At 43.0% G+C, this 115,343-nt stretch carries 102 protein-coding genes (2 of these 102 running past the window's edge); 22 read left to right on the top strand and 80 right to left on the bottom strand.

Features of this window, described 5'->3' with window-relative positions:
- The 4 genes from AB6735_RS03800 to AB6735_RS03785 all read right to left on the bottom strand — a co-directional run.
- On the bottom strand, positions 1 to 694 hold the 5' portion of the coding sequence (locus AB6735_RS03800) for a RagB/SusD family nutrient uptake outer membrane protein (RefSeq protein WP_370994508.1). It extends 662 nt beyond the left edge of the window; only the first 694 of its 1,356 coding nucleotides appear in the window; the start codon lies at positions 692 to 694; its stop codon lies off the left edge, out of view.
- A gap of 5 nt (positions 695 to 699) precedes the next feature.
- Positions 700 to 3,768, bottom strand: a complete 3,069-nt coding sequence (locus AB6735_RS03795) for a SusC/RagA family TonB-linked outer membrane protein (protein ID WP_370994507.1) — start codon at positions 3,766 to 3,768, stop codon at positions 700 to 702.
- Between the two features lie 29 nt (positions 3,769 to 3,797).
- A complete protein-coding gene (locus AB6735_RS03790) occupies positions 3,798 to 5,084 on the bottom strand; it encodes a TlpA family protein disulfide reductase (RefSeq protein ID WP_370994506.1) in 1,287 nt (428 codons plus the stop codon).
- Between the two features lie 142 nt (positions 5,085 to 5,226).
- Complete coding sequence (locus AB6735_RS03785) at positions 5,227 to 5,505, bottom strand: hypothetical protein (protein ID WP_370994505.1); 279 nt, start codon at positions 5,503 to 5,505, stop codon at positions 5,227 to 5,229.
- Between the two features lie 356 nt (positions 5,506 to 5,861).
- Here AB6735_RS03785 and AB6735_RS03780 point away from each other — a divergent pair, with 356 nt between their 5' ends.
- Positions 5,862 to 6,158: a helix-turn-helix domain-containing protein gene (locus AB6735_RS03780; protein WP_370994504.1), complete on the top strand. Its 297-nt coding sequence runs from the start codon at positions 5,862 to 5,864 to the stop codon at positions 6,156 to 6,158.
- 79 nt (positions 6,159 to 6,237) lie between these two features.
- On the opposite strand, the gene AB6735_RS03775 is transcribed toward AB6735_RS03780, so the two are convergent.
- The 22 genes from AB6735_RS03775 to AB6735_RS03670 all read right to left on the bottom strand — a co-directional run bounded on the left by AB6735_RS03775 (position 6,238) and on the right by AB6735_RS03670 (position 24,235).
- A complete protein-coding gene (locus AB6735_RS03775) occupies positions 6,238 to 7,482 on the bottom strand; it encodes a hypothetical protein (protein WP_370994503.1) in 1,245 nt (414 codons plus the stop codon).
- Positions 7,479 to 9,692, bottom strand: coding sequence for a hypothetical protein (locus tag AB6735_RS03770; RefSeq protein WP_370994501.1), 2,214 nt, complete (start codon positions 9,690 to 9,692; stop codon positions 7,479 to 7,481). The genes AB6735_RS03775 and AB6735_RS03770 overlap by 4 nt, the downstream gene beginning before the upstream one ends.
- Before the next feature lie 435 nt (positions 9,693 to 10,127).
- Positions 10,128 to 10,580: a macro domain-containing protein gene (locus AB6735_RS03765; RefSeq protein ID WP_370994500.1), complete on the bottom strand. Its 453-nt coding sequence runs from the start codon at positions 10,578 to 10,580 to the stop codon at positions 10,128 to 10,130.
- A 52-nt stretch (positions 10,581 to 10,632) separates the two neighbouring features.
- Positions 10,633 to 10,821 carry a hypothetical protein gene (locus tag AB6735_RS03760; protein ID WP_370994499.1) on the bottom strand — a complete coding sequence of 63 codons (189 nt, stop codon included), beginning with the start codon at positions 10,819 to 10,821 and terminating at the stop codon, positions 10,633 to 10,635.
- Between the two features lie 11 nt (positions 10,822 to 10,832).
- Positions 10,833 to 11,654, bottom strand: a complete 822-nt coding sequence (locus AB6735_RS03755) for a PRTRC system ThiF family protein (protein ID WP_370994498.1) — start codon at positions 11,652 to 11,654, stop codon at positions 10,833 to 10,835.
- A complete protein-coding gene (locus AB6735_RS03750; protein WP_370994497.1) occupies positions 11,651 to 12,400 on the bottom strand; it encodes a PRTRC system protein B in 750 nt (249 codons plus the stop codon). Before AB6735_RS03750 ends, AB6735_RS03755 begins: the two co-directional genes overlap by 4 nt.
- 11 nt (positions 12,401 to 12,411) lie before the next feature.
- Positions 12,412 to 13,509 (bottom strand): hypothetical protein, encoded by a 1,098-nt coding sequence (locus AB6735_RS03745; RefSeq protein ID WP_370994496.1) that lies wholly within the window; start codon positions 13,507 to 13,509, stop codon positions 12,412 to 12,414.
- Between the two features lie 52 nt (positions 13,510 to 13,561).
- Positions 13,562 to 13,777 (bottom strand): PRTRC system protein C, encoded by a 216-nt coding sequence (locus AB6735_RS03740; RefSeq protein WP_370994495.1) that lies wholly within the window; start codon positions 13,775 to 13,777, stop codon positions 13,562 to 13,564.
- Between the two features lie 17 nt (positions 13,778 to 13,794).
- The gene (locus tag AB6735_RS03735) at positions 13,795 to 14,418 is read right to left on the bottom strand and encodes a PRTRC system protein E (protein ID WP_370994494.1); all 624 of its coding nucleotides are present in this window, start codon (positions 14,416 to 14,418) and stop codon (positions 13,795 to 13,797) included.
- Complete coding sequence (locus AB6735_RS03730) at positions 14,399 to 14,644, bottom strand: hypothetical protein (protein WP_370994493.1); 246 nt, start codon at positions 14,642 to 14,644, stop codon at positions 14,399 to 14,401. The genes AB6735_RS03735 and AB6735_RS03730 overlap by 20 nt, the downstream gene beginning before the upstream one ends.
- A gap of 3 nt (positions 14,645 to 14,647) precedes the next feature.
- Positions 14,648 to 15,013 (bottom strand): hypothetical protein, encoded by a 366-nt coding sequence (locus tag AB6735_RS03725; RefSeq protein ID WP_370994492.1) that lies wholly within the window; start codon positions 15,011 to 15,013, stop codon positions 14,648 to 14,650.
- Positions 15,014 to 15,091: 78 nt separating this feature from the next.
- A complete protein-coding gene (locus AB6735_RS03720; protein ID WP_370994491.1) occupies positions 15,092 to 15,490 on the bottom strand; it encodes a single-stranded DNA-binding protein in 399 nt (132 codons plus the stop codon).
- A gap of 355 nt (positions 15,491 to 15,845) precedes the next feature.
- A complete protein-coding gene (locus AB6735_RS03715; protein WP_370994490.1) occupies positions 15,846 to 16,043 on the bottom strand; it encodes a hypothetical protein in 198 nt (65 codons plus the stop codon).
- 220 nt (positions 16,044 to 16,263) lie between these two features.
- Positions 16,264 to 16,884, bottom strand: coding sequence for a TetR/AcrR family transcriptional regulator (locus AB6735_RS03710; RefSeq protein ID WP_370994489.1), 621 nt, complete (start codon positions 16,882 to 16,884; stop codon positions 16,264 to 16,266).
- A 146-nt stretch (positions 16,885 to 17,030) separates the two neighbouring features.
- Positions 17,031 to 18,038, bottom strand: coding sequence for an aldo/keto reductase (locus AB6735_RS03705; RefSeq protein WP_370994488.1), 1,008 nt, complete (start codon positions 18,036 to 18,038; stop codon positions 17,031 to 17,033).
- Between the two features lie 221 nt (positions 18,039 to 18,259).
- Positions 18,260 to 18,691: a GNAT family N-acetyltransferase gene (locus AB6735_RS03700; protein WP_370994487.1), complete on the bottom strand. Its 432-nt coding sequence runs from the start codon at positions 18,689 to 18,691 to the stop codon at positions 18,260 to 18,262.
- Positions 18,692 to 18,722: 31 nt separating this feature from the next.
- Positions 18,723 to 19,166, bottom strand: coding sequence for a hypothetical protein (locus tag AB6735_RS03695; RefSeq protein ID WP_370994486.1), 444 nt, complete (start codon positions 19,164 to 19,166; stop codon positions 18,723 to 18,725).
- Positions 19,167 to 19,324: 158 nt separating this feature from the next.
- Positions 19,325 to 19,957 carry a uracil-DNA glycosylase family protein gene (locus tag AB6735_RS03690; protein WP_370994485.1) on the bottom strand — a complete coding sequence of 211 codons (633 nt, stop codon included), beginning with the start codon at positions 19,955 to 19,957 and terminating at the stop codon, positions 19,325 to 19,327.
- 362 nt (positions 19,958 to 20,319) lie between these two features.
- On the bottom strand, positions 20,320 to 21,240 hold the full coding sequence (locus AB6735_RS03685) for an NADP-dependent oxidoreductase (protein WP_370994484.1): 921 nt from the start codon (positions 21,238 to 21,240) through the stop codon (positions 20,320 to 20,322).
- 169 nt (positions 21,241 to 21,409) lie between these two features.
- On the bottom strand, positions 21,410 to 21,955 hold the full coding sequence (locus AB6735_RS03680) for a carboxymuconolactone decarboxylase family protein (protein ID WP_370994483.1): 546 nt from the start codon (positions 21,953 to 21,955) through the stop codon (positions 21,410 to 21,412).
- 29 nt (positions 21,956 to 21,984) lie between these two features.
- Positions 21,985 to 22,602 carry a nitroreductase family protein gene (locus AB6735_RS03675; protein WP_370994482.1) on the bottom strand — a complete coding sequence of 206 codons (618 nt, stop codon included), beginning with the start codon at positions 22,600 to 22,602 and terminating at the stop codon, positions 21,985 to 21,987.
- Between the two features lie 166 nt (positions 22,603 to 22,768).
- Entirely contained in the window at positions 22,769 to 24,235 is a 1,467-nt protein-coding gene (locus AB6735_RS03670) for a PLP-dependent aminotransferase family protein (protein ID WP_370994481.1), read from the bottom strand.
- A gap of 203 nt (positions 24,236 to 24,438) precedes the next feature.
- On the opposite strand from AB6735_RS03670, the gene AB6735_RS03665 reads away from it, so the two are divergent.
- Positions 24,439 to 25,086, top strand: a complete 648-nt coding sequence (locus AB6735_RS03665; RefSeq protein WP_370994479.1) for an FMN-dependent NADH-azoreductase — start codon at positions 24,439 to 24,441, stop codon at positions 25,084 to 25,086.
- A gap of 27 nt (positions 25,087 to 25,113) precedes the next feature.
- Here the strand turns inward: AB6735_RS03665 and AB6735_RS03660 are convergent, their stop codons facing one another.
- The 4 genes from AB6735_RS03660 to AB6735_RS03645 form a co-directional block, all read right to left on the bottom strand.
- The gene (locus tag AB6735_RS03660; RefSeq protein ID WP_370994478.1) at positions 25,114 to 26,034 is read right to left on the bottom strand and encodes a helix-turn-helix domain-containing protein; all 921 of its coding nucleotides are present in this window, start codon (positions 26,032 to 26,034) and stop codon (positions 25,114 to 25,116) included.
- 11 nt (positions 26,035 to 26,045) lie between these two features.
- Positions 26,046 to 26,522: a hypothetical protein gene (locus AB6735_RS03655; protein ID WP_370994476.1), complete on the bottom strand. Its 477-nt coding sequence runs from the start codon at positions 26,520 to 26,522 to the stop codon at positions 26,046 to 26,048.
- Positions 26,523 to 26,621: 99 nt separating this feature from the next.
- The gene (locus AB6735_RS03650; protein ID WP_370994475.1) at positions 26,622 to 27,518 is read right to left on the bottom strand and encodes a DMT family transporter; all 897 of its coding nucleotides are present in this window, start codon (positions 27,516 to 27,518) and stop codon (positions 26,622 to 26,624) included.
- Positions 27,515 to 28,180, bottom strand: a complete 666-nt coding sequence (locus AB6735_RS03645; protein WP_370994474.1) for an FMN-dependent NADH-azoreductase — start codon at positions 28,178 to 28,180, stop codon at positions 27,515 to 27,517. Before AB6735_RS03645 ends, AB6735_RS03650 begins: the two co-directional genes overlap by 4 nt.
- Before the next feature lie 78 nt (positions 28,181 to 28,258).
- Between AB6735_RS03645 and AB6735_RS03640 the strand changes: the two genes are divergently transcribed.
- A complete protein-coding gene (locus AB6735_RS03640; RefSeq protein WP_370994473.1) occupies positions 28,259 to 29,728 on the top strand; it encodes a PLP-dependent aminotransferase family protein in 1,470 nt (489 codons plus the stop codon).
- 73 nt (positions 29,729 to 29,801) lie between these two features.
- Positions 29,802 to 30,371, top strand: a complete 570-nt coding sequence (locus tag AB6735_RS03635; RefSeq protein WP_370994472.1) for a cysteine hydrolase family protein — start codon at positions 29,802 to 29,804, stop codon at positions 30,369 to 30,371.
- A 16-nt stretch (positions 30,372 to 30,387) separates the two neighbouring features.
- On the opposite strand, the gene AB6735_RS03630 is transcribed toward AB6735_RS03635, so the two are convergent.
- From AB6735_RS03630 to AB6735_RS03620, 3 genes are all read right to left on the bottom strand, one after another.
- Positions 30,388 to 30,813 carry a nuclear transport factor 2 family protein gene (locus AB6735_RS03630; protein WP_370994470.1) on the bottom strand — a complete coding sequence of 142 codons (426 nt, stop codon included), beginning with the start codon at positions 30,811 to 30,813 and terminating at the stop codon, positions 30,388 to 30,390.
- Positions 30,814 to 30,856: 43 nt separating this feature from the next.
- The gene (locus AB6735_RS03625) at positions 30,857 to 31,714 is read right to left on the bottom strand and encodes an SDR family NAD(P)-dependent oxidoreductase (protein ID WP_370994469.1); all 858 of its coding nucleotides are present in this window, start codon (positions 31,712 to 31,714) and stop codon (positions 30,857 to 30,859) included.
- A 154-nt stretch (positions 31,715 to 31,868) separates the two neighbouring features.
- A complete protein-coding gene (locus tag AB6735_RS03620; protein WP_370994468.1) occupies positions 31,869 to 32,447 on the bottom strand; it encodes a Crp/Fnr family transcriptional regulator in 579 nt (192 codons plus the stop codon).
- Positions 32,448 to 32,683: 236 nt separating this feature from the next.
- Between AB6735_RS03620 and AB6735_RS03615 the strand changes: the two genes are divergently transcribed.
- The 3 genes from AB6735_RS03615 to AB6735_RS03605 all read left to right on the top strand — a co-directional run bounded on the left by AB6735_RS03615 (position 32,684) and on the right by AB6735_RS03605 (position 34,465).
- Positions 32,684 to 33,124, top strand: a complete 441-nt coding sequence (locus AB6735_RS03615; protein WP_370994467.1) for a DoxX family protein — start codon at positions 32,684 to 32,686, stop codon at positions 33,122 to 33,124.
- 53 nt (positions 33,125 to 33,177) lie between these two features.
- Positions 33,178 to 33,729 carry a hypothetical protein gene (locus AB6735_RS03610; protein WP_370994466.1) on the top strand — a complete coding sequence of 184 codons (552 nt, stop codon included), beginning with the start codon at positions 33,178 to 33,180 and terminating at the stop codon, positions 33,727 to 33,729.
- A 301-nt stretch (positions 33,730 to 34,030) separates the two neighbouring features.
- Entirely contained in the window at positions 34,031 to 34,465 is a 435-nt protein-coding gene (locus AB6735_RS03605; RefSeq protein WP_370994465.1) for a carboxymuconolactone decarboxylase family protein, read from the top strand.
- A gap of 105 nt (positions 34,466 to 34,570) precedes the next feature.
- Here AB6735_RS03605 and AB6735_RS03600 read toward each other — a convergent pair whose 3' ends face one another.
- The gene (locus AB6735_RS03600) at positions 34,571 to 35,161 is read right to left on the bottom strand and encodes a TetR/AcrR family transcriptional regulator (RefSeq protein ID WP_370994464.1); all 591 of its coding nucleotides are present in this window, start codon (positions 35,159 to 35,161) and stop codon (positions 34,571 to 34,573) included.
- 353 nt (positions 35,162 to 35,514) lie between these two features.
- Between AB6735_RS03600 and AB6735_RS03595 the strand changes: the two genes are divergently transcribed.
- From AB6735_RS03595 to AB6735_RS03585, 3 genes are all read left to right on the top strand, one after another.
- Positions 35,515 to 36,747: an MFS transporter gene (locus AB6735_RS03595; protein ID WP_370994463.1), complete on the top strand. Its 1,233-nt coding sequence runs from the start codon at positions 35,515 to 35,517 to the stop codon at positions 36,745 to 36,747.
- Between the two features lie 298 nt (positions 36,748 to 37,045).
- Complete coding sequence (locus AB6735_RS03590; RefSeq protein ID WP_370994462.1) at positions 37,046 to 37,621, top strand: hypothetical protein; 576 nt, start codon at positions 37,046 to 37,048, stop codon at positions 37,619 to 37,621.
- Positions 37,622 to 37,724: 103 nt separating this feature from the next.
- Complete coding sequence (locus AB6735_RS03585; RefSeq protein ID WP_370994461.1) at positions 37,725 to 38,171, top strand: DoxX family membrane protein; 447 nt, start codon at positions 37,725 to 37,727, stop codon at positions 38,169 to 38,171.
- Between the two features lie 90 nt (positions 38,172 to 38,261).
- Here the strand turns inward: AB6735_RS03585 and AB6735_RS03580 are convergent, their stop codons facing one another.
- On the bottom strand, positions 38,262 to 38,948 hold the full coding sequence (locus AB6735_RS03580) for a response regulator transcription factor (protein WP_370994460.1): 687 nt from the start codon (positions 38,946 to 38,948) through the stop codon (positions 38,262 to 38,264).
- Entirely contained in the window at positions 38,945 to 40,396 is a 1,452-nt protein-coding gene (locus tag AB6735_RS03575; protein WP_370994459.1) for a sensor histidine kinase, read from the bottom strand. The genes AB6735_RS03580 and AB6735_RS03575 overlap by 4 nt, the downstream gene beginning before the upstream one ends.
- Positions 40,397 to 40,518: 122 nt before the next feature.
- Between AB6735_RS03575 and AB6735_RS03570 the strand changes: the two genes are divergently transcribed.
- Positions 40,519 to 42,903, top strand: coding sequence for a TonB-dependent receptor domain-containing protein (locus AB6735_RS03570; RefSeq protein WP_370994458.1), 2,385 nt, complete (start codon positions 40,519 to 40,521; stop codon positions 42,901 to 42,903).
- 300 nt (positions 42,904 to 43,203) lie between these two features.
- On the opposite strand, the gene AB6735_RS03565 is transcribed toward AB6735_RS03570, so the two are convergent.
- From AB6735_RS03565 to AB6735_RS03545, 5 genes are all read right to left on the bottom strand, one after another.
- Positions 43,204 to 44,670: a PLP-dependent aminotransferase family protein gene (locus AB6735_RS03565; protein WP_370994457.1), complete on the bottom strand. Its 1,467-nt coding sequence runs from the start codon at positions 44,668 to 44,670 to the stop codon at positions 43,204 to 43,206.
- A gap of 282 nt (positions 44,671 to 44,952) precedes the next feature.
- Complete coding sequence (locus AB6735_RS03560; protein WP_370994456.1) at positions 44,953 to 45,600, bottom strand: HD domain-containing protein; 648 nt, start codon at positions 45,598 to 45,600, stop codon at positions 44,953 to 44,955.
- 29 nt (positions 45,601 to 45,629) lie between these two features.
- Positions 45,630 to 46,079: a carboxymuconolactone decarboxylase family protein gene (locus AB6735_RS03555; RefSeq protein ID WP_370994455.1), complete on the bottom strand. Its 450-nt coding sequence runs from the start codon at positions 46,077 to 46,079 to the stop codon at positions 45,630 to 45,632.
- Between the two features lie 29 nt (positions 46,080 to 46,108).
- Complete coding sequence (locus AB6735_RS03550; protein WP_370994454.1) at positions 46,109 to 46,759, bottom strand: HD domain-containing protein; 651 nt, start codon at positions 46,757 to 46,759, stop codon at positions 46,109 to 46,111.
- Between the two features lie 91 nt (positions 46,760 to 46,850).
- Positions 46,851 to 47,708 carry a helix-turn-helix domain-containing protein gene (locus AB6735_RS03545; protein WP_370994453.1) on the bottom strand — a complete coding sequence of 286 codons (858 nt, stop codon included), beginning with the start codon at positions 47,706 to 47,708 and terminating at the stop codon, positions 46,851 to 46,853.
- 208 nt (positions 47,709 to 47,916) lie between these two features.
- Here AB6735_RS03545 and AB6735_RS03540 point away from each other — a divergent pair, with 208 nt between their 5' ends.
- Genes AB6735_RS03540 through AB6735_RS03525 form a run of 4 tightly spaced genes read left to right on the top strand, consistent with a single transcriptional unit; the run spans position 47,917 to position 49,944 of the window.
- Positions 47,917 to 48,189 carry a hypothetical protein gene (locus AB6735_RS03540; RefSeq protein ID WP_370994452.1) on the top strand — a complete coding sequence of 91 codons (273 nt, stop codon included), beginning with the start codon at positions 47,917 to 47,919 and terminating at the stop codon, positions 48,187 to 48,189.
- Positions 48,186 to 48,956, top strand: coding sequence for a Ku protein (locus AB6735_RS03535; protein WP_370994451.1), 771 nt, complete (start codon positions 48,186 to 48,188; stop codon positions 48,954 to 48,956). The genes AB6735_RS03540 and AB6735_RS03535 overlap by 4 nt, the downstream gene beginning before the upstream one ends.
- Positions 48,949 to 49,161 carry a hypothetical protein gene (locus tag AB6735_RS03530; RefSeq protein ID WP_370994450.1) on the top strand — a complete coding sequence of 71 codons (213 nt, stop codon included), beginning with the start codon at positions 48,949 to 48,951 and terminating at the stop codon, positions 49,159 to 49,161. Before AB6735_RS03535 ends, AB6735_RS03530 begins: the two co-directional genes overlap by 8 nt.
- Positions 49,162 to 49,170: 9 nt before the next feature.
- Positions 49,171 to 49,944 carry a DNA-formamidopyrimidine glycosylase family protein gene (locus AB6735_RS03525; RefSeq protein WP_370994449.1) on the top strand — a complete coding sequence of 258 codons (774 nt, stop codon included), beginning with the start codon at positions 49,171 to 49,173 and terminating at the stop codon, positions 49,942 to 49,944.
- Between the two features lie 3 nt (positions 49,945 to 49,947).
- On the opposite strand, the gene ligD (AB6735_RS03520) is transcribed toward AB6735_RS03525, so the two are convergent.
- Together ligD (AB6735_RS03520) and AB6735_RS03515 are read right to left on the bottom strand one after the other, a co-directional pair.
- Positions 49,948 to 51,699 (bottom strand): non-homologous end-joining DNA ligase, encoded by a 1,752-nt coding sequence (gene ligD / locus AB6735_RS03520; RefSeq protein ID WP_370994448.1) that lies wholly within the window; start codon positions 51,697 to 51,699, stop codon positions 49,948 to 49,950.
- The gene (locus AB6735_RS03515; RefSeq protein ID WP_370994447.1) at positions 51,699 to 51,890 is read right to left on the bottom strand and encodes a hypothetical protein; all 192 of its coding nucleotides are present in this window, start codon (positions 51,888 to 51,890) and stop codon (positions 51,699 to 51,701) included. The genes ligD (AB6735_RS03520) and AB6735_RS03515 overlap by 1 nt, the downstream gene beginning before the upstream one ends.
- A gap of 69 nt (positions 51,891 to 51,959) precedes the next feature.
- Here AB6735_RS03515 and AB6735_RS03510 point away from each other — a divergent pair, with 69 nt between their 5' ends.
- Positions 51,960 to 52,385, top strand: a complete 426-nt coding sequence (locus AB6735_RS03510) for a hypothetical protein (protein ID WP_370994446.1) — start codon at positions 51,960 to 51,962, stop codon at positions 52,383 to 52,385.
- Here AB6735_RS03510 and ligD (AB6735_RS03505) read toward each other — a convergent pair.
- The 3 genes from ligD (AB6735_RS03505) to AB6735_RS03495 are packed head-to-tail and all read right to left on the bottom strand — an operon-like array spanning position 52,380 to position 55,484.
- Positions 52,380 to 55,034, bottom strand: a complete 2,655-nt coding sequence (ligD, locus tag AB6735_RS03505; RefSeq protein ID WP_370994445.1) for a DNA ligase D — start codon at positions 55,032 to 55,034, stop codon at positions 52,380 to 52,382. The two genes, AB6735_RS03510 and ligD (AB6735_RS03505), sit on opposite strands and share 6 nt — an antisense overlap.
- 4 nt (positions 55,035 to 55,038) lie before the next feature.
- The gene (locus AB6735_RS03500; protein WP_370994444.1) at positions 55,039 to 55,260 is read right to left on the bottom strand and encodes a hypothetical protein; all 222 of its coding nucleotides are present in this window, start codon (positions 55,258 to 55,260) and stop codon (positions 55,039 to 55,041) included.
- 59 nt (positions 55,261 to 55,319) lie between these two features.
- A complete protein-coding gene (locus tag AB6735_RS03495; RefSeq protein ID WP_370994443.1) occupies positions 55,320 to 55,484 on the bottom strand; it encodes a DUF3606 domain-containing protein in 165 nt (54 codons plus the stop codon).
- A 239-nt stretch (positions 55,485 to 55,723) separates the two neighbouring features.
- Between AB6735_RS03495 and AB6735_RS03490 the strand changes: the two genes are divergently transcribed.
- Positions 55,724 to 56,212, top strand: a complete 489-nt coding sequence (locus AB6735_RS03490) for a hypothetical protein (protein ID WP_370994442.1) — start codon at positions 55,724 to 55,726, stop codon at positions 56,210 to 56,212.
- 121 nt (positions 56,213 to 56,333) lie between these two features.
- The gene (locus tag AB6735_RS03485; protein WP_370994575.1) at positions 56,334 to 56,408 is read left to right on the top strand and encodes a DUF4287 domain-containing protein; all 75 of its coding nucleotides are present in this window, start codon (positions 56,334 to 56,336) and stop codon (positions 56,406 to 56,408) included.
- A 19-nt stretch (positions 56,409 to 56,427) separates the two neighbouring features.
- On the opposite strand, the gene AB6735_RS03480 is transcribed toward AB6735_RS03485, so the two are convergent.
- From AB6735_RS03480 to AB6735_RS03320, 33 genes are all read right to left on the bottom strand, one after another.
- A complete protein-coding gene (locus AB6735_RS03480) occupies positions 56,428 to 56,682 on the bottom strand; it encodes a hypothetical protein (RefSeq protein ID WP_370994441.1) in 255 nt (84 codons plus the stop codon).
- Between the two features lie 4 nt (positions 56,683 to 56,686).
- The gene (locus tag AB6735_RS03475) at positions 56,687 to 57,805 is read right to left on the bottom strand and encodes an exodeoxyribonuclease VII large subunit (protein ID WP_370994440.1); all 1,119 of its coding nucleotides are present in this window, start codon (positions 57,803 to 57,805) and stop codon (positions 56,687 to 56,689) included.
- A 241-nt stretch (positions 57,806 to 58,046) separates the two neighbouring features.
- Positions 58,047 to 61,187, bottom strand: a complete 3,141-nt coding sequence (locus AB6735_RS03470; protein ID WP_370994439.1) for a DEAD/DEAH box helicase — start codon at positions 61,185 to 61,187, stop codon at positions 58,047 to 58,049.
- Between the two features lie 2 nt (positions 61,188 to 61,189).
- A complete protein-coding gene (locus tag AB6735_RS03465) occupies positions 61,190 to 61,981 on the bottom strand; it encodes a hypothetical protein (protein WP_370994438.1) in 792 nt (263 codons plus the stop codon).
- Between the two features lie 796 nt (positions 61,982 to 62,777).
- Entirely contained in the window at positions 62,778 to 65,399 is a 2,622-nt protein-coding gene (locus tag AB6735_RS03460) for a GH116 family glycosyl hydrolase (RefSeq protein ID WP_370994437.1), read from the bottom strand.
- A 28-nt stretch (positions 65,400 to 65,427) separates the two neighbouring features.
- Positions 65,428 to 66,858: a sialate O-acetylesterase gene (locus AB6735_RS03455; RefSeq protein WP_370994436.1), complete on the bottom strand. Its 1,431-nt coding sequence runs from the start codon at positions 66,856 to 66,858 to the stop codon at positions 65,428 to 65,430.
- 9 nt (positions 66,859 to 66,867) lie between these two features.
- Positions 66,868 to 69,150: a DUF2961 domain-containing protein gene (locus AB6735_RS03450; protein WP_370994435.1), complete on the bottom strand. Its 2,283-nt coding sequence runs from the start codon at positions 69,148 to 69,150 to the stop codon at positions 66,868 to 66,870.
- 4 nt (positions 69,151 to 69,154) lie between these two features.
- Positions 69,155 to 70,447 (bottom strand): histidinol dehydrogenase, encoded by a 1,293-nt coding sequence (gene hisD / locus AB6735_RS03445; RefSeq protein WP_370994434.1) that lies wholly within the window; start codon positions 70,445 to 70,447, stop codon positions 69,155 to 69,157.
- A 25-nt stretch (positions 70,448 to 70,472) separates the two neighbouring features.
- On the bottom strand, positions 70,473 to 71,576 hold the full coding sequence (locus AB6735_RS03440) for a family 43 glycosylhydrolase (protein ID WP_370994433.1): 1,104 nt from the start codon (positions 71,574 to 71,576) through the stop codon (positions 70,473 to 70,475).
- Between the two features lie 32 nt (positions 71,577 to 71,608).
- Complete coding sequence (locus AB6735_RS03435; protein ID WP_370994432.1) at positions 71,609 to 72,778, bottom strand: glycoside hydrolase family 172 protein; 1,170 nt, start codon at positions 72,776 to 72,778, stop codon at positions 71,609 to 71,611.
- Positions 72,779 to 72,788: 10 nt separating this feature from the next.
- On the bottom strand, positions 72,789 to 73,967 hold the full coding sequence (locus tag AB6735_RS03430) for a glycoside hydrolase family 172 protein (RefSeq protein WP_370994431.1): 1,179 nt from the start codon (positions 73,965 to 73,967) through the stop codon (positions 72,789 to 72,791).
- Between the two features lie 223 nt (positions 73,968 to 74,190).
- Positions 74,191 to 76,341 (bottom strand): hypothetical protein, encoded by a 2,151-nt coding sequence (locus AB6735_RS03425; protein ID WP_370994430.1) that lies wholly within the window; start codon positions 76,339 to 76,341, stop codon positions 74,191 to 74,193.
- A gap of 41 nt (positions 76,342 to 76,382) precedes the next feature.
- Complete coding sequence (locus AB6735_RS03420; RefSeq protein ID WP_370994429.1) at positions 76,383 to 77,597, bottom strand: hypothetical protein; 1,215 nt, start codon at positions 77,595 to 77,597, stop codon at positions 76,383 to 76,385.
- Positions 77,594 to 78,409, bottom strand: a complete 816-nt coding sequence (locus tag AB6735_RS03415; RefSeq protein ID WP_370994428.1) for a glutamine amidotransferase — start codon at positions 78,407 to 78,409, stop codon at positions 77,594 to 77,596. Before AB6735_RS03415 ends, AB6735_RS03420 begins: the two co-directional genes overlap by 4 nt.
- Before the next feature lie 42 nt (positions 78,410 to 78,451).
- A complete protein-coding gene (locus AB6735_RS03410) occupies positions 78,452 to 80,293 on the bottom strand; it encodes a hypothetical protein (RefSeq protein ID WP_370994427.1) in 1,842 nt (613 codons plus the stop codon).
- Positions 80,294 to 80,599: 306 nt separating this feature from the next.
- Positions 80,600 to 81,742 (bottom strand): glycoside hydrolase family 172 protein, encoded by a 1,143-nt coding sequence (locus AB6735_RS03405; protein ID WP_370994425.1) that lies wholly within the window; start codon positions 81,740 to 81,742, stop codon positions 80,600 to 80,602.
- A gap of 126 nt (positions 81,743 to 81,868) precedes the next feature.
- Positions 81,869 to 83,689: a RagB/SusD family nutrient uptake outer membrane protein gene (locus tag AB6735_RS03400; RefSeq protein ID WP_370994424.1), complete on the bottom strand. Its 1,821-nt coding sequence runs from the start codon at positions 83,687 to 83,689 to the stop codon at positions 81,869 to 81,871.
- 21 nt (positions 83,690 to 83,710) lie between these two features.
- Positions 83,711 to 86,899 carry a SusC/RagA family TonB-linked outer membrane protein gene (locus AB6735_RS03395; protein WP_370994423.1) on the bottom strand — a complete coding sequence of 1,063 codons (3,189 nt, stop codon included), beginning with the start codon at positions 86,897 to 86,899 and terminating at the stop codon, positions 83,711 to 83,713.
- A gap of 262 nt (positions 86,900 to 87,161) precedes the next feature.
- The gene (locus AB6735_RS03390) at positions 87,162 to 88,205 is read right to left on the bottom strand and encodes a LacI family DNA-binding transcriptional regulator (protein ID WP_370994422.1); all 1,044 of its coding nucleotides are present in this window, start codon (positions 88,203 to 88,205) and stop codon (positions 87,162 to 87,164) included.
- 332 nt (positions 88,206 to 88,537) lie between these two features.
- Positions 88,538 to 90,688, bottom strand: coding sequence for a TIM-barrel domain-containing protein (locus AB6735_RS03385; protein WP_370994421.1), 2,151 nt, complete (start codon positions 90,686 to 90,688; stop codon positions 88,538 to 88,540).
- Between the two features lie 4 nt (positions 90,689 to 90,692).
- Positions 90,693 to 93,272: a glycoside hydrolase N-terminal domain-containing protein gene (locus AB6735_RS03380; protein ID WP_370994420.1), complete on the bottom strand. Its 2,580-nt coding sequence runs from the start codon at positions 93,270 to 93,272 to the stop codon at positions 90,693 to 90,695.
- 1 nt (position 93,273) lies between these two features.
- Positions 93,274 to 94,119 (bottom strand): SMP-30/gluconolactonase/LRE family protein, encoded by an 846-nt coding sequence (locus AB6735_RS03375; protein ID WP_370994419.1) that lies wholly within the window; start codon positions 94,117 to 94,119, stop codon positions 93,274 to 93,276.
- Positions 94,120 to 94,136: 17 nt separating this feature from the next.
- Positions 94,137 to 96,194, bottom strand: a complete 2,058-nt coding sequence (locus AB6735_RS03370; RefSeq protein ID WP_370994418.1) for a hypothetical protein — start codon at positions 96,192 to 96,194, stop codon at positions 94,137 to 94,139.
- A gap of 20 nt (positions 96,195 to 96,214) precedes the next feature.
- Entirely contained in the window at positions 96,215 to 97,822 is a 1,608-nt protein-coding gene (locus AB6735_RS03365; RefSeq protein WP_370994417.1) for a glycoside hydrolase family 28 protein, read from the bottom strand.
- Between the two features lie 2 nt (positions 97,823 to 97,824).
- The gene (locus AB6735_RS03360) at positions 97,825 to 99,042 is read right to left on the bottom strand and encodes a glycoside hydrolase family 105 protein (protein ID WP_370994416.1); all 1,218 of its coding nucleotides are present in this window, start codon (positions 99,040 to 99,042) and stop codon (positions 97,825 to 97,827) included.
- 34 nt (positions 99,043 to 99,076) lie between these two features.
- The gene (locus AB6735_RS03355; protein ID WP_370994415.1) at positions 99,077 to 99,424 is read right to left on the bottom strand and encodes a cytochrome c; all 348 of its coding nucleotides are present in this window, start codon (positions 99,422 to 99,424) and stop codon (positions 99,077 to 99,079) included.
- A gap of 98 nt (positions 99,425 to 99,522) precedes the next feature.
- A complete protein-coding gene (locus tag AB6735_RS03350; RefSeq protein ID WP_370994414.1) occupies positions 99,523 to 100,806 on the bottom strand; it encodes a sorbosone dehydrogenase family protein in 1,284 nt (427 codons plus the stop codon).
- A 56-nt stretch (positions 100,807 to 100,862) separates the two neighbouring features.
- A complete protein-coding gene (locus AB6735_RS03345; protein ID WP_370994413.1) occupies positions 100,863 to 102,572 on the bottom strand; it encodes a RagB/SusD family nutrient uptake outer membrane protein in 1,710 nt (569 codons plus the stop codon).
- Between the two features lie 11 nt (positions 102,573 to 102,583).
- Positions 102,584 to 105,988, bottom strand: a complete 3,405-nt coding sequence (locus AB6735_RS03340) for a SusC/RagA family TonB-linked outer membrane protein (protein ID WP_370994412.1) — start codon at positions 105,986 to 105,988, stop codon at positions 102,584 to 102,586.
- A 140-nt stretch (positions 105,989 to 106,128) separates the two neighbouring features.
- Complete coding sequence (locus AB6735_RS03335; protein ID WP_370994411.1) at positions 106,129 to 107,007, bottom strand: FecR family protein; 879 nt, start codon at positions 107,005 to 107,007, stop codon at positions 106,129 to 106,131.
- Between the two features lie 114 nt (positions 107,008 to 107,121).
- Positions 107,122 to 107,658 (bottom strand): RNA polymerase sigma factor, encoded by a 537-nt coding sequence (locus tag AB6735_RS03330; RefSeq protein ID WP_370994410.1) that lies wholly within the window; start codon positions 107,656 to 107,658, stop codon positions 107,122 to 107,124.
- A gap of 35 nt (positions 107,659 to 107,693) precedes the next feature.
- Positions 107,694 to 108,500, bottom strand: a complete 807-nt coding sequence (locus AB6735_RS03325; protein ID WP_370994409.1) for a DUF4350 domain-containing protein — start codon at positions 108,498 to 108,500, stop codon at positions 107,694 to 107,696.
- 234 nt (positions 108,501 to 108,734) lie between these two features.
- Complete coding sequence (locus AB6735_RS03320) at positions 108,735 to 110,576, bottom strand: alkaline phosphatase (protein ID WP_370994408.1); 1,842 nt, start codon at positions 110,574 to 110,576, stop codon at positions 108,735 to 108,737.
- A 493-nt stretch (positions 110,577 to 111,069) separates the two neighbouring features.
- Here AB6735_RS03320 and AB6735_RS03315 point away from each other — a divergent pair, with 493 nt between their 5' ends.
- The gene (locus AB6735_RS03315; protein ID WP_370994407.1) at positions 111,070 to 111,582 is read left to right on the top strand and encodes a hypothetical protein; all 513 of its coding nucleotides are present in this window, start codon (positions 111,070 to 111,072) and stop codon (positions 111,580 to 111,582) included.
- Positions 111,583 to 111,672: 90 nt separating this feature from the next.
- On the opposite strand, the gene AB6735_RS03310 is transcribed toward AB6735_RS03315, so the two are convergent.
- The gene (locus tag AB6735_RS03310) at positions 111,673 to 112,134 is read right to left on the bottom strand and encodes an ester cyclase (RefSeq protein ID WP_370994406.1); all 462 of its coding nucleotides are present in this window, start codon (positions 112,132 to 112,134) and stop codon (positions 111,673 to 111,675) included.
- A gap of 363 nt (positions 112,135 to 112,497) precedes the next feature.
- On the opposite strand from AB6735_RS03310, the gene AB6735_RS03305 reads away from it, so the two are divergent.
- From AB6735_RS03305 to AB6735_RS03295, 3 genes are all read left to right on the top strand, one after another.
- Entirely contained in the window at positions 112,498 to 113,070 is a 573-nt protein-coding gene (locus AB6735_RS03305) for a Crp/Fnr family transcriptional regulator (RefSeq protein WP_370994405.1), read from the top strand.
- A gap of 63 nt (positions 113,071 to 113,133) precedes the next feature.
- Positions 113,134 to 113,613, top strand: a complete 480-nt coding sequence (locus tag AB6735_RS03300) for a DoxX family protein (RefSeq protein WP_370994404.1) — start codon at positions 113,134 to 113,136, stop codon at positions 113,611 to 113,613.
- A gap of 216 nt (positions 113,614 to 113,829) precedes the next feature.
- A protein-coding gene (locus tag AB6735_RS03295; RefSeq protein WP_370994403.1) for a twin-arginine translocation signal domain-containing protein crosses the window boundary here: on the top strand, positions 113,830 to 115,343 show its 5' portion. 400 nt of this gene lie beyond the right edge of the window; 1,514 of the gene's 1,914 nt are visible here — the first part of the coding sequence; its start codon is at positions 113,830 to 113,832; its stop codon lies off the right edge, out of view.

Genomic DNA, 115,343 nt, shown 5'->3' with positions numbered 1-115,343 from the left:
CGGTCGCCGAAGCAATCGCATCATTATACCTTTTCCGATATAGCTGGACCTTAGCAAGCAACGCGGTAGCGGAGTAGTACCCCGCTCTTTCGGGACTAATGTCTTTTGACAGATTTGCCTTTGCATAGGTGAGGTCATTTGTAATTTGTGCATAAATGGAATCCACTGAAGCTCGCGGCAATGTTTGGTTGACATGGTAGTTTGTTGTCATAACCAAGGGCGCCGGACCGTATAAATTCACAAGGTTAAAGAATAGGAATGCCCTGATCTGTCTCGCTTCTGCTGACAACTGTCCTTTGGCATAGGGCGAGATTCCCTTACTTTCGCTAATCCCTTCTACACAACTATTCGCATCATAAATATATTTATAGGCACTAGTCCACAGATTCAAGTTGTATTTGTTTTGGATAGCGATAGAATTTGTATAAAGTTGAGCGAGTTCGGGATCTGCTGAACTTTGCGATAATTCATCGGCAGCCATTCCGGGATAGGCGGTCAGGCCGCCCGATGAAAAGGTAAATCCGAAACTCTTCATCATATCGATGTAAATGCCGACGACAGCGCTATTGGCATTTAGGCTATCGGCAAAAACCTTGGATGATTCTAACTGGTTTTTAGGAGGTGCTATATTTTCGAACTTCTTGCATGATGCAAAGGCAAGCACGCAGCTTGCTATAATTAGTATGTTTTTCATTTGGATTAAAAGCTTAATTGTAAACCACCGGTTATCGTTCTTAGCGTCGGAACACCATAAAAATTCTGTGTTTCCGGATCGCTACCCCTGTAGCTTGTAATGGTGAATAGATTTTGTGCGTTGATGTATAGACGAAGCGTATTCGCACTCAGTTTTTTTAATATTTGCGCCGGAACCGAATATGACAACGATACTGTCTTAAGTCTTAAATAAGATGCATCGCTGTAAATCCCATCCGATTGCTTGAAATTGGACAGGGCAACGGCGGCATCACCATACTGAGAAGAATATTTTTGATAGGTAGCATTATCACCAGGGCCTTTCCAGTGAGCAGCAATTAGTGCCTCCGGCTGATTTGATTCAATTCCTGGTGTAGCGTAAAGTTGGCCTAAATAGTTGATTCCATTTTGCTTCTTGAATTCTACAAATACCGACAATTGGAAATTCTTATAATTAAAAGTGTTTGATAATCCGCCATAGAACTTAGGGTCCAGATTGCCAATGTCGTAGTAATCGTTCAAAGAATTCCCAATTGCACTCTGCGGAGTAGAAATTATATTTCCGTTAGCGTCATAAAACTGGAAAAGTCCCGTGGTTGGGTTAACACCAGCTGATCTAAAGCCAATCTTTTCGTTAATTGATCTGCCAATTATATAGGTCGTTGCATAACTTGAAGTTGAAAGGTTAGGAAATGCTAACAGCTTATTTTTAGGCAGTGAAGCATTAAAGGAGGCATTCCAACTAAAAGCTTGGCTGATAATAATTTTTGCCTGCAATGTAAATTCCCATCCAGTATTTTGGACGAGCGCCGACGAATTTTCAACAACTGTGCTAAAGCCCGTCTGGTAAGGTAAAAGATAACTGATCAACTGATTACCCGACCTATTCCGATACCAGGAACTTGTCAGCAAGAAACGGTCTTGTAAAAAGCCTAATTCCAAGCCCAACTCCAATTTTTTAGTAGTCGCCCAACCAAACTGGTCGTTTGCTAAATTTTGAGGCAGATAACCTAAAGTACCGTTATAATTATAAACGGTAGGCGCATATCTGGAAATAAAATTATAATCCCCAACCCCATCACTTCCGGTAATTCCATAGCTGCCACGTAGCTTTCCATAGCTGAGCAAGGTTAATTTATCTTTGAAAAAGCTTTCCTCACTAAAAATCCAGCCGGCTCCTGCAGAGCCGAAATTTCCGAATCGTTTACCTGAACCAAACCGGCTCGAACCATCGCGGCGGCCATTCAGATCCAGGATGTATTTACCATCCCATCTAACATTAAACCTTGCGAATAATGCAGAGTATTTGTACAAAGAAGAAATGTCTGATGCTGTTTGTGTGGCAGAGCCGCTAATCGAATGAATCAGGTAGTCATTGATATACCCAGAACCTTCTACTTGCGTAGAATTGTTACTTTTTTGCTGAAAAGTACTACCGACCAATATGGAATACAATGCTTTTTTAAACGTGCTTTTATATTCCACCTGTGGTTCAACAATCCATGTGTTTAAATTCAAGTTGCCAAAATTGGCGGTAGCCGTTGGGTTATAACCAGGATTTTGGCTCGCCAGCGGATTTGACGTAAACTCATTAGACTGAAAAGTTCCGTAACCTGTGCTCGTCCTGAAAGTCAGTCCATTAAAGATCTGATAAGACAGCAATAAATTTGAGTTAAGTGAAGCACTGTTGGTCTCGTAATCAGACTTAAGCGCTGAAAAAGGGTTGTAAGTTGCGTAAGAACCATCCAATGGAACACCTTTGTAGTTCCATAACAGATTACCCAGTGCGTCCACAGCGTTTGGATAATTTGGTTCAAGACCAAATGCTGTTAATAAATTCTGGCTACCCGACGAAATGTTTTTGTCATAAGAATAACTTGTCGTAAAATCGAGCGTAAATTTCTTGTCATTTGAACTGTGATGAAGGTTAGAAGAAAAGCTAAAGCGGTTATCGCCATACTCTCCTGGAAAGATATAAGTATCGCGGTTGAAACCTGCTGCAATTCGAAATTGGGTATTGGCGGTTCCTCCGGACACTGCTGCATTTGAATTAAAGTGGTGCGCTGTATTACCTATGAAATATTTTTTCCAATCTGTGTATTTAGACTGATCGAATACCATCAGGTCTGGTGCATAAGCCGCATCATATAAAATATTGTTAGGTGTTAAATTGTCATTCGCAAATGCTTCCCGGCGCATAGCCAAATATTGCTGCGTGTTCATCATTGGCATGGTGCGCCCAACAGTACTTATACCATCATCAACATTTACATCAAGACTGGTTTTACCGATTTTACCTTTTTTAGTAGTTATTAAGATCACGCCATTTCCACCGCGCGAGCCGTAAATGGCTGTTGCATCTGCATCTTTTAAAACTTCAATGCTTTCAATGTCCGCGGGATTGATGCTGTTAAAAGGACTAACACCACCATACGGATTTCCATAATAGGACCCCAAGCCTGGTGATATCGCTGAAGGAAACTGGTTGATGTTATCATTTTGAGCGGAAAATGGAACCCCATCAATGATAAACAACGGTTGATCCTTGGGTGAATAGTTAAGTAAATTCGAATTAAGCGTATTTTGTCCACGTATCTGAACGATAAAAGATGAACCAGGCATACCGCTTGAAGCCGTTATAGAAAGACCTGCTACCCTACCTTCCAATGCAGCAAGTGGATTAGCCACGGGTTGCTGTTGTATTTCGGCGCTACTTACTTTGGTGATTGAGCCAACGGAATTTCGTTGGGTGCTAGTGCCATAAGCAATAATGTGTACTTCATCTAAAGTGGTAAGTTTAGGATTAAGAATAATTTTAAGTACATTTTGACCTGCAATTCTAATTTCCTGCGTTTCTAAATTTGCAGCTGTAAAAACCAAGGTAGATTGCGCACTTGTTAACTTAATTTTGAACTCACCCTTGTCATCTGTAACGGTCGCCTGACGGGTTCCTTTTTCAGCGACTGTGATGCCGCTCAATGGTTTCTGCTGAACGTCATTCACCGTCCCTGTAATAATTTGCGCAAATCCTATGGTAGGAAATAGCGCAATGAGACATATATATATGTATTTCATTTTAGTTTGATTTATGATAATAGATTGGGTTAATTGGAGTCTGTCCGGTCTTTAATAATCAAAAATTCGACTGGTCGTAATTCCTTCGACAGTATAATACCCTGCTTCGCGAGACTTTTTGCGTAGTCATCAAATTTGGTCAAGTCTCCCGGAAGATCTAACCACACATTTTCGCTATAGCCAGTTTCGTCGAGTACAGGGCGGTTCCAAATCGATTCTAGATCGTAGCGAAGATCTGCCACTGTTTCGCCGTGAAAATATACAGGCAGCTTGAGCCCTTCCCATATATTCGTACCTTTCTTCCCGGCACCTTCGGCTCTAACTTTTTTATCTTTCGATAAGCTGAGAACCCAGCAGGTGTCTACAATTTTTGCACTGTCTAATTCGAATGGAAAAAAACGGGCTAAATCTTGCCTTACATATTGCAGCGCTTTATCGCGGGATGTTGGCGGAAAAAGAGCCTCATAACAATATGCCGATTTGCGAAGCTCATTATCAGTAACAGGATTTTCAATTAACATGTCCGCATGCTTGCTTCTAATTTTAAACCTGCTGCGGAAATGGTTGATCTCGGGATATGCTAATCCAAGCAATGCTCTTATCCCAATATTATATTGGTAAATCCTGGTCACATTGCCTAGTGAGTCAGTATCAAATCCACCACCACGAAAGTTTGGTGAATAAGGGAAGAGCATACTCCGCATGAAATAATTTGAAGGCAAGTGGGTGCCATTTCCATTTATAAAAAGCGGCTTTGAATAATCATTCTCGGTAAATGCCAACTGACGCAGCTTAATATTATTTTCATTCGCGACTTTTAGAACAATGGGCTCCGTGACATCTTCTCCGTCCGTTATTTGTCTAATCACCCCATTCTTTATCCATACATATACTCCAAGTCCCTGCAGTTGAAACAGCTTATACAATACCGAATCCTGGATGACAGAAGGAAGATCAAATACCTTCTTCCTCTCTTTGAAAAACTTGATAAGCTTTTCTCGGGTATCAGTTTTTATGGAGGGGTTTACCGGCAGGAAAAATACTTTGTCGCCCAGCTTTTTTTGCAACGAATAAATCACAGGTAAGTGTTCTAAACATGGGCCGCAGTAGGTGGCCCAAAAATCAAGGATTAAAAGCCTGTCCTTGTAATCTGCAAGCCGGATAGTTTTGGATTTAAAGTTTAAGACGTTGTTTAACACGATATCAGGTATCGTGTCACCGACTTTTAGCGGAATTTTGGTAATGGCAGATTGTGCTTTAACCTTAAAAAAAAGACAAAGCACAGCCATTACGATTAAAATCGTTGTTTTTTTCATTAAGAAATCAGTTAAGAGTTTTTAGAAAATAAGAATAAAAGGAAGGTTGATAATGGCAACCCGTGTTTAACTATTAACTGACCGGGTTGCCATTATCACGGATCATTCAGGAGGGCAAATGACCAATTGCCATACGATGTACTTACTTTTCTTCATTCCCAGTAGTGATTTTAGCTTCTGATAATGCGTGAAGTAATTCAGCGCGATGGTAAATTTCAGATACTAAAGCTGGGAGGTTTCCGATGCCGGAAGTGTCAAGATTTTGCAGTTCTTCTGCACCCTGGGATTTGGCCAGGTTCCGCGTAAACCATTCGTTTAATTCCAGCTGAAACTGATCATAAGGAACGGTGTTGAACCGCTCCATAATTTCAGTTAAGGAATTAAATTCAGGCATTTCCGGAAGTGCATTTTTCGCGTCCATTTTAATGATTAATTCATTATCAGGAGTCTGCAAGAGAGATTGATTTCTGTAAAAAGTACTACAGGCATGGTTCCCAACTTATCGCACTGGAAGGGTTTGCACGCCCTAGAACACAAATAAGAAGGGAGCCCATACCTGTAGTATGGGCATTCCGGCTTCTCATCTCGCGTTCTTTTGAAAGTGCAAATTTTCCAGAGCAAGACTCAAAGCGAATGCTTCAATGTTTTCGAAGTATTCGCAAAAATAACATAAGTGCTTAATACACCTATGGGTTTATTTAGCTTTTATTTCATTTACCAAATATAACAAAAACCATGCGATTTAGTCAATATAGACGTAATAAAAAACATTGCTAGATGGTTGCTTTACGCAACATGGCGGAAAAGTATCGGAATCAGGAATTCATTGACCAAATAACAAAAAGAATTGAGGAGATACGTATTGAAAAGGGTATTGTTCAGGAAGATATTGTCGATAGAACTGGCTTTACACTAAAGCAGGTTTGGTTGATGCTTAGTGGCAAAAGCAATTTTGCTATTTCAAATTTAGAAGCTATCGCCAAGGCTTTAGAAGTTCAACCCAAAGAGCTTTTGGATTTTGATATTAAATTCACTAAATATCCACCTACCAGGAAAGAAAGAAAAGGCAAATAGCATGCTTCAATAAGACTTTTTTGTCGGCAGCTCACTCACTTTATTTGAAAGGGAATTATAGCCGCTAGCTTCTATTGGGCTATGCTGGATTATCACTAACTAATTTCTTGATATCATTATAAGTTGTGCTGCGATCGCGCTTGAGAACGTTGTCATGGATATCTCTGACCATTTTTGAATAGGAATAACGATGAAATTTCTCTGGCAGAAATTCGGTCCCTAAATTATCTTTATAAAACCGTTGATAAGAGTTGACATCCAACTTGAGATTCATGGTCTTTAAAAAACCCTTTAAATGATACCTTGTTCGGAAAATAGACTCGCATCTACGCTGTACCCCACCAGCGCGTTCTAAAACAAAGTCTTCGTTATAATTCTTCTTTAATTTGAATACATTGATATTTCCGACAATCCGGGTTTCATCGATATTTGGAAAATTCCCAACAAGTTGCTGATACTTTCTTTCATGGGTCTGCGGAATAAGGCTTAGAAATATCTCTGTGGGGTCTTCACCGTACTTTCGAATATTCGGCAGAAAAACCATTCGCGTCCTATCCATTCCTGCTTCATATGGGTTGAGATGGTAATCATAATAAAATGGAATTTGGCCTTTTATATTTGATCCATTACATATATCATCCGCAGGAACAAGATTAAACATGCAAAAAGTTAACAAAGGATAATTCGTCTTTGTATAAAAATGATCCAGCGAAAAACTGCTGCTAACCTGTCCGCCAGGCAACTCGCTATAAAACGCACGATTGATATTACAATAAGGGCAATGAACGACCTGTCTTTCGTCATGAAAAAATGTTTTCACTTGGTCGGTAACCTCTGTATGTAGTTTCCAATCGAAGGCAAGTCCTAGCGCAAATTTATCAGCCGTTGAAACGATGCCGTGCCCACGCATTAATAGATCATTAATTTTAAATAGCCTATCGGGTGAACATATCAATAAAAGTCTCAAAAGCTTTTCTTGATTGCCTAACAAACGATCAATGAGTTGAATTAATCCGGCAAAATTGAGAACAGTCAGTTTAGCTTGATTCACCGGATCAGCGGTATAGCCAGAGACTGTCTGGTTATAAGTTGCATAATTAAAGTTACCCGCAAGTATTTTACCATTTGTTGGCTGGAAAAAATTAATTATTTTATGCGTTACAACCTTAAAGCTTGTTACATTATGATCATCCCTATTTGGTGCAACGCTGATATGGGTTAACGAGGTCTTAAGAAGCTTCAACCTATCAGCAATCTTATCTGCAATAAGATTAGGATAATCTATTTTCGCCTGATCAACATTATTGAAACCAATCTTTATCATTGCTGAACTCCCTTCTTTTCCGTGAACTCCTCGATGCTAAACCTTAAAAATTTGTCTCCAATAAGCTTTATCAGCTTTTCATCATCAGCCGTTAGTTGTTCCTTTTGATTCACTTTATCAATAACCGCATTGATCTTATCCTCTGCGAATTTGCCAACAGCGGATCCATCAATGAAAAAACTATTCGCTAGCAGATCATAAATATTGGCGGCAAATGTTTCTTCGCCACGGTTATCCTTATCGTTAAAAGTATATGGGTAAGTCTTTCCCTTACCTTTCAGTAATTGAAGGCGCAGTACATTTTCGTTCGGGATATCTGAAAGTATAAATGGGGAATGCGTTAAAAACAATAGGTTAACCGCAGCGATTCGCCGCTCATCCTTGGGGTTTACCCGTGCTATAGCCCTTAATAGTTTGGAAATAAAGCCTCTTTGAAAATCCGGATGAAAATATAGCTCAATTTCATCCAGAATAATATTTACGGCTTGGTATCTAATACGATCGTTATTCGCATGGGCTGACTGAATGTTATTCAGATGGTAAATCACAGCCTGGATGGTATGCACAAATTGTTGTTCTCCCGAACTCAGGCCATTAAAACGATAAGAATGCCCCTTGCTGTTTGAAACTTTAAAATCTATTTCAAATAATGATGGTGGTAAATAACGTATTAATTCATCTTCTGAGGGCTCACCCATCCAATTGAAAAGCTTGTCGAGTGTAAATGAAAATTCGATCTTCTTGTTGCCCTTCATATCACCCCATTCAATATAGAAATCATCCCCCTTGTCCGCATCAATACAGTATTGAAGAAAATGGATAGCCTGATGCAGTTTATAAGTAACGTGGGTCGTATCGTTATATATTTTGTTAAGCAGTGTTGTATTCTTGTCTTCTTGTGAACTTCCAGGATAAATATAGGCCGGTGAAAATCCAGGATAATGCTCAGACATTTTGTCGATCTTCTTCACGATATAATTTAGGATCTTTTCTTTAAGCGGAAAATCTCTGAACTTTAAATTCTGGTATTTTGGTAAAGCGATCTTAAAATAATCCCTAAGCATCTCCACTGCCCTTGGGTCACCGTCGAGCTCACCTTTAACAAAAGCCACGTACTTCGGGAAATTATTGATCTTGCTTTTGTTTAAACGGAACACGACCTCTGTAACGTTCTGGTTCTCCACCAACTCAACCTCCTCCTCTGGATTGCGGTTCCATTGCAACATCACGTTATTGAGTAATCGCGCTTTGGCAAAACCTAATTCGTCATTGATGTCAAAATTACCCTCGTTTCTCATAGGGGTTATCACCAATGGCGTTTGATACCCGTCGTTCTTATGAAAAAGTAAGTTTATCCAATTCCCCAAATTAAGAGAATTCAAAGAGTAGTGCGAATAGTTTACAGCGATCGTATAGCAAAACAATTCAGAAATATTTTGAAGGTCAAGCTTTTTGCTTGGCTTAACCTCGTTATTCAAAAACTCTTTTTCTGTTGGGATAGGCACTACTCTTGCATCTTGATCAGGATTAATTTGAAGGATATATACCTCTTTATCGACCTTAAACAAGATATCAACTTTCGTACGTTCGGTCATTCTAATATATTCCTGCAGCTTGGCCTTTTCCCCATTGAGTTCTTCGGTTGTAGATTTCACTTCGTCAGTCAACATGTCTTCCCGGCGCTTTTGCTCCAACACCGCTTTTTCGATTTCGGAAAATATTATTTTATCGGGCTCTTTTGCTAAGGCTTCTTTAATCTTTGAAATATATTCATCCTTATCCTGAATCAGTTTATCAGACCTTTGCTTGTTTTCCTTCAGTGTTTTTTCCAGTTCGTTAACGTCATATAAAGTTTCTATTTCTGTGGGCGTCATAATATTCGCTTTATGTGCTAACACAAAGACGGCAGCAAAAAACAATTCGATTAGGGTGCTTTTACCTGATCCATTCTTTCCGGCAATTGCAGATAAATTAAACTTAACGGGTTGGCTTTCCGTTCCGGCATCAATATCGAATAAATTGTCGGGCAGTTTACTTTCGTAGGTATGATAGGCGATTTCTCCTTCTGTTCTTACAATCACATCGGCTTCAGCATTATAAAATTTATATGAGCTAAAAAATGAATAAAGTTGTTCACCGCTGAGATTCTTTAACAAATTCGTGTGGCATCCTTTACGCGGACGGATACCTATTAGTTTAAAATTATCCATTTATAAAAGGATCAGGAAAACGGATTGGTCAATTGTATGCTTGTATTTAATATCTCGATTACGACAAAAATTGGGTCGCTCAAAATTTAAGTTTAGCGAGCATTCATGATCTCGTTCGGTTTGGAAAGACATAATAATTAAATTGTTGTAAGGTTTTGCAGGTGAAAATATCAACAAATTATTAAAAAAAGATCATCTCCGTATCATTTACGAATAATAGCTAATTCAAAAACGCGGGCTGTCCCCAATTATTAGAAAACAAAGGGCAACGCAGTGTAATAATACCAGCTTGTATTTCGCGGGAAAACAACGTAGCGATAGCGGCTTGGTTTCAGGGGAAAGTCAAGCAACCGCTTTCAGCCGGGCCGCCTGTTTCGATTGAAATGAGAAAGTGGCGGACCGGCGCCCGCCCATTCCAATAAGAGGGATTGAAGTTTACAAAGGTTCGTAAACCCTAATATCATGGGGCAAGTCCGCCAATTTATCCTCAATTAACGGTTTGACTTTCAACCAATCCAACCCGCCATTTCCGCACCCAGGTGCAGGCATTGCAATAGAGCGAACGTCATTCTCTGTCAGGTAAACCTTAAGCGCCTCCAAACCCTGAAGTATGTAGGTATATTCCGATGGTAACCGCCAATGGGTCTTTGTCGGAAAATTAATGATTGTCTTTTGCCCTAATAACAAGTTAACATCCTGAACAACCAATAATCTTCCAATTGCCAATTGCTTGGCAGCAAAAGCATTCCGATAGGCTAAATAATTATGCGGAAATGCGTTTTTAAACGCAAGGGCAACCCCCTTACCCATAATGCCAACTGTATTGACGGTATTAACCAGGCAGTCGGCATCGTCCTTTAATAGGTCCCCTTTGTGATAAGTAATCATAGGTTGTTGATTTTCGATGTGAATATATATCAAAAGCTTTAATTTCAGCCCGTCATTTGCGCTGCTGATGCAACGTCAGTAACTTTTGATATATATCTTCCCAATACGCTTGCTGCTTATCATCGAAAGCGGAAAAGCCGGGATCGGTGTGGCGGTAATGGCGGTAATCATCGGACTGCATTAAAGCCAGTTGCAGATTTTCTATCATAATTATTTTGCCGTCTTTGTCTGTAATTTTCATAAGGGTTGCTTTTAGGCTACTTTGAGCGGTTGAGTTCGGTACTCTTTAAGGTTAAGAAATAAGCCTTTGTGGAACAAAATGCCTTCACGGAACATTTGCCATATCAGGGATGCGCCAAAGTCCACTAAGGTAGAATTGATAAATAAATCTTGCTTGGCCAATGCTTCTGCAAGTGAACAGCTTGGCGTGTTGTCACCCAGTTCAGACTGTATGAGCAGGTCTTTATATTCTTCGGTAACATAGGGCAGGTTTGCTTGCGGGGAAAACTGCTTCGAGGTCGGTTGCTTAATGTCCCCTACAGTCGCTAATACCACCTGACCCGTTTCCTTGCTGTTGCCAAAGTCCATCCAGTAAAGCGGTTTGTCACGGTGACTTGCTGAATTTTTCTTGTAGATATTGAGAATTTCTGCAATCTCAAAACGGGCTTTAACCGTGTCCACACAAGAAATAGTAATCGGTGCCATTCCCTGTGCAATGGAGCAATAGTGCTTATCATACTTTTCGGTTTCCGCTTTCCAGTTAAAACCAAAAAAACGGTTGATGCGGTTTATTAAGGCGACCGACTTATACTGTCCTAATTCTGCGGTGGTAAATAGCTGTCTTGCCAAATTTGGGGTTTGAATTGTATCATCATCAAACAAGGTCACTACAAATCCCGGGTGATTTAATCCGTTCAATGCCTGGCTCATTCTCGCAAGGGCGGTCAACATTTGGCTGCCTGTACCCCCTGCGCCAATCAGGTTGATATTAATGGGGTTAGACGGCTGCAACAATTCCTTATGGACAATGTGAACGGCTGTAAGCGGGGCTGTATCGATGGGTTTCTTTTTCATTTGATAAGGTTATTAAGAAGCATGTTATGGTGTTTATTGAGCATATCGGTACGGAACGGTTTTCCTGTGGCAAGCTGCTGCTGCCATAGGGCTACCAAATCTATTTTTGCGCCTGAATGGTTGCCGATGGTATGGCTGAAATAGCTGTTAAAAAAATAGGTTTCCCATTTGGCAATAAAATCTTCCAAGCGGGTAAAGCGGTCGATAGCAATCTGTACCGTACCCATGCAGACATTTCCACTTTCATAAATATTGAAGTAGGGTGCGTGGTAAAGTGGCGTGTTACCTGTAGGTTTTGACTTGCCTTTGAGCGCATAGATATTCAAACTATTTTTACTGGCTTTCCAAACCATAGCAGGAATATGTGCCTTACCCGATGGTATGTTTAAATCCTGCACGAAAAACAATTCTGCTTCCATTGGCGGCGTATGCCAAACCACATAACCCTCTGCCTGTGCATCAAGGTATAGGACATTAGCGGGTAATAAACCCTTTGGTTTAAGATAATTGGATTTCAGTTCCTCGGTAGCTTGAAACAGCTTACTCAAAGTCAGCATTTCTGCTATGCTCAACGGGTGGGCGTTTATCGGCTGTCCCCGTTTACCAATGTCATAGCTTTCGACATAAACCTCGTTTTTTTCGGTTTCGTAACCATAGTTATCTTTTTGGGTGGCTTGGTTCTGATATATCAGCAGTGCCTTAACTGGGGCAAACTGGTTGTTAAATTGTTCACTTATGTTTGTCATGGTGGTTTAAACTAGTTGTCATATTGGTTTAGGAAAGTGCAGAGCCTATCCAAAAGCGGGAAAAAGCGGCTCTCAAAACCAAAGCTTTCCTGTTTGGCTTTTGCAGGATTATCAAATAATACCACATCGATAGGTTCATCAGTAATCCCCATTTCCTGAAAACTGCAATCAATCATGGACATCACCGTTTCAATCACGGAATCATTACCGCTCCAATAGAAACTGATATATTGATCTGCTTTAATTCGCTCATTAACTTCGGGGTAATACAGGTCTGGGCGTATGGCATCGAACATATTACGGTTCGGATAAGACTTATATAGTTGCACAAACTCAATAGCCAGTATCGCCAGATCGTTATCCCTTAGTTCGGTGTTGGCATAATTTAATACTGTGTCTTCTATGTTTTCAAGCCTGAACTTTTCACCCATTAACCTGCCTAACTTTATACCTGAATTTTGGAGCGTTGACAATTCGTCCAGTTGTTCCTCCCGATAAGCTGTTTCTTCGGCATCATCCTCATTCATTTCCTCGTTTATCATATCTTCTACGTAGCGGTATTGGTCGGCTAAAAACGTTTCATAATCTGAATACATAGGAAGTTGCACGACTTGGTACAGGTAGGCGAAGATGGCTGTCACTACTTCGGCAACGGGTTGTTGTTGGGCATCGGAAACCCATTTCCATAAAGGTTTTACGGGAATATAATATAACATCCTGCCCGTATCGAACTGGTTGACGGTGGCCAAAACGGCCTCATGGTTATCATCTTTCACGATGATGCAATCCAGTTTTTTATTGATAGCCTTAACCCGCTCGTTAGTGATTGACCACGACTGGTAAATATTTTGCGGGAATGATACATCGCTGACATCGGGTATTTGCAGGTCATAATATTTACAAAGGTTTTCTAAAGAGCGGAAATATTCCGTTTCCGCTCTTTCTATGTTGCCGTCAAATAACCAAAAGGGTTTGAATGTATGGTTCAGAAAACCATTACGACCATGGCGGGAGGCGCGCTTCTTAAGGGGTTGCGCTGTATTTCTCCCGCATCGGGCAGACGGTTTAGTTTTGCTGCGTAATTGCCGAACTGTGCGTAAATTCTCCATAGGTCACTATCCTTATCAACTTTTACTTTGGTGATTACTTTATTTTTCATGATTAGCCTTTTGTTCCCATTGTGGTTTCAAAATGAAACTGCATTTCGTCGTCTTTAAATTCGGGGCCACGTATTTTTGCGGTGGTTAGTATCGGGTAGATACTGGCGTAAAAATTTCGTACATCTTCTTTGGTGAGTTGTACACCGGGGTCTGCCAACCGTACTTCCTGACCGTTGTGTTTATGCAGGAACACCCTGCTGATTGTTGTAACTTCCATAATCTTAACTGTTGATATTATACTTCCTGCATTAATTCTTCATACTGTGCTTTCCGCTTTTCAAGCGTGGTGCGTTTGCTTTCAATTTCTGTTGCGTGTTCAGGGTATTCCTCGGTTGAGGGAAGCAGGGTGATAGCTTCGGCATATTTGCACAGCTTGTTCAGTTCGGAGATTTGGGTCATGGCACTTTCATAGCGTTTTTTCTTTTCAGCCAGTGCCTTTTGTTCGTTCTGTTGTGCGGAGAACAGGTTTTCTGTATCGTCTTGTTCATCATCATCATCATCAGGTTCAGTCGCTGCATTGGTAGTTGGTTTAGCTTTATTGCCTTTGTTTTTCTTGTCCAGTTCAGCCTTAGAATTTTCGGCAGCCTTTTTTAGGCCTTGCTGATAGGCATCCATGTTAGCAAACAGGGTTGCAGTTTGCTTAACGGGTGCAGCAATGGCGTCAAAAAAGCCCTCGTCCAGTTCGGCAGCATTTCCTTTCAGTATCATCGGTGGAATGACATTCCCTGCCGTGTCTGTGGTAGCATTCGGCAAGTAAACGCAAATGGTTAAAAAGCCCTCCGCACTTTTAGTGAGGTTGAGGTTTAATGCACCTTGAAATTCAAGGGCGGTGATATGTTCAAAAAAGTTCGTTTTCATAATATTTGGGTGTCCTGTCTTTAAAAATTATTGTTCCTTTTCCTTTTTGGTAGCGGGCTTTGTACCCGTTGCTTTCGATGATTGACCGCAGTATATTTTCAGCTTGTTTTGCCTTAAAGGCATCTTCAACGCTGACAAACAGCAGGTCGGTATCATCAAAAAACCGCAGCGTATTGGCCAATACTTTGATGGCTCTGCGTTCTGTTTTGTTGGCTAAATGGCTCATTGCTTAATATTGTAAATTGATACATTGCTCTTTCGTTGCATCCAGTAAGCGTTTGAGATAGGCTTCAAATTCACCGTCATTGATTATTCTTTCGAATGTGATGCTTTCAAAGGCGTAGTCGTTCTTGATGGTCAGCCACTCGTCACCGCCATTAATCTGATTGATAAAGCATAGGTTCTTGAAATAGTAACCTTGCCCAAGGCAGCAGTTGCCATATTGAAAAATCAATTCCAGTTGCTGCAAAGTATTTACCCTGACAAGCATATGTTTACTGAATGGCGGGTCATTCGCTTCGGCTATCCAAGGATTAACCAGGCCGATGGCTTCCCATGTTTCTATTAAATCTTTGGCATCAAAATTATTTTCCATGATGTGTGTCTTTTTTCGTTGAATGCTTTTTGAAATCGTTTAAAACAGCACCCTGAAACAGGGTGCTGTAAGGGGTTTTTAGAACGGCAAATCATCGTCGTCATCACCACCTGCTGGAACGGCTCCCTTGTCGGCCTTTTTGTCTTTAGGCGCATCGGTTGGTTTTACACCGTTAGACCCGAATAATTTTACGGTATCGACAGAGCATACGAGGTCGGCTTGTACTTTACCGTCACGGTTTTCCCATGTTTGGGCTTCGACCCATCCTGAAATCTCAACAATTGCCCCTTTGGTCAGGTAAACCGCCAAGCCGGGATTTACCCAATAAGAACAGTTAACGAAAGCGGTCTTTTCCTTTTTTTCACCTGCTTTGGTTTTGTAGCGTTGGTTCAGGGCTACGGTAAAATTGGTCACTTGTTTGTCGCCTGAAACTGTCCTTGTTTGAGCGTCTGCGGTAATTCTTCCTGTGAATAACATAACTTTTTTGTTTTTAATGAATAAATCTGTTTCGCTTTCCTTATCTCGCTTTGCTTTTCTTGATTATTTTTTAAAAGAAAAAGGGAAAAAAGAAAGCCATAGGAAGTGCCGGCTCATAGCCAAAAGGAAACGGAATAAGTCCCGAAGGGTGAATGGCTGAGGAACGAAGCCAGGCATTATGCCGTAGTCTTTTGGCGTACTCCAACTTTTGAATACGGCAAGACCTTAGCTGCGCTTTTTACCCGTTTCGCCTGAAAAATATAAATCATTAAAAAACTCTCTAAAAACCAAAAAAGCCGAAAGATAAATCTCTCGGCCATAAATGGGCAGAAGCCTGTTTTAAGAATACTGTAATTTACGCATAGTAAAGATCCAGCACACATTTTCCATCGCCTGCATCAACGACGCGTTCAATGAATTTTGGGCAACAACGCCTGGTTTTTCTGTTGACCAAGATAATTTCCTGGCCGGGATGGAAGTTTTCATCCCAAGTACCGCTAAGGGTCACCGCGTAAAGCGGGCAGTCGTTAATAAAATAATATTTTTTTGACATGCCGTAAAGGTTTTTAAAAATCTAGCGATTTAACAAATTACGATCTGTAGCCTACGATTTGGGCTATTATTTCTAAAATACGAATAAAAACTTGAACCACCAAACCGGTGCAAAACGCATTAGGGATTGCAACGGCATCCTTCGAAAGAAGATATAGTGAAAAGCCCGACCGGAGGGAATGCCCCGCTCCTGCTTCACCCACCTGGGTGATCATTCTGTTTTATTTATGTTTTTCAGCTGCTGCAAATGCCCAATCCACCACATTACCAAGTGTCTCTGAAATCGCTTTCATTCCTTCTTCAGATTCCAGGTTAACATCAACAAAATTGTATCCGTTATTAAGCGTATGAAGCACCATATAGTAAATGCCGCCGATCAGCAATCCGGCTACCGCCCTGAAATTAACTCCCGAATTTTGAAAGTGCTCATCCGTTTTTCCCAGAATATCCTGTCCCATCGATTCACGAACGTTATGAATACTTCTCAACAGGTGGCTGGAACCTGTAAGTTCCATCAGGATCAGATTTTGCATTTTAGGTTCCTTATAGAAGTACTTAAACAGTCCTTGCAGTGTCTCTATAATAACCAATTGAGTATTATCATCTCTTGCATCCTGTGAAAGATTTTTAAGCTGTTCAGCAAAGAGCATCCAGTAATCATTTTCAATAATATAGGCTTCCGTTAGCTTGTTGATATTCCCAAAGTACCGGTAGATCAGCTTACGGTCCACACCAGCGTGACGAGCTATCTTGCTGACACGTAAAGCCCCAAAGCCTTCGGATTTTATAATGGCACCAACCGCGTCAATGAGTTTGCGCTTGGTTTGCTCTTTGTCTTTCATGGTAAGGTTGAATGGTTTGAGGTTGTACTTAGATCATTTTTTTAATTGTTGAAAGGCGTGATATAAGATAACAAATGAATAAAAAAACCATCGATACATCGATGGCCTTAACTTACGGGAGACGAACGACTTTTATAGGTAACGTGTTAGTTTTTGTCGATCGTTTTCATCATCATTTCGTCGAGACGGTTTCCGTTCAGTGTATTTCCCAACGGCAGTATGGACTCAATGCGATCCATTTCTTCGGAACTTACTGTAATATGGGCTGCACCGATATTTTGTTCGAGATATTTCATTTTCCTTGTGCCGGGAATCGGGACGTTCCCTTTTGCAATGCTCCAGGCCAAGGCGAGCTGAGCCGAAGTGGCCCCTTTTTCAATGGCAATGTTATTTAGTTCGGCTACCAGGGCCAGGTTCTTATAGAAATTTTCACCCTGGAACCGCGGAAAATTTCTCCTCGGATCTTCGGCCGGAAGATCATCAGGGCTTTTTAATTCACCGCTGATAAATCCCCTTCCCAATGGAGAATAAGGTACCAACCCTATTCCCAGTTCTTTAAGCAGCGCAGTTGTTCCGTCTTCATCCAGCGTGCGTTCAAACAGGGAATATTCTGTTTGCAACGCAGTTAACGGATGTATCTTATGGGCACGCCGGATCGTCTCTTTTGAAACTTCCGAAAGCCCCAGGTACCTCACCTTTCCCTCCTGCACCAGTTCTGCCATTGCTTGCATAGTTTCTTCGATGGGTACGTTGGGATCGAGACGGTGTAAATAATAAAGATCGATATAATCGGTTTTCAGGTTTTGCAGGGAACGTTCAGCCGCCAGTTTAACATACTTCTTGCTACCGTTCAGCTTTCCCGTCATCTTCTGGTTCTCATCGATCTCAAATCCGAACTTTGTTGCGATGATAGCCTGGTTACGTTTGCCTTCCAGTGCTTTTGCGATCATGCGCTCACTTCGATGGGGCCCATAAATATCGGCAGAATCCAAAAAAGTTGCCCCCAGTTCCATTGCCCGTTGGATAAGTGCAATACCTTCATTAACATCAGCTTTGCCATATATGTATTGGGTATCGCTTCCGGCAAGATTCATGCAGCCGAATCCAATAATGGGAACTTCCAATCCCTGACTTCCTAATTTGGTTGTTTTCATTTTACAGACGTTTTAACTTTAAGTTTAATTCACCAAAGGTCTGTACTGCCGGTAACAACCAATTCGCTATATCACTGATTTCTGTTTCCAAATCACTTGTTAACTTTAATTCGAAATGCACATCGAAACCGGCACGTAGACCCGGCGCATATCAACATGGATCAGCGGTGAACCCGTGCCCTATATTCTTAAGGCGTGACAGGCTTCTAAATCAGCTTAAATTAGTTGATGGCTTTGGCAAAGTGGTGACAAGCAAGATAGTAGCCTTTATTCAGGTATAATCTATGGGCCGGGTGCAATGTATAACCACTATCGAGATGGACGCTTTTTATTCCCTCATCTGTGGCGCGTTTTGCAACATAGTCTAACAACGTACCAGCGTAGCCCTGGCTTCTGCACTCTGAAAACGTAAATAAGTCATCTACGTAGATCATGGGTCCTGTTCGAAGCAGGTTCAAAAATCGGTAAGTCATAAACGCGCCCGCTTTTGTGTTATCGGCATTGGGCAAAAACGCTAACTCAAATTCTTGGCTGCTAATCATCAGAAAAACTTGCTCAACCACCGTTTCCGGGTTGAGATTTGGTCGAAATTCAAGAATCGCCTCCTTACAAAATTCAATGTCTGTTTTAGTGATTGCTCTTTTGCATTCCATAATAATTGGTAGTTTATATAAAATGATTTAGTTATACAGATTTCTTCTCAAGTATGCTATCAAGACTCCATTCATGGTGATCCAGCGATGAAAGCACTAGGGCGGCACCTGTAAAAACAAAAACCGGGTAATTGAATGGTGCATTGATACCTAAAAATATCGCCATGCACACGCCGAAAATGAGTGTGAGGATACCTGCACCGATACCAGCTACTTTGATTTTGTAACCTACGATTAGGCATATTCCAAAGACAAGTTCAGCAATCGTAGCAATGATGCTCGTGATGTTGGCTATTTGCCAAGTTGCGAATGGAATCAATTTGTTCGTGTAGTCAACAAAATGTGCCCAGTCGCCCCAAGTAGCTCCGGAACCGGGACCGCCCAGAAATCCTAACCTGTCCATTACAGGAAATAAAAATCCAACTCCCAAGGCTAATCGTAATAAAATTTGTCCTATTTTCGAGGTAATCCGCATTTGATTTTATCTTTAAAAACAAAGTTAATGTCAGCCTATTTCAGTCTCAGGGGCCAGATGCTTTATTTTAAAGGGGCCAACACCATATCCGCCATGATTAGAGTTAGCCTGAAAAGGATGAATAGATTAACCTCACTGGTGAAAGGCTGAATTAATATTTAAGATTGAGAAGGCATATTGCCCGCCCTTTCAATGTGACATTTTTTCGTTGAAGCATTGTCAGCGAGGATTGTTATTACTTTTGCCTTTAACTCGGGTATTAAATTCTCCTTGAACCAGCTATTTTTCTTTTGCCAAATGTTGTTTCGAGGTGATGGATGGGGCAATGGGATATAATTTGGCAGGTAATCTTTGTAGCTTTCTACAGTTTCTGTTAAGGTACCTTTAGCTGTCATTTTCAAGTAGTAATTCTGAGCATATTGCCCGATTAATAACGTCAATTTTATTTCGGGCATTAATCTTAGAATTTGTAGATGCCATAATGGGGCACATTCGGGCCTCGGAGGCAAGTCCCCTGATTTTCCAGATCCGGGAAAACAAAAGCCCATCGGGACGAGCGCAAAAATGTTTTCATTGTAAAACATTTGCTTATCGACCCCTAACCATTCCCTTAAATTATTGCCACTGGCATCATCCCACGGAACACCACTATCTTGAACTTTTCGCCCCGGTGCTTGACCTATTACTAAAATTTTGGAATCACCGTTCGCCTGAATAATTGGTCTTGGAAGATACGGCAAAAAATCTTTGCAAACGGTACAATTTCTAATTTCTGAAAGTATGTTGTGCATCTGATATAAGCGCGAACGGTTGAGATTGATACTAAAGTGTTTCTCTTTGTTAGTGTAGACAGCTAAACGCGCTGAGACTCTTGCTCTCTCTTCGTCAGGATAACCAATAGTGAAACGACCTTATTATTGCGCTAATGACAAAGTATAGCAGTGCAAGGAAGATCAGTCCACCAAAAATTAACTGTAAGCGATACTCGTATTTGCGGTTGCGGACAGGCATGCTTTATTCTTGTTTTACTTGCCAGTTCTCCAGTCGTCGGCCAAAACCTTTATTATACATTAGCTTTACCGTTGGTAAAGCTAATGTATAGATTCATGAAACGGTCAACGACCATTGGGACCTAACGTTTCCCTTCCGTTTTTTATTTACGAACGCGAATAATTGTTTTGCCTTTAACCAGATCCGTTGAGTTATATGTTGCGACAGCATCGTCAAGTGTAACGATGCCGCTAGCATTCGTTTTCAAACGCCCCTCTAGGAATCTCTTCGCGATCTCCATCAATTGAGACCTGTCCGCTTCAACAACAAAATCAATATTCTCAACTCCGTCAACTTGTTCCTCATTCCAACCGGTGATGGAGACAAATTTTCCTCCCGGATGAATCACAGCCAATGATCGTTTTGCGATATTACCACCAAGAACATCAAAAACTAAATCGACCTTTTCGATATCATCTAATTCTTGGCCATCTAAATTGACGAACTCGTTTACGCCAAAGTTAAGTGCGGTTTCACGGTGAGCGGCCCGTCCGGTACCAATTACATATGCACCGGCCTCCCGTGCGAGTTGAACAGCCATCGAACCAACTATACCTGCTGCACCTTGTACTAAAACCCTTTGCCCCGCCTTAAGTTGGCCGTGCTGGAACAGTCCCTGCCAAGCTGTTAAGCCCGGCATTACCAGTGCATTGCCATCATTGAAGTCGATATCGTCCGGTAATGGTGCAAGGTTGCGCGCCTCAATAGCCACGTATTCTGCCAATGAGCCATTTCGATACCAATCTTGAAGGCCGAACACCCGTTGTCCTACCGACAGTCCTGTTGTGCCATAGCCAAGGGCTATTACAACTCCGGCAAGTTCATGGCCCGGAATTGACGGCGTGCGGTCATGGTTGGCACGATCCGTCCAGGTCGACGGCCACGACAGCTCGTCCCCGGTAATACTGGCCGCGTAAACCTGAACAATGACATCGTTTATCGCTGCCGATGGCTCAGGCAACTCCACGAGACTCATCCCGTCTAATCCTGCATTTTGGTCTGTTACAACAATTGCTTTCATCATATACCTCCTTTTTTTTTATCAGCAAACACCTGTATAATGACATTATGTTACTGTAAGTTACTGCTTTTACTTTTAAAGATTTAGAATTCACGTTATTCTGACGCCTGAATCAGACTGTGGACATCCTATATGCCGGCAGCCTTGTCTCAGGATTTCAAAACTTTAGTTCTCAGATCAATCCGGCCAGTGTTACTGGGGGGAAGTCCCTATCAGGATCAGATACGTTGTTGATAAAATTTGTCAGCGAATACATCGCCACCAGGCCAACTATTTCCATAATATTTGCGTCCGAATAACCTGCGTTACGTACTTTCGCCACATCTGTATCACTGACTTTGCCACGAGTCTCAATAACTTTTCGTGCAAACTGAACAGCGGCATCGCGTTTTGGATCTGGTGCATGTCCTTTTCTGGCGAGAATGATCTCGTCGGCAGGCAGTTTTGCCATATGTTCGGCAGTGTAGCTATGGACAGTAAGGCAATAGTTACAGCCATTAACTTCGGAGACGGCAAGGCCAATACTATCACGCGTCTTCACATCAAGTGCCTTGCTCATGACACTGAACAGTGCAGCCCAGGCATTAAAAGCAATGGGACTGGCCGCAAAGGTGGCCATCATATTCGGAGTGAATCCGATGTTTTTTGTAAAGGCATCAAGTGTTGGTTTTGAATCCGCCGGTACATTTTCCGGCTTAATAGGTTCTATTCTCGGCATTGTAGATTGTTTAATTTTGTTTAAAATGATTATACTAAATCAAGTACTTCTTCAAGCGGGCGACGAGGCTTTTGCTTCCAATTTCCCGGGCGCTCCGGGCCTACGGATAATAGCATTACCGGGATTTCATCGTCAGCAAGTCCAAACTCACCGGCTACAGCGTCAAAATCGAATCCGATCATCGGTGTAGAACCCATGCCAAGCGAGCGCGCAGCATAAATGATCGCGGCTGCGCCGAATGTAGCTGTGCGTATCGCTTCGTCACGCCGGCGTTCCGGGTACGGCATATAAAGATCGCGTGCAGGAATTTCCCATTCTGGCACCATGCTTTCCGGCATTACGCCCGATGCAACTAACGGTGCAAGGCGATTTGGTATCACACTGGTATCAACCAGTTGGCCGATTACGATGAAAGTAACCGCCGCATCAGTGATCGCGGGCTGATTCCAGGCGATCGGCCGTAATCTTGCTTTAGCTTCAGCCGTTCGAACGGCGATGAAGCGCCAGTTTTGTAAGTGAAAAGACGTCGGTGCGCTTGTGCCTATTTGCACCAGTTCGCGAATTTGGTCGTCCGTCAGCGTAGCTGTAGTGTCGTAGTACTTCGCGGAACTACGGCTCAGGATCGTGTCAATGACAGCGTTGGTCATAATGTTAATATAAAGTGGCTAATAATTTATTTCAAGCAAAATTATCCCACGGAATGACCAACTTAACTGACCAGATTTGAAATGTATCGGGGACCAGTTAGAATTCAGAACTTTATTGACATTTCGCTTACCAAGCGATAGAAGCTACGCAGAATTGAATCCGCAGTCAGGAGGTTATTTTTTTAAGGATATCAACAGCAAAATCTATTTCATGTTCATTCAACGCAGCGAATCCAAAACGGATAGCATCATGACTTAAATCTTTGTCTCTAAAATAGCCCCTTCCAGTAAATTGCAATCCCATACTGGCCGATTTATTAATAATATTGGCAAGCTGATAGTTTTCATTAAATTTCAGCCAAAGCGCCATGCCTCCTTGTGGTTTCTTAAAATCAACCAGGTGGGACAGTTCATTTGTGATGAGGTTTGCAGCATAGTTACACCTATCCCGATAAAGCTTATTCGCTTTCATGATAAACCTGGAAAACTCACCACTTTGCATAAGCGATGCGATTATTTCCTCCGTTAAAACATCGCCCCTTAGATCAATTAGTGTTTTTAATTTAATGGCACTACTCAAAAAATCGGAAGTTGATATCATATACCCAATCCTGAAATTAGGTCCTAATACTTTAGTCAACGAACCTATATATATCACATTACCCCCATGTGCTCCGCTGGCAAGGGGTAAATATGGGCTATATTGATATTGAAAGTCATAATCGTAATCATCTTCAATAACAGTTAACTGATGTGTCGTTATGATCTCTAATAATTTTGTGCGGCGTGGCGAACTAAGCGTAACAGTTGTCGGATGATGGTGGTGCGGAATGATATACAGCAGTTTTATTTTATTTCTTAATAATGCATCTTCTAAGGCATTAACATCTGCTCCGTCATCATCCACTGGAATGGTGATTAACTCAGCGCCTAATTGCCTGAAGATAGCATCTGCAAAAAAATAGCTGGGGGTGGTTACTAAAACTTTATCGCCCGGTTTTATTATCATTGATGCGGCAATATAAATAGCCATCTGAGCACCCCTGGTAACCATTAGGTTTTCCGGCTCAATATTAAGCCCACGGGTATCATTTAAAAATAATGATAACGCCTCTTTAAAAATCGAGCAGCCGTCAATATTTAAGTTTGACGAAGTCTTTTTGAGATGCTGGTGGGTAAGAAGCCTTCGATATTCGCCTGAAAACCGTTCGATAGGGAATATATTAACATCAGGAAAACCGTCATTTACTAGAACCTTAAAGTCAGCAGTGATTGTTTTTAATAACGGTACATGCTCCAACCTGTCAAACGACAGTATTGATTTCGCCTTATAACTTGATTTCGCCTTGTCCGCATAGGTTCGTGGTTTTATAATAGGCAAAAGGGTTGACACCCTATACTCTTTTCTTTCTTTACTGATGATCCAATCCTCAGTTATTAAATCATTATAGGCAGCCATGATCGTTTTTCGGTGAAGCTCAAGTTCTGCGGCTAGTACGCGTGCACTGGGCAGTTGCACCCCTGGCAATAGAATACCTTTTTGTATTAAAAGCACCAACTGCGAAGCAATTTGCTTGAATACCGCTTCGGTACTGTTTCTATCAATCCTTAACAGCGTTTTAAAAGGCAGCATAAATAAACAAGACAAGGTTTTTCATAGTAGTACAAATTAGCTGGTCACTCCGAATACAAAAAACTGGTACCCGAATTGTTAAATGGCCGTCTTTAAGTTTGTTGAATACAAAGATACCATATTCAGAAAATTAATTCTGTGATGATTTATGCGAGACTTGAAAAGGAAGTTGAATATCGTCATAATGATTTAAAAATACCAGGATGAAAAATTTACTAATCATTAATGCAAGTCCGAGAGGTGAAAGATCCGTCACTAGAAAACTTACTAGTTTGTTTGCCACGAAATGGATTGAAACTCATCCGGACTACGCCATCCATCATCGCGAGGTTGGTCAGGATGCCATTCCCCATGTATCCGAATTGTGGATTGCCGCGGCGGCTAAACCAGCCCGGTTAAGGACAGAAGAAGAAGCCAATGAACTCAAACTTAGCGATCTGCTCATTGCTGAAATTAAAGCGGCCAATGTGATTGTTTTAGGAACGCCGATGTTCAATTGGTCGATTCCGAGCGCCTTAAAAGCTTATTTAGACCAGGTAATAAGGGCTAACGAAACTGTTAAAATGAGGCCTGATGATCCCCAAAACCCTTACAGAGGTCTATTGAAGGATAAAAAAGTTTACATGCTTTTTAGCAGGGGTAACGCAGGCTATGAAAAAGGCGAATATTTTTCCCACATGAACTTCCAAGCCGGCTACCTTAAAACGGTTTTCAATATCATGGGCCTGACCGATATTCAGGAAATAGCATTAAACGGAAGCGCGTTTGACAAACGCATATATGAGCAGTCAGCAAAAGCGGTTGATAAAAAGATCGCGGAAATGGCTTCAATTGACAACAATGTAACCTAGTATGGCCTTACACTTGGTGTCGCCCGCCTAATTAAATGAAGCCCGATATTCCAGCGGGGAAATAGCAACTTTCCGTTTGAACAGCTTATTCAATGATTGCGGCCTTTCAAAGCCGAGCTGGTAAGCGATTTCGCTGACTGATAGCTGTGAAGTGCTTAAGAGAATCTTGGCTTCTTCCAGAATTTTATGCTGAATGTGGCTTTGCGCACTACTACCCGAGGTTACCCGTAGCGTGTCACTAAGGTAATTAGCGGACATATTGAGTGTGTCTGCCAGGTATTGAACGGAAGGCAGACCATATTTAATGACCAGGTTTTTTGTATAATAATCATCCAGCAGTTTTTCAACCTGGACCAGCAGTTGATCGTTTTTAGCTTTTCGGGTAATGAACTGCCGGTTGAAGAACCTGTTTGCGTACACCAGCAACAGCTCGGTATAGGTGACGATCGCCTCCTGGCTGAACATATCTATGTTAATATGATACTCGCTTTCGATCCCGGCCATAATAGCGTTAATATGAACCTGCTCCCTGTCCGAAAGAAAAAGTGCTTCGTGTATTGCATAGTCAAAAAAACCATACCGTTTAATTTTAAGTGCCAAAGGAAAAGAAGCTAAAAAGTCCGGGTGAATAAGCAGCATATATCCCTCTTTCGCATTTTCGGAAGCACGCTGTACGCTGATGATTTGCCCTGGCTTTATGAACAGCATGACGCCCTCATTAAAATCAAATTGCAAAGGCCCGTAACGGATAACACAGTCAGCATCCTGCTTTATCGTAATGCAATAAAGGTTCATGACCAATGTTATCTCGCTCGGCGGATTAATGTATTTAACTTTCGAAAAATTAATGATACTCATTAAGGGATGCTCCGGTTTTTCAAGCCGAAGTAAAGAATGATAGTCATTAACTGAGTTAATCGCCTTGAAATGCTGTTTGGAGGCTTTCATTTTCTACGCAGTTACCTGTTTAAATCCTCCACCGATGGGTATTGATATGGTTTGTGCGAGAAGATGAATTTGACACGGTCGCTTTCTGTATAACGGTTACCCTTACTATCCAGGGGCCACTCTCCTACTTTGATTCTGTACGAAAATTTTGTTTTGTCCTTCGGGTCCAGGTCAGCTATATATTCTACCCGTTCCAATTCACCCCGCGCCTGCGCATCATAATCATAGTAGAAATTCTTCAATTTATAGGTGATCAATACAAAATGTTCTTGCGCAGTATGGTGCTTAAAATAGCTTTGCGTGCTTGCAAAAGCAGCGGAATCCCCGTACAAAACGGATATCGTACTCTCATCCATATTGATAAATGCAGTCATTTGAACGCCGGCTGTTTGTAATACTTCGGCTGCTGTTGTGGGTTTCGGAGTTACCTGGCCGTTGCATGTGCCGACTGCGGCGAAAACGAGTAGTAAAATTGACATTGCTTTCATGATTTTTATTTTTAATGGTTAATAATTTATGATTTGAGTGTTTGTAAATGGAGCGCCGCCAGTTGGCTATCCGATCAATTCGCGGAGAATAATACCTGATTATTTGGGGACCGGTTCGCGCTTGCCAATATTCATCAGTACCACAGCCAGCAAGATCATGAAGACGCCTGTCCATTGCAGCCCGCTCACCCGTTCGTTGATCAGAAAAAATGCCATCAAAACGGAAACAGGTATCTCCAGTGACACGATGATCGCTCCCAAACCCATGTCTATAAGCGGCATCCCCCGCGTCAGCAGGATGGGTGGCAGGATAGTTCCAAAAAGAGAAAGTAAGATTCCCCAACGCAAAAAGATCCTGAACGAAAAGTCCAGGTTAATATGAGCATGAAAGATGACTATGATCATGATCAGGCCACCCGAGATCATCAACAGGCTTCTTTTCAGTGGTGGAAATTGAAGTCCTACGCTGTTCGATGAATACATCGTCGCCGTGTAGGCAAGGGCGGCCGACAAACCCCAGCCAATACCAGCCCAGCTGACCCTGATACTTTGCTGCCCGAGGGCGGTCGCTAAAACAGTTCCGCCCAAAATAATGATCACAGCGAGCAATTTCCTTGCTCCTGGTAGCTTTTTATGAATGATCATTTCAACGATCACCCCCATCCACACGCTTTGCATAAGCAAAACAATGCCGACGCTGACCGATACATATTGCATGGCCAGGTATAAGAAAACACTGGTCAATCCAAGTGACGTGCCGGCCAATACGAGCTTGATAGCGGTATAAGTTGTTGATTTAACTAATGGTGAGTGCTTTTTTCTCCCGAACTGGTTCAAAAGCAGCAAGCCAAATGCTCCCAGTACATATTGGGATAAAGTGACTTCTGCTGTGTTGAAGCCTTCACTATAGGCCATCTTCACAAAAGTCGTGAGCATACCATAACTGGATGCGCCAAGGGCTACGTAAATGCCGCCTTTGAGTTTATCGTTGATCATAGCAGGCAGGATGACACATTGATTGCTGATAATTCCTTGACGAGTTCGTTTACTTTTTGAATCGCTTCTGAAATAGTTGTTTTTAAACGCCCAGGGTCCTGTGACTCCCCGTCAATGGCCACCATACGGATGTCATTGACCCCCATTACCTGGAAAACGGTTTTTAAATAGGTGCTTTGGAAATTCATGTGTGCATTCGCTTGCCCCGGCTCATAACCTGTACCGCCCCTCGATAATAAAAGAAGCAAGGTTTTATTTTCTAACAAGCCGGTATAAGGATTAGCCGGATCTTCACGGTTGATCCTCCAGGTTTCGTTAACGCGAACTATCTGATCAATATAACCTTTTAGGACGCCGGGAACCGACCAGTTGTACATCGGTGAACCCAGGACAATGATGTCTGCGGCTTTCAGTTCAGTGATCAGTTCGTCGCTAAGGGCGAGCACGGCCATTTCTTCAGGTGTCCGAATAGCTTTAGGCTTCGCCGCAGCGGTAACCCAGTTCTCGTCAACATATGGAATATTGTGAAGCGAGAGGTCCCGGTGGGTTATTTGATCATTGCCAAAGCGAGCTGTCCAATCTTCAGCAAATGCGCTGGTCAGCATTCGACTTTTGGAAAGCACGGTTCTTGCACTGGCGTTTAGAATCAATATCTTTTTCATTGTCAGTAATATTTATTCAAAATTATCCGCTATTTGGATTATATTTACATACCAGTTTTCATAATAAACACGGCCCAGATGTTACCCTATAAAACGTTGATACAGGTTGACCGGAATTCATCGATTTCCCTGCACATACAGGTCTGCAATATTTTTATTTCGCTGATCACAGATGGCACGTTACAACCCTCGGACGTTTTGCCCAGTTCACGAATTCTTGCTGAGCTTATCGGCATTGCAAGAAATACGGTGAAACTGGCCTATGAAGAACTGATAAGCCAGGGATGGGCTGAGTCAGCCGAAAGGAAAGGCATTTTTGTTCTGTCCAAATTGCCGGTTCGTTCCAAAGCTCTTTCAATTGATGCCGGAATAAGTAAAAATGATACGGCGACATTTGATTGGAAGAAAGACTTCGGTAAGATATTACCGAACGAAAACCTACAGCAGATCAAGCTTGCTATAGACGACGGCTTTCCTGATGTCCGGCTTGCGCCGGTGGACCTGCTCATGCGCGAATACCGAAGCCTGTCCAGGCGGTACCAGGGCAAGAATTTTCTCAAATACAGCAATGCAATGGGCTCTGAAAATCTCAGGATCGCCCTTCAGCAATACCTCGTTCATAGCAGGGGGCTGAATACGACTACAGACAATATCTTGATCACTAAAGGTAGCCAGATGGGAATTTACCTGGCGGCCCAACTGCTTTTGCAGCCCGGCGACCAGATCGCGGTGGGGGTTTCCAACTATGGTTCAGCTGATGATACGTTCAGGTTTGCAGGTGCCAGGCTCCTCAGAATACCGGTTGATGACCAGGGTATGGATGTGGATGAGCTTGAAAAAAGACTGCGAAAAACTAAGGTCAAAGCGGTCTATATTATTCCCCATCATCATTTTCCAACTACGGTAACTATGTCGATGGAGCGAAGGATGAAACTGTTGAATTTGGCGAAGGAACACCGGTTCGCGATCATCGAAGACGATTATGATTTTGATTTCCATTACGATAACAAGCCTTATGTGCCATTGGCCAGCATAGATCACCATCATAACGTTATTTATATCGGTTCCATTTCAAAAACCTTCGCTCCCGCCTTACGTATTGGCTTTATGGTTGCCTCAAAAGGTTTTGTAGACTCTGCGGCGACCATACGGCAGCTAATCGACAAGCAAGGCGATACCTTGCTGGAGGAAGCATTCGCAGTCTTATTCAATGATGGTGAAATGGACCGGCATTTTAGAAAATCGCTGAAGATCTATAAGCAGCGACGAAATATATTTTGTGAGATGATCAAAGGTATTTTAAAAGAAAAAATCGATTTTAAGGTTCCGGAAGGCGGATTAGGGGTTTGGGTAAACTTTGATAACCGGATCGACCTGCCCGCATTATCATTGAGCGCAGGAAGAAACGGCCTTTATATTGGCAACGGCTCCTATTATCAAAATGAAACCTTTTCACCAAATGCCTTACGAATGGGATTCGCATCACTTCGGGAAAGTGAAATGGAGCAGGCGCTTTCGATCCTAAATAAATCCCTGCCAGTAGTTTGATGGCTGCCCCAACTGCTTGCGTTAAAGGAAACCAAAAGGATAATTTACAAACCAAAGGGCTTAAGTAATATTGATGCGAATGAAATGCCTTTTTATAATCATAGATCCGCAGAATGATTTTACTCATAAGGATGGTAATTACGCTACGCGACATGGTATCAGTCAGATAAATGATGCGATATCAAAGATAAATTTAGTGGCCGCTGCAAAGCATTTTAATACCGTTATAGTTCGTGCCGATTATCAACCTGAACAGTTTATACAGGGTGAATCAATGGCAATTCCGGGAACATTCGGACACGAGATCGATGCCCGCATTGCGCTTCAGGATACGACAACGATTGTTAGCAAGCCTGAACACAGTTGCTTCTCCTCGGCCGATTTCGTAGACATGCTGAAGAAAGAGCGTATCAACACGCTCGTGATCAGCGGCTTTTTGGCTGAATACTGCATCGAACAAACGGCGCTTGACGCTTTGGCTTCGGATTACCGGGTGATTTTAGTCAGAGATGCCATTGGGACGGGTGATGACGTCCAATACCGAAGGGTAAACTTGTTCAAAACATTACAAGAAAAAGGCTGCATCCTGTTGGACGCAGCCGATGCCTTACAATCTGACTTGTCTGCGAGGGATAACTTCTGATAAAAAATCAGGAAAATTATTTTTTGTCGCTATAAATATCGTCAAGGCCATTCGGGAATAAACTTCGCGCTACAGCGATCATATCCATCGCTTCCCGGATCAGTTTGATTTTGCCGTTTTCACTTACCAGTCTCCCCATATAGGTCTGGTGATAAGGCCTGCCTGTTTTGGTGGCAACAACATCAACTTCATATTCAGCGAAAACCTGGTCAGGTGTTTCAATAAGAATTTTTATGTTCTGAAATTTAAAGTCCTGAAAGGTTTGTGGAATGCCCTTAAAAAAGTTATGCAACACTTCATGTCCTTCCCAGTGCCAGTTTCTTCCTAAACTTGCGTGGTAGGGTAACTCCAGTGCGCCATCCTCGGTAAATAATTCCACCAATCGATCAGGATTGCCGATATTCTCCAAGTAAAGTAATAATAGTTCTTTAGCAGTCTTCATGTTTGTTAATTTAAAGGTACCGGCTTAACCGGTACCGCATTAATTAATTGGTATAAGCTGCCAGCCATTTCGCTTTAATGTCTGCCCGCGCCTGGATAAACTCTTTGTCAGTACCCTTAGCGATAGCATCTAATGGCATGCGTAAAGGACGTGTACCTTTTGGCATATTGACCAATTCAAGGATACCATCAGCGATTGTTTGGGGATCCATATTGAATTCCGCCATTTTACCAAAAAGAGCACCGCCTATAGCATTAAATTTATTAACAGACGCTTCTCCATATTCTGCAATAATCTCCGGTTTGTCAGCATGGATGCCCGCTTTAATGCCTGTATTCATTTCAGTTGGATAAACACCCGGCTGTATACTTACATTTTCAATCCCATAATCAGCTAATTCTTCCTGGGCACCTTCAGTGATCGTTTCAACAATAAACTTAGATGACAGGTACGGAACCATAAATGGAAGGGTATGACCGCTGGCACCAGAAGTGATGTTAATGATCAGCCCGTTCTTTTCTTTGCGCATGGAAGGAAGCACAGCCTGGTATGTCCGCAGTACGCTAAATGCGTTTACATCGAGCATCTGACGGAACTGATCCAATGAATAAGCTTCTAATAAGCCAAAACCAGCAACTGCTGCATTATTCACCAGCACGTCTATCTTTCCATACTTATTTAGGACCTGATCGATAGCGTTCTTTACAGAACTATCGCTGGTAATGTCGATGTTAACTACATCAATATTAGGTATTGCGCCTAATTCCTGTGCGACAGCCGCGTTTTTTCCGTCTACGTTGCGCATGCCGGCAATCACTGAATGACCTGCATTAGCTAATGTGATTGCGGTAAGTTTTCCAAAACCTGTACTTGTTCCGGTAATAAAAATGTTCTTTGACATGATTCGTGTTATTATTTGTTTTAAATATTTGACACGACAAAGTTCCGGAACAAGGGCTACCTGACCATTGATATGGAATAAGAAAATAATTGATATAGATCAAGACCAGCCAGTCGCGGAAAATGGCTTTAAATTGTTTCACCCGAAACGACGATCATTTTCGAATGGTTTGTGTCCTGATCCGGCTAAGGGTTTCCGGCGTCATGCCAAGGTAGGAAGCAATCATGCTTTGCGGTATTCTGCTTACAAAGCCCGGATATTTCTTGGTAAAAGACAGATACTTTTCTTCGGCTGTATAACTAAGCGTAGCATGAATACGATTTTGGGAGACAATGAAACTGCGCTGCAGGATCGCATTCACCATATCATTAAATGCCGGTATTTCCTGGCAGATCAACTCAAAGTTTTGATGGGTGAACAAGACTATCTCACTGTCCTCGACGGCATCTATGTTAAACTTTGACGGTTCGCCTGTCAGCAAGCTTTCCCGGTCGCCTGTCCACCAATTCTCAATGCTGAAACCGATGATATGTTCATTGCCCTTTTCGTCGACCGAATAGGTACGGACGCAGCCTTTAACAACAAAAGCATCATATTTCCAGACCTCGTCTGCCTGAAGCAAATACTGTTTTTTACGCAGTTTTTTTACTACCGCCAGTGAACGGATACGCTCCTTCTGTTCCTCACTTAAAACGATCTTACTATCTAGATATACCTGGAAGACATCATACATGAAGCGAAGTTATAAAACCCGCCGCAATCCTGAAAGTGTCCTGCGTCACGGGACATTCACAAAAGCGGACGGATATTTTTAAGCCAATAATTTGATTTAGCGATAAAATAAGTGCCTGTATAACAGCGAACTTATAAAGTTGTTGGGTCCAATGAATTTTGATATCTGGTATGTAAATTGGGTCCAGAGCGTATGTACCTTTGTGTAAATAAATCAGTAACAAACAATAAAAGATTATGAAAAATTCATTTAAAATACCCCAGTTTCTTTTACGTATAGCGTTAGGTATCGGGTTCCTTACAACCGTTTCAGACAGGCTCGGTTTACTGCCATCCGGGACCAGGAACATGGAATGGGGAGCATGGGACAAATTTATTGACTATACCGGAACGTTGATGCCTTTTTTGGACAGGCCGGCTGTAAATGTGATGGGTGGACTCGCTACGTTTTTTGAGGCTTCTATAGGCATACTATTAATCATTGGTTTCAAAACCCGTTATGTAGCGATCGCCAGCAGTGTACTTACCTTAATTTTTGCGCTTTCCATGACCATATTTTTAGGCATAAAGGCACCCATCAACTTTGCGGTGTTCTCGACCTGTACCGGTAGCCTGCTATTATCAACTATCCCGGTATACAATTGGAGCCTGGATAATTATAAAGAAAAATCACAATAATCCACTCCGGAGAATAAGCATCAATGCTTTTTCTTCAAAATCCCGTAAACATCATGAAAAAATATTTCATTCTCCTGGCGGTGATGCTGCCGCTCGGTGCATTTGCACAACTGGAAGTATACGACAGGTATACCCCGGGAGGAAAACATGAACCTAATATCAATTACTTTGGCGCTAAGAAACTGTCGGACCGGTTTTCACTCACCTACTTCGGATTGCTGGAGCATCAGTGGGGAGAGGCGCTGATAGGCGGCAGTTATGCACCGCTGCCATCGTTGATCCTGGGATTAGGCGCAGGGATTGAACATGGGTCTAGCAGTCCAAGGTATATTGCAAGTATCTGGACAGGAAATAAAACAACTACTTTTTCAGCGTTATGGGAGTTAGGTGCAGGGCCATCCAATTACTTGTATAAGGCCAACCTTTTCTATAAATATACCGACGTATTTACGGTCGGCCTAACCGCCTGGAGAAAACATGGAGTAGGTCCAAACTTCCGGTATACACTGCCCGTCATTAAGTCAACTGTTTGGGTGATGCCCGGCTATGACCTGGACGAGGATAAAACCAAGATCATGGCCGGCATAACCATTCCGATGCAGTAAGCGGTTAAAACGAGGCGCTCGGTACCTGGCACAAAAAAGGTTTTTACTGAATTAAGATAAGATCACGCTAAAATTAAACGATTTCAGAAAAACTTCATTGGACAGTTAAAGAATCAGGATATTCTATTAATAAACAGAGCTTTAAGCTCACTGGGCCGCTTTTTATTTTAGTACTGGGTCAGCATCCAAAAGGCAGGTATCGCTAAATTTGAAAAACATTGGCGTTTATACGAACTCATAAAAAGTGCCCAAAGTTGAAAAGGCATTTAAATAAATTTCAACAGCTATCAGATAAAAAAAAATGGAAACACGTATTAAAATTGACAAAGTAGAACCTACAGGCTACCAGGCCGTGTTGGGAATGGAAAAATTCATTGAAAGCACAAATCTGTCGAGGACGCATAAAGATCTGATCAAGATTCGCGCATCACAGATCAATGGCTGTGCATTCTGCATTGATATGCACACGAAAGAAGCCCGCAAAGCCGGGGAAACAGAACAGCGTATTTATGCGCTTAATGCGTGGAGAGATACCCCTTTTTTCAGTGAAGACGAACGTGCGATCCTGGCCCTAACCGAGGAGGTAACACTGATCAGCAAGCATGTGTCAGATGACACTTATACTGCTGCAGCAAAAGTATTGGATGAAAAATATCTGGCAGACGTAATTTTAGCAATAATCACGATCAATATCTGGAATAGAATTGGTATCACAACTCAACTGATTCCTGCTTAAATTAAGCCTTTTAACAATCTTTTGACGTTACAAGAAAGCCCTCTAAAGAGGGCGTTCTTGTAATTCGTATTTCTTAAGTCTCAGCGATGACTCATTCGGTTACCTTTATTGAAGGGAGTAGAAATCTAATTCCGTTTTAAACCCTTTCAGGATAGTTTGCATTGGCTTAATTGAACCCAAAACACGGCAAATCGCGTTTGCGCCTTCAATGGATATGAACAGGCGCTGTGCAAACTCTTCGGGATTGAGCTTGTCGGATAGCTGGCCGCAGTCAATACCTTCCTGAAGAATTGTACTGAATATTTTAATAGAGTATTCGATCATCGTCCTCACCTTTTGCTTAATGATCGGGTTTGTGTCATCTGATTCAACCGCGAGGTTAATGACAGGACAACCGCCATCAATTATCGAACTGATTGGATTTTTGACAAATTTCATGAAAGAAAGTATTTTGTCTTTCGGCGTATCGCCCTGTGCTATGGCGGCGTTTCGGGCGTCCACGATCCTGCCCAGCATATAATCTACGGTAGCGTACGATAATTCTGCTTTACCTGGGAAGATACCGTAAAAACTCGATTTAGAGAGGTTAGTAACCTTTAAAATGTCGTCGACCGGGGTACCTGCAATGCCACGTTCGTTGAACATTCCGGCTGCCTTTTCGATGATTATCTTGCGGTTAGCTTCTGATCTTAACATATTATAAACCTTTATAGTACAAATATATGGACTGTACAGTCCAAAAAGAAGCCCAACTGTCATTACAGAGTTAAATTCACAATTCTGGATAAATTACAGGAATAAACATTTGGATTTACTGGACTAAATAGTCTACTTTTGTTGCTATCAAATGCCTTAAACCAAAATAACTAAGCTAAAGCTGGACGGATTTGGTTAAAATCACAAAATAACTGTACCACATAGTTCAATAAGATTGGATTAGTCCGTGCAGGATATTTGAATACCACAGGATAAAAAGTCCTGTTTTTTTTGATTCACAACTGTACTATTTAGTCCAGTTTATAATTTACGAACATATAGAATAAATCAAGATGAAAACAATTAAAGAAAGTAACAAGAGAATGAGTACAATTCTGGCTTTCGCCTTAATTCCTCTATCCGGGTTCGCAACGGACATTTACATTCCATCGCTGCCGAGTATGGCGGGACAATTACATGTATCATCACCGGCCGTGCAATTATCGCTGGTGTTATTTTTTGTTAGCTCCGGCATCAGTCAATTATTCACAGGTGCCATCCTTGATAGTTTTGGGCGTTACAGAGCCAACCTTATCGCCCTCGTCATATTCGCAGCGGCGAGTTTCGCCATTGCTTTATTCCCATACCTATATGTGCTTTATGCGATGCGTATCGTTCAGGGTATCACAATTTCCTTAATTGTAGTTGGGAAACGTGCCTTTTTCGTCGATATATATTCCGGTGAAAAACTAAAGCATTATACCAGTCTGTTTGTCATCATCTGGTCGACGGCTCCTATCCTGGCACCCTTCATCGGCGGCTATCTTCAAAATATATTTGGCTGGCAGTCTAACTTCTATTTTTTAGGCATACTTGCCGTTTTGTTTTTTATACTGGAAGTTATATTCAGCGGCGAATCCCTAAAACATTTTCATCCCTTCAAAGCCAAACACATCCTTGATGTCTACGGCTATATGTTGCGTACCTGGGATTTCGCGCTGGGCCTCGCTATACTTGGATCTTGTTACGGCCTTATCGTGATGTATGGTATGGCCAGCCCTTTCATTATACAGCGGGTGTTTCATTTATCACCGGTAACCACCGGCTACAGCTCCTTGCTTTCCGGCGCATCGATCATGCTTGGGGGTACCCTTGCCAAAGCGCTCATCAAGGTCCCTATCCCCAGTAAGGTCCCAATTGCGATTAGTTCTATGGGTGTGTTTTCGATTCTGATGCTTGTATCAGGAATGTTGAACGCGAATATTTACCTGATGATCGCGCTGACGATTGGTTTGCATACCAGCGTGGGTTTTGTATTTAACGTCATTTATGGTTTCTGTCTCGGCCGCTTCTCTAAGAATGCGGGTACAGCAGCGGGCCTGACTGGCGGAGGTATGTACATTGCCAGTTCGGCGATCAGTTACACTATGGTAAACCTGTTTGGAATCCGCACGCAAACGATCCTTGGATCAGCTAACATCACCGGAGTTGTCTTGGTTTTCATCCTTTTCCTTGCCTTCAGTAAATTCAGGAACCGCTATCTGAAAGAGGAAGCGGCAGCTCCTGATCCCGTTTTAGCCTCCTGAGCAGCACAATTTGCAAACCCGATCTGGAACCTCTCGGGAAGTCATTGTCGCTCAACGTGGCCAACTGGACAGTGAGCTGGAACTTACAGCAATAAAAAAGAACAAACTAATTGCCTATGTAGACTTACAGAGGCATATGGTTTGATGAACCAGCCAATGCCTGAAGGGCTCAGCGGCCGATCTGGATCAGGCGTTTTCTCAAATCTGGGTCAAAATCGGAGGAATATGTGTGCCTAGTTTAGGTTTTTAATCAACCAATTAAATACCAGCTAAAATTATGCACCATATTTTTAAACTTATGACAAAGGACGTCAGAGACGTCTTTCTTAAACTGCTGCTTTGTTTTTCTCTATTGAATATCGCAGCACCTGCACATGCCCAACTTGAGATCTACGGTAAATTCAAGGCCAAAGGGGCTTTTGAGTCCGTCATCGACTATAACGGCACTAAAGTCATCAATGATAAATTTTCCATTATATATTTCGGACTTATCCGAAAAACATGGGGACAGGCACTGATCAGTTTATCCTATTCACCAACTAAAAGCACCAGTATTTCTGCTGGTATGGGCATGGAACACGGGTCTAATTCACCGAGATATACTGCAAGTTTTTTCACGAAAAGTGATCATACAACTCTTCTTGTTTTAGGTGAATTGGGTAGCGGAAAGAGCAATTACCTATATAAAATGAACCTATTTCATCAGTATACTGATCAATTCACCCTGGGAGCGACTGCCTGGCGATACCACGGCCTTGGGCCAAACTTCCGATGGTTGCTTCCGCAGCTTCAAACAACCATATGGGCATTGCCAGCCTACGATCTTGATGCGAAATACGGAAGGTTCATGCTCGGGGTCAGTTTAAAAATTTGATGCCCTGCATAAACGGATGTTTCAATCTGGACCATGCGCTATATACGTTTTGGGTCAATTTCTGAGGGATTGAGATGAATAAATTCGAATAAAAATTAAAACAATGAATAAAGAAAATCCTTTGAAAATCCCGCAGCTGCTTTTAAGATTAGCGCTGGGCATCACTTTTTTAACACCCGTGTCCGATAGATTAGGTATTCTTGGGCCCAAGGGTACAGGTAATATTGAATGGGGAAACTGGCATAATTTCATTGACTACACGGCCAAGTTAATGCCCATTTTCGAACGGCCGGTGGTTAACATTATGGGAGGTATCGCGACTGTATCAGAATTAATCATCGGAATTTTACTGATTATTGGTTACCGGACAAGGAATGCTGCTGCCGGCGCTTGTCTGCTCACGCTGACTTTCATAGTTTTTATGGTGTTATCCATTGGCATACAAAAACCTATTAATTACGGTGTGTTTACCGCGACGGCTGCCGGCTCCCTTCTGGCGAGGATTCCAAGCTATGAATGGAGTGTCGACCGGTTATTGGCGAAGAATTGAGTTTGATAAAGTCCTTTTAGAACTAACCAAGTACCCGGAAGGGCTTGGTTAGCTCTGGCAACTGCTCATAAACACAGAACTACCTTAACATTAACATACCAGTTTATACCCAATACCCCTTAGGCTGATGATTTGAATATCAGGGCAATCAATTAACATCTTCCTGATATGCGACATAAAGACATCCATGCTTCGGTTATTGTAGAAATTGTCATCGCCCCATATTTTCATTAGCGCGTCCTGACGGCGAAGTACGTCATTCTTACGCTCAATCAGCATTTGCAAAAGGGAGCACTCTCTAAAAGACAGGGAATGTTCTGTGAGGTTCGTCACGAGTATTTGATTCTTGGTGTCCAACATGCAGGTTCCAAAAGGTAGCTTGTCGTCCACGTTTGCAGCAGGTCCGGATTTGCCGAACCTATGCAACAATCCTTCAATTCGGATGAGAAGTTCTTCCATACCAAATGGCTTTTTCAGGTAATCATTTCCACCCGATTTAAACCCTTTAACCACATCGGCCGGCAGCGTTTTAGCACTTAAAAAAATGATTGGCGAATTCGGATCACGGGCCCGTAATTCCGCCGCAATGATATAGCCATCCTTTCCCGGTAACATGATATCCAGGATAATAAGGTCAGGGGCGAAACTATCGAACGTTTTCATAACATTCAATCCATCGTCCACAACAGTAACCGCATATCCGCTTGATACCAGACCATCGCTAACAATATGAGCGAGGAAAGGCTCATCTTCTGCGTAAAGTATTTTAATCTTCATTTTGCTACCGGAAGTGTAATAATAAAGTTAGCGCCTTTACCAGGTGCGCTGATAACTTTTATGTCCCCACCGTGGCGTTTTAGGATTTGCCTGACATAATATAACCCTAAACCCGACCCCTTAACCTGATGAATTTCACCCTTCCCCGGTATTCTGAAAAAACGATCGAAGATAACCTCATGATACATCTCGTCTATACCCGGGCCGTTGTCTTTAATATTAATGACAACATGATCTTCGGCTTGTTTAACCGAAACCTTGATCAGCGTTGGCTTGATCCCATATTTGATCGCATTATCAATGAGGTTATATAAAATATTACTTAGATGAATTGGGTCGGCTAGTACAAAATATGGCTCATCGGTTTCTTCGATTTCGATTGAGGTGTCAAACTTTGCCATTTGCAGGTTCATTGCAGCAGCCACTTGTGCCAATCCTGCCTGCACTTCGTACAATTGCAGGTTTAGAGGTGTTTCCTGTGTTTCCTGCTGATTGATGTTCAGCACCTTCTCGACCATTAGGTTCAGCCGCTGTAATTCGAACCGTCCAATGTCAATGTAATTTTTGAGCTTTTCAGGATCGCTCGTCAGGCCATATTTGCCAATGGATTCCAGCGCAATGCTGACGGTTGCGATCGGCGTTTTAAACTCGTGGGTCATATTGTTGGAAAAATCGGCCTTGGCATTCGCATACAACTGCTGCTTGCGATGAAGATTTAAAATGTAATAAAAAGCCAGGCCAGTCAGCAAAACCATTAACACAGCTGATAGCACATGATAACGCATTTTGTACCAGACATCAGGATTAAGGGAAATTAGGATTAGCTCGTACTGATAGTGATGTTTGAAGTTATAAGAGTGCTTTGCGCTATAATACTCCGCATGAGTATGAGGTGGTAATGTGTTCACAATTTGGCTTCCTGCTACAAACGTGCTGATGCGGTAATAAGGTGTCGCATCAACCCCCATCACCTTCAAATGATGAGCGATAGATTTAAGCATGCGTGGCAGTGCGATGGTGTCTTTCTTCAGTACAGCTAACGGGGTCAAACCAAGTAATTCAGGTGCTACCTCTCGTCGAGACTTCGATGGCGTATCACTTACTTTAAAATCCATGTTCACGTGCGTAGAATGGCCTTCCAGATTGATGGTAAAATTGGCATCGAGCCCATAAATATTCATGTTATCATAAGCCATCCGGATTTGCTGCCATTGGGGCGATAAGAAAAACGATTTCATCTGACGTTCATTACCAATTGGTCTCAATGACGCCAAGGCAAGGTATAAATTGGTTTTAGCCTGCTCATTCACCATTTCATCTATCTGTTGAATTAGCTGCTGTTTTTGTGTCTGAAAAAGCTGGTATAACCATGCAGATTGCAGCGCGATCGATGCAATTAGTGCAAGAGTAATCAAAGGGTAGGTAAATGACGCTTTCAACCAATTCATATTCCAAAGGTCCTCATTTTCTGCTGCCCGGCAGGCATGCCGTGGTAAGATTTAACCGTATTTAACTCAACTTAACCCCTGTTTAGGTTCTGCCGGCATACGTTTGCAGCATAATTAAATTTATGAAACGAATCCTATTTATTTTGATAATTTTCTGGCCACTGCATTTGCTGGCGCAGCACAAACTGATTGGTACAATTGTCGACGCAGAGGCGAGACCACTCGACGCCGCAACAGTGTCACTTTTACATGATGGAAAAGTGATCAGTAAGCAGTTTGCACAGCTTGGAAAGTATACTTTTGATGTGGATAAGCAATTAAATTATCAATTATTGGTATCACTTGTCGGTTATAAATCTCAGACAGTCGAAATCCGGTATCCCTTTCCACCGGAAACAACGGTACTGGTGACCGAAAGGAAACAGCTGGCCGAGGTTATTATAGCTTATAAAAAACCTACAATTGAGCGGAAAGCCGACAAGGTGATTTTCAATGTGGAAAAAAGCTCTGTGGCGGCGGGAGGCACACTCCTTGAAGCGATAGCTAAATCGCCAGGCGTTCAGGTCACCTCCACGGGCGGGATATCTGCCTCCAATAAGGGCGTGACCGTTTATATGAATGATAAACCGGTCCGATTAAGTGGAGATGACTTGTCGACATATTTAGCAAGTATTCCGGCGGACCAGATCAGTAAAATCGAAATTATGTCGAATCCTTCCGCAAAATACGAAGCTCAGGGCGGAGCGGTAATAAACATTGTGTCCAAAAAAATAACAGGCGAAGGATTGAATGCGAATATAAACGGAAGTTATACGCAGGGACATGTGGCTTCGGGAAGAGCAGGTGGCTTATTGAATTACAGCAAGGGCAAATGGAATATTTTCGGAAACTACAGCTACTCAGACCGGAATCAGCACCGGGCGATAACCAACGACATTTTATATGAACAGCCAAGTAATAATTCTTACTGGAATATTGACAAGGTATTACTGCCAAAAACGAGAACGCACAATTATTCTTTTGGATTTGACTACAATCTCAGCCCAAACCAGGTGTTTGGGGTTTTGGTTACGGGAAATAATAACACGAACGCAAACAACAGTTTGGCGCTGACGACCGTAACCAATGGTCATAAAACTGACCCTGATTCGCTATTGAACACGATTAACCATAATACGGGGAATACCGATCAATACAGCTTCAACCTTAATTATAAAATAAAACTCAGTAGTCACCAGGCAAGTCTGAACGCAGACCTGGATTATGTGCCGTATCATACCTCCGGTTTACAGTCAGTCAACAATACTTCAATCAATTCTGCCGGAATTTTAACGTCTGCACCTTACCGTAGTCTTTCCCCATCCCATCAGGACATTGATATCTGGTCAGGTAAAGCAGATTACGAAATGCACTTCAATTCACGGTTCTCGCTTGAATCAGGTGTGAAATACAATTCAATCACCACACGTAATAAATTTGATTTTTTTGATACATCCTCTGGTGAGCGCGTTTTCGACGCTGGTAAAAGCGATTTTTTCAAATACATGGAGCAAACTGCGGCGGGTTATGGTGCTTTGACCGGGCATATTGGGAAGCTTGACATTAAAGCCGGTCTCAGGGCTGAACAAACTTATACAACAGGCATTTCTTACGCGGCTGATTCCATTAATAAAAATAGTTATCTACGCTTTTTCCCAAGCGCGTTTCTCTCATACCGATTTTCTGACGAAAATGTACTCGGCTTCAACTTCGCCCGACGAATTGACCGCCCGGGTTACTCGCAACTTAATCCGGCGAAAGTTTATGCCAGTCCTTATGCCTATTCAAGTGGCAATCCGTTTCTTTTATCCGCCACCTCAACGAACATGGAGCTGAATTATACTTTTAAATCACAATATACGGTAACTGCAAGTTATTACGGCGTTACCAACTTAACCAATCAGGTCACTGTTCAGGATAACTTGAATCAAACTTTCTTTACCACATGGCAGAACACAGGTAACATACGGGACATCGGAGTACAATTTATGACAACGACCAATCCTACAAGCTGGTGGGAAATTAATAATTACCTGGATGGTTATGCACGAAAACAAGACTTGAGATACCTGACCGGTCACATCGAAAATAGTTTCCATTTTTATCTCAAAACCGACAACGCACTGACTATTTCAAAAGATCACGGGTGGAAAGCGCAGGTAAGTGCGTGGTATTTGGGGCCTTTACAGCAAGGGACCTATCACTTCGGTAAGACATGGGATGTAAGCACTGGTATTAGCAAGTCATTATGGAATAACACAACTATCGTAAGGCTGGCGGCAAATGATTTGTTTTTCAGCAATCCGATTCATATAAAAGTAAACTATTTGAATCAGCATACAGCCTTCATTTATAAAAATGATTCCCGAAACGTGCTGTTAAGTTTCACTTACAAAATTGGTAAAAATGTCAACGAAGCACGTAAACGACAAACGGCATCCGAAGATGAGAAACAGCGTAATCATTAATTACTAATCTCCTTTTCACAGGAGTCTCAAACCAATTGCAGCTTATATCAGCAATACCGTTACTTTCCAGGAAATGGCAACGGCTTATCAGCATGATGAGTTAAGCTTCCTTTTTGTTACGTTCATTGATTATAGTATGTTGAACAACAACTATTAGTATCATTATGCTCAGGATTGGATAGAAACCAACGTTTTGCCAAATAGAGCCAACATTCAAATATTCGATGATCTTTATTTCCGGACCGGCCTTTGATATTTGAGTGTTAGTATAAAACAACAGTAACCATCTATCATAATTGATCAATGGAGCGCCAGTTGTAATAAGTCCAAAGCCTGAATGATCTCGGTTTTGTTTAACGATGCAAAACCAAGCCTGAGACCATTTGGTTTAAAAGATTCATTATGATAAAAAGTTCCATCAGCAATCTTTAAACCTTTGTTACCAGCAGTTTTGGATAGCTGCCGTACATCTATATTCGAATCGAATTCTGACCATACTGCAAGACCTCCTTCCGGAATTTTAAACGAAATCCGTTCTTTGAAATTAGACTGCAATATACTGCAAAACAAGTCCCTGCGTTCGATATATATTTTGAGGGATTTACGGAAATGCCTTTCCATTTCTCCGTTCTCGTAAAGCAAGGAGAAAGCCTCTTCCAACAGTGAATCTCCCTGTTTATCGATCATCTGTCTTAAAGAGCAGGCTGCGCCAACGAACTCTGGTTCGGCAATCAAATAACCTAAGCGCAATGCGGGCGCAAACGTTTTGCTGATCGATCCGATATAAATAACGTTATGACCATGGTCGATGCCTGCTAAAGGAACAAAGGGTTTGTGATTATAATGAAAATCAAAATCGTAGTCGTCTTCTATAATAGCGAAGCGGTATACCTTGGCCAACCTAAGAAGCTTTAGTCTTCGTTCCATACTCAGGGTTACAGTCGTCGGAAAGTGATGGTGAGGAATGACGTACACTGCTTTAATGGACTTTCGTTTCAACTCTTCCTCGAGTAAATCGACGTTCATGCCGTATGCGTCGACAGCAATTCTAAGCAATCGCGCACCTGCAAATTTGAAAGTTTCATCTGCATGCCGGTAGTTTAGATCCCCAACTGCGATCGTATCATACTTGGTAATCAACAATTGCGCTGACAGGTATATACCCATCTGGCTTCCTTTCGTGATCAGTATATTTTCCGGTTTAACCTTAAGACCCCGCGTTTCCGAAAGATAGCGGCAAAGAGCGGCGCGGAGGCGGTCAGAACCTTGTGGATAGCCATACCTCAGAAAACTTTTTCCGATCAGCTTTTTAGATATACTCCGATATTCACGCATCAAAAGATCCACTGGGGTCAACCTTACGTCCGGGAATCCCTCATCTATGGCCAATAGCTGATTACGGATATTTTGTCTTACTATTATTCCTTCAAATGGATTATTCCAGGCGAACGAAATTCCTGGAACATCAGCCGCACTTTCCAGGTCTAAGATCTTCTTTTTTGAAAGTACTGGTAATTTTGATTGTACAAATATGCCTTTACGCGGAATCGATTCCGCCCAACCCTGTGACACCAATTCGTCATAGGCCATTTTAGCAGTGTTACGGTTCAGTCCAAGTAACTTAGATATGATCCTGGTACTGGGTAATGAATCTGCCGGTTGATGGGTTCCATTGGTAATCAGGTCAATAAAACTGTTGCATAATTGGATATATACCGCAACACCCGATTTCCTGTTGATTTGGATAAGCGATTTATAAGGCAACATTTTCCATTTGACGTTTCAGTGGTTTCTTCTCCTACTGTCAGGTCAGATAGTTAAGTTACAGGACGGACGGCAGGATAATTTTATACCAAGGTATTCCTTTTCTGTAGGTAATTAGCGGCCCAGTTACGAAACGTTGCATGGCCCAGATAAACATGTCTGCCATTAAGATATAAATGGCTTTGTTAATAAATCGCCTTCATGATGTGGCTTTGCCTTGTCCACAAGTGTACCAGCGAGATCAGTAAAGAGTACACGCTCCCATTACATGCCTTTGTCCTAAATTTATTCCGACCAGGGCGAATGCAAAATTAGATCGCAATAATCCTTTTTTTCAAACCCGGGAATCATACAGGCACAAATGTCCGAATTGATGCTTCCATAAGTGGTGTGCGGTTTATGTTTAAACCCATCAAAAAAAGTAATTATCATGTTTTTCTTTAGTTCATTTCGCGGAAATTGTTTAACAATTTCTTCGCGGTCGGTAACTGATAAATGATCATAGCCTTTGCCTATAACATCCAGAGCTGCCCCGTAGTTGAGTAACGCGACTTCGGGCTCTTTGTATTCTGCAATACCAGGCGACGTGTGCAATGCGATAGTGTCCCAGACCAGTTGGAGCGAATGTGGTGAAACACCATAACCAGTCAGGAAATCGCGGGCGGCATTTGCACCGTCAACTTCAAATCGCTTATCATCGCTGCGGTAGTGCGCCGTTAAGCCCAGGTCATGAAACATGGTACTTACATACAAGAGTTCCGGATCGTAACGAAGTTTGTTTTGCTTACCGTTAAGCGCAGCGAAAAGAAAGACCCGTAAGGTGTGGTTGTACAAAAGCTCGCTGCCATGTTCGCGCAATAATTCGGTTGCCTGACTGGCCATCGCGCTGTCGGGGATTTTGATACCCGCTATCGTTTTACCTGAAATTGCCATTTTCATTGATTTTTGGTTAAACTAATTTTTTAATAAGCTGCTGTCTTTGTCGAAATACCTATACGGTTCAGGAAATTCATGTGACAGATGCAGACGATGATATCGGCTATCTCTTTTTTTGTAAAATGCGCCAACAGCTTTTCATAAGCTTCGTCTGAAACCCCATGGTTGAAAATATAGGTTACTTCCTCAACTACTTCCAGAACGATCCGCTCGATATCAGTAAACAAGGGGCTTTCCTGCCAGGCGGATAAAGCGAACAGGCGGCGGGACGTCTCTCCATGCTTTAAAGCATCTTCAGTGTGGTAGTCGATGCAAAAGGCGCATTTGTTGATCTGCGAAACCCTGACCTTGATGAGGTCTATCAGGCTTTTAGGTATAGTTGATTCATAAAGGCGTTTGTCCATTCCGGAGAGCAGATCCCAGTAGAGGGGCTCTTCCTTCCATACATCGAGTCGATGTGCGATTACTTTTTTCATGATTTTCTATTTTAATATTGTATGCCTGGTTATTCGCTCCAGGGTGAATGCAGGATGCAATCACAAAAGTTTTTACGATGAAAGTTCGGGATCATAAAGGCGCATACATCTGCTTTAATGTTGCCGAATGTTGTTTCAGTTTTATGTTCGAAACCGCCAAAGAAAGTCGGGATTATATTTTTCTTGAAATCATTGCGAGGAAATGCCTGGATGATCTCTTCCCGGTCCTTGGCGCTTAGATTTTCATAGCCCTCTCCCATCACGTCAAGACCCACACCTGAATACATCAAGGCTACTTCGTTTTCTTTATGTTCGGCGACACCTATAGTGGTATGCAGTGCGATGGTGTCCCAAACCAACTGTAAGGACTCCTTAGGCAATCCGTGGCTTTTCAGGAAATCGCGTGCGGCGTTGGCACCATCTACCTCAAAACGAAGGTCGGGGCTGCTGTAATGTTTAGTTAAGCCCAGGTCATGAAATACGGAGGCGACATAAAGTAGTTCGGCATCATATTCCAGGCTGTTTCGTTTTCCATTAAGTGAAGAAAAAAGAAAAACCCTTAAAGAGTGATTATAAATGAATTCGGTTCCGTGCTCTAATAAAAGTTCGGTCGCCTGGGTGGCGATGGCGCTATCCGGAATGATGATCCCAGCTAAAGATTTTATTGTGTTGACTGACATTTCTTATTTGTTTGTACAAAAGTAGCCCAGTCAAAGCGAGCCTAAAATGTCAAAATCAGTCCATCACATGTCAATAATTACTATGCCGGTATCACACGCCCATATTTAAAAAAAGTGTGCGGTAATCCTGCGGGGATAATTGAGCATTCTTCTTAAAAAAATGGCTGAATTGATCAGGGGTAGAAAAATGGAGCTGATACGCTATTTCTTTAACAGGTGCGGAGGAAAACTGCAGCGATCGTTTGGCTTCAGCGATCAACTGTCCATTAATGAGGTCCTTGGCACCCCTTCCGCAGCACCTTTTCGTAAGCTCTGTCAGCGTGCGAGCGGATATGCCCAACAGGCTCGCATATTCCGCCACTTCATGGGTGTCGTGATAATGCAGACTAATTAGTTCTAAAAACTTTCGATACGTCTTGTTCTCAAAACTATCGAAGCCTTTGGCCAGCGCCGTATGTATATTAGCCATTTTGATCATAATGATCTTCAGATAGGCGGCCATCGCATCCAGCTTGTTGCTATACTCTTCTTTCGAAAATTCTCTGTATAACTGCTGAAATAAAAAAACTAACTCCCCGTGATCCTCGTCGCCCAAAGGCAGGTTTTGATTAGCAGCGGCGTTATTGAATAATACGGCCTTACAATTACTGGCACTTGGAGGAGTTTTCTCCCAAAAGCAGTCACCAAAGCTGAGATCATAACCTTTAAACCCTGATTTGGGCTGGAAGCTTAATATTTGTCCTTTAGCGATCAAAAACAGCCCATGGGAATTCATCGAAAAAGTACGGTCATCGATCTTTATCTCACCATGACCAACTTCGACCAAAAGTACCCGGTTGTAGGTAAGCCGGTAAGCTGCTGATTGATCATAACTCTGGCTTTCACAATATTTAATAGAAAATGAATCTTTCAATTCCTTTTCGGCTATAGCACTTAAGACAGGGAGCATATCTGATGATGATTTAAAATTAAATCTCTTTAAATATAGAGATACGATGGCGAATTTGGGCGAAAGTAAGTTATTTCCGACAGCAGATTTTGTTGCTGCTTGCCTGTAATTGACCAAGTAATAGACCCCACCTATTTGTATATTAAAGATTTGCCTTTTCTATGAACAGGTACATTAAACAAATAATCCAAAGGAATGTTATCTTATTATGGAAAATTACGCCATTGAGATAGTCAAAGACAAGGAAGTGCATCAGTTTGAAGTGGGCGAATATGCCCATCATCATGATGACAAGTGTAAGTATAGGGTATTTGAAAATGGTGAATACGTAGCGAGTTTTGAACCGGATGACCATGATTTCCTTCATATTTGCCAAAATCCCGGCAATATAGACGAAGAGGTTCTACACCTTTTAGCCGATAAAATTGAGGCCCATCATCCACACGGTGTTAATGACAACATAAGAAAATTAAAGTTATGAGAAGTATCTGGACAGGCTCCATTGGCTTTGGCTTGGTAAGCATCCCCATTAAGTTATTTTCAGCGGTACAAGAGACCCGCCTGGACCTCGATATGCTGGATAGCCGCGATCATGCTCATATTAAGTTTCAGCGGGTAAATGAGAATACGAAAAAGGAAGTGCCTTACGACAAAATTGTAAAAGGCTATAAGTACGACGATGATTATGTCATCATTGAAGATGCCGATTTTGAAGCAGCCGCACCTGAAAAAAGCAAAGTTATTGAAATAGAAAATTTCGTTGATATCGAATCAGTCAACCCGATGTATTACGAAAGCTCATACTATACCCAGCCTGCCACTAAAAAGAACAAAGCGTATGCCTTATTGCTTGAAGCTTTAAAGAAATCTGGAAAGGCGGGGTTGGCGCGTTTCGTCTTGCGCAGTACCGAAAGCTTGTGTATCGTCCATCCTGTTGATAAGGATATTGTGGTTACCCGTATTCGTTTTGCGCAACAAATTCGCGACCAGGGTGATCTCGAACTGGATGATGATGTTAAGGTCAGCGATAAGGAACTTAAGATGGGCTTGGCCCTCATCGATCAGTATTCAGAACCGTTAGATCTGTCGAAATATAAGGATGAATACCATACACAGTTAATGAGTATTATCGAGCAAAAGGCGAAAGGCAAAAGGCCAACAATCAAGAAACTCAAACCAAAGAAAGAAGCAAGCAGCGATTTATACGATCAGTTGATGAGCAGCTTAAACATAAAGAAGGGTGCTTAACAAGTTCGCTATAGTTTATGGCGACGAACTGATTTATTGTAAAGCAATAATGAAGGATGACCACTACGAGGTCCTTTTTAATGGCAGACGGGTTGCAGCTATTGCGTATAACGATTACTGGAACTGGATGCTGGCATGGGGCGTTATTTTGCCGGAGGAAATTATTGCTGAAATCGGCTCAAAAATAGAAAGCCACTATCTATAAAAATACATTATGCCTGAAATACCGGACCTTAACATTTTCTGTACCAACCTGGCCAAGAAACTTATTGGACAAACGCTGGACAGTATCCAAATCCTTGTGCCGCGCCGGATCAAGCAACCTGAACAGGAATTTAAAGCGGCCTTGGAAGGACACGCGCTGGTAAAAATCGAACGAATCGGTAAGCAATTATACTTTACGTTTCAGAACGGGCATGTGCTGGGCTTGCACCTCATGCTTTACGGAAGCATGCATTGGTTCGAGGGCGAAAACGAAAACAAGTTCACCATTGCCACCCTACATTTTGCGAATGGCACAGGTTTGGCGATTACCGACTGGCAGAAATCAGTAATGCTGCATCTTGATCCGGAAATTGTGCAGGTGCCTGACGCCCTGGCACTGCCGGAGGGCTATTTGGAAACTGCATTGACAAAGGCGAATAAACCTATTAAAACGGTATTGACTGAAGGCAAAGTGGTACAAGGCATTGGTAACGCTTATGTAGATGAAATCCTATACGCCGCAAAACTTTCTCCATTCTCCATCAGTTCAAAGATACCCGAGCAAAAGATCAAGCTGCTCATAAAGGCGATACCTCAAGTACTGAAGGAAGCAGAAGCTCATATTCGAAAGCATTTTCCCGACACTATCACCGAAAAGGAAAGGGATTTTTTGAAGGTGCACCTGCCCAAGCACAAAGTGAACCCACAGGGTGAAAGTATCCTGGTCGCCGAAATCGCTAAACGCAAGACTTATTATACCCAGGCGCAAGAATTATTTGAGTAAGGTTTAAAAAATGCTTTGCGCTTGTTGAATTGTTTTTACCAAATCAATACCCTCACCTAAAACGCCTTTGAACAAGTCCCCGGTTTCTTTCAGTCGGGCGATGGCGTTATGTATCGTGAAATGGCGCATAGTCAAGCCTGGTTTGACTTCATCCCAATCTAACGGCATAGAAACTGTTGCACCGGGTTTCGGACGCAATGAATAGACGCCAGCAATAGTTGCATCAGGCCGATTCTGTAAAAAATCAAGATACATTTTCCCCTGCCGGTTTTTGACCATACGTTCGAGCGTTGTATATTCAGGTATTTGTTTCTGAACTAAAGTCACAACGATCTTGGCGAACATTTGGCTTTGATCGTAAGAGTATTTGGCACCCATAGGTATATAGATGTGCATGCCCGTTGAGCCGGAAGTCTTTGGATAGGCTTTAACACCAATAGCATCGAGTACTTTTTTAACTTCCAAAGCAGCATTAATAACCTGATCAAAATGTTGTTTGTCCGGATCGAGATCAATAATACAAAAATCCGGGTTCTCGGGCGATTGCACGCGACTGAACCACGGGTTTATTTCAATACAGCCTAAAGATGCCATCCACAACAGACTGGCTTTATTCGTTGCGACCAGGTACTCTTTTTCTTCACCTTTATCATTCGTGTGCGGCATCGTCGCCATACAGTCCGGCACTTTATCTTTTACGTTCTTTTGATAGAAGCTCGGACCGTGAATACCGTTCGGAAAACGGTTAAGCGACATCGGACGGTCTTTAAGATATGGCACCATATACTCGGCAACCTGATCATAATAGTTGAACATATCCCGTTTTGTTATACCATCTTCCGGCCAGTAAACTTTGCTGAGATGGTTAAATGTTAATGGGCAGCCATCAACTTTGACGGTTTGGCTGTCTTTGCTTTCATCAAGAAAACTTTTAGCTACCGGTGCTTTCTTCATACTCTTCTTTTTTGCCACTGGCGTATTATGATCAGTTAAGGTAATCCAAACCGGTGCATGATCGCTACTACCTTTCCAGCCGCGCACGTGTTTATCTACCTCAGCTAGCTGCAAACGGGATGCGACAGCTTTGTTAAGTAAGAAGTGGTCCAAGCGCAACCCGGCATCACGTTCATACGCATTACGCAGATAATCCCAGAATGTGTAGATACGCTCATTGGGGTGCAGGGTGCGGATGGCGTCTGTCCAGCCCTGATCTACCAGCTTTTTATACGCGGTTTTGCTCTCTGGCCGGAACAATGCGTTCGCTACATACTTTTCCGGTTTGTAAGTATCAAGATCGGTAGGCATGACGTTATAATCACCAATTAGGATAGCGGGTAATTCCCGATCAACCAAATTTTCGGCGTGGTCTGCAAGTCGTTGGAACCACCGCAGTTTATACTCGAACTTTGGCCCCGGCCACGGGTTACCGTTTGGGAGGTAGATGCACCCGATCACCAAATCACCGGTAAAAGCTTCAATGTAACGACTATGCGTAAATTCATCATCATCACCGGGCAAATCACGCATCAACTCTTTAATATCTGTTTTAGACAGGATCGCTACTCCATTCCAGCTTTTTTGACCTTGCCATAACGCGTTGTAACCGGCATCCTTTAGTTGCCTTTCAGGAAATTTGTTGTTCTCACATTTCAGCTCCTGCAGGCAAACAATATCCGGGTCGGCTTCTTTAAGCCAACGCAAAAGATTGTCCAGGCGCCCGTTGATGCCGTTAATATTGTACGTGGCAATTTTCATTAAGGTGCGCCTTGCAAGTCCTGGTTCTCCGATTCCTTTTTTTGTTCCTGTTTCGCCGCATCGGTATCGCGCAGGATACCAGTAGCCGCATCTTCGCCCTCTTGTTCAATTGCCTCGTTTACTTCGTTCCCGCTCTCCAGCGTATCACCGATCTCATCGGTTTGTTCTTTTGGTGTTTGTTCCTCGTTCATGGATGGATAACAAATTTACTTTGCTTCAAGTTTTTAAAACTTGTCATGGTCCGCGAAGGTTATTGATATATGGAAGATGTTTTGAGTTATGTAGCACGGCAGATGAACATTAGCCGCGAGAAAGCGAGTGAGCTGACCGGCTTGGCAAATGATGCAGTAGCCGAAGTGCTGGATACCGAGCATCCGTTGGATCATAGTCCGGAGTTTGAGGAAGTGCTGAAACAGGAAGAAGATTTGGTTGATTTAAACGAGATTTCCAAACGCTTGAAGGTACAACTTGCCGAACTATGCACCTGGGTGGAGGATGATCTGATCTTTATCGAATATGGTCGTAATCTGGCAGAAGGTGTTACCGCCGAAGGCCCAACGGCACAGTCGGCGACCGCCAATTTTTATTGTCGCTGGTATAATGATGTGCTGATTAAACATCAGGGTGTTTTATTGAATGACAACTTGCGGCATCTTTATAACGAGGGTGGTGAAACGAGCCTATAGCTTATTAAGCGCTTTCGTGTTTGCCGACTTAATTTTGGGGTCATTCAAGTTTTTGAACAGGTCGCCTTTCTTTTCCAGCCTGGCCAGAGTCGAATCCATGGTGAATTTCGCGGGGTCTAATTTGTCTTTCACTTCTTTCCATTCCAATGGCGTGGAAACCTGCGGATGTTTGTAAGGCCGGACAGCATATACGCAAGCTAGTGTATCAGCATAGTCATTTTGGCTGGGGTCGACAAAGAGCTTGCTGCCACGTTGATCGACGCTGACCTCAGTAGTTGCAATATCGGGAACCATTTTAGCTATCGCTTCGCAAATTTTTTCCGCAAGGGTACGCGCCTTCGCATAATCGAAACCTTCGCATGGCAGGAATAAATGAATACCGGTTTTTCCCGAGGTTTTAACAAAAGCTGTCAGTTTCTTTTCGTCAAAAAATGATTTGGCAGCTTGTGCGACTTTGATCGCTTTACCAAAATCTTCATCGGATGGATCGAGGTCAATACTGATGAATTCGGGTTCCTGCGGATGAGTAGTAGTTGAACTCCAGGGGTTCAGGTCAATGTTCCCTAGGTTAATCAGGTAAAGCAACGCGGCTTCGTTATTGCAAACGGCATAATCAATCTGATCGCGTTTACCCTTCTTTTTATGTCGCCGCTCATCTGAAAAAATATCCAGGTAATCTGGCTGGCGGCCCTCCATATCTTTAATATAAAATCCGGGTGCGTTGGCACCGTCCTGTTTGATATGAAGCGATAAGGGGCGATCTTTCAGGTGTGGCAGGATGTAGGGGCAAATGCTATGGTAATAAGTAATGAGGCGGGCCTTGGTAATTCCACGCCAAAGTTCCTGCTCGATATTACTCATCGTTACCGTATGCCCGCCAAATTCAAAGTCACGTTCCGAATCGATCTTTTTGTTAAGGATCTTTGGCCAGTTACTATCAGGATCAGTTGACACGGCTTGTTTACTTTTTTCTGTGACAGGTGCTTCACCAATTTCTTTTTCTTCTTCGTCAGATAAGGGCACTTCGCGTACCACCTGTTCGGCTTTTTTGTCAAGCCTGAAACCTAAGAAAGTGGCTGGCTTCCGGATCCGCCCGGTCTTCGTCCAGGTCGCAAATTCGAAATTAGCGACCAGTTCGGGTTTAACATAGTGGATTTTTGCCCCTTTAGTATCGAGTATTTTATTGATGAAAGGCGTTTTAGCTATTTCCAGTTTTTCCAGTTGCGCGAGAATTGCAGGCATCTCCTTATCCTTGTAGCCGCCGCCGGAACGCCCTATCCATTCAAATTCGCCTTTACCATTATAGGCCCCAAATAGCAGTGAACGGAAGGAACGTGATTTATCCGATTCGGCCCAGCCGCCGATCACAAATTCCTGCCGTTTGCGGGTCGGTGTTTTCAGCCAGTTGTTATTACGTGCATCCGGCTGGTATTCGCTGTCTTTTCGTTTAGCGACAATACCTTCCAGGTCAAGTTCCAACGCTTGCTGGTATAGTGCTTCCCCATCCTCAAAGGAATCACTAAAGCGTAGTACTTCATTATCAGCAACCAAATCTTTTAGGATCGCTTTCCGATCTATTAGCGGCATGTCCATGAGATTATAGCCGTCCAGCCACAAGATGTCGAACACGCAATAATTGATAGGTGTAGTGTGGCCGTTATAAGTTTGCAGGGCATCGAAGTCCGGCTTCCCCTCTTCATTAAACACCACTACCTCGCCGTCTAATACGGCATTATGGCCGAGCTCTTTTAGGGCTTTCGCCACCGGCGGGTATTTGTGCGTGTAATCGAGTGAACTGCGGGAGTTCATACGGACTTTCTTGTCTTCAATAAAGGAGATAATACGGTAGCCGTCCCACTTTACCTCGAAGATGTAATCGTCGTCAGGCACCACTTCTTTGGTCAGCGTGCAAAGCATCGGTTTTACAGCTTTGGGCATGGCTTTTTTTATGCCCTGCCTGATAAGCTCGGTTAGACTTAGTTGTACGTTTTCGTTTGATTGTTTCTCTTGTTTTGTTGTTTCCTTGTTCTGCGCGCGGTTGCTCTGCCAAACAGCGGCATCATCATTTTTGGCCATCTGCTCAACGGTCAATTTTGATATGACGGATTTGTCTTTCAACAGAATATCTTCTTTGGTAGCGTACTTGTCTTCGGCTTTAATGAGTCGCCACCCCCCTTCGTATTTATCTTCTTTAAATTTGATGAGGATGAAATCCCCTTTCAATTTGTGGCCGTGCAGGGTGATTTTGAGCGCATTTTTATAATAGTTGCTCATCATCCAGTGTTCCTGCTCAGCCTTTGTCTTTAAAGGTTCACCTGCGGCCGGTTCATACCAGCCTTCATCCCAGACAATGACGGTGCCGCCACCATACTGACCTTTCGGTATGCTGCCTTCAAAATCCTTATAATCGTAGGGATGATCCTCAACGGCCATGGCCAGGCGGCGTTCGTCAGCATCCATGGAAGGACCGCGCGGTACAGCCCAACTTTTTAAAACGCCTTTTACTTCCAGGCGGAAATCGTAATGTAAATGGGAAGCAGCGTGTTTCTGGACAACAAAAAGTAACTTGCCCGAATGTGGGTGGCCGCCCTCCGGTTCAGCGGTCTTTTTAAAGTTCCGTTTCTCTTTGTATTTGTCCAGTTCTGCCATAATATCAGTTCAGCACGACTTGCCACTGGTTCAGATCGTTAATCATATAGCCAAGGCCGTCACTCATTTCATGTACTTCCTTTTGATATTTATCACTGAATCTGGTATGCAGTTCACGAACCGGCCCGCCATTCTCCCGTTTAAGAAAGAGCAGCAAAGATGCCATATTTGGCGTGATGTCTTTGAGTTGCTCGGATTCCCCTTCTTTTACAAATGCACTGCTCATAAATTCAAATTGATGCGAAAGCCCCTTTCGGGGCTTTTACGCATTTGTCCTGGCCTAGCTTACTTAAGTTTTTTCTCTACGGCTTTTCGCTGATTGGTGCCAGCTGATTTTTTTGCGGCTTCTACTTCCTTCGTAGACGTTCCTGTTTTCTTTGCCTCGTATTTTAACTCATGTGGTTGTTCCGATACGGAACTTCTTTCCACTTTTGATCCTCTTGTGCTCATAAGTCATGTTTTTAGATGTACTTAATAAACAAGAGGCGCAAAGGATGGTTTTAATCCCTAGATAAACAATTCCAGTAATCGCTATATACTTTATTCCAAAAATGCAGCACAGTGCTAACAGGGCACTATACGGCAACTCAGAGAAAAGCTATTATTACGCAATAAAAGCAATAAACCCGCGGCTAAATTAGTGATATAGCACAACAGGCATGACCGGTAATTCCCTATCTTAGCCAGAGATGACCGACCTCGAACGTTTTAACCTCTACTGGCTTTGCCAGGCCATGACCGTGCCGGTAGCGGACAACAGCCGTTATTGTTATGATGGGCTCACCAGAAAATTCTTTGTTAGCAAGTCCTCTGCTCTACTGGATATGCTCGACTTATCGTTGCCCACGGACGAGGAAGCGGATCTTCGCACACGATTGGAAAGTATTGACTTCGAAGCCTCCGACATCGTCGAAATCCCCCGGCTGAATGTTCAGGATAAGGTTGCCGTTCAACTATTATTTTTATCAAAATTCCCGGGGATCATCCATGAAGAAAAGCTCAGGCTGGCCGCCGAGCAGCAACCGGACAGCGGCGGCTTTGTGCTGGACAAGCTCGAAAAGATGGCCGGCAGTTTGGCCCCAATGCAAGCTTACTGGGAAGATTTCAAGCTCCAAACTATCAGGTATTACCTCGAAAAATATACGGGCATAATCGGCATTATCCTAAAAATGCTTTAATCAACAAAAACCATGAGCAGCTTCAACTTTGCGGCTTATTTCGCCAGTATCAAAAAAAAGACCGGTCAGACACCGCCAAATTTCAAAGCACTCGCTGCGCAAAAACGCCGGAAATAAGGCCATGCAGATCTTTGACTGGCTGAAGGCTGATTTCGGGCTGGGACGTGGCCATGGTATGGCCGTTTACACGTTTTAAAAGAAGGCCTGACGGAATATTAAGCCTTACCAAACTGGAAGCCAACCGATTTTGGCGCTTCATTTTCTACCGCCACTCCCTGGATAAAAAGCTGTTCATCGATCAGTTTATAGCTTAACGCTCCTTCGTCGATCTTGTAATTTTCGGCTTCAAATCGTTCCCTAAGGGGTGCCAATATCGCTTTCCGGTCAAAGGGCGGACTCAGTTTCAGTTGTTCGTTCAATGGTTCGAGCACAATGCCCGTTACCTTATAGGAAAATATTTTTGCGTTCATACACCTACCTTTTAATTAAATATCCAATGATCAGTCCAATTACGATCGCAGCGACCACATAAACCCAATTCACTGCAGGCTTATGCACTACCGCTTCCAACTGCGCCCGGTAAGCCGCGATCTGCTCATTCATCAGCACCAGTTTTTCCTGCTGCAGTTTTTCAGATCCGGTTTTCAGTTCCTCCACGCCCTTGAGCTTATCGTTTAGGTTGTCGATCTGCTTTTGATAATTCGCGCTGAGCTGTGTTTTAACCGATTCAACCAGTTTGGCTTTCGAGTGCGCCGCCTCCTCTACCGTTTGGTTATACGTTTCATTCAGGAAAGTCCCAAACGCCGTTGGCGTGATAAAAGCTTTATCAGCCACCTGCTGTAGCAGGCTCACGTCATCTTTATGCCCGATAGCCGTTACAAACAGCGCGCGCAAACCGATACTTCTTTCAGCGACCGGCAGCTTGTTGAAAATCTCCATCATTTCGCCGCCGCCACGGGATACGGCGATGATGTCAAAGCCAAGAGCATCCAGCCGTTTCATCTCAGCCGTCAATTCGCTTTCCGAGGTTAGGTTCACCCTGAAAAACGTGAGGTCGAAAAAAGCGGCCGACTCTTTCAGCTGGTGCTTGATGTCACTATCGATGATCCCGCTTTTGCCGATGATCACCGCGATCCGGAAACGGTCCTCATTAATGATCCTGCTTTTTATAAAACCGCCTACATCCCGAAATCCGACTGAGGCCTTTGCCTGCAGCAGGGCGATCTTGGCCAGGTCATCTTCCGAATATTTGTTTTGCGTTTGTTCGACCAGGTCAGTGACCGTCAGCTGGATTTGTATGCTGCCCGAACTGTTCATCACCCGCTTGGTGATAAAACCGTTGACCGTGATCGTTTTGTTCGCTTGCAGCTCGCCCCGGATCAGCGCGGGCACGATCAGCGTCAGTTGGGCATCAGAGGATTCATCCCGAAGGGTATCGTAATAGTAGCCGTTGTAAGCGCTGGTTCTCCCCTGCAGGAAAACACCTTTCAGCTGGATCATGCGTTTGCTCTGCGTGATGCTGATCGAGTTGTTAAACAGGTTCAATACCGCTGAAGGTGAATAAATAAGCTGCGCAGGGACTTCTGTTTCCATTCGCTCAAAAATACTAAAAATCTTGGCAGCAGGGCAAATGCTTCGATAATCGCTTATATTCGGTTCACGGAAAAACAGCGGCCGCGCTCTGATTAAATAAAGGGAGAACGACTGGCGATCGTTCTCCCTTCATGTAGTTACGTCCCTTGTAAATTGACGGTTATTATGAATCGTAATATGTCGGCACGATAGATTACTTACCGTATACGTTCCGCATGAATTAAGAAGAACATAAGTTAGATTACAAATCTGCATACTGATGATATTGTACTCTTGAATACCAATTCTGCCGCATTTTAAGCCGTAGTTGCGATTCATCGTCAAAACCCTCGCGGATCATTGTCGCCAAGACTTTGACCAGGTAAGGATATTCTTGCTCCTCGATACCATCCTCCTTGCATTTCTCACGCAAGGTCATTGAAATAATTCCAAACACAAAACTGAAATGTGGCACCAGTTTTAAAATAAAATTACGTGCTTTTATCAGATACGCATCTGTTTTACCCGGAATTTGTGTATCGATAGCAGCATAATCATTACCTTTCACATACATCAAAAGTATAGGTTCCAATTCAGTAATTTTTTCGACCACATCGTTAGTCGTTGATTTTTGGACGTTCAGGCCCAAAGCTTTCATCAGCTGAATCTGCGCACCTTTTGTTGGAAAAAGTCCGGTTATTCTTTGCGGGTCATTATCTAACCAGCTAAAAAGCCAACTGATCCAATCGCTAACGTCGAATGCGAAAAGGGTTTGATAACCGGTTTCGCTTAAACTCTTGCCCAATGCTGAAATAATTTCTGGATCTGCACCCATTTTAAGACTTACAATCTCCGTCCATTTTGAATATATTAGTTCTATTCCTAAAGCGTCCTTTCTTTCTATGAGCTTTTTTACCCGATCTGCAAATCCCTCATCCTTATTTTGTTCCGCCCTGTATGCGGTCAGTGATTTGTTAAATAACACCTCGGCAGCCGCTTCGGACTCGCGATCGGAATTAAGGCGAAAAAGCAAATTACTTTCGTCCGACGATAATTCATCAGCAGTACTTATGCGGTCTAAAAAACGGTCCAAAGGGTCATTGATTTTCAAACATTGATCACCTTTTGAAAAGATGTCATCTTTAAGCTCGTCCCACGTACCTGAATCAACCTTTTTATTTTTATACTTGATGATCTCACCGGGAATAATCATAACTACACCCTGTGCGGCACTGCCCGCCCGTCCCGCTCTACCCGCGGCATTCAGTATTTCATGTGCCTGCATAATTTCTCGATAACCAGTTTCATCATCAAAGCGGTCATACCCTGCAATGATAACGATCTCAGCTGGAAGATTTATGCCTTGAGCCAAGGTGGCAGTTGCAGTCACAGCGTGAACGCCCTGTCGCTCTTTAAAAAAAGATTCATTTAGTCTACGCTCGATTGGGAGCATAAGTCCGTGATGTACTGCAACGGGGCTTTCAGCATTAAAATATGAATATTTTATTGCTCCTAATTCCTGCGTCAACGATTTCAAATCTCGTTCATGCTTTTTCACAAAAGCTTCTGCATTTGGAGTTACCTCGCCAAGCTTATTAGCAATGTCTCTCGCCGTACTTACAGTAATTTTAGGGTTGTCGACGAATACCAGTGTCTTAATACCCTGCTTAACGAAATATGCCGCTAAATCTGCAGCAACCCCGTTACGATTACTTGTTAACTTCCACTTTGGACTGATCGCTAAGGGTACCTTTTCCGGCAGCAACTTTTTAATGAAATAATCAGCATCGTTCTCCGATTCCCAAATGTTTCTTAAACTGAAAATATGTGAGGCTGATGCCTCCATTTGCTTCGCCAATTTGGTCGGCGGACCGCTAGTTGTAGCAGTTCGTTTTGCCGTCACAATTTCGCTTTTCAGCTCGGTAATCTCATCTTCGGGGAAAATCACACAGCCATGTAACTGCCGGGTAGGCTTCCAACTGGAATCAAATCTTTTGCACGGCCTGCCGGTTACTTTTTCTACCCACTTTTGTACTTCCTCCGCGTTTTCTACCATTGCGGATATTAAAAGGTAATCAGCGTCCTGGATCTCGGTAAATAATCTCAATAAGCAAAACATCGCATCCATACTGCGACGTTCCAATTTGTCATCGCGGCCGTTTACTAGGTGGAACTCATCAAACACAACCAAGCCGGTCTCGGAAAATGCTGTACTATCGATACTTAAGCGTGTTAAGCAGCGTTCAGGCGTCATAACCGTAATAATTGGCAACGGTCCTTCTTCCACTTCCGTATATTCTGCGTCCACATCAAAATCAATATTTGCTGTCAATTTGCTGAATAACCGATTAAGATCGCGTTTGACCTGATCTTCAAGAGCGTGAGTCGGTACAAGGTATACGACAGACTTTCCGCTTAACAAAGTGGCTGCTATCTTTAATTCAGATATAGTGGTTTTGCCAGCGCCTGTCGGAAAAGTAAGAACTGCTGATATCCCGGGATTTAAAAAACCTGTATCTATCGCATCGAAATGGTTTTCCCAGAGGTATGGCCGGTCTTTCGCCAATTCACCGAGGAAGTTAGACCACTCTTCAGCATCGATGCCAGTTGGTGCTTGAACATTAACAATTCCGCGGTTAAGCAGGTCTTCCGAAAGTATATCGAGTAATTTGGCCAGATGTAGAGGCCCGGCATAGTAACTTAATAAGCCATCAAGCTCACCTCCATAATTATAAGTGCCGAGGTCAATCACTTGCCGAAAATAATTGGCCGACTGAGCTGAGCGGCTTCCTAGTAGACTAGCAGCCATTTCCTGAATACCGATGAAAAGCTTTTCCCACAGGATATAAAGCGCTGCTCCTTCCCTACCGCCTGTTTGCGTTTCTACCGGTTTTAATTCAAGAATTTGAGTGAGTTTGCCTTGTGCAAGTAGGCAAAGGGAAATTTGTATTTGTCCAGTGATGTGGCTTTCTGTAGACCGGAATACCTTACCGGCAACTTCTGCGGCATCAGCGGGGCTGTTGCCGATTAAAAAAAGGATAATAGCCGAAACAGCCGGAGGGATTTGGTCTTCGGAAAACTCACCCTTAAAAAACGTGTCTAACTGATTATATATCAAGAGCAGCAAGTAATGAGCAGTACCGGCGACGAATGCAACTGAACGAAGTTGGGGGTGATTTTTTCTCAACACCGCCAGCGTTTCCAGGTTGCTAGCAAGTCGACGAAGCAACTTAATGCTTCGCTTTGCATTTTTGGAATGTAAAGGGACCCCGTCGGTCAGCGTTCTTCGAATGGTAACGATACGCGCATAAATCTTGGTGAGCTCTTGAGGTAAACGTTCCGGGTCAATATCTCCTATTTGTGGCGCTGACCTAATAACCTTTTCGGTAATTGTGTTATACATGATTAAGGGCGTTGCGTTTCAAGAAAATCAGAAATTTTTTCACAGAAGTCATCCATCCAACTACGTATATCGGCTTGATAAAAGGTGACACCAATACGCCGCAAGTGATCGCTGCCCTTAACGCAGTTGTCGAACTTTTTAAATAATCTTTTTTTACCCGCTGCGCTCATGTGCGTGGCTTCAGGTGTGATTCCAGCTTTATATTGTCGAAATTTAAACTGATATATATCATTTTCAATCAGATCGTCAATTTCATCATCATTTAGATGATCAATAAGCCCTGTTGTGCGGTTTACAAGCTGGGCGTCGTGAGTACCCTTCTCAAACGCCTCAAAATCAGGCCAAACAAATTTTTTGATGGTCCTACGCGGATTTTCCGTGTATTTGTCTTCGGCAATCACCAGCGCCTCTAACCTATTTTGGGATGTTAGACGCACCCCGAGCCCATCGATGCCGTGCTGCGCCGCGGCATCATGTGGTATTTGACAAAAAAAGTTTGATTTTACGTTCTGCTGCCTTAATGCTATCCAAGTCATCAATTGAAATATCCAACCATCACGTTTATAACGTTCCTCTGGTGTCGCATAAACCAATTTCGCCTGAGCGTCATCAATCATAAGGTCGGTTGAACTGGGGTCTGAGCGGCCTTTCGAAGCCAAAATGCTTTGTACATGACGTTGATGACCCAACAGCAGAAAACCGATATTTTCTGCTAAAACATCTTCATCTGGTATGGTCAGCTCAACCTCGGTAAATAAAGGGCTGTGATCGGTTAAGGTTAATGTAAATGCCATAGAATAGGTTAATCAGGTGAACGAATATCGATAATACAACCGACCCTACCAAATCGAAAACAGGTGTAGAAATAGAATGCTGAACAAGCCGACCGGATATTTTTTCGAAAGTCATCTGAAGATTTTGACGAAAGCTTATGTTTCAAGGATAATACCGGATCTTCAGCGAACTTCTTAACGGCACTTATAAGCAAAACGTAAAATTCTTAATAAATGAACTCGTCGCTGCTTTGAAGGGCGCTTATTATGACAACAAAATTGCCTATATTTGGCTTAACAATTAGAGTAAACTTGCTATTTGCGTCATTCGTAGAGTAAGGAACTTTTTAAAATGTAAATTACTGATAATAAGGACTTAATAGCGAAGGTTCATGACCCTAGCTCTCCGCTCCTAAGATCATAAAAAATGAACAAAACCCTGTAACAATAGTTCACAGGGTTTTTTATTGGCTCAACTGCCCAAAAAATACCAAAAATACTCAGAAGTTCCTGGCAAAATCGTAGTAATTTTTATTTTGAGATAAACTGGCACATATAGTTTAATTAACTAATTGATAATCAAACTATAACCAGTATTACATCTCAATTATCGCTATACGCGCTACTTTCAGCTGTACAATAAGTAGATTATTCTCCCACAGATCAGGCGGTAAAGGATAACAAAAAAGATCTTATACCAACTGGCTAAAAGGGGTATTATGGGCGATACAATTCCTTTTTATAATACAACGCAGTAGCTTCGCCCGCCACCAATGGGTTACATGAAAATCATGCCCTGGCTTTATCACTAATTTAACTACCTTAATTTTACCCTCCCTTTTGTGGATACGCCATACTGCCCTGATACATTAAAGCTTTTTACAGGTATTTTCCCGTACAGCACACTTAAGGATGGCTGCCCATTTTTAAGACTGATCACTCCAAAGCCAGTATTTGCGGAGATAAAACTTTTAAAATCTCCCATCTTTGAGTTAATGTGCAACACCTGGTCAACTGCATCAAAACGCACCCCGGTTAAAGCTTGTAACAAACCATAGCTTGCCATGGCACGCGCATACCAGTGCCCACACTCATACTCATTAAATGGATTCCGAACCCGGCCGTCATAACGATCACGGCAAGTACGTACCACTTCCAGTCCTTCGTTTACTTGCCCCGTCAGGATAAGATGTGATGCTGCCTGATATTCAATACCGGTCCATACTTCATCACTATAAACAAAGGGGATAGACAGTTTACCGCCCTTTGGCCAGGAGCATAACAACAGCCCGCCTTCTTTTCCAATAGCGTAAGTGGGCCTTTGAGGATTCGCATGTTCAGACAGGTCTGTTTTCAGGTTATATTTATGTACCGATGCCAGATGTTGTTTGATCTTTCCTTTATCTAATGCTATATCCAGTCCACACATATCAGCTATCCAGACACCCAGTATCCCGTCTGACAGGCACCCCATGCCATATTGATATTTTGGCCCTTCCTTTTGCAGTAATGCAGTTGCCTCTGCCGAGCGATTTTTCACCGTGGTGGGATCCTGTGCGTTAAGGCCGGTCCACTGTATCTTTTGCACAAAATATTCGCCGTTATACAAGGCGCCTTCCAACACGGCTTTCCCTTTAGCAAACAGGTCCTCATAGTTTCTGGTAGGCTCCTTTAAAAACTTACCCATCGCGGTAATGGCTGTTAATGCTCCCAAGTAAAAAGTAGTGCACATCGGGTCGGCGCCCCAAAATTCAATATCGTATGTATTATGATGAGGCTCTTCCAACACCCCGTGACCGCGGGGATCCCAGGTTTTGATGCAATAGTCCATACTCATTTTTACCTTAGGATAAAGACGTTTGAGCCAGGCATTATCGCCGCTGATACGCCATTCGCGGTAAACTTTCATAATGCCGCCCAATTGCCCGTCGGATGCCGCGTGAAAATTGTGCGCTACCGGGCGTATCGGAATCGAAGTACGAAATTGCTGGTGACCATCACAATTCTGACTTACCTCGAATTCCGTTTCACGCAGTGTTCTTTCCAGCGAGGGGAACAGATGTGAAACCGCCTGAGCATAGTTCCATACGTGTGTGCATGAACCATGGCAGCTCCCCCAGCTATCACCGCAACCCTCCCAGTTCCACATACGGCCATCAATTTGCCGCAAAACGGTGGGCGACTTGAGTATAGTTAAATTGGCGGCCACAGCTTCCAGTACTTCAGAAGGAAGCGAGGAATCATAAAAAGCGTTTTTAAAAATGGTTGAATTTTTATAAAGCTTGGCATAGTTCTGCTGCCAGTAAGCAGCCGTCTCCTGTATATTTTTAAATCTGCCGCTATACCAGGGCTTATGGAATTTATTACCAGGTTCGTTTGTTGGTTTTTCGCAGGGCTGATCATTATTATTGCGTGGCTCATCGCCAATGCGCAGATTTGTTTCTGGAACATACCAGGTCATCAGGAGTTTAATAGTCTTCTTCTCTCCTGCTGATAATATGAAGGGCACATAGAGCGAGGCGCCGGGTGCACCGGCCTCTACAGGCTCATTTTTACGCATATTGGCGGTTTGTACGGTATTCCAGGCCATGGTAAAAGCATCCCACCAATCGCCGCGGAACCAACAATGGTCAACCACAGTACTTTCATTATCTGTAAATATGGCAAATTCGCCGGCTTTTTCGGGAGCTTTCTCCGTTCCATCCTGCGAAAGTATAAAACCATTAGCTATAGGTTTAACCGAATTTCTGGCATCCCTTTGCTGCATAAAATTGCGACTGTTATAAGAGAAAACAGCTTCAATAGTTTTGCCGCTGATATTTTCAAACTCATACTCTAAACTCGCTACCGGCAAGCTGGAATTATCCTCATCAGTTGGTATAAATGGGCTCCAGGCATTGATATTTACTTTCAACGGCATGGAGCTATCTTCAAGGTTTATCATAGCAAAAGGAAACCGGGCGGTAAACCGGGCATCTTTAAAACGCGGCAATCCCCAGGTTTCACCACCGCCTCCCAAGCCAGAATCATGCTGCCCGAATTTCTTCCAGGTCGGGACTGGCCCTTCCAATACTCTTGCTCCCTTATCCATTCCCTTTATAGAGATAGCCGCGAACATACAGGGTTCATTAAATATCTCAGGATTATTCCGTACCGACATGTGTGATATTGCACCTGTGCCCTCAATGCAAAACATACCCGCGCCCATACCACCTAATGGAAAAGCAACACGACTTAGATAATCATTGGTGTATGATTCATTATAAATCCGCTTCCCTTCAGCAGCAGGGCTATTTACAATTGGCAGATGCTGTGTATCTGGCAAGTGAACGGCGTGTGCCTTAGTTCCTGCAAACAAATTGGAGGGCATAGCAGCAACACCTAAAGTGCCTATACCTAAGTTTTTAATAAACTTTCGCCTGTTATTATTCTCTTTCATTATAGTAGGTTTATGAGTTATATACTTGTCATTTAATTTCAACCGGCCAGCTATCTGTACGGAACGGACCAACGGGCAAACCATCTTTACTAAACAAGTTACCAATAGCTGTGTTGCTAAATCCGTAACGCACAGCTAATGGTTGTTTTACCAGGGGGCTCCAAACAATCAATGTGTGTTTTTTCACTATTGCCTTTGCCGGATAAAATACCCTGTCAGTCCCGGCAATAGATATTTCAGCAATGGAATCGCCTTTTATGATCAGGCCGCTATTGGCATCATCAAAAGTTATGATGGCCTTCTCTTTACGAATATTTATATCTTTAAATATCGGATTTTTATAATGGATTCCGGATTGATGATAAGTCTCAGAAAGCGCCCAATTAGCCAATCTTAAGCCAACATCGTGCTTATTGGCCGGGTGCACATTATTTACGTCCGTTACCAGATCCGTGATAACCACCATCCCTGTATTAGGATGCTTCATGCTCTCCGTTTGTGATTCGCGCATTAATGCCCCCACATTGCTTAACTGATATTTAAAGGGAGCTACCTGTACAAAATAAAAGGGAACATTTTTGCTGAATGCTTTGCGCCAGGCATCAATCATTGCTGTAAACAAGCGCGGATAAGTAGCTGCATTGATGGTGTTGTTTTCGCCCTGATACCAGATAACCCCGGCTATAGAAATATTTTTTACAGGAGCGATCATCGCATTATACGCGTAACCTGCCATATTAGGGCATTGATCATTTGCCGCTATTTTAGTGGCGGCTTGTTTTAATATAGGGTCATTATTAATTACGCTATCTGGCGTCCACACCTCGGCTGATGAGCCAGACCAGGCGGCTTCTACTAAGCCAATAGGTACGTTTAATTTACTATTCAATTTCCGGCCAAAAAAGTATGCCACAGCGCTGAATGACCGCAGAGTATTGCTATCACAAACAGCCCATTGCGCGTTACAATCATCCTGCGGTACCTGGGCTGTAGCTTTTGGGATATGAAAGAACCGGATATTGGCATTACTTGCTGTTTTATAGGCTTTTTTAATATCCTGTAAACCCCAGTTACCACTCATCTCCATATTGCTTTGCCCTGAGCATACCCAAACCTCTCCTATCAGCACATTAGTTAAAACTATAGTGTTACGAGCCTTGATGGTAATGATATAAGGTCCGCCGGCAGTTGGGGTACTGATGTTGAGCGCCCAGTTGGCGTTGCCGTTAGGTTTAGTTTCGGGGTAAGTTTTGTTATCCCATGATGTGGTGACGATAATTTTTTCGTAAGGTTCGCCCCAACCCCAGAGTTTTACCTGGCTCTGTTGCTGTAAAACCATATTATTACTCAAAACAGCCGGCAAACGGATATCTGCATGCGCAAAAGCGCTCAAACAAACAAGTATAATCATCATACATGCCAGCTTTATAAATATCTGTCTGTTATTGTTGTTTTTCATGAGATGAGTTTAGTTACCGATATGATATTGGGGATTTACATAACAATAAACCTGGTAAGCCAGTTCGCTCCAGGCACTTTGTTCAGGGAAAGGTTTGCCCGGATATAGCTGCTGCTGGTCAGGTATAAATTTCAACTTAATCCTTATCGCCGGCAATCCTTTGGTTAATCTTGCAGGTATCAGAAATTCGTCGTCCCTGAAACGGCGATTGGAAGTTTGAATATTGTAAACCCGTTTGCTTAACTCACCGGCCGGCCGAGAAACAACACAAGTATTGGCTCCGGCGAGATACCAGGTACCAGCCTTTTGCCATTTTACTTTTTCAGCCTTTTGTCCTTTAACAACCCTGGCTATATATACTTCAGCAGTTTGATTTGGGAAACTGTAGTCAAGCGTACGCCGTAGCAGCGCACCTAAATTATTTGGATTAAGCTTAACAGTAAACTCTGATGTACCGCGAGTATAACGGCCATTTTCCTGATGCGATGGATAGATCTCCTTGCCCATAAATTCCTTGTAACCGGGTTTATTGTTCAGATCATAACCCCAGGCACCGGTCGGATAATGATCGGCCCCCCATTCATAACGGGAATTTATTACCTGCACCGGTGATGCATCTGGTGAATAATAGGCATGCTGCTGTTCGCTTTTGATCTGCCCGATATCCAGGGAGTCAGTTTTTATTAGTGATGGCGCCGGCAGCCCATACCAATAGGTTACAGCTTCATAATGTTCCTGTGATACGTTTTCGTTATGTTCAAAACGGATAAGAGCACGGTTACCAAAAGGCATCATATCGGCCACGAGAAAACGATACGCCGACTGGATCAGGTCCTTTTCATTAACCGCTGTTTTCTTATCTTTCGCTCCGCATGGGTGCCCTGCCAGTGGAAGCGTCATATTCTCTCCACCCCAATAATCGCCTCCCCCGGCCCATTCTTCCGTACCCGTGCCATAAGCCTGCGGCGTTTGACTATCGTCAAAAAAGAAACGGGGATCACCTTCCAGCGTACTCAGATTGGCGTTGTGTGAAAAAATAAAGGACGTCCCCATAAAACTACCCGACCAATCCCGATGCCCTTCTATCCCGCGGGTATCCAGCCAAGTCATATCTTGCCCCAGTTGGGGCTTTGGGAAATCTTTGTACGTGGCATGAAAATAACTACTTTGTTCTTTTTTGATAGTGGCTGGCTCATACCTGATCTCATAGCTTATCCCCGTTTCCGTTGGTGATAACCCTGTCAGCTCCAGTTTTGCGGATTTGAAGAAAGGCATGGGATAATAACAGGCTAGCTCCACCTTTTTATTAACATAATCAAAGTGAATATTGATCGGCAGACCTTTTACAAAATCAGCTTTATTCTCCCGGTTATAAAATGTCCCTGCGCCAAAAAACAAACACAAAGGCGCATCAATCGAAGGATATTTCGCATTATCCCAGGTTATTTTTAACCTCACGCGTTCCAGCGCAATAGCCTGATCAAGTGGCAGTGTGAATTTAAGTGCCCTGATAACTGAATTAGAAGCTTTAATATTGGACAGTAATAATTCATTTTTATCCAATTTAATACTACTACGTAAGGTTGTAATATTTTTTGGAGCGATATCAGTACCGGCCCGGTTGAGCAAATTGATTACGTCCTGATCCGGCACTTTAGCCATATTCCATGAACTAATGGGTTGAGAAAGCCTGGTTTCATCAGCGTACAAATGATAGATGTAATAACCTGTGCCATAAATGGTGCGGGAATAGGCTATTCTCAGCGAATCGCGAAAAGGCATTGGTACCCAGATCAGATCCGCGCCTTTTGTGGTAGCCCAGGTATATGCCAATGGTTCCGGAAAAGCTTTGGCCGGTATAAACTCTGTATGCTTAAACACCTTATCAGCATTTACGGGAGCATCTGTTGCCGTTTCCTTTACTATATTGTCCGTACCATCTATGGTGAAATGCCAGGGGCTGCCATGCCAGTGATTAGCCCTGAAAAAATACAATATACCTTTCCCTTTTACATCGAGGGTTACATTTTCGTCCTCTTTGTTCATAAATAAAAAGTGAGAAGCGTCATAACCACCACCAGCACGATCATAAGTACTTCGCATATAAGCCCGTACACCTATACGCTGCATCGGTAACAGATCCCAGCGCAGATAAGCATCTGCACCTACCGGAATAGCGTTATAAGTTATATCACCTGATTTTTTGTGCCCCGGCTGAGCATGCACCATTAATGTCAATGACATTAACCAGAGCACACCAAAAATCCAATATCTGATGATAGTTGTATCCATAAACTTACTTTACAGCATTCAATAAATGGCCATAACGCCGCACCCTTAATGTTGCCTGCTCTTTATGTGCAGCAAAACCCTCCAGCTCGCACAAACGCATAGCATACTCCCCAATCATCGCACTTGCCTCTTCTGTGCATCGCTGGTAAGTGCAATTTTTCAGGAATTTGCCCACCCATAGACCACCTGTGTATTTGGAGGCCTTCATGGTAGGCAAGGTGTGATTGGTGCCGATAACTTTATCGCCATAAGCCACATTTGTTTCGGGTCCCAGGAACAGCGCCCCATAATTGGTTAATTTGTCCAGGAAAAACCGAGGGTCCTTGGTTAATACCTCCACATGTTCATAAGCCAGTTTATCGGCCTCCAGAACAGCCTCATCTTCATCGGCTACCAAAATAATAATACCATTATCTTCCCAGGCTACTCGCGCAATATCCGCTGTTGGAAGTTTTAGCAACTGCCTTTCAATTTCAATTACAGTTTCCTTTGCTAAGCTCGCAGAAGTGGTGATCAATGCCGCCGGTGAAGTTGGCCCATGTTCGGCCTGGCCTAAAAGATCACAGGCTACCATTTCAGCATCGGCGGTATCATCGGCAATGATCAGTACTTCAGTTGGACCAGCAAACAGATCGATACCTACGCGTCCGTATAACTGGCGCTTAGCCTCGGCCACGTAAGCATTACCTGGGCCAACTATCATATCCACAGGCTGTACAGTAGCCGTACCTACAGCCATGGTTACCAGGGCCTGTACACCACCCACTATATAAATCTCATCGGCACCAGCCATGTGCATGGCGCATACAGTTGCCTGCGGAATTTCGCCATTGATTGGCGGTGTGCAAGCGATCACCCGTTTTACACCGGCTACCTTTGCTGTTAGTACGCTCATATGGGCCGATGCCACCATAGGATACCTACCTCCCGGGATGTAACAGCCTACGCTATTAACCGGAATATTTTTATGCCCCAGAAATACTCCCGGCAACGTTTCTATTTCAAGATCCGAAATAGAGGCTCGTTGTTGTTCGGCAAAAAACCTGATCTGTTTTTGGGCAAACCTGATATCATCTATTACTTGCTGGGGAGTGTTATCTACAATTGTTTTAATCTGCTGCTCACTAAGTCTGAACGATAGAGGCGACCAATGGTCGAGCGTTTCTGAGTACCGCCTCACCGCGCTATCACCATGCTCCTCAATATCATTTATCATTTTTTGTACGGTCTCTTTTACTTTCGTATCTGCATCTTTAATTTCCGATGCACTTCTTCCTCTTTTTAAAACCTCTGCCATTGTTGTGTTATATATATTATTGTTGTTATTCTCCTGAAGGTTTTGTTAAGCTTTGGGTGGTACTTACGGGTACACCAAAATTGGGTGTGCCGTCCGTGTTCCAGGTAAATTTCTGGATCCGCGGACTCCTGGATCCCCCACAACCTAAGCCGCTTTGCGCGTTGGCGTGATAAATAATCCAATCCTCTTTGTTATCTTTTGATTTAAAGAAACCGTTATGCCCGGGACCAAATACATTGTTATCAATGCTCTTACTGAATACCGGCACGGGGCTTTTAGTCCAATCGGCCGGGTTTAGCGGGTCGCCATCAACTTTAAGACTGAGCATACCCAAACCATAATCATCCGTATTGCAACTGCTGCCCGAATAAACCAGGAATACCCGCCCGGCAGCATTTTGCAATACTTCGGGACCTTCGTTAACCGGCGATCCTTTTTTCTCCCAATCGTATTCCGGCATGCAGATCTGCACTTTGGCAGTTTTTAGCGTCCAGGGATTGGCCATTTCGGCTATGTAAATACGCTGGGTAATATCCTGCTTGGAGATCTGTCCGCTCCAGATAAAGTACAGCTTGTTTTTATACTCCAATACAGTACCATCAATGGCAAAAAAATCACCATTAGGATCAAACAGCCTGCCTTTATCGGCCCAGGTGCCATTTAACGGTTCTGCAGATGAGTTTTCAAGTACAAAACAGCGTTGGGTACCCAGATCTGAAGATGCACCGGCAGTATAATATAAATACCATTTACCCTGCAGGTAATGCAGTTCGGGTGCCCATATATTCCTGGAATTGGCTCCGCTTGACGGAGGCGTCCATACTACGGTTGAACTGGCTTTACCCAGTTCGGAAATTGCCGGAGTTTTGGTAATGGAGATATTGGATCCCTGAGTACTCATATAATAAAATGAGTTGCCGCTCTTGATCACCCATGGATCGGCACCGCTACTAACTAACGGGTTTTTAAATGTGGCTATCTTAGCCGGCGGATCAGGTGGTGGTATGTTTTGAGTGTTTTTTTTAGTACATGATAAAATAATAATCACAGGGATTATCAATAATGCCAGTCTTATTAATCTATTGTTTTTAATGACACTGATGATCCTCGTTTTATAATCTGTTTTCATAGGTTCTCTATATTTGGTAAATATTAATTGCATTAATTGCCCCATAGCTTTGGATCATTACCCTTGCTTTTGCGCCATTCGTTGCGCCAGCGGTGTATATCAACCGGGCCAATCATGGGCATGGGTTTCCGTGCGGCTGCATCCGGAATGGGTGGTATACGTTCAGCCTTATCCTGGTACCAATAAGCCACACTGGCCAAATCAAGTGTCATTACATTAGAGCTGCCATGTTCTATGGTAAATTTCAAGGATTGATCAAAGTAAATTGGGTCGGCAATATTAAAGCGGTAGATGTGTGTTTTACCGAGGAAGCCGATATCGTTATTCACTTTAGCGTAACCGAAATACGGCGTGCTATAAGGCGTTTTAGGCGCCCCCCACGAGGTATTAAAATAGTCTTCGGTACCGGTTCCATTTAGCGCGGGCTTTTCATCGTCATCAATAAATATCATGTCATCACCCTCACCATACCAATATGGTGTAGGCGAATGCACATAATAATTTACACCAACAAAATGTCCTTTGCCTTTAATATCGGCGATCACATAATTGTCCTTACCTAATTTATTCGGTTTGTTAGGGCCAAACATCCAGTGTTCATCTTCCACGCTATCTACCGGACCGGTGAGTTGCTTATTGTACCAGGCATGGAACCTGCCGGTATTGGCGGGAAGCTTTTTCATTTCCATGTAATCCACATAAAAATAAAAGGCATTGATATTCTGGCCCGATTGATTCTCGATCTCGATCCGTGCCCCTTTAGCAAACGGCATGGCAAAATAACTTACCAACCCATTCCCATTCATTGGTGTGGCCAGTAAGGGTGCTGAAGTAAACAGGTATGATTCCTGCCAGCCTTGCCCAAAGAATGGCCCGATAGGTGACTCAACCGAAGGATAATCATTACCATCCCAATACATGCGAATAATGATATCATTGCGGCTCAAAAACCGGGGCTCGGGTGCCATCGTGATCCAGATATGGTTAATGATACCCGTGCCCTGCACATTAAAGATCGTCCGTTTTTCGCCAGGTTTGATATTCTGCAGGTTATCGTGATTATCACCGCTCTGGTCATAGCTGCTTACCTGCTTTGATTTTACGTCGTGTTTAACCTGTGTCAGGTCCATCATTTCCTGGGCATATAACCGCGAAGAGCAAGCCAATAACAATGCGATGATGATATATTTTAATGATTCCATACCGATGCGTTTAATTGCCCCACAGTTTTGGATCATTACCTTTACTCTTACGCCATTCGTTACGCCAGCGATGTATATCGCCAATGGTAATCAATGGCATCGGCTTGCGTGCCTCAACATCAGGAATAGGCGGAACCGCGGTGGCCATGTCCTGGTACCAATAAGCAACACTCGCCAGATCAAGTGTGAGCACATTATTATGACCATGCTCAATGGTGAACTTAAAGGCTTTATTAAAATATAAAGGATCGGTAATATGGAAGCGATACAGGTGCGTGCGCCCCAACCAGCCGATATCATTATTTACCCGTGGATAACCATAGTAAGGATTGGAGAAAGCCGTTTTAGGACACCATGCCGTATTGAAATAATCCTCGGTACCGGTACCATTGAGCGTAGGTGAGGTTGCTTCGTCAATAAATATCATTTCATCACCTTCACCATACCACATTGGTGTTGGCGAATTGACGTAATAATTTACACCCACAAAATGCCCCTTGCCTTTAATATCGGCAATAACATAATTTCTTTCTCCCTTTAAATTGTTACCCGACTTGCCAAAAACACCCCATTCGTTTTCTCCTTCTGTTTTAGAGGCTTCGGTTAATTGTTTATTATACCAGCTATGAAAACGTCCGGTGCCGGCGGGCAACTTGTTCATGATTAAGTAGTCAATACTATAGTAAAAGTTATCTATTCTCCTGCCCGATTGATTTTCTATTTCAATACGTGCACCGTTACTAAAGGGCATGGTAAAATAACATACCATACCCCGTCCCTCAACCGGGCTTGCAGAAAGTGGTAAGGAGCTATATTGATACGATTCATTCCAGCCTTGCCCGAAGAAAGGCCCTATGGGCGATATTACTGACGGATATTCATTACCGTCCCAATACATTTTGATAATCACATCGTTACGGCTCAGCGTACCGGGGTCGGGTGCCATGGTTATCCAGATATGATTGATGATACCTGCACCCTTCACTTCAAATATGGTCTTTTTCTCGTCTTTAGTTATCCGTATAAAATCATCGGTTCCGCCGGTACGGTCATAACTGCTGATCCGTTTAGAAGTTACTCCTTGCTGTATCTGTGATAAAGCTGACAAGTCATTATTTAAGATCTGCGCGCTTGTTGAGGCGGCAATCAGCATGATAAATGATAGAATATGAAGTATCTTTTTTTTCACGTTTTTAGTTTTTAAATTCTGATTTTTTAAAAGGGTGTCATCCCCCGTCGAAGCATGGTAAAGTGGCCTCTCCGCACGCCCTTCGACAAGCTCAGGGTGACATCCATTCCCTCTCATGTCTTTGCGAGGAAGGAACGACGAAGCAATCGCGAACTATGCAGATCTTCCCTGTACAGTATAAGATTGCCACGCTATCGCTCACAATGACATGGCTGTATTTTTTCTACTTCATCATTTGCTCAATCACCGGTTTTGCTTTGGTTTTAATAGCCGAATTTTTAGTTACTTCCCAGAAGCTGTTCTTTTGTTCGATCTGGATCTGCGAGGTCACTATCCAGCTTTGGATCCAGCCGGTTAGCGTACACCAGGCCCCCCAGCCCGCGTCTGAGTTAGATGCCCAGTAGTCCCAGCGCCCATAATCAAAGGCACGCATCCATGCCCCATCCAGATCATGATGTTTGGTGCTTTGTACTTGTATGCGGGTTAAAAAATCAGATAATTTATCAACTGCTCCTTTATATTTTTTATCTCCTGTAGCCCTGTATGCTTCATTTAAACTAAACAGCGCGAAGTTGCAGGTATACAGCATACAGGACGCTTTTTCGCCATTTTTAAAGATGAGCGAACCTTCGTCTGTCCCATAATCGGCATTACTGTTCAGCGCTTTGAACATGCCTTTGCCCTTACCTAATTCTTCCTGTATGGCGCCACTGGCATCCTGGTATTTTAATATTTCATTTACCATTTTATCCAGCCATTGGCGGTGTTCCGGCGTATCTTCTATCCGTACCAGCCAGGCCAGCGGCAATATCATGCGGGCACGCTGGGTTTGCATACTGCTCCCCCACTTCCATTGATCAGGGTAGCCATCCATCGTAATTTTGATAGCTGATTTCGTTCTATCCAGCAGAGGAGCATAACCGGTTTTGCTATACAGCCATAAATAGCAGGCCCACATCCAAGATTCAAAATGTGGTGATTCATGCACCAGATTGCGATTGTAATAATATTGCCAGCCATTTTTAATGATATCCGCTTCTTCCAGCCGCTCACCACGAAACCCTTGTTTACCTGTTGTTCTGAAATTAGCTATGATGGCCTCGGTTAACTCCTTGTCCCATTTATCGGTATGCAGGTACGATGCCGCGGCTATAGCGCCCAGTATAGCCCTGGAATTATCATCGCCATAAAAAGTTACCGCGTTGGGTGTCGACCAGCCTAAAAGGCCATAAGCAGGGCTGTTGGGATTATTTTTATTACCCGCACGCAGGTTGGAGGTTTTGAACAGATAATTGACCAAATTGGCCGATTTTGTTTGATATTCCTTATTGTTTAGTAAACTGCCCGCTGCGGCCATAGCCATACTCACCTCACCCTGCACATCGGCACGCATCCAGTAACGGTACTGCTGGCTGCCATCATAATAAATAGTAGATGTATGTCCTTCAATTATGCCCAGACTACCATCGCCACTTGGTTTACTTTGACTTACCGGCGGACCAAGCGGCTCGGTGTTGTTAGATCCGTCATGTTTCAGCCAGTCGGCTTTCCAACTGTGGTCGATAAAAAACCGGCCGTTATTAAACCATTGCGCTCCTTTTTTGATGGTGGTTAAACGGGCATTAGCAGGTAATGGCTCATCGCGGTTAAACATCGGTTTTACATCTTCTATCCATTTATCCAGGTTAATATTTTGATTACCCGTTATACGCGATAAGATGTATTTCCATACGGTTTTGATAGATTGCTGCGGACCGTACCTGCCGGTTTCAAAATTGCTAAGACCAGTCATGCTTACCAGTGCCCCGCCTTGCTTAAAGAGTAAGGGATAGGCTTTGGTATCCTTAAGCCCATATTCGGCTTTATCAAAACCAACTACTTTGGCCAGTACAATGAGAGGTTTACTAACCTCAACGGGTAATATAAAACTGTTCTGCACTGCAAACAGGGCCATCGGTTTTAGGTTATCGCCAAAAACGTCTTCGGTTATTACGGCACGTTCCAAATGGGTTTCGACCGGTTTTTCAGGAATACTTAAACCCGGGAATGATGAAGGGTATTCCACATATAATTTGATCCCTTTTTTATTTGCCTGATCGAGCAGTTGTTGACTGATCCTGTTAACCGGGTCTGTTTTAGGATAGGCTGAGGCAATAATAAATACTCCAGATCCCTGGGTAGCTGCATTTACCGCTGCCTGCGGGGTGTTGTATTTTTTTATGTTGAAACCCTCACGCTTCAGCAATTGATAAAGGTCGTTTTTCTCGCTGCCGTAAAAATACAGGTCCGTACCCTTTGCAAAACACTGGATAGCGGTGCTGATCAGCAAGATGCAGATCCAAATCATACTTTTTATGGTTGTATTTATTTTCATAATGTTTATCGTTACTGTTTTCGATCAGCTATTGCCGGTATTTATCTGTTATACAATTCATTTAGCAAGCGCAGAGCCTCTTTAGTGATCATCTTGTCGGTTCCCGCTTCCATGTACGACCATTTACCCGGTCCGGCTTCATATCCCCCCTGTTTAAGCGCTTCTTCTGTTGGGATATAACCAATATTATTTTCGGCATAAGCCACAACTATGGTATAGGTAAAGGGCGATCTGTCTTCAATATCTAACGCGGTTTCTACAAAGGGTTCGCCGGGTAAAAAAACTATCGCCAGTTCACCTATTCTGATAACGCTAAAGCGGGCCAGGGCATCATTATCATTGGTAATTCCCGAACCCTTCCTTACAGGCAGCTGCACTTTACTACGGGCAAATGCAAAAACAGAGCTATTTATTTTTAATCCGTTTTCATCGTTTTGAGCAACTTTGGCCAGGGCCATGCCATGTTCCCGTGCATAATCAGCCCCCATGGAAACCGTTGGTGGATTAGTATCACCTGCTGCACCATTTAAAAACACAGGCATCCCGTTTTGGGCAGTACGTTCCATTTCTATGCACATTTCGCCGGGAAACTCAGCTGAGATATGTTTCAGACACATTTCATGCACCGGGTGGCATATAGCATGAACCAAAGTAGCTACACTATCACCTTTTTCATTATAAAAGCGAACGGTTTTAACGCGACGGTCAACCGGGGGCAGATCAAGCAATTCTGGAGCTATGGGCTGCATACTATCAGACATGACGATACCATTGGTGGTTTTTATACGGCGCTGCATGGAAAAACCATCCAACTTGTTGTAAAAAACAGACAGTGTACATGGCTGCATGGCTACCATGGCAGTCTTTATAGCTTCCCGAATCCTGAACTGTACCCGTGCCAGCCAAAATTGATAAATCTCTGTTTGGTATAAGTTTGACAGGGCCACGGATTCGGGCGCATTATGGGTATGGGTGTAGGTAAAAATAACTTTATCCCGATCGATAATATCAGTCATACCTTGTTTAAAGCTATCCCATCCGTCAACTGCGGTATCATTTAGCGCCAACAGATCAGCTGATACAAGAGCAATGAGCTCGGCACCCAAACGAAATACCAGCACCCGTGCTTTTAGAGGCAGTCTTACCGATTCAAATGGCTCATATAGTCCGTTTACCGAAGAGGTTAATAACCCAACTTCGAGCGGTGGAGTGATATCGGTAACCGAGGTTCCAACAAGTAATGGTGATGGGGTCATTTATTTTTCTTTTTAACCCAGTTTAAAGATTGTTGCCAGAACTTGTCGTAATCGGCCCATAACTCAAAATTGATACCCCAGTGCGGAGCCGGATCAGACATGTAGGTTAACACCCTGCCCTTACCATATTCACCCACTACTACCAAGGGGTGGCCGGTTTCTTTTACGCGCACCAGCACTTGTCCCTCTGACTTTTCGTTTACCTCGTTATAACCAAATATGGGCGGGAATTTATCCCATGCCAGGCCCTTTACTGCAGGATGATCAGGCACCAGGACTTCGGCTGTAAACCCGGCTGATGACTCCACCAGATCCTCGATCAGTAAACAATCAACCGGTAAAGCATCTTTCAGACTGCTCCTGCCCCAACCCGATTTGGCCTGCACGCCGCTAAAGGATAACCAACCGCCCAGCATCATCATACCGCCGCCATCGCTGATCCAGTCTTTGATCACGTTTAGCCTGTCGGGAAAGGTTACTACTTTGTTTTCGCGCCTGGCACGATCAAAAAAACTTGGGTACAGATGAAAACATTTGGCTTCAACATCGCTAATGATCAGGGAAACAGATTGCTCCAGGTACTCTTCCAGTTTGCCAGGTTCCAAACGATATAATTCCCAATTGGCTAAAGGGGTAACATCAACGTGATGCTCCAGGGCCTCGGTCAGGCGTTCGCCGTAGAAATGCAGGTCGGCGTCTTTTGTTTCTGTTCCAAAGGGAGTTTCAATAAATGTAGGGCCAACGTGAAATACCCAGTCACCAAGATATAGCACATGTTCGTCTTTTGATCTGAACTCTTTTTTTGCTCTCATAAATTTTTTAGCGTGTTGATTTTTATTAATTTTTTAAAGATTTTATTCGATTACAGTTAAGATTGATTTTGGCATTTCGGTGTTCTCTGCCGTGCGGATGGCCAGGTAAGCCAGATAAGCTTTGGCTGTTCGTTTAAATATGATGAACAGTATAGCGCATACCGCCAACTCACCCATGCTCCTGTAGTAATGTCCGAACCATGCCTCCGTGAGCCCCTGTATCAATAAAGATGTTGCCGCGAAGCCGATAACCGCCACACCCAAGCCACGAAATATGGGTTTAACAATATTAGTAAGTGGTTTTGAACCATGTTTTACCCGGAATGGTTTCCAGAAACCTAATGGATGAACCCGTTGATAAAAGTCGTTTAGTAATATATCAGGATCGGGTTTGGTCAACAAAGCAACGCTTATCCAGAGGATGGTAGTAAGCCCCATTACCAGCAAGGTTGACCAGTACCAGGGTAGCATCAGCTTTTGCGCCGAGGCAACACCCAGGAACAACAACAACTTTGGCCCCAATACTACCAGGCAAAATATACCTGCCCCACCAAATGAAGCGGCCACCCGGGCCGGGCCGTTAAACCGCCACCACCACCATTGTGCCCAGTTGGCAGGCAGTTCGGCAGCGCTGAGCTGGAGCATAAATATGGCTACATCTGTAATGATGCTCACGTTAAATACCACAGCAATGGCCAGGGATATGATAATGGCCATACCCACTTTGCCCATCAGCATATAGTGTTTTTCGCTGGCTGTGCGTACAAACCACTTACGATAAATATCACTTACCAGCACCTGGCTGCCAAAGTTCAGGTTATCACCCACTACCGACATCGTAGCCGCCATCATAGCCGCCACCAGCAGTCCCATGGCGCCGTGCGGCAGCATCTCCTTCATCAGGCGGCCGTATACCAGCTCCCGGTCGGCGCCGGCATTGCGCAACTCAGGCCATATCACCGCCGCCGAGATACTGGGCAGCGTAACCAGCAGCAATAAAATAAACATGGTAATAGCTGCAACCACATACATGGTCAGCGCCTCTGATGGTGTGCGGGTTGAGAGGATGCGTTGTCCCTCCATAGCGCCACCCATAGGTGCGGCATCGCCGCCGTAGCCTATACTTTGACCAAACATCCAGGCCATAGCAGCCGCCAGTGGGAATACATCATGTTTAACAGGTGGTGTCATCTGCAGCATTTCGGGATGGGTAGCGCCAAACGCATGACTTATAGCAGACGCCATCGCCGCAGGTCCGCCAAAATGAGCCAGCGTGAGTCCGGCCAGGGTAATGGTGCCAATAAAGAAAATACTCATCTGGATAAGGTTCGAGATCACCACTCCCTTATAACCCGAAAAGAAAACAAACAGAAATGAAACCGGCACTACCAGGTACAGCGTTTCTATTTTGGTTAATCCAAACGCCGGTCCCATGATCTTAAAGGCTGCCAGCAAGGTGATCCCTGTCCAGGCGGGCATCGCGATAAGCGAGGTGCGTATGGCTATCCATATCCTCATGGCCGATGCTGCCTTTGCGGGGAATCTTAACCCATAAAATTCAAGTGAGGTAAATAAATTTAGACGCCGCCAGAAAACAGCAAACAACACTCCGCCGATAAATAATGCCAGTCCGAACCGGCTCAAATACCACCAGGATATAAAAGCTCCCGTTACTACGGCCAGGCCACCATAACCGGTTGCCGCATCCGGACTAACCAGCGCGGCGGTATATGATATACCATTTAGCCATCCCGGTATCTTTCGGCCACCCAGAAAAAAGTTTTCGAGGTTAGCTGATGCAAAGCGCCGGTGCCACAGCGACAGGCAAAACATTAGCATTAAATACCCCGCTACTATCCAAATATCCAATTGGTTCCAGTTCATAAAGATTGATTCAAATAGTTTAGATGATTAACTACAGCTACCCGGTCAACGTTCTTGATTGAATTTAGTTTATTATCAAAATCAATTTTGAATACGTATTCAATTTTATTCAATAGGTAAAATCTCAATATCGACACTGAAAGCATTATTATTTTCAATTGTTTTATAGTTGGGTTTGGAGCTTATAAAGCTGTACAAAAAGCTTGTACTTATATTTATAATTTGGTAAAATTTTGAATGCGTATTCAAATTTAAAATTTTACAATTAACATTCCAATAGCTGATCAAAATAAAAATACATTTATTTTATAACCCCTTTATCCTTTCGGCCAATGGAGCCAGGGGTGGCAAATTACTTTCGGGCTTGTCCAGGTAAAAGTATGCCGTGGCCGAATAGTTATCAACACGGTAAAAATTCACCCATTCATCCGCGGGGAACTTATCATCAAAAAGATCCGGATAATCGGGGTTATCCAGTAGTTTGATCAAACTTTTTGACGTCCCGACCGAAATGGGTTTCACCCTACCTCCTGCCCGGGCAATCGCTCTGATCAGATCTCGCCCGGCCCCTCCTATTTGCTGAATAGTTACCCTACAATCGGAATGAAAATATATCGGATCCGGGATATGGTACCTGTAAAATGCGAATTGCTTTTTTTGCTTATCCACAACCGTTGCACCCTGGTATAATTGCGAAAACGGTCCCAGGTTCCATGCCGAGCCAATATAGTCCTCCGTACCCGTGCCTGCTAAAGTAGGATGTTTCGTATCTCCATCCAGGTAGGTTTTTACTTCACCTTCCCCAAACCAGGTATCACCATATACTTTATCGGCCACTACACCAATATTTGTACCCAGAAACCGGCCTTTGCCGTTTACCCGGGGTAATATCTCAAAATCGCTGCCCAGTCCAACGCCACTGCTATTACTCCAATAAGCATGAAAGTAGGCTATATCTTTAGGGTGTTTTTTTACCTTGATCAAATCCACATCATAAAATAACAACTGGTTTTGTTTCGATTCATTGACCAGCACGATACGGGCATGCTTTTTAAAAGGCATAGGCACATAGCAGTTGAATGATTTCCCTTCAGGGTCGCTAAACAAAGTACTCTGAAAAGCAGTCATTCTTCCAAGACCGATCCCAAAAAAATCACCTAAAGGAGCTGACACAGCCGGTTTTGCAGCACCATCCCAATACATTTCAATATGGATAGCACGCAAGGCTTCCGGGTTACGGTCAATAATGGTCATCCAGATACGGTTGATAATGCCGGCACCTTCAAAATCAAGCAGGGTAACACTTTTGCCGGCATTTATCCATTCGCTGGGATGGCCTTTAGCCCCCTTATTTTCCATGCCGCCCTTGCCTTTATCGCCGGCCCGGTTCTCAAAGCTTACCCAACGCGTTTCGGCATCTGACGGAAGCTCATAAAGCTGCTGTGCCATTATCCTAAGGGGACAAACGCCAATAATTAATAATAATGTGATTATTGTAAATGATCTGTTCATATAAATATTATTAAGTAAGTAATACCGGGGCTCGCCCCCGGTATTAAACTAACCAACTAAACATTACCAACCCGGGTTTTGCACCAAGTTTGGATTTTTATCTGTTTCGCGCTTTTGCATTGGCCATAGATAATGTTTCTTTTCAAAAACGCGTTTTTCAACTATTGTTCTTACAAAAAAGGCAGGGTCGGTTTTTGATGCACCCGCCTGAATGTTCATACCATAAATGTAGGTATTATCGGTTTGTTCGGCTATTTTCCAGCGATGGCAATCGAAATAACGCTGTGTTTCAAATGCCAGCTCAATACGGCGTTCATGATGGATACGCTCGCGCATATCGCTTTGTGAAAGCCCGCCTGGCAATCCCGGCATCCCCGAACGGGCCCTGATCAGGTTGACATACCGGTACACATCCCCTACGGGCCCCTGTGCTTCATTCAAGGCCTCAGCATAGTTCAAATATTGTTCGCCCAGCCTGAAAAGAACCCAGGTGCGCAATACCGGCTGTACTACCGGCCGCCAAACAAAACTTGGGTTACATAATTTTTTCACGAGGTAACCTGTTTTAGAATAATTTCCTGAGCCAGCGGCCTTTTTGCCGTCGGCCCCGTTAAACCAAAACTCCAGGCCCTGTGTACGGGATTTCCATATATCGCCCGAGAAATGAATGGTAGCGTAAAAACGCGGATCGCGGTTAACGTACATGTTACTGGTACCTGCTACATATTTACCCCCGGGATCGGCCACGTCGGTAAAACCTGTTTCGGTATAACCCGATTCGGGATTGATGATCGGTGTATGATCGGCATTATAACCGGTTATAGGTCGGGTGCCATTGGCCATTTCATAATCATCAACCAGATCTTGAGTCGGCGCATTCAAGGTAAAACCCAATAAGCTCAGTGGCTCACTATACACGTCATGGTCATTAAATAAGCCAGCGTTATAAGAGAAAAAAGCTTCTTTATTGTTATTTGCGTAAAATAGTTCCTGGTAATTTTTAACCGGGTCATTAGTTGCCGAGGTATAAAGCCCGTATCCCGCAGCCTCGGTCTGGTCAATGCAGGTTTTGGCAGCATTAGCTGCATCTTGCCAGCGTGAGGCGGCAAAAGCCGGGAATAAATGCGTCCCCTTATCATCAACCAAACCGGTGTAATCCGGGTTTCCGTTCCATAATGGACTGGCCATATAAAGCAATGTTCTGGCTTTTAAAGCCAGGCAAACAGATTTTGCCGGCCTGCCATATTCGGCATCAGAAGTAATACGTGCCGGAAGTAATGCAGCGGCTTTATCACATTCCGAAGCGATAAAGGCAACACATTTATCTATTGGATCTCGCCTGATGCTTTTCAGATCTGCACTAAGTGATATGCTATGATCTGAAATAGGTACCGGGCCATAAACCCTGATCAGTAAAAAATGAAAATAGGCACGCAGAAAAAGAGCTTCCCCTTTTAATCTGGCACGTAAAGCATCGGTAAAGAAATCATCAAGCGGCACCTTATCAATGTTTTCAATAAAAATATTGGTTTTACGAATGGCGTTATAATTCTCGGTCCAGGGATCTGGAATGTTATTGCCATAAGATGTTGGGTTCCACGAACCCGCGTTCATGCTGTTTGAAAAAGAGATGGCGTAAAACTGATCCATCTCATCAGATGCGCCTATGTAAGGGTTGCCTTTTGTATCGTTGTCAACCTGCCGGTGCTCTTTTGGTAAGGAAGCATAAATATTACTCAGGAAACTCTGTGCATAATCCCGATTGGCAAAAACCTTATCAATGGTCAGGTCATCATCCGGCGCTTTATTCAAAAAATCTTTTTTACAGGATGCTGCTACAAAAAGCAACAACATGATCATAACTGATTTTACAAGTAATTTCATAATACTATTAATTAAATGTGTTTAAAAAGTAACCTGCAGACCCAAGTTGAGTGTACGTACTTGCGGATATCCCCCGAAACTCACACCATTACTATTGTCCTGTTCAGGATCAATCACCTTCAAGTGATCCCAAAGCAATAAATTGGTTCCGTTAACAAAAAAGCGCGCGTTGCTTACACCCACTTTTTGTGAAAAGCTTTTGGGTATGTTGTAACCTATTTCGGCCGATTTAAGACGCAGATAATTGCCATTTGCTGCATATAGCGTATTGGTGACATAGTTATTGGTGTTTTTCACATCGATAACAGAAGGGTATTTAGCGTTTAAATTATTTGCGCCCGGAATCCACCTGTTATCGTAGTATTCTTTGATCACATTATAGTTACCTACCCCATCCATAAATGCCCAAACCGGCCTGCCCCCTAAAAAGAAGGTGGAGCGGGCAGCACCCGTAAAGAACACGCTGATATCAAAACTCTTATACCCCAGTGTTACGCCAAAACCATACATAATTTCGGGGTTGCGGGCATAACCAAAGTAGGTTTGATCGTCTGTGGTTATCTTCCCGTCGCCATTGAGGTCCTTATATTTAATGTCGCCGGGACGGATAATAGATTGTAACTGCGTTTGTGACGGGCTATTGTCAATATCCTGCTGATCTTTAAACAGGCCTGCGGCGATATAGCCATATGGGCGATCGATACTCTGGCCTCTTGAATTCTGATATGCTAATGGCTTCACCGGCGAATCGTCCTCTATTATTTTGTTGCGGGCATAAGTAAAGTTGGCCTGGAATGCATAGTAGAAACCGCCTGCTGTCCGGTTCCTGATCTGTATATTACCATCAACACCTTTGTTATTAACAATACCTAAGTTGGCATAAGGGATATTGCCACCAAAACCAGCCGAACTGGGAATCTGCTGGCGCTGCAGCAATATACCGGTACGGTGTTCCCTAAAAGCATCAACCTGTAATACCACCTTACCATTAAACATTTCCATATCTAAACCCAGGTTGGCCTTGGTTGATGTTTCCCAGCTGATATCTTCATTACCAATGCGGCTTTCGGCAAAGGCACCTGTGGGATAAGCCTGACTGGAGCCAAAAGGATAATTATCGGCATTTTTATTAATGGTGGTCTGGAACAGAAACCGTGAGCCACCGATCTGATCGTTACCAACCTTTCCGTATGACCCTCTGATCTTTAAAGAGCTGACCACATTCTTATTCCAGAATTTCTCATTGGATATGATCCAGCCAAAAGCTCCGGAAGGGAAGAATCCATACCGCTTACCGGCCGGAAAATTCTCAGATCCGTTATACCCTCCATTAAATTCCAGCAGGTAGCGTGAATCATAATCGTACGTTACCCTGCTTGCTAAGCCCTGTCTGCGGAAAGGAATATTATCAAGCGAGTTGGCCGCTGTAAGGTTGATGTATTCGCGCCTGTTACCCAGCAAAAGGCCGCTTACCGAACTTTTGCCGAATTTGCGGTCATAATTAATTGATGTTTCCAAATAAACCGCCCGATTTGAGGCGCTGCCGTAATAGAACCCTAATGCGGTTTCCGTCTGGATCAGCTTATATTGATCTTTACCGTTAGCATCTTTACCCAGGTACTGATAAGTGCTTGGTATTTTATGGCGCACGTTATCTGTTTGGTTATAATAATCATAGGAAAACAACCCATTAAGAGATAAGCCGGGAGTGATTAATGACGACAGATCCCATTTTGTACCTAAAGAGCTTTGTAAAGTAGTACGGAATTGTTTTTGGTAACCTTCCTGCGTAGTGCGGGTATAGGGACTTTCGGACAGGAACGTACCTTTTCCGGGTATAGAGCCATCGGGGTTTTTAAAGGGGTAACTGTTATTTGGAGTATAATTTAAGGCATCATAAATAACGCCGGCGCTTGAACCCGGATAATTCCCGTTGGATATAATGCCCCCCACATTAAGCGCTATGGAAAAACTTTTAGATAAGCTGACATCCACATTTGAGCGGAAATTATAACGTTTTACACTGGTATTGGTAGGGTACGAAATAGTAGGATCTTCCTTATAAATACCATCCTGAATGGTGTAACCAACATTGGTAAAATATTTAAAAGTTTGATTGCCACCCTGCAGGCTTAAATTATTGATGGTTTGAAGCGTGTTCTTTTTCAACGTGGCGTCAATCCAGTTAACATCCGGATACAAAAACGGGTCGGAATGGTCTTTGTATTTTTGCACCTCGGCCGGTGTAAAAAACGCGGGTTTACCCACATTGGCCATGGCTTCGTTGGCTAATGTTGCATACTCATAACTATTAATAAAGTCAGGCAGGCGCAAGGCTGTCAGCATAGCAGTTTCTGTACGGAAAGTTACTTTTGGCCGCCCCTCAGCACCTCTTTTGGTATTGATAAGGATAACACCGTTGGCACCGCGTATACCGTAAACCGCAGTAGCAGAAGCATCTTTCAATACCGAAAAACTTTCAACCTCCTGTATATTGAGATTATTCATATCCCGCTCCACCCCGTCAACCAGCACCAATGGAGCTCTTCCGCCAGATGTGGTACCGAAGCCCCGGATATACACGCTCGAAGCATCGTAACCAGGTTCGCCAGAGCTTTGCCTGGTTATAATACCGGGCAGCCGGCCGCCTATTGCGTTGGACAATGAAGGTGTTGATACCTGCTGCAGATCGGAGATCTTTACAGTTGATACGGCTCCGGTAACTGACACCTTTTTCTGTGTACCAAAGCCAACAACAACTACATCATTTAACTTCCGGCCAGCTTCATCTGGCACCAGTTTTATTCGCATGGTGCGGTGGTTGCCTACCCGGATATGCTGGGTTTTGTATCCAACAAATGTTACAGATATTGAGTCGCTTTCGCTGGGCACTTCAATCAGGAACTTCCCGTATACATCGGTAATAGTTCCTTTTGCACTGCCTATCACTTTAACTGTTGCTCCAGGCAATATCTCATCCTTTTCATCAACAACAGTACCCGAAAGCACAAATGAAGCAATCGTTGCTGTTTTTTGCGCGTTCATTGTTTCGGCTGGTGTTGCCGCATTTACCTGGTTATATAAACTACAGGTGATAACTAACAATAAAAGCAAAAATTTGCACACCTGGTAACGGACATATCTAAAACTCCTTTTCAGGCTAATGTGGGTTTCAAGATCCAAAACCCATGGTCTTGTAGAAATTCGCATAAATTAATAAAGTTTAGCATACGTGTATTATTTATTAATTACTCACGACGAACGTGTAGCGTAACGCTCGTCAGCACTGCAGAATGCAGTTCTATTTCATTTGTTACTTTAGGGTGGGTTTTCGTCAAATTCTCTCATTTTAATGGTTTTTTATGGTTTATAAATGTGGTTTATCGTGTTAAAAAGTGTTAAATACCATGGGTTATTATTATCGTTATTTTTTTGAATACGTATTCAAAAAAATAAAAGACAAAAAAAATGACTATGCCATTTTTTTTGCCTTTACAGATGTTCGGATCACCAGGTGCCCTTTCATCATGACTACCTGAGGTACCGAATCTTTATCGCTTATCTCTTTCAGCATTAATTCCACTGTGCTGTCAACCATTTCTTCCAACGGCTGCTCCCAGGTGGTTAGTGAATAAGATGGCCACTCAGACATCCGGATATTATCAAAACCTATTACGGATACATCTTCAGGTATTTTTAAGCCTATAACCCTGATGGCATCCATTACACCCAGTGCTATAATGTCGTTACCACAAAAAATGCAGTCAATATTTTTATTCTTGGTCATTAACTCCTGCGCAGCTTTAAAGCCGCTTTCGTAGGTATAATTACCAGGCTCTATCATCAGATCGGTTATATTTCTTTCATTCAGCACCTCTTTAAAGCCCTTTAATCTGTCGATAGTGGTTGAGGTATCAGATGGTCCCGAAATAAATGCAAATGACTTATGTCCCATCTCCACCAAATATGCTGCTATTTGTTTAGCTGCAAGATAGTTATCACAAAATACCGCACTGCTTTCCAGTTGTTCGGTATAGCGGTTAAAAAGAATTACAACGATACCATTCCGGTTAAATTTTTGCGAAGCTGATGAAGATAACAGCGCATCTGTAATAATAACCCCCTCTACATTATACTCCAGCAACTGGGTGATCTCTTTTTCCTGTATTTCTTCGTTCTCTGAATTGATAAATATCAAATGATAACCCAGCGCCGATAAACGATTATGGAATATCTCTAAAACAGCTGAATAAAAAGGATTACGGATATTGCGCATCACAATGCCTATCATCATCGTTTTACGGGTGATCAGGCTCCTTGCATGCGCGTTCGGCTGATATTCTAATTTTTCGGCAGCATCCAATATTTTCTTTCGTTTTTTTTCCGACACATTGGTATTACCGGCAAAAACCCTCGAAACAGTAGACTGTGAAACGCCAGCTAATTCTGCAACATCCTGCGAAGTGTAATTTTTCTTATTCACGTTTATACCGTTATTAAATGAATACGTATTCATTTAATACAAATATAATTTTTTTATTTAAAAAAAAGATTTTAGAGAAAATTAAATTTTTCTATGAATAATCGTGATGGATCACCAAATTCCAACGGGAGATCTTCGGAAAGAGCTATACCTTAATCATAAGGCAATCTATGTTTGCATCCAGAAAGTAAACTTTCATTGATAATCTTCGGCGGAAAATTTCTTAGTATATAAAGAATTTCTCAAATATAAATTACGGTTACATATCCCCTGGTTTTGTACATTTGCATGTTAAAGCCATCGGAGTTCTCTGATAGCTTTAACATGATAGAGTTTGGTTAAACTACAGGTAGATGAATGTCTGTTTAGAATTCTGTCATCATTTTAAATATTACCTTACCTACGTTATCAGGTTTGCCCTTAGGCGTCGGAGAAATTGAGCCTTTAAGTTTTCCATTTAATTTGATTACCCTAATTTTTCGGAAACTATAATTACCTTTCTCATAATCATAAGTTTCACCGTCATCATCATAAAGAGCGTAAGTACCAGGTTTATCGCCATAATATCTTACTTCAATATCAACTTTCTGCCCCGCTTTAGGTGCATGCAGCATTGGAGGCATCATAGGTATCACCCCGCCATCCTTTACAAACACCGGTATTTTATCAAGCCCTGGCGTTACACTGATCACTTCTCCATTGCCTGCATACTTTCCGGTATAAAAATCATACCACCTACCTCTCGGCAATATTACTTTGCGACTGGTTTGCCCGGCAAACATGGGGGCCACTAATAAATATTCGCCGGCCATGTATTGATCCTTTACTTCTTTGGTAACCGCTTCTTCGTATGGATTTTCTTCCAGATTTAATTTCTTATTTTCCCCTTTAGCCTCAGTATTGGTAAACCCATCTTCCAGATACATAGCCCTGAAAGGCGGTATTCCTTCAAAATGATATTTTGCAAATTCGCTGTACCAGTAGGGAATCATCTGCATACGCAGATTAGCCATTGATTTTACCTGTTCGGCCACTTCAGGGAACGACCATGGTTTGGTGCCGCTGGCCCAGGCATTGATCATGGCCATAGGTGAAAAAACATTGGACTGGAACCTGCGCAACCACTCTTCGCCGGTTTTGGATGAGCGTACCTCAGGAGTCCATAATACGCCGGCAAAACCGCTATTTACTAAAGCAGTTATAAAATCTCGATGATCATAATAATCATTGTAGATCACATAGGGAAATGACGAACCTCCGCCATTTGAGGCGCGTACCAATCCAAATGTGCGCTGGTTACGCTGGTGATAAATTTCGCTGGTGTAACGCTGCATCATGAGGCCATAGGTCTGCCGCATTTGCTCGGCATCATGACCTGATGGGAAAACTGCGACATCTGGCCATAAGTAATTATCGCCTCCATCAACCTCGTCCATTTTATAGCCGCTAATGCCGATATCTATCTTGCCTTTTTCCAGTTCGCCAAAAAAGATCTGCCGAGCTTCGGGCATACTGATATCTGGTACAATTCCGTTCCAAACAGTATGTGAGCCACTATAAGGTAAAATGCTTTTATACAGAGGGGCCTCTGGCGATACATAGGGGTTTGTCCATAAGTTGAGCCGGATATTCTTTTTCAGCATATCCCGCACCAACGATTTGGGATCAGGGAAGCGGGTTTTGTCCCATTCAAAAGTACAGGGGTATGATTTGCTTTGCCAGCCTGGTTCCAAACCAATAAAATCAAGCGGATAACCCTTTTCCTCAAAAGCCCGGGCTTCTGCAGCAACGCCCTGCGCATCAGTTAAACGCTGCATACGCTGGGTAAAGCCCAGTCCCCAACGCGGTGGCAGGCAACCGCCGCCGTTCAATAAATTATAGCGTCGTATAGCATCTAAAGTTGTAGGGCCTGCAAATACATATATCTCCACTCCTGCCGCGGGTACCAGCATTTCCACACCGTCTGAGTATGGATGTGAGCTCCATGTTTTATCCAGGTTCCTATCCTTTACTTCTGGAGCGATTTTACTATCACGTCTTACAGCCGTACCAGCATACACATTGATATACCTGGCCGAGTTGATAAACACCCCATACCCATTTGATGAAACATAGAAGGGCGTAGGCGCATGTGTACGGCCATTATCCTTACCCGCATAATTATCTACATGTAAGGTTAGTACTTTACCCCGCTGAAATACCGTTTGAAAGTTTAAACCCAAACCAAATATCTGCTCTTTTTTCTCCAGCGGAAAACGAAGATAGGTTTTGCCGTCCTGTACCCGACCGGTAATTTCATCCTGTGCCAGCGGGAAGGAAGTTTTGGGCATTTGCTGTAAACCAGCATGATATGGCTGCACACCAGCCACTTTAAGCAGATCATACTCTTCGGGCTTGCCTATTATGCCTTTCCATATCCCAGGCTCAACTTCTGTCCAGGTTATGGATTGTGCCCTGATGAGTTCTGCAGAACTTAAGCATAAGCAAACTAATAAAAAATACTTCAAAATCTTCATTTTATTATTGCGGTATAATGGTGTAGGTTTTGCCCTTTTCGGTGGCAAAATCAATTACATAACCTTTATTAAAGCTGATATCAACCAACTTGGCATCGTCAACTTTTTGATGTGGAGGTATAGTAGGTGGGGTATTCAATATATTTTTATTACCGCCAACAGCGGCTTTACTATTTACTTCGATCACCTTTACAGGTATTGGCGTACGCAACCGACAATTACCGCCCAGGTTTGATTTGATCAAAGCTTTGGTTAACTTCCCTTTTTTCCAGCTGATAGCCACCTCAAAATTGCCACGGGCCTTAATGCCTTTGATGCTGCCATCGGCCCAGGCATCAGGCAAGGCGGGTAACAATTCAATTTCACCGTTTTGGCTTTGCAGCAGCATTTCGGTCATACCGGCGGTTCCGCCAAAATTCCCATCGATCTGGAAAGGTGGGTGTGCGTCGAACAAATTGGGATAAGTTCCACCTCCGCTCATCTGTTCTTTCTTTTGCAGCGGATCCATGTAGTTAAAGGCTGCACCTAATATTTTGTAGGCGTGATTACCATCGTGCATACGCGACCACCAGTTCACTTTCCAGGCCATAGACCAGCCAGTGCTCACATCACCCCTATATATCATGGATTGCTTGGCAGCGGCAGCTAATTGCGGTGTATTAAATACGGAGATCTGCCTGCCGGGGAACAGGCTAAACAGGTGCGATATATGCCGATGGGTATCTGCCGGATCATCCCAGTCCTGGAACCATTCCTGCAACTGTCCGTATTTACCAATGTGGAAAGGATAAAGTTTATCATAAGCAGCTTTTACCTGTTCTGCAAAAACCCTATCCGTACCTAAGACCTGTGCACTGCTGATACAGTTTTGAAACAGCTCACGAATAATAGACATATCCATGGTGGAGGCCATGCTTACCAGGTATTCCTTACCATTAATTTTGATGGTATTCTCTGGCGATGTGGATGGATTGGTTACCAGGTAGCCCGTTTTAGGGTCAGTCACGAGCCAGTGCAGCATAAACTGCGCGGCGCCTTTCATAATGGGATACGCGGTTTTACTTAAAAAAGCTTTATCACCGGTAAACATGTAATGATCATACAAATGCAAACTCATCCAGGTTCCCCCCATTGGCCAGGCCGACCACCGTACCGAGCTTTTGGGGTCATGATCATAACCACCCACAGTAGAGGTTTTGGCCCATATATCGCTGTTGTGATGCTCAACCCAGCCTTCAGAAATGTTATAACTTTCTTTAGCAGTGATAGCTCCGTTTATGGTAAGCTCTTTTAAAAAATCAAATAAAGGCTGATGGCATTCTGAAAGATTGGTATTTTCGGCCAGCCAGTAATTCATTTCGGTATTGATGTTGGTGGTATAATTACTACCCCATGGCGGTAATACCTGATCATTCCAAATACCCTGCAAATTGGCCGGAGCACTACCGGGCCTGGAACTGGCTATGAGCAAATAACGCCCAAACTGGTAATACAGGGTTTGCAACTGCTTATCAGGATTGGCTACACTAAAATTCCGGAGCCTTTGATCGGTAGGTTGTATTATCATGTCTGCGTTAGCACCCAGATTAAAACTCACCCGTTTAAATAGTCGTTGATAATCGGTTATGTGCCGTTGTTTCAACTGCTCATATGTTTTTTGCGATGCGGCAAGCAAACCAGCATTAGCTTCCATCGCCGGATCCTTGCCTTGCAGACCTGGGGATTTATTAAAACCATTAAAGCTAGTGGCCTCAGCTAAATAAAGTATAACTTCATTTGCACCACTTACCTGTAATTGGTTATTAGCAGATTTTATCTGTCCACCAATATTCTTTATTCTGAGGTTGATCTGAAAATTCATTCCTTCCCCTTTTGGTTCATCATAAATCACCTGTTGTGGTTCATAATCGCGGTTGGCTACATAGCTTGGGGCTTTCCCTTTTAATATGAGTTTACTATTACCATCGTTCGCTACCGAAAAATGCAGCTTGCTTTGCAGGCCGGCTGTAAAACTGATAGCGCCTTTTTTGTCGGCTGTAATGCGTATCATCATTACTTTATCCGGGTAACTGATAAACGTTTCCCGTTTATAGTGTACTCCCCCCGATTCATACTTTACGGTTGAAACCGCATTGTTTAAGCTCAGGTCACGGTAGTAATGTGTGCTGTCTATAACATCAAAATTCAACAGCAGATCGCCCAATGGTAAATAACGGGCGGTGTATGGGCCCTGTAAATGTTTTTTCCAGAGGTCGGCCGCCTTGTCGAAGTCGCCATCAAATACAGCCTTCCGCACCTGCGGTAAATATTCCGGCCCTTGCGGGTTATTACCCGATTGGGGATAACCCGACCATAAATTATGATCATTCAGTTGATAGCGTTCGTGGTTAACCCCACCAAATACCATAGCCCCGGTAGTAGCGTTACCCAATGGCAAAGCCTCTTCCCAGGCAGCGGCGGGCTTAGTGTACCACAATTTTAAATTAGCATCATCGCTATGTGTTTGCGCAGATGCGAAACCTGCACTTGCCAAACATGCCAAAACCAATACATTTTTAAGGGAATAAATTTTAGTGCCACCCATATTATTTGGTAGTTATTAGTTTGTAAGCCATCACTTTTTTGCCCCAGAAAGTAGGAACATATAAGATGTGTTTCAGGGGGTCATAGGCAAGATCGGCAGTATTTACTTTTTTTTCCTGGATGTCCAGCAAAGTTTCAATCTTACCATCGGCAGTTACATAAAATATATGCCCCGACCAGCAGGTGATCAAAAAATCGCCATTGCCAACGGGCTCAAGTCCGTCGCCGCCACAACTGAGTGTAGTAATGGGTGTTAAATCACCCTTACTGTCCGATTTCATAAATTTTTGTCCACCAAGGATATAAAGCTCGGGTCCTATAGCTTTAAGACCATTTACCCCTCCTATGTTTGTTAAAAAGGTGCTTACTTTTCCTTTTTCAATGCGGTGTATTTTTTTGGTTTTGCTGTCGGATACATAAACTATCCCTTTATCATCTACTGTAATGTCGTTAAGGGCTTTGGCGCTGTCAATAGCTATCTTGTTTTTTACCTTACCGGTATTGATATCAATAACTACCACTTCTGACAGATCAGCCACATATAACTCATTGCCAAATCGCCCTAAGCCTTTAGGCGCGTTTAAACCTGTGGTAAAATCCAGGTTGATAACCTTGCCATCCAAACCAATTTTGGCCACTCCGCCCTTGCCATCAACCGCATTGGGGTTTCCATCGATCTCAGATACATAAAGAATGCCCTTTTTAAAATCGGGTAAAACCGATTCCGGAACTCTCACTACGGTATCGGTTTCCCAAAGTTTTTCTAACTGATGGGTTTGTGCAAAAGCATGGTGAGCGGTGATGATTGTCAACGTTATCATCATTATATATTTTAAAACTGAACTCATTACTTTTTATTGGTTAGTTATAGTTGTACAGCCTGTGTACCACCATCATTTATTTTGTATTTTATTGTTTTATTACCTTCTGTAACTGTGATCAGCAATTTATTCCTGCTTTGTCTTGATATAGTAAGATCGAATATATGGCCAAAAGAATGTATATTATTTATTGCCATTTTATTCCATTCAATTGGCAATCTTGGCGTACAATTAAAAGTACTAAAACCTGTTGGCCGCATGCCAAACAAGCCTTCGGTATAAATGCGGCAATAGAGCCCACTCTCAGCCGATAGGTGCCTCTGATTCCCTTCCGGGTAAGCTTCTACCGGGTAAGGCACATGCTCGCCCAGGAGCCGTCTACGCGAGTAATAACGCAGATAATCCATGGCCTTTTCGGTTTTACCGGCCTGCAATACACCACGAAGCGCGTACAAAGTAGAGCGATCCCAGAATGTTTCTTTACCGGCTTGTGTGGCCAAACCATCGGCAGTCCATAATTTGGGCGAGAACAGAGCATTAATAGTTCCTTCGCTACGATCAAAAATTCCCATAGTAAGCGGTAAACAGATCCAGGCACGTAGCACATCATTGGTTTCATAGTATTTATATGTATCAAACCCTTCAATGGTTGCGCCGAAGTATTCTTCGATATTGCTTTTAAGCTCAGCCGCTTGTTTCAGGTATCCGTCGGTTTGTGTTTTAGGCTGATGTAGCTGCCTGCCGAGATAATTAGCTGATATCAGCGCATCATAATATAAACTATTGGTTGACAGATTGGCCTTACCAGCCGGGAATCGCCCTTCCAGTTCATCATGATCTGAGTTAACTACGCCCTGATCGTTTAATTTGCGGCGACTATATTCAAGGCACCAGGTAATCAACGGCCACAGTTTTTTGGCAGAATCAGGTTGTCCGCAAGCCAACGCATAGCGTGAAGCGCCGTAAGCGATCATAGCCTGGTCACCGCGGTCGCCGGCTCCCTTCCACACCGCGTCGCCTTCGGCAACTATAGAGCTTGGAATGGGCTTATACTCTGGGTTCATATATTTAGCAAACAAGCGGTAGCAGTTCATGGCTGATAGGTTGCCAACGCTATCACCCGAAAACGCAAAGAACGGACTAATGTATTCCGCCTGATCATTAGCCCATATTGCCGCGTAATAAGCTAAGCCACCAGGGCTATGCAAATAACCAACCTTGGTTTTGTAAATACTTTCGGTTCCGCGGATCTTGGCAAATGCAAATGCTGTATTCAGCAAAGTATCCGGCGTTTGTAGTTGCAGTGGGGTTAAAATGGTATTTATCCGTTTTTCGCGGGCCCGCTCCTCAGCGTCCGCATCAATCTTAATTGGCTGAGTTGGAAAATCTGTTGCCAGGTAATAAACTGAGAATGTGGTATTGGCGCCCGGTTGTACTGTTCTGTTGCCATGATCAACCGTGCCCATGATCACCGTGTGAGGGCTCACCTTACTCTTTGCACTGTCGGTTCTTTCTTCGCGTCGCAGGTATTCCATGGTAATATTAACCGGCTTATCGGTTATATTGGTGAATACAAATTTTTCAATCACCATCGGTTTATCCACAGAAGGAAAAATACTCCGGTCTATTTTTACCAGCGCCGGGTTACCAGAAGTGGCAGCTATCCGCATAATGCCTTTGTGGCTGATACTTTTGATATTATAGGTCAGGTCTCCGGATTTTTTGCCACTGGCCAGGTCGGTTTTTAACTGGCGATTGTTGATCAAAAAACGGGGCAACTCGTTGTCCTGAAAAGTATAGTCGATATGAGTTCGGGTACCATCGGGCAGCATCCTGAATGTAGGAAAAACCACTGTGCGTGAAATGAACGACCGGCCCGCACTATCAATGCCGTACAACACCCAAACAGACACTTTTTCGCCCGACATTTCTATATGATCAGTATGCGGTAGCCTGCCATTGACAGTCCATTTAATACTGCCATCCGGCTGAATGGCCCAGCGGTCTGTTTGAGCAGACAAAACAGTCTGCTGGGCATAAAGTAAGCCGGGGAACAGCAAGCTCAGGCAACATAATAGTATTTTGTATGTATTCACTTTCATGTTAGATACACTAATGTTTATTAATATTTGTCTGAAATCACCGTACCAGTCCTTACATTAGTTGATAGTTCTACCTTTTTTGATATTCCCGGAAGTTTATTTTTCAAAACATGAATATCTCCACTTGCATTACCCTCCACACGTACAAATGCATGGGCAGAGCCAAGGATGGTATTATTTGTAATGGAGGCACCGGCCACATTCTCCAATCTAATAATAGCTTCCGCATCTGTGGTTACAGGAATCATCCAGTTATTCAATTCAATACTTTTACCATCCTCACAAATAAAGGCTGGCCGAAGATCATTTGAGCTTAAGGTAAGTTTTACATTTTTTAGCTTCAGGCCGTCAACATGCCTGGCCCAAACACCATAAGCCGGTACCAAAGGGCCAAACGTTTTCACCTCCGGATATTTATCAATGGCCTCGGGTACCACCTGTCGGGCATTTTCATTTGTTCCGCCACCCGCAAGATTGATCTCAATATTTTCGAGTGTCAGATCTTTAATTGGATGTCCGGGGATTCCCGTTAATAAAATACCCGATGGTGGCATCAGTTGTGCATTGTCAGCCGCTTTAGCCTTTACATTTCTGATGGTTACATTTTCTAAGGTACCTATGGGTTGCTGTGTGTCCTGATCTTTACGGAACACACTGAGTCTTGCACCTAAACGAATGAGGATGGGCGTTTTTACTTCTACCATAGTAATATCGCTGATATTGACATTACGAATACGTGCGCCATCAACAGAAAGCAGCTTAATACCGCCATTGGTGGTATCATAAATATAACACTGAGAAATGGTGATGTTTTCAAACGGAGCCATAGATTCTGTACCAATCTTGATAGCACCCTGACCGCTTTTTAGCCGCAAGCCGGAGATCACGATATCTTTACAGGCCATTTTGCTTGATGTTGTTTTAAAACACAGCGCATCATCGCCGCTTACCACATCGCAATCTTTAATAGTTACACGCTGACAGCCGTCTATATCCATACCGTCATTATGCGCCACTCCCCTGCTTACGATCTTTACATTCTTTATATTCACTTGTTGGCATTGAAAGTAATGAGATGTCCAGGCGGCAGAGTAATTCAACGTGACGCCTGTCACCGAAACGTTTTGACACCGTACCATCCGTAACAAAAACGGGCGACGCCCCCATCGCTGTGATTCCGGGCGGGTATCGGTTAATATTTGATGCGCCTTTAGCTTTGAGCCCTGGCCGTCAATAATACCTTCACCCTCAATACCCACACTCTTTTTATCGACAGCTATAACCAGGGCCCAACCTACACTAATACCCAGGCCATCTACAAAAGGATCGAGATTTTTATAATCGTTAACATCGGTACTACCTAACAAAACCGCTCCTTTTTTTAGCTCCAGTGTGATATTATCATTCAGTGCTATAGTTCCGGTGAGGAATATTCCCGGAGGAATGATCACTTTACCGCCGCCGCTTTTATAACAAGCCTCTATCGCTTTTTGAATCGCGTCAGTATTTAATGTGGCACCATTGCCCACCGCACCATAAGTACTAATATTTACATCCGCAGCAAACAGGCTTAAATTAAACGATGTAATAAAAATAATAACCAACAAGAATCTTAATGATCTGTACATGGTTATTTTTTCCTTTCCACCTTTAGCATTTCCGTTCCGGCTAATAATAACGCACCCAGACCATGAGTATCATTCAGTTCGGTCGGTCGGGTATAGTAAAATTTGATTGCTGTATCCATATTGGTACCGATACATACATCTTGCAGCTGGCCGTCGGCTGTAATCCTGGTTAGCAAACCTTTCCAGCCTTCCTGGGCTATGGATATGTATTTTTCATTAATCCAACCCTGGTTCACTGCTCGGGCAACGGCATAGATATACATAGCTGTAACAGAAGTTTCCAAATAAGAGTCTGGTTTATCCAATAATTGGTGCCATAGGCCTGTCTGATCCTGGTAACGGGCATACCCCACTATTTGTCTTAATAACAATTTAATTATTTCTGCACGCTTAGGATAATTAGCCGGCAGGTTATTTAATAACTCTACAGTAGCCATGGCTATCCAGCCATTGCTGCGTCCCCAATGGCCAACACCATTTGTCTGGTCGTCGGAGTAATAATTATGAAAAAACAGACCTGTATTAGGATCATATAGGTATTTGTTAAAATTCTCTACCTGTTTTACGGCATCATCGAAATATTTACTATCACCGGTCTGTTTACCCATACGTGCCAGGAAAGGGATACTCATAAACATATCGTCGGCCCAAAGTGTCATATTACGCGGGTTTGGGCGGGATAGCGTACCATCGGGCAGGCGCATTTGCTTATTGAGAATATAATCGGCCGATCTGCTTAAATAAGCTTTATAATCTTTCCGGTTGGCCAGGGCGTCCACATCAAACAAGCCTGCCGACATAGCGCCACATGCATCCAAATTAGTAATATTGAATACTGATCCGTACTCCACTTTTGGTGTTTTAGCTTTCCGTAAAGCCTCAAAATAATTAAGGTTATCAAAAATGAAGGCGAAGTTCCGCTGCGAATAATCTGAATACTTTTTGTCGCCCAGCACATCTGCCATTTGCATCATACCGATGGTTAATACGCCATTTACGTACATCCATCTATTGTATTTACTGTCGACCTTAACATCTGGGGATAAAGCCAGACCTTTGGTTGAATCGTATTTTTCTTTAGTGTTGGTATTGATAAATTTAAAAGAGGTATTCTGGATCACATTATCCGCAACCTTTCTGATTATCTCTTCAGTATTACTCGGTTGCCCAAATACGGTAGTTGAGCAAAGGGTCAGCAATAGGTATAAAAATGGTTTCATATTTTACTGTTTTTTTGGTTAGTATCTATTTTAATTATGCTTTCTTTTTGTTAGTTGCCCGTACGGCTTTTACTTGTGCCGCGGTAACAGGCCCCGCTTTATTGGTAAAGTTTTTCCTAACGTAGGTTAACACAGCGGCAATCTCCTGATCTTTCAAAAAATCATGTGAAGGCATCACATTGGAGTACGATTCGCCATCGATATCGACATTTTCCAAAAACCCGTTAAGTACCACTTTGATCAGGCGGATTTTATTGCCCAGTACATAGGATGTTTTGATCAAGGGTGGATTCATGTTCGGTACGCCGCCGCCATCAGCCTGATGACAGGTTAAACAATACTTTTCATATATACTTTTGCCGCTTACTAAAGCTAAACCCATGACATGCCGGGATTTAGCCTTTGTTTTAACCTGGGCGAGTAACGGGACACAACAAAAAAGACAGCCGATGACCATGATATATTTTTTCATTCTGGCTATTATTTTTTTGTGTAAATAATGCGATAAATAGTTCCTTTGGAATCATCGGTAACATACAGCGAACCATCTAAACCCTGAGCCAGGCCACATGGACGGTGATCTGCACGACCAGCTGCCGTTTTTTCGGGTGAGCCTGAAAAGCCATCAGCAAATATTTCCCAATTACCCTCGGGCTTACCATTTTTAAATGGTTGAAAAACTACAAAGTAACCAGCTTGCGGTTCTGGCGCACGATTCCATGAACCATGGAAAGCTATAAAAGCCCCATTTTTATACTTTGCCGGGAATTGATTACCGGTATAAAAAAGTAAACCGTTGGGTGCCATGTGACCAGGATAAGCCATCGCCGGATCTATATACTTAGCGTCAGCTTCTTTTTTTCCATCACCACCATATTCCGGGGCTTGTATTTTTTTATGCTGTATCTGATCGTAATACATAAATGGCCAGCCCGCATTATCGCCTTTTTTAAGGGCGTATAGACATTCTGCCGGTAACTCTGCCGATTGCTTAGTGGTATATAATTCAGGCCATGAACTGTTCAGATTATCGCGTCCATGCTGCATTACAAAAAGTTGGTTATCCTGCTGATTCCAATCCATACCCACCATATTTCGCAACCCGGTTGCATATCGTACACCATCGCCATAGGTTTGATTTAGCTTATCGGTTTTGAATTGCCATACCCCGCCCATGGAATCAAGAATAGGGCAACCGGGTATACCAGGTGAATGCAAACCCCGATCTTTTTCCTGACATGCGTTAAACCAGGCGCCTATGTTCACATAAATATTACCATCGTTATCCAATGCGAATGACTTTGTTTCATGTTGACGCCCAGCTTTTAAACCGGTAACAATTTTCTCAGGCTGATCTGGATTGATCACTTCATTTTTATCGTTCACCTTATATCTGAATACTTCCGTATTTGACGATGCAAACAGATATCCGTTTTTCAGAGACACCTCTGTACCCCCATAACTACCAAAGCTCGATTTAAGTTCGGCTTTACCATTTGAAGCTTCATGCAATACTAAAATACCTTTCCCTTCTTTGTTGGGCCTCGCAAGCTTTACGTAGATATCTCCTTGTGGTGTAACTACCAGATGCCGTGCTTTAGCACCTGTTTCGGCTACTTTTAAAGCACCAAATCCATCGGGCAGCTTTAACCCAGCGTTATCGGCATCGGGTACCACATCACCGACAGGTTTCAGGGCATACAGCGTTATACTTACAGCAAGCGCTGTAAGTGTCATTATTGATCTGGACAGTTTACTCTTCATACTATTATCTATTATTCATAGGTTTTATTTACAATTTACATCCTCAAAATCCTGGTTTACCAGCCAGGATTTTGAGGATAAGGCGTACCGGTTATTGTTGCATCGATCTGTGCCTGCGGAATAGGACGCAACACCTGGAATGGCTTGATATTATTTTTACCATCGGTATTATGCAGCTTCACCCGTTCTAAAAGTTTGCCGGTACGTACTAAATCCGTCCAGCGCATCATTTCGCCACATAATTCCCGCGAACGCTCATCCAGGATAAAATCCAGTGTCAGCTTATCGGCGGTAACATCCATTACTGACGGGTTAGCCGATGGATAAGCAGCTCTTTCACGTACCGCGTTTACATATTGTACAGCATCAGTCGCCCGGCCATCCATCACCAAAGCCTCTGCTGCGATCAAATAGGTTTCTGCCAAACGATATATAATGATGGGCCTGCTTGATGGTGAGTTTTGATCTGGCCGTTTAGTATCAAAATACTTGAACATGGCCGGAGATAACGCGATACTATATTTGCTTGGAGGAATAACCTGGTAACGATATTTGGCAATCTGGGCAGCAGTCATTTCGTAACCTGGCATCCATATAGCGGTATCACCTACAGTAAACTTAGGTGCGCCTGGCTGAGCACCAGCCGGAGCACTAGCCGGCAATGGGTTTGGCCAATTGGGCACCGAAGCAGCATTATTGCATAACCAGGTTGTTTGAAACGTTTTGTTATAGCGTTTATCATTTAACCTTTCTTTAAACACCGTATCGGTAAGCCAATGAGTAGGTACTACGCGTATATAAGGGCGCCCATAAAGTGTGCTGCGCTGCATACCTGGCTGCACTTCATATTTTGGAGCAAATAAGTGGCATAATAAATTATCAGGACCACTATTATTTTGAGTAGGCGACCCATTATAAGCCAATGTTGGGGTATGCTGCACCGTCCATAATACCTCGCTGTTTGCCTCATTGCCTTCAGCATATACACTTGCAAAATCCTGTTGCAACTTTAAGCCACCTGCAGGAGCAACATTATTGATCAGGTCAAGCGCTATAGTGTACGCATTTGTATAATCATCTGCCTGTTTGGCCGCTGAACCTGCTCTTGCCAGATACACTTTTGCCAATGCGTGCATAGCCGCGGCTTTTGTAGCTTTACCCGGAAGTACACCACTGGTTAATGGGCTGGCAGGAAGAACGGCAATAGCATCTTTAAGATCCTGGATAATAAAAGCGTACACATCAGCCATTGGTGTCTTTGTGGCCGAGGTTGTTGGCGTGGCCTGAAATGTTTTATTTAAGGTTACATCGCCCCAGGATTGTACTAATATAAAATAATAGTTGGCCCGCAGAAATTTTGCCTCACCAATCATGCTTGCTGTAGTAGCCGCATCAAGGCCTGACGGTGCATTACCGATTAGCCCGTTACAAGTATTAATATAGGTATAACAATTTTTCCATATACCGGCAACAATACCATCGGATGTATTAAAATTACTGTTGTATTTTACCAGACCGTTGTTACCATCGTTACCTGCGATAAACTCATCGGTGCCGGGTACAACCATTTCAAAATAACTGTCTGGACCGAAAATAGTCCTAAAACCGGCATAGGCAGCGGTAAGACCAGCCTGGAAGCCCTGTGTTGTGGTAAAAAAGGCAGGAGTAAGTGTTGATTTAGGGTCTTCTACCAGTGTTTTTTTACAAGCTGTAGTTAAAAGACCTAAAAACAAACAGGTGTATAAATATATAGATATCCTTTTCATCTTATTTTAATTTAAAGTGTCATGTTAATACCGAATGTAAATGACTTGGTTGGTGGCGTATCAACGTTTAAGGATCCTGCAGTTTCAGGATCAAGGCCGTGAAACTCGTTCCGGTACGGTGAAAAAAGTATGAATGGGTTTTGCGCCGTTGCATAGATTCTTAACGACTTGGCCTTAATCCGTTTGGTAATTGTCTCGGGCATATAATACCCTAATGTAAGGCTGCGGATTTTTAAAAATGTACCGTCAAAATAGCTCAACAGCGACGAATACGGCGTATTGGTTGATGCTGAGTTTGGTTTTGGATAATAATTCTGATGATTGGTTGGTGTCCAGTAATCTTCGTTGATGTTATTATAATTACCCTGGAATGTATTGATAAAACTACCACTTTGGAATAATTTTGAAGTTATAGTTCCCCCAACCCGGTAAACACCAACTATAGTAAAATCAAAACCTTTGTAAGCGATACGGTTGGTAAAACCGCCGGTATATTTCGGTTGATCCGATCCTAATATAATCCTGTCGCTGGCATTGATCTTGCCATCTTTATTCACGTCCTCAACCCTGATGGTACCAATAACAGAACCGGTGCCTGTAGTGGTTAAACCCAAGCTTTTAGCCAAAGCAGTATCGGCCTTAGTGTTTTGCCAAATACCGACCTTTTTATAATCAAATATGGCATTGATGGGCTGCCCAACAAACAAGCCATTGGTAATATCCTGAGTAACACCGCTTGCCAGTTTGGTAACTTTACCCCGGTTAAAGGTGATGTTAAAACTGGTTGTCCAGCTAAAGGTGTTTCTGCCATTACCGGCAATGTTAACGGAGCTTAAACTTATTTCGAGTCCCTTATTTTGCGTTTGCCCAACATTGGTTAAAATGCTGTTGGGTATGCCCGAGGTTGGTGGTAATGATAATGGCAGCAGTAATGATCGGGTATATTGATGATAGGCATCAACCGCACCCGTGATCCGTCCGTCAAGGAAACCAAAATCAAGTCCCAGGTTTAAAGTAGAAGTATATTCCCATGTAAGGTTTGGATTGGGTACACTGGTTGGGTAGGCACCGGTTAAATTGGTTGAGCCAAAATTATAATTTACTGATGATAAGGCTCCCAATGTTTGATACGGATTAATAGCGGTATTGCCTACTGTACCATAGCTTGCTCTTAGTTTAAGATTTGTTAACACCTTTGAATCTTTCAATATCGGTTCCTGGGTAATATTCCATGCGGCTGCCGCTGAAGGAAAAACATGGTATTTGTTACCAGGAGCCAGGCGCGATGATCCATCTGATCGCATGGTTAAAGTAAGCAGATATTTATTGGCGTAACCATAATTTACCCTTGCCATATAGGATATGATATCCCACTTGGAATATGATCCAGATCCATTTAAATTTGATCCATATTGTGGATTAAAATATTGTACCCCATCAGACAGGATATTGTTATAACTAAATGAATTTGATTGCGACTGGTTTTCCTGTAAGCTGTATAAGCCAGTAAAATTCACATGATGTTTCTGCGCAAATGTCTTATCATAAGTTAAAATATTTTCAAGCGTATAGTTGTAACTGTAAGTACTTTGATTATTCGCTGTAGATGCCCCACCAAGGTTATTGGTAGTAGCGCCGGCATAATAATTCCCGTATATATCAGGTCGAATTTCAGCGCCTCCATTAAAGCGGTATTTTAAGCCTGAGGCCAGGTTTACTTCGGCATAGGCGGTGGTAAAAGTACCGAACCTTTTACGGGTTTCCACCACAGCGCCAGGCACAAAATTGGCTAATGGATTCCAGACCTGATTAGCGCTACCAGCAGTAAATCCTACCAGTTTCCCTGTAATATCATCATAAGGTGTTGAAAGCGGACTTGCTCTCAATGCCTGCCCAAGCGGATTGGCATTTTCGCCATTGGTATAGCTTAGTGTATTTAAAGCGCTTAAGCCGATCTTAACATTTTTACCTAATTGCTGATCAACACTTAGTTTTAATGAATAGCGGACAAATGATTGACCGAAATAGATACCAGTTTCATTATAATATCCGCCTGATACAGCATACTGTGTTAAATCGTTTCCGCCCGAAACCCCTAATTGATGATCGGTTACGAAACCTGTTTTATAGATCAGTTTTTGCCAATCAGTACTACGCCCGCTCTTGATCGATGCAACTTCCTGTGGAGCGAATGATCCATCTGTTAAAAAAGCAGGGTCATCAATACCAGTATACTTACCGGGATTTCCATTAATCAGGCCCCACTTTTTCAAGTCTTCAAATTGAGATCCGTTCATGATGTTATAATTTCCCATCGGTTTGTTAAAGCCTGCATAACCGCTATAGCTGACGGTAGTACCACCTTTCTTTCCGCGACGTGTTGAAACCAATAACACCCCATTAGCACCCCTTGAGCCATAAATGGCTGTTGATGATGCATCTTTTAATACTTCTAAAGAAACTATATCGTCTGGGTTTATATCATTAAGACTCCCGTTAAAAGGGATACCGTCAACCACTATCAACGGAGAGTTGGAGGCATTTATAGAACGGGTACCTCTTATCAAAATAGAGGGCGTTGCCCCTGGATGGCTATTACCACCACTTTTCTGTATGTCAACGCCGGCGGCTTGTCCCTGTAACGCCTGACCAATATTGGAGGCCGGAATATCACGAAGCGCCTGTTCATTAACAGATACAATTGAACCGGTTACATCCGATTTTTTTTGTACACCATAGCCAACCACAATTACATCGTTTAGTGATTTCAAATCCGACACCATTATTACATTAATAACCGTTTGATTATTGACAGGTATCCGTTGCTTTTTATAACCTATGGACGAGAATGTCAGCACAGCATCTGATGACACTTTAAGCGTATAATTACCGGCAGCATTGCTAATAACACCTTTTGAAGTGCCTTCTACCCCCACAGAAACACCAGGTAATGGGCCATTTGAATCTGACACTTTCCCGGTGACTGTAATTTCATCAGCAGAAGTATTATTAACATTCCGAACCTCTGGTTTATCTACCTGAAGGCTGGCCTTTGATGATTCAGATCTGTCATAAATAATAATACCCGAGTTTATTTCTTTAAAGGATAAATGGGTTTTGGCAAACAGATAATTTAAAACTTTGCCAAGTGGTTCGTTTTGAAATTTATGCGATGTTACATTATACCCTTTTAAATCGGCCGGATTATAAGAGAATTTAACGTTAGATTGTTTTTCGAGTTTATCCAGAGCGCTTTGTAATGGCTCGTTGCCAAACGAAATTTTAACGGGCTGATCAGTTATCTGATCAGCCGTACCATTCGCGTGTAAAAGTTGGCTAAATACCAATGATGCGGTAATGATCATCACTGATACCTTCTTAAAAAAAGTAAGTAATTTAGTATGTTTTTTTATCATCTTTACGAGGTTTTTTTGGTAAAAAAAACTATTAATGAATTATTGGATTAGCTTGGAACCTGCCAATAACTCATCATTTCTACTCTGGCCGATATTACCAGCAGTAAGTAGGTAGTATCGGCCTTATTGGGTTTACTGGTTTACATTTTTTTCAGGTAAACCTCCTTCCCTTTTATATCATAATCCAAATGATGAATGGTTTTAATGATATCAAGCACATATGGTAAAGTGTTATTTCTTGAAAAATGAATGGTGGTTGTCAGATGGTTTACCCTGGTACGGTCATAATCGATCTGGACATTATAAATATTTTCCAGCCGCATTATCAATTCATCAAATGGTATGCTATACAGATTGATCTCGTTTGATTTCCAGGCAGCCACTTTTTCTGCGTCAATCGGTCTAATTTGATGTGTACCTTCCTTTTGATCGTAAACAACCTCTTTGCCAAGCGTAATCACACCAAAGCTTGATAATTTGTTGCCTACCTCAACTCTGCCGCGTGTAACCGAGAGGCGTACATCACTGATGTTTTTATAAAATTTCACATTAAATGCGGTTCCCAATACCCGTGCATGTAAACGGCCATAATGTACCGTAAACGGCAATTTGTCATTATGTTTTACATCAAAATAAGCTTCGCCATCAACTAATTCTATCTCTCTTGTGTTTCCAAAACGTTCGGGAAACTTCAGCACCGAACCCGAATTAAGCCAAACCGTTGATCCGTCGGGAAGCTGTATATTTTTAATATTGCCTTTGGGGCTTGATACCACTATCCAATTAGCATCATCATTAACCGATAATTTTTTATACAAAAGCCCAGAGCAGCACATCAACAGTAAAGAAGCAGCCATGGTATATCTGGCAGTTGTGGTTTTGATGAAATGCCATCTTCCCAAAATATCCTTGTGGATATTACGGAGCATTTCTTTTTCTACAGCACGCATCGCTTCCTCGTCCCGAAGATGTTCCTCCCCAACTTTATCGTCGGGATCTGGCCTGCGCCATAGCATCATGATGATCTGTTTTAAGTTTACATGAACTGTTATTTAAACAGTTTTTGGTTTTGATACTATATACAAGACTAAGGCAGCCTGGTACCAGATTTATTTTATTTTTATGGATAGTGACTAAAACATACCCAGTTTGGTACGCAATATTTTTAAGGCGTTGGAAAGCTGGTTTTTAACTGTGCGGGGGGTAATGTTAAGTGTTTCAGAAATTTCGTTGACAGAAAGGTGCTGCCGGCGTGATAAAATAAAAACCTCCTGCATTTTCCGGGGCAGCTCGCTGATCTCCCCATCAATTACTACCGAAAGTTCTTTGGCCATCAGGTTATCTTCATTTGTATATTGATTAACTTCATCAAAATATAGCAGTTGTTCTAACCTCTTTCTCCTGGCCGAATCCTGTTTATAAAAATTAATGACGTTATTTTTCAGGATCTTAAAGAGATAGGAAGGTGTATAAGCATCGGGATTAAGGTTTTGCCTGCAATTCCATAAATTGATAAAAACCGTTTGTACCAGATCTTTAGCATCCTCCTGTGATGAAGTTGAGCGATAGGCCGTTTGATAAAGCATACGCCAATTTCTTTTATAAAATTCATCAAAGGCACGGATATCCCCCTCTTTAATTAATACGATCAATTCAATTTCTGAAACCATTGCCAAGCACTGATATGATTGATTAGTTATCTTTTTTAATTTCCTTTTGCGGGTACCTGATCCAGCAGCCACTTACTCAGATCATCTGCAGCCTTATCGTTCTCAAACCCCATAGCCTCGGGTAACCTGCCGTTTGTGTATTCGTTGTACAGCCACGGATCACCAACTGCAACTACTCTGCCTTTTCCGTACTGAGCGCAACCTACTATTACATGACCATCATCAACAAGCAAAGATTTAGCGGGTCCTGATAGTTGAAGGGTGGCAATATCTTTCAGATAAACCTTTTTAGTGGTTTTAAACACAGGGTCGTTTGCTGGAACATTGATGGCTCCCATTTCAAATTGGATACCGATCACGTGCTTGTACAGATCATTATTAAAGTGTATCCCAAATTTTGCTGCCAGTACATTCAAATGGGGCAGTTCTGCATTAGCACTGTCATTGGCCATCAGTACCAATACACCGCCCCGCTTAACCCAGTCGGCAATAGCATTTACATGCCGGGATTCAATATAATGAGGCTCTGGTGTTTCTTTTTTAGTATCCGGGTCAACAATAATATATACATCGGTTTCCTTTAAATTATCCCTGGTTGGTTCATTTTCAAGACTTTTTAAAACAGCTCCATTTTTCTTAAAAATATCTCCCCATATAGAAAAACCACTGCTTTTAGTATCCTCCCAGGTATAGTGGTATCTCTCTTGCTCTCCGGCTTTATTTTTCCGGTGTTCATTATTGAAATAATAGTCTAACGTAACAGTTTTTTGCTGCGCTCTTAAAGCCGGAGATATTGTTAAGCAGGTGATCAATAGAATGCTGTAAGCAGTAATCTTTCTCATGTTTTTGTCGACAGCCGAGGTCATAATCAGGGGTTATTCGCGGTTATAATTGGTTATCTAAATTAGAGATAAATGCGAACAGAAGAACAGGAAGTTCAAGTAAAAAATGCGCAAACGTTTCCGGAAAATTAACGTTTGACAAATAAGGAGTTATACTATGCGAACAAAAAACACCTCAAATACACCATTCAAGGCGCTTTTTGTTTATAGTTTAAGAAAGTGTCCGATTTACGCTTACTTAGCTTTGATCAGGGCTAATATTTTATTAAAAATATCGGTATTCTGATACACTCCTCTGAAATCGCCTGCGTGAGGGCCGTATGCAAAAACCGGAACAGGCGTGCCAGTGTGGTCATTAGTGCTAAAATCTCCCCAAACATATCCATCTTTAATGCTACCATCAAGTAGGGTTAAACCTCCTGTTTCATGATCAGCCGTTACTATGACCAGTGTTTCTCCATCCTCATCTGCAAAACGCAGGGCATCGCCTACAACCCGGTCAAAATCGCTGTTTTCGGTAATTACCTGTTTGAGGTTATTGTTATGGCCACCATGGTCAATTTGTGAACCTTCAACCATCATAAAAAATCCTTGAGGATTATTTTTAAACGCGTTGGTCACTTTATTAAAAGCCAAAGGAAGATAATTTCCTCTGCCTTCCATTTTTGGACGCGTTACACTGTCATCCACAAAAGCCACTATTTTAGGTGCTTGTGAATTTAAAAACTCGTCAAAATTGCGAATAATGGCATAGCCCTTTTGTTTCATTTTATCCAGTGGCGTTTCACCGTTTACTTTTTCTGTAAAGTCTTTATAACCTGAACCCAGCAAGATATCAATCGGTGTTGATACCATATCGTTGGCAATAGCTGCAGCGCTTGAACGTTCTGATTGATGTGCATAGAATACTGCCGGTGTGGCATCGGTTAATTCGCACGCCACGATATCCGCGGTTTTCTTTCCTGCTTCTGAGCTATAAACAGCCAATGATTTCAATGGCTTACCCGATGGGTCAACCCCAACTGCACGGTCATCTGTCTTCTGACCCGTAGCGAAGGCCGTACCGCCAGCCGCTGAATCCGTGATATAAGCATCAGCCGAATAGGTAATAGAAAAACCTATATTTTGCATCTGGAATATATTCAGCTGACCACGGTTAGCTGTGTAAGTTGAATAGATCTGCGATAAGCCCATGCCATCGCCAATGCATAAAATAATGTTTTTGACCTTTTTTTGTGCCCCATCTGAATTGTACGTTGGATGGTATACGGCATAAGGCGCCGGTGATAAATATTCGCTGTGCGGTTTTTTATTCAGAAAATCACCAAGCTCTTCTATTTTATCTGTACCAATTACATCAACACCTAACCTGACAAGGGCCAGCCAGCTGCTTTTGGTATCAGGGGTTTCCCAAAAGCGGACCATTTTTCCTGCTTTGTGTACGCTATCTATACCAGCTTTTACCCTACTGATCTCCTCCTTGTTCAGCACACCCTTACCGTTCCATTTCAGATATTTACTGAAGGGAAAGCTTACCAAACCTACTTTTTTCCATTGCTGCGCATTAAAACCATCCATATGGTCAACATCAAAAGAGATCCAATCCGGGTAGTTATTCATTTCAGCAGCGGGTGGTACGGCACCGGTCATCACGATAGACAAGCGGCCCGGGTGCCCCTTATAGGAAAAATATTTTTCAAGCGGTTTTAACTCCTTGACCACCAATGGCAATACGGCTTTGTGATTTTCCTTGATCTCGATCAACAAACGAAGTTTTCGCTCACTGTCGCGGTTAAACTTTTCTATCAGCGGATCGATATAGAGAATTTTCAACGACCGTTTAGCGTTGATCTCCTTTTTATCATGAGCCACCATCAACTGGCCATTTACGGCATATACATCGGCCTCAATCGATCCAAAGCCCTTTTCATATGCCCGCAAAAAGGGGATATTGTTTTTATAATCATTATGTGAATGAGCATCGGCAACAGTATACGTTTTGATTTGTGCATGGGCACTGATACCGGTAATTGCTAAGACCCCTAAAATGGTAACTGCTTTTGTAAAATTATTCATGCGGAAATTGTTGATGTAAAACGGCGGTGCAATATAAGCTCCCAGTTTTAATTTGCGCCAAAGAAACTGTTATCTTGTTAACATAAATTAAACTGAATGTTAACCTCATCTTTTTCGCAATGCCAATCACCTAAAAACTTTTTAAACCTTAAATTTTAACACTTTTCAGTACAAAAACCGAGTAAAAACACTTCACTTTTGCTCATTTCAACTAAATTTAAACGCCATTTTAACACTTTTTAACAAATTTTTGATGGGTTTTGAAATCCTTAAAAATAAATAACTAAATACAAATCCGTTTATTTTTGGACTTTGTTTTACTTTAACTAAACAGCCCGACTCACTGATTAAAGTGAGCCGGGCTGCCATTTGTATAAAAATACGAAAAATTTTCGGCATGCACATGAGATAATTTATCCAGGTACCTCTATCCTACTTAACAGCTAATTGCCTATATTTAATACAGAAACTGTTAACCTTAAAAATCACCATTATGCCGAACCACCTTTCTGTACTTGGGATCATCCACACCATTATCAGTGTGCTGGCCATCATTGCGGCCATTATAGCTTTACTTCGCCATGGAAAAATAAATCCGGGTGAAGGCGCGGGCCGCTTATATGTTATTTTAACCATTATTACCTGCCTTACCGGCTTCCCGATCATGAAAACGGGTCACCCTTCTGCCGGGCACGTGCTTGGTATTATTATCCTGGTGATATTGCCTATCGCGGTTTACGCCAGGTCGATCCCTTTTTTTGGAAAAGCGGCCGATTACATACAGATCATCCTGCTATCCTTAACCATCTTTTTTTCGATGATACCAGCTACAGTAGAAACCCTCACCAGGTTACCCATTAGTCAGCCTTTGGCCAGCGGCCCCGATTCGCCTATGGTAAAAATGTGGCTCGGCATCTGGTTTCTGTTATATATAGTGGGTGTCACCTATCAGATCGTTAAATTACGGAAGCTAAAAAAGGCGGCTCTTCCACCAGCAGTATCTTAAATTTCGGGGATAATCAAACTGCTTATTTTATCTTAAAGATTGCACATTTTGTTGCGAAGGAATACTTTTAACATATCGGAAATTGGCTGGTTAATTTTTAAGTGCGCTGTCCCAATGCTCGGCTATTTTTCCGTTTTCGATACGTAGCATATCAAACCAGGTGGTAATATATTTTTTGCCTTTAACCTTCGGATCCGGATGTTCATCTTTAAAGCTAAGTACAATCAGGTTGCCTTCGGCAACTATGGAAATCAGCGGTGCTTTAACGGTTGCCTTTATAGCTAAAGGTTTGGCAAATTTGGAAAAGAAATCAATAAAGCCCTGTCGCCCGGTTGGTACATTGGGGTTATGCTGAATGTATGTTGGTAACAGATATTTGGCTGCAAGCTCAAGATGTCCGCCCTCAAGAACCTCCCGCCAAAAATCATAAACCAGTTTCTTATTTTTGGCAAGCTGAGGGTCCTTACTGTATAACATAGTCTTTTGGTCTTGCCCAAACGTGTAAAAATTCAACAAAAACGCGAAAATGAATAATAAACCTACTTTTTTCATGATTTATATTTGATAGTTAAATATATTGATTTAAAAATACTTTGCCACTAATTAAGTAGCAGTAAGCATGCTTTTTAAGCTAACCAGGCTGTTATTCGGTAAGCTTAACGTTATCGCTATGGGTGTTTCTGCGCTTAATGGCGCTAAATTATTCGCGATAGCAAATAATTACATAAATTGCTGGAAATCTTAGAAGGATGTTAAAAAATGTGATAAGATCTTTATGGACGTTTCAGGCTTAATAATCGACCGTTTTCAGCTATAAAAGCTGCCGTAATTCACTAATTCTGACCGTTAAAACTCGTTATAACATTTCTATAAAATTAAATTCAAACAGCCTCTTAGATAAATATTTCTGATTTAATGAGCGACCTCCTGTTAAAACATATCCATCAGCATGCTGATCTTTCTGCTGCTGATGCCCAGCTTGTACTTTCCAATTTTAAATCTACCCACGTCAAAAAGCACGGATATTTGATACGGGCGGGCGAAATATGCCGGTATGAGAGTTTTATTGTTAAAGGCTGCCTAAAAGCATACACCCTTGATGAGCAGGGCATCGAACATATTGCTTTTTTAGCTGTAGAAAACTGGTACGCCGGTGATCTGTACAGCTTTTTAACCGGGCAGCCTTCTACCCTTTATATATCGGCTTTGGAAGATACCGAGCTTTTGCAGATAGATAAACACGCGCTGGATAAGCTGCTAATAGCGGTACCGGCTATGGAAAGATACTTCAGGATACTTTTTCAAAACGCGTTTGTGGCATCGCAATCGCGGGTAATGGAAGCGATCAGCTTTACGGCCGAGCAGCGTTATGACATCTTTCTGAAACGCTACCCTACCATTCAACAACGGATCCCTCAATACCTCATAGCCTCTTACCTGGGCATTACACCCCAATTTTTAAGCAGGATCCGCCGCAAAAAACTATAATTGCTGCACAATTTATGAATGTAGTTTCATAGACAGCATTTCGGATCTGCCGAATTTTGCCTTATGAAAAATATCAGAAACAAAATTTTTAGTACCGCGGGCAGCTGGCCTGCAACTATCAGTCGCCTTACTTTGGGCTTCATATTATTACCGCATGGCGCTCAGAAACTACTGGGGCTTTTTGGTGGCATGGGGTTTTCGCACACCATGCAATACTTTACAGATGTAGTACACCTGCCCTGGCTTATCGGTTTTATCGTGATTATGATCGAGTTTTTCGGCTCTATACTATTGTTATTGGGCTGGGCAACGCGTATAGTTGCCGCATTGATCATTCCGCTATTTATAGGCATTATCATTACCCATCACTGGCAGGCAGGCTTTTTTATGGATTGGTTTGGCGCGAATCCCAAAGGCTTTGAAGGTTTCGAGTTTGATCTGCTGATGATCGGTCTGGCCATATCGCTCCTGGTAAGCGGGGGTGGTAAGTTTTCTGTGGATCAAAGATATGGAAATCTCCAAACAAATAACCCGCCTATTTAAGCGTCGACGCTTAAATACATAGCAGGTGAGCGTCGACGCTCACCTCTCATAAAGTTCAAGCGTGGACGCTTGAACTGGCGAAACTAGTGGAATATTAAATCCACAGGAGCAATAATGGCTCCGGCATGGCAAAACAGGCTATTACATCGTTGTAGTTGATTTTTTTAATCCATAATCATCTATCAATTACATTTGTGATCCATACCTATTATAGCCATGACATTATCCAGAAGAAGTTTCATTAAAACCACTGCCATTGGTACGGCTGGGTTGATTGCTGCGTCGCCATTGACAAATGCCTTTGCTTTGCATCTATCAACTCCTTCTGATGATCTGTACGCCCTGAGCGGTCAGCTATTAGGGCAATGGGCCAAAGGTCTGCTGGCGTTGCAGGTTCTGGATAAATCAAATACCGATAACTACGGTGGGTTATACTGCCCGGCAAACAAAGCGGTTCATGGTCGTGGTAGTGATGCTATTTACCCCTTCTACCATCTGGCTCAAAAAACGGGTGACTCCAAATACACAGATGCCGCCGCATTGCTTTATCGCTGGATGAAAACCCGGGTAAGCCAACCTGATGGTTCCTGGTTGAATGAACCTGTGAAAGGTTCCTGGAAAGGCACCACCGTATTTTCGTCGATAGCGCTGGCCGAAACCCTGAAAAACCATGGCTCCATTATGGATAATGGATTTAAGGCTGAATTGACCGACCGCCTGCAAAAGGCGGCTGACTATGTTTATACCAATTTTTCGATGGAGTATGGTAATATTAACTACCCTGTTACCGCCTCCTACGCGCTATCGCTGATAGGCACCATGCTGGATATACCGAAGTATAAAGACAAAGGCCGGGAGTTTGCACACGCCGCTTTAAAATACATCACACCTAAAGATGGTTTTATCTATGGCGAAGGTGGCCCGAATAGTAAGGCAAGTCCTAAGGGTTGCTTTTCTGTCGATCTGGGTTATAATGTAGAAGAATCGCTGCCATCCCTGGTGCTGTATGGCTTATTGACTAAGGACGAAGAAGTATTGGACGCGGTAACCCGAAGTCTGCGCACTCACATGGAATTTATGCTGCCGGATGGCGGCTGGGATAACAGCTGGGGCACACGTAACTACAAATGGACCTACTGGGGCAGCCGTACCAGCGACGGCTGCCAGGCAGCCTATACGCTGATGGCCGATCATGACCCCCGGTTTTATAAAGTAGCGTTGCGAAATACCCAATTGCTGCAGGAGTGTACCAAGGATAATTTACTGTATGGCGGGCCGCATTATGTATCGCACCAGGTGCCTGTTTGTGTGCACCATACCTTTTGCCATATCAAGGCTTTGACAACCATACTGGAACACGAGCATAAACCGCTGAAAGCAGGTGTCGACAGCATCAAACTTCCCCGCGAAGAAACCTACGGCATCCGGGCTTTTAGTGATATACAAACATCGCTGGTAGCCAGAGGGGAATTCAGGGCTACGATTACCGGGTACGACAGGGAATATAAGGAAACCAAAAACGGACATGCCACCGGCGGCGCGCTCACCATGCTCTGGCATCCAAAAACAGGCCCCATATTTGCAGGCAGCATGAACCAGTATCAACTGTTTGAGACCGATAACATGCAGCCCGATACAGACCCACTATCCATGCCGCTAACGCCACGTATAGAACTCCGGATAGGTGAATCCGTATTTACGAACCTCAACGATCTTGGTGCCCGGATAGA

The sequence above is a fragment of the Mucilaginibacter sp. RCC_168 genome (genome assembly GCF_041355315.1).
Taxonomy (GTDB): Bacteria; Bacteroidota; Bacteroidia; order Sphingobacteriales; family Sphingobacteriaceae; genus Mucilaginibacter.
This window is presented reverse-complemented; position numbering and strand designations above follow the sequence as displayed.

What these genes read in the sequence shown, in the direction of transcription:
- AB6735_RS03795 (WP_370994507.1), bottom strand. Translation starts at nt 3,768, where the DNA reads ATGAAATACATATATATATGTCTCATTGCGCTATTTCCTACCATAGGA.
- AB6735_RS03790 (WP_370994506.1), bottom strand. Translation starts at nt 5,084, where the DNA reads ATGAAAAAAACAACGATTTTAATCGTAATGGCTGTGCTTTGTCTTTTT.
- AB6735_RS03785 (WP_370994505.1), bottom strand. Translation starts at nt 5,505, where the DNA reads ATGGACGCGAAAAATGCACTTCCGGAAATGCCTGAATTTAATTCCTTA.
- AB6735_RS03780 (WP_370994504.1), top strand. Translation starts at nt 5,862, where the DNA reads ATGGTTGCTTTACGCAACATGGCGGAAAAGTATCGGAATCAGGAATTC.
- AB6735_RS03775 (WP_370994503.1), bottom strand. Translation starts at nt 7,482, where the DNA reads ATGATAAAGATTGGTTTCAATAATGTTGATCAGGCGAAAATAGATTAT.
- AB6735_RS03770 (WP_370994501.1), bottom strand. Translation starts at nt 9,692, where the DNA reads ATGGATAATTTTAAACTAATAGGTATCCGTCCGCGTAAAGGATGCCAC.
- AB6735_RS03765 (WP_370994500.1), bottom strand. Translation starts at nt 10,580, where the DNA reads ATGATTACTTATCACAAAGGGGACCTATTAAAGGACGATGCCGACTGC.
- AB6735_RS03760 (WP_370994499.1), bottom strand. Translation starts at nt 10,821, where the DNA reads ATGAAAATTACAGACAAAGACGGCAAAATAATTATGATAGAAAATCTG.
- AB6735_RS03755 (WP_370994498.1), bottom strand. Translation starts at nt 11,654, where the DNA reads ATGAAAAAGAAACCCATCGATACAGCCCCGCTTACAGCCGTTCACATT.
- AB6735_RS03750 (WP_370994497.1), bottom strand. Translation starts at nt 12,400, where the DNA reads ATGACAAACATAAGTGAACAATTTAACAACCAGTTTGCCCCAGTTAAG.
- AB6735_RS03745 (WP_370994496.1), bottom strand. Translation starts at nt 13,509, where the DNA reads ATGGAGAATTTACGCACAGTTCGGCAATTACGCAGCAAAACTAAACCG.
- AB6735_RS03740 (WP_370994495.1), bottom strand. Translation starts at nt 13,777, where the DNA reads ATGGAAGTTACAACAATCAGCAGGGTGTTCCTGCATAAACACAACGGT.
- AB6735_RS03735 (WP_370994494.1), bottom strand. Translation starts at nt 14,418, where the DNA reads ATGAAAACGAACTTTTTTGAACATATCACCGCCCTTGAATTTCAAGGT.
- AB6735_RS03730 (WP_370994493.1), bottom strand. Translation starts at nt 14,644, where the DNA reads ATGAGCCATTTAGCCAACAAAACAGAACGCAGAGCCATCAAAGTATTG.
- AB6735_RS03725 (WP_370994492.1), bottom strand. Translation starts at nt 15,013, where the DNA reads ATGGAAAATAATTTTGATGCCAAAGATTTAATAGAAACATGGGAAGCC.
- AB6735_RS03720 (WP_370994491.1), bottom strand. Translation starts at nt 15,490, where the DNA reads ATGTTATTCACAGGAAGAATTACCGCAGACGCTCAAACAAGGACAGTT.
- AB6735_RS03715 (WP_370994490.1), bottom strand. Translation starts at nt 16,043, where the DNA reads ATGTCAAAAAAATATTATTTTATTAACGACTGCCCGCTTTACGCGGTG.
- AB6735_RS03710 (WP_370994489.1), bottom strand. Translation starts at nt 16,884, where the DNA reads ATGAAAGACAAAGAGCAAACCAAGCGCAAACTCATTGACGCGGTTGGT.
- AB6735_RS03705 (WP_370994488.1), bottom strand. Translation starts at nt 18,038, where the DNA reads ATGAAAACAACCAAATTAGGAAGTCAGGGATTGGAAGTTCCCATTATT.
- AB6735_RS03700 (WP_370994487.1), bottom strand. Translation starts at nt 18,691, where the DNA reads ATGGAATGCAAAAGAGCAATCACTAAAACAGACATTGAATTTTGTAAG.
- AB6735_RS03695 (WP_370994486.1), bottom strand. Translation starts at nt 19,166, where the DNA reads ATGCGGATTACCTCGAAAATAGGACAAATTTTATTACGATTAGCCTTG.
- AB6735_RS03690 (WP_370994485.1), bottom strand. Translation starts at nt 19,957, where the DNA reads ATGCACAACATACTTTCAGAAATTAGAAATTGTACCGTTTGCAAAGAT.
- AB6735_RS03685 (WP_370994484.1), bottom strand. Translation starts at nt 21,240, where the DNA reads ATGATGAAAGCAATTGTTGTAACAGACCAAAATGCAGGATTAGACGGG.
- AB6735_RS03680 (WP_370994483.1), bottom strand. Translation starts at nt 21,955, where the DNA reads ATGCCGAGAATAGAACCTATTAAGCCGGAAAATGTACCGGCGGATTCA.
- AB6735_RS03675 (WP_370994482.1), bottom strand. Translation starts at nt 22,602, where the DNA reads ATGACCAACGCTGTCATTGACACGATCCTGAGCCGTAGTTCCGCGAAG.
- AB6735_RS03670 (WP_370994481.1), bottom strand. Translation starts at nt 24,235, where the DNA reads ATGCTGCCTTTTAAAACGCTGTTAAGGATTGATAGAAACAGTACCGAA.
- AB6735_RS03665 (WP_370994479.1), top strand. Translation starts at nt 24,439, where the DNA reads ATGAAAAATTTACTAATCATTAATGCAAGTCCGAGAGGTGAAAGATCC.
- AB6735_RS03660 (WP_370994478.1), bottom strand. Translation starts at nt 26,034, where the DNA reads ATGAAAGCCTCCAAACAGCATTTCAAGGCGATTAACTCAGTTAATGAC.
- AB6735_RS03655 (WP_370994476.1), bottom strand. Translation starts at nt 26,522, where the DNA reads ATGAAAGCAATGTCAATTTTACTACTCGTTTTCGCCGCAGTCGGCACA.
- AB6735_RS03650 (WP_370994475.1), bottom strand. Translation starts at nt 27,518, where the DNA reads ATGATCAACGATAAACTCAAAGGCGGCATTTACGTAGCCCTTGGCGCA.
- AB6735_RS03645 (WP_370994474.1), bottom strand. Translation starts at nt 28,180, where the DNA reads ATGAAAAAGATATTGATTCTAAACGCCAGTGCAAGAACCGTGCTTTCC.
- AB6735_RS03640 (WP_370994473.1), top strand. Translation starts at nt 28,259, where the DNA reads ATGTTACCCTATAAAACGTTGATACAGGTTGACCGGAATTCATCGATT.
- AB6735_RS03635 (WP_370994472.1), top strand. Translation starts at nt 29,802, where the DNA reads ATGCGAATGAAATGCCTTTTTATAATCATAGATCCGCAGAATGATTTT.
- AB6735_RS03630 (WP_370994470.1), bottom strand. Translation starts at nt 30,813, where the DNA reads ATGAAGACTGCTAAAGAACTATTATTACTTTACTTGGAGAATATCGGC.
- AB6735_RS03625 (WP_370994469.1), bottom strand. Translation starts at nt 31,714, where the DNA reads ATGTCAAAGAACATTTTTATTACCGGAACAAGTACAGGTTTTGGAAAA.
- AB6735_RS03620 (WP_370994468.1), bottom strand. Translation starts at nt 32,447, where the DNA reads ATGTATGATGTCTTCCAGGTATATCTAGATAGTAAGATCGTTTTAAGT.
- AB6735_RS03615 (WP_370994467.1), top strand. Translation starts at nt 32,684, where the DNA reads ATGAAAAATTCATTTAAAATACCCCAGTTTCTTTTACGTATAGCGTTA.
- AB6735_RS03610 (WP_370994466.1), top strand. Translation starts at nt 33,178, where the DNA reads ATGAAAAAATATTTCATTCTCCTGGCGGTGATGCTGCCGCTCGGTGCA.
- AB6735_RS03605 (WP_370994465.1), top strand. Translation starts at nt 34,031, where the DNA reads ATGGAAACACGTATTAAAATTGACAAAGTAGAACCTACAGGCTACCAG.
- AB6735_RS03600 (WP_370994464.1), bottom strand. Translation starts at nt 35,161, where the DNA reads ATGTTAAGATCAGAAGCTAACCGCAAGATAATCATCGAAAAGGCAGCC.
- AB6735_RS03595 (WP_370994463.1), top strand. Translation starts at nt 35,515, where the DNA reads ATGAAAACAATTAAAGAAAGTAACAAGAGAATGAGTACAATTCTGGCT.
- AB6735_RS03590 (WP_370994462.1), top strand. Translation starts at nt 37,046, where the DNA reads ATGACAAAGGACGTCAGAGACGTCTTTCTTAAACTGCTGCTTTGTTTT.
- AB6735_RS03585 (WP_370994461.1), top strand. Translation starts at nt 37,725, where the DNA reads ATGAATAAAGAAAATCCTTTGAAAATCCCGCAGCTGCTTTTAAGATTA.
- AB6735_RS03580 (WP_370994460.1), bottom strand. Translation starts at nt 38,948, where the DNA reads ATGAAGATTAAAATACTTTACGCAGAAGATGAGCCTTTCCTCGCTCAT.
- AB6735_RS03575 (WP_370994459.1), bottom strand. Translation starts at nt 40,396, where the DNA reads ATGAATTGGTTGAAAGCGTCATTTACCTACCCTTTGATTACTCTTGCA.
- AB6735_RS03570 (WP_370994458.1), top strand. Translation starts at nt 40,519, where the DNA reads ATGAAACGAATCCTATTTATTTTGATAATTTTCTGGCCACTGCATTTG.
- AB6735_RS03565 (WP_370994457.1), bottom strand. Translation starts at nt 44,670, where the DNA reads ATGTTGCCTTATAAATCGCTTATCCAAATCAACAGGAAATCGGGTGTT.
- AB6735_RS03560 (WP_370994456.1), bottom strand. Translation starts at nt 45,600, where the DNA reads ATGGCAATTTCAGGTAAAACGATAGCGGGTATCAAAATCCCCGACAGC.
- AB6735_RS03555 (WP_370994455.1), bottom strand. Translation starts at nt 46,079, where the DNA reads ATGAAAAAAGTAATCGCACATCGACTCGATGTATGGAAGGAAGAGCCC.
- AB6735_RS03550 (WP_370994454.1), bottom strand. Translation starts at nt 46,759, where the DNA reads ATGTCAGTCAACACAATAAAATCTTTAGCTGGGATCATCATTCCGGAT.
- AB6735_RS03545 (WP_370994453.1), bottom strand. Translation starts at nt 47,708, where the DNA reads ATGCTCCCTGTCTTAAGTGCTATAGCCGAAAAGGAATTGAAAGATTCA.
- AB6735_RS03540 (WP_370994452.1), top strand. Translation starts at nt 47,917, where the DNA reads ATGGAAAATTACGCCATTGAGATAGTCAAAGACAAGGAAGTGCATCAG.
- AB6735_RS03535 (WP_370994451.1), top strand. Translation starts at nt 48,186, where the DNA reads ATGAGAAGTATCTGGACAGGCTCCATTGGCTTTGGCTTGGTAAGCATC.
- AB6735_RS03525 (WP_370994449.1), top strand. Translation starts at nt 49,171, where the DNA reads ATGCCTGAAATACCGGACCTTAACATTTTCTGTACCAACCTGGCCAAG.
- ligD (WP_370994448.1), bottom strand. Translation starts at nt 51,699, where the DNA reads ATGAAAATTGCCACGTACAATATTAACGGCATCAACGGGCGCCTGGAC.
- AB6735_RS03515 (WP_370994447.1), bottom strand. Translation starts at nt 51,890, where the DNA reads ATGAACGAGGAACAAACACCAAAAGAACAAACCGATGAGATCGGTGAT.
- AB6735_RS03510 (WP_370994446.1), top strand. Translation starts at nt 51,960, where the DNA reads ATGGAAGATGTTTTGAGTTATGTAGCACGGCAGATGAACATTAGCCGC.
- ligD (WP_370994445.1), bottom strand. Translation starts at nt 55,034, where the DNA reads ATGGCAGAACTGGACAAATACAAAGAGAAACGGAACTTTAAAAAGACC.
- AB6735_RS03500 (WP_370994444.1), bottom strand. Translation starts at nt 55,260, where the DNA reads ATGAGCAGTGCATTTGTAAAAGAAGGGGAATCCGAGCAACTCAAAGAC.
- AB6735_RS03495 (WP_370994443.1), bottom strand. Translation starts at nt 55,484, where the DNA reads ATGAGCACAAGAGGATCAAAAGTGGAAAGAAGTTCCGTATCGGAACAA.
- AB6735_RS03490 (WP_370994442.1), top strand. Translation starts at nt 55,724, where the DNA reads ATGACCGACCTCGAACGTTTTAACCTCTACTGGCTTTGCCAGGCCATG.
- AB6735_RS03480 (WP_370994441.1), bottom strand. Translation starts at nt 56,682, where the DNA reads ATGAACGCAAAAATATTTTCCTATAAGGTAACGGGCATTGTGCTCGAA.
- AB6735_RS03475 (WP_370994440.1), bottom strand. Translation starts at nt 57,805, where the DNA reads ATGGAAACAGAAGTCCCTGCGCAGCTTATTTATTCACCTTCAGCGGTA.
- AB6735_RS03470 (WP_370994439.1), bottom strand. Translation starts at nt 61,187, where the DNA reads ATGTATAACACAATTACCGAAAAGGTTATTAGGTCAGCGCCACAAATA.
- AB6735_RS03465 (WP_370994438.1), bottom strand. Translation starts at nt 61,981, where the DNA reads ATGGCATTTACATTAACCTTAACCGATCACAGCCCTTTATTTACCGAG.
- AB6735_RS03460 (WP_370994437.1), bottom strand. Translation starts at nt 65,399, where the DNA reads ATGAAAGAGAATAATAACAGGCGAAAGTTTATTAAAAACTTAGGTATA.
- AB6735_RS03455 (WP_370994436.1), bottom strand. Translation starts at nt 66,858, where the DNA reads ATGAAAAACAACAATAACAGACAGATATTTATAAAGCTGGCATGTATG.
- AB6735_RS03450 (WP_370994435.1), bottom strand. Translation starts at nt 69,150, where the DNA reads ATGGATACAACTATCATCAGATATTGGATTTTTGGTGTGCTCTGGTTA.
- hisD (WP_370994434.1), bottom strand. Translation starts at nt 70,447, where the DNA reads ATGGCAGAGGTTTTAAAAAGAGGAAGAAGTGCATCGGAAATTAAAGAT.
- AB6735_RS03440 (WP_370994433.1), bottom strand. Translation starts at nt 71,576, where the DNA reads ATGAAAACAGATTATAAAACGAGGATCATCAGTGTCATTAAAAACAAT.
- AB6735_RS03435 (WP_370994432.1), bottom strand. Translation starts at nt 72,778, where the DNA reads ATGGAATCATTAAAATATATCATCATCGCATTGTTATTGGCTTGCTCT.
- AB6735_RS03425 (WP_370994430.1), bottom strand. Translation starts at nt 76,341, where the DNA reads ATGAAAATAAATACAACCATAAAAAGTATGATTTGGATCTGCATCTTG.
- AB6735_RS03420 (WP_370994429.1), bottom strand. Translation starts at nt 77,597, where the DNA reads ATGACCCCATCACCATTACTTGTTGGAACCTCGGTTACCGATATCACT.
- AB6735_RS03415 (WP_370994428.1), bottom strand. Translation starts at nt 78,409, where the DNA reads ATGAGAGCAAAAAAAGAGTTCAGATCAAAAGACGAACATGTGCTATAT.
- AB6735_RS03410 (WP_370994427.1), bottom strand. Translation starts at nt 80,293, where the DNA reads ATGAACTGGAACCAATTGGATATTTGGATAGTAGCGGGGTATTTAATG.
- AB6735_RS03405 (WP_370994425.1), bottom strand. Translation starts at nt 81,742, where the DNA reads ATGGCACAGCAGCTTTATGAGCTTCCGTCAGATGCCGAAACGCGTTGG.
- AB6735_RS03400 (WP_370994424.1), bottom strand. Translation starts at nt 83,689, where the DNA reads ATGAAATTACTTGTAAAATCAGTTATGATCATGTTGTTGCTTTTTGTA.
- AB6735_RS03395 (WP_370994423.1), bottom strand. Translation starts at nt 86,899, where the DNA reads ATGCGAATTTCTACAAGACCATGGGTTTTGGATCTTGAAACCCACATT.
- AB6735_RS03390 (WP_370994422.1), bottom strand. Translation starts at nt 88,205, where the DNA reads ATGAATACGTATTCATTTAATAACGGTATAAACGTGAATAAGAAAAAT.
- AB6735_RS03385 (WP_370994421.1), bottom strand. Translation starts at nt 90,688, where the DNA reads ATGAAGATTTTGAAGTATTTTTTATTAGTTTGCTTATGCTTAAGTTCT.
- AB6735_RS03380 (WP_370994420.1), bottom strand. Translation starts at nt 93,272, where the DNA reads ATGGGTGGCACTAAAATTTATTCCCTTAAAAATGTATTGGTTTTGGCA.
- AB6735_RS03375 (WP_370994419.1), bottom strand. Translation starts at nt 94,119, where the DNA reads ATGAGTTCAGTTTTAAAATATATAATGATGATAACGTTGACAATCATC.
- AB6735_RS03370 (WP_370994418.1), bottom strand. Translation starts at nt 96,194, where the DNA reads ATGAAAGTGAATACATACAAAATACTATTATGTTGCCTGAGCTTGCTG.
- AB6735_RS03365 (WP_370994417.1), bottom strand. Translation starts at nt 97,822, where the DNA reads ATGTACAGATCATTAAGATTCTTGTTGGTTATTATTTTTATTACATCG.
- AB6735_RS03360 (WP_370994416.1), bottom strand. Translation starts at nt 99,042, where the DNA reads ATGAAACCATTTTTATACCTATTGCTGACCCTTTGCTCAACTACCGTA.
- AB6735_RS03355 (WP_370994415.1), bottom strand. Translation starts at nt 99,424, where the DNA reads ATGGGTTTAGCTTTAGTAAGCGGCAAAAGTATATATGAAAAGTATTGT.
- AB6735_RS03350 (WP_370994414.1), bottom strand. Translation starts at nt 100,806, where the DNA reads ATGAAGAGTAAACTGTCCAGATCAATAATGACACTTACAGCGCTTGCT.
- AB6735_RS03345 (WP_370994413.1), bottom strand. Translation starts at nt 102,572, where the DNA reads ATGAAAAGGATATCTATATATTTATACACCTGTTTGTTTTTAGGTCTT.
- AB6735_RS03340 (WP_370994412.1), bottom strand. Translation starts at nt 105,988, where the DNA reads ATGATAAAAAAACATACTAAATTACTTACTTTTTTTAAGAAGGTATCA.
- AB6735_RS03335 (WP_370994411.1), bottom strand. Translation starts at nt 107,007, where the DNA reads ATGATGCTATGGCGCAGGCCAGATCCCGACGATAAAGTTGGGGAGGAA.
- AB6735_RS03330 (WP_370994410.1), bottom strand. Translation starts at nt 107,658, where the DNA reads ATGGTTTCAGAAATTGAATTGATCGTATTAATTAAAGAGGGGGATATC.
- AB6735_RS03325 (WP_370994409.1), bottom strand. Translation starts at nt 108,500, where the DNA reads ATGAGAAAGATTACTGCTTACAGCATTCTATTGATCACCTGCTTAACA.
- AB6735_RS03320 (WP_370994408.1), bottom strand. Translation starts at nt 110,576, where the DNA reads ATGAATAATTTTACAAAAGCAGTTACCATTTTAGGGGTCTTAGCAATT.
- AB6735_RS03315 (WP_370994407.1), top strand. Translation starts at nt 111,070, where the DNA reads ATGCCGAACCACCTTTCTGTACTTGGGATCATCCACACCATTATCAGT.
- AB6735_RS03310 (WP_370994406.1), bottom strand. Translation starts at nt 112,134, where the DNA reads ATGAAAAAAGTAGGTTTATTATTCATTTTCGCGTTTTTGTTGAATTTT.
- AB6735_RS03305 (WP_370994405.1), top strand. Translation starts at nt 112,498, where the DNA reads ATGAGCGACCTCCTGTTAAAACATATCCATCAGCATGCTGATCTTTCT.
- AB6735_RS03300 (WP_370994404.1), top strand. Translation starts at nt 113,134, where the DNA reads ATGAAAAATATCAGAAACAAAATTTTTAGTACCGCGGGCAGCTGGCCT.